This is a genomic window from Burkholderia sp. CCA53 (assembly GCF_001685525.1).
Classification (GTDB): domain Bacteria; phylum Pseudomonadota; class Gammaproteobacteria; order Burkholderiales; family Burkholderiaceae; genus Burkholderia; species Burkholderia multivorans.
In genome coordinates this window covers 1,321,886-1,436,910 of the sequence record NZ_BDDJ01000002.1, presented here as the reverse complement: position 1 = coordinate 1,436,910, position 115,025 = coordinate 1,321,886, and the positions used below count along the sequence as shown (strand labels likewise).

Annotated in this window: 92 protein-coding genes, 2 tRNA genes, 3 rRNA genes and 1 pseudogene (1 of these 98 cut by a window edge); 38 read left to right on the top strand and 60 right to left on the bottom strand. The window is 66.7% G+C overall.

Features of this window, described 5'->3' with window-relative positions:
• A protein-coding gene (locus BCR55_RS22725) for a TetR family transcriptional regulator (RefSeq protein ID WP_012468043.1) crosses the window boundary here: on the top strand, positions 1–423 show its 3' portion. 252 nt of this gene lie to the left of the window's left edge; only the last 423 of its 675 coding nucleotides appear in the window; the start codon falls outside the window, past its left edge; it ends in the stop codon at positions 421–423.
• Here BCR55_RS22725 and BCR55_RS22720 read toward each other — a convergent pair.
• Positions 408–2,243, bottom strand: coding sequence for a phospholipase D-like domain-containing protein (locus BCR55_RS22720; protein ID WP_065496022.1), 1,836 nt, complete (start codon positions 2,241–2,243; stop codon positions 408–410). The genes BCR55_RS22725 and BCR55_RS22720 overlap by 16 nt on opposite strands.
• Before the next feature lie 225 nt (positions 2,244–2,468).
• The gene (locus BCR55_RS22715) at positions 2,469–3,227 is read right to left on the bottom strand and encodes a DeoR/GlpR family DNA-binding transcription regulator (protein WP_006405927.1); all 759 of its coding nucleotides are present in this window, start codon (positions 3,225–3,227) and stop codon (positions 2,469–2,471) included.
• Positions 3,228–3,434: 207 nt separating this feature from the next.
• Between BCR55_RS22715 and BCR55_RS22710 the strand changes: the two genes are divergently transcribed.
• From BCR55_RS22710 to nadE, 3 genes are all read left to right on the top strand, one after another.
• Positions 3,435–3,620, top strand: coding sequence for a hypothetical protein (locus BCR55_RS22710; RefSeq protein WP_006405926.1), 186 nt, complete (start codon positions 3,435–3,437; stop codon positions 3,618–3,620).
• 138 nt (positions 3,621–3,758) lie between these two features.
• A complete protein-coding gene (locus BCR55_RS22705) occupies positions 3,759–4,634 on the top strand; it encodes a DMT family transporter (RefSeq protein ID WP_065496021.1) in 876 nt (291 codons plus the stop codon).
• 170 nt (positions 4,635–4,804) lie between these two features.
• On the top strand, positions 4,805–5,683 hold the full coding sequence (nadE, locus tag BCR55_RS22700) for an ammonia-dependent NAD(+) synthetase (RefSeq protein ID WP_053298207.1): 879 nt from the start codon (positions 4,805–4,807) through the stop codon (positions 5,681–5,683).
• 78 nt (positions 5,684–5,761) lie between these two features.
• Here the strand turns inward: nadE and BCR55_RS22695 are convergent, their stop codons facing one another.
• The 3 genes from BCR55_RS22695 to BCR55_RS22685 all read right to left on the bottom strand — a co-directional run bounded on the left by BCR55_RS22695 (position 5,762) and on the right by BCR55_RS22685 (position 9,912).
• Entirely contained in the window at positions 5,762–7,438 is a 1,677-nt protein-coding gene (locus BCR55_RS22695) for a S10 family peptidase (RefSeq protein WP_006410336.1), read from the bottom strand.
• Between the two features lie 72 nt (positions 7,439–7,510).
• Positions 7,511–9,100 (bottom strand): protease pro-enzyme activation domain-containing protein, encoded by a 1,590-nt coding sequence (locus tag BCR55_RS22690; protein ID WP_065496019.1) that lies wholly within the window; start codon positions 9,098–9,100, stop codon positions 7,511–7,513.
• A gap of 188 nt (positions 9,101–9,288) precedes the next feature.
• On the bottom strand, positions 9,289–9,912 hold the full coding sequence (locus BCR55_RS22685) for a LysE family translocator (RefSeq protein ID WP_065496016.1): 624 nt from the start codon (positions 9,910–9,912) through the stop codon (positions 9,289–9,291).
• Positions 9,913–10,046: 134 nt separating this feature from the next.
• On the opposite strand from BCR55_RS22685, the gene BCR55_RS22680 reads away from it, so the two are divergent.
• The gene (locus tag BCR55_RS22680) at positions 10,047–10,511 is read left to right on the top strand and encodes an Lrp/AsnC family transcriptional regulator (RefSeq protein ID WP_006409251.1); all 465 of its coding nucleotides are present in this window, start codon (positions 10,047–10,049) and stop codon (positions 10,509–10,511) included.
• A gap of 66 nt (positions 10,512–10,577) precedes the next feature.
• Here BCR55_RS22680 and BCR55_RS22675 read toward each other — a convergent pair whose 3' ends face one another.
• Positions 10,578–11,492, bottom strand: a complete 915-nt coding sequence (locus tag BCR55_RS22675; protein ID WP_006402851.1) for a LysR family transcriptional regulator — start codon at positions 11,490–11,492, stop codon at positions 10,578–10,580.
• 138 nt (positions 11,493–11,630) lie between these two features.
• On the opposite strand from BCR55_RS22675, the gene speB reads away from it, so the two are divergent.
• Both speB and BCR55_RS22665 read left to right on the top strand, forming a co-directional pair.
• A complete protein-coding gene (speB, locus tag BCR55_RS22670) occupies positions 11,631–12,587 on the top strand; it encodes an agmatinase (protein WP_006402848.1) in 957 nt (318 codons plus the stop codon).
• 51 nt (positions 12,588–12,638) lie between these two features.
• The gene (locus tag BCR55_RS22665; RefSeq protein WP_006402847.1) at positions 12,639–13,979 is read left to right on the top strand and encodes an MFS transporter; all 1,341 of its coding nucleotides are present in this window, start codon (positions 12,639–12,641) and stop codon (positions 13,977–13,979) included.
• Between the two features lie 58 nt (positions 13,980–14,037).
• Here BCR55_RS22665 and metE read toward each other — a convergent pair whose 3' ends face one another.
• Positions 14,038–16,332 (bottom strand): 5-methyltetrahydropteroyltriglutamate--homocysteine S-methyltransferase, encoded by a 2,295-nt coding sequence (metE, locus tag BCR55_RS22660; RefSeq protein WP_065496014.1) that lies wholly within the window; start codon positions 16,330–16,332, stop codon positions 14,038–14,040.
• A 126-nt stretch (positions 16,333–16,458) separates the two neighbouring features.
• Here metE and BCR55_RS22655 point away from each other — a divergent pair, with 126 nt between their 5' ends.
• The 3 genes from BCR55_RS22655 (at position 16,459) to BCR55_RS22645 (ending at position 21,510) form a co-directional block, all read left to right on the top strand.
• Positions 16,459–17,367, top strand: a complete 909-nt coding sequence (locus BCR55_RS22655) for a LysR family transcriptional regulator (RefSeq protein ID WP_035488991.1) — start codon at positions 16,459–16,461, stop codon at positions 17,365–17,367.
• Between the two features lie 87 nt (positions 17,368–17,454).
• Positions 17,455–19,044 carry an inorganic phosphate transporter gene (locus tag BCR55_RS22650; protein ID WP_065496013.1) on the top strand — a complete coding sequence of 530 codons (1,590 nt, stop codon included), beginning with the start codon at positions 17,455–17,457 and terminating at the stop codon, positions 19,042–19,044.
• A gap of 1,722 nt (positions 19,045–20,766) precedes the next feature.
• Positions 20,767–21,510, top strand: a complete 744-nt coding sequence (locus BCR55_RS22645; RefSeq protein ID WP_065496012.1) for a 2OG-Fe(II) oxygenase — start codon at positions 20,767–20,769, stop codon at positions 21,508–21,510.
• Positions 21,511–21,603: 93 nt separating this feature from the next.
• Here the strand turns inward: BCR55_RS22645 and BCR55_RS22640 are convergent, their stop codons facing one another.
• The 13 genes from BCR55_RS22640 to phnS form a co-directional block, all read right to left on the bottom strand.
• On the bottom strand, positions 21,604–23,028 hold the full coding sequence (locus tag BCR55_RS22640) for an MFS transporter (protein ID WP_065496011.1): 1,425 nt from the start codon (positions 23,026–23,028) through the stop codon (positions 21,604–21,606).
• A 256-nt stretch (positions 23,029–23,284) separates the two neighbouring features.
• A 5S ribosomal RNA gene (rrf, locus tag BCR55_RS22635) occupies positions 23,285–23,397 on the bottom strand.
• A gap of 152 nt (positions 23,398–23,549) precedes the next feature.
• Positions 23,550–26,430: ribosomal RNA gene (locus tag BCR55_RS22630) — 23S ribosomal RNA — on the bottom strand.
• A 353-nt stretch (positions 26,431–26,783) separates the two neighbouring features.
• Positions 26,784–26,859 (bottom strand) — tRNA-Ala (locus tag BCR55_RS22625).
• A gap of 38 nt (positions 26,860–26,897) precedes the next feature.
• A tRNA-Ile gene (locus BCR55_RS22620) sits at positions 26,898–26,974 on the bottom strand.
• Between the two features lie 61 nt (positions 26,975–27,035).
• A 16S ribosomal RNA gene (locus BCR55_RS22615) occupies positions 27,036–28,568 on the bottom strand.
• The 16S, 23S and 5S rRNA genes sit together here with 2 tRNA genes alongside, the layout of an rRNA operon.
• A gap of 510 nt (positions 28,569–29,078) precedes the next feature.
• Positions 29,079–29,630: a phosphonate degradation HD-domain oxygenase gene (locus BCR55_RS22610; protein WP_065496010.1), complete on the bottom strand. Its 552-nt coding sequence runs from the start codon at positions 29,628–29,630 to the stop codon at positions 29,079–29,081.
• A gap of 4 nt (positions 29,631–29,634) precedes the next feature.
• Entirely contained in the window at positions 29,635–31,089 is a 1,455-nt protein-coding gene (gene phnY, locus BCR55_RS22605; RefSeq protein ID WP_065496004.1) for a phosphonoacetaldehyde dehydrogenase, read from the bottom strand.
• Positions 31,086–32,396, bottom strand: a complete 1,311-nt coding sequence (gene phnA / locus BCR55_RS22600; RefSeq protein WP_059937131.1) for a phosphonoacetate hydrolase — start codon at positions 32,394–32,396, stop codon at positions 31,086–31,088. Before phnA ends, phnY begins: the two co-directional genes overlap by 4 nt.
• Positions 32,393–33,253, bottom strand: coding sequence for a 2-aminoethylphosphonate ABC transport system, membrane component PhnV (gene phnV, locus BCR55_RS22595; RefSeq protein ID WP_059937134.1), 861 nt, complete (start codon positions 33,251–33,253; stop codon positions 32,393–32,395). Before phnV ends, phnA begins: the two co-directional genes overlap by 4 nt.
• A complete protein-coding gene (phnU, locus tag BCR55_RS22590) occupies positions 33,243–34,163 on the bottom strand; it encodes a 2-aminoethylphosphonate ABC transporter permease subunit (protein WP_006406895.1) in 921 nt (306 codons plus the stop codon). The genes phnV and phnU overlap by 11 nt, the downstream gene beginning before the upstream one ends.
• Positions 34,141–35,244, bottom strand: a complete 1,104-nt coding sequence (phnT, locus tag BCR55_RS22585) for a 2-aminoethylphosphonate ABC transport system ATP-binding subunit PhnT (protein ID WP_065496002.1) — start codon at positions 35,242–35,244, stop codon at positions 34,141–34,143. The genes phnU and phnT overlap by 23 nt, the downstream gene beginning before the upstream one ends.
• A gap of 34 nt (positions 35,245–35,278) precedes the next feature.
• Positions 35,279–36,370, bottom strand: a complete 1,092-nt coding sequence (phnS, locus tag BCR55_RS22580; protein WP_053298196.1) for a 2-aminoethylphosphonate ABC transporter substrate-binding protein — start codon at positions 36,368–36,370, stop codon at positions 35,279–35,281.
• Between the two features lie 301 nt (positions 36,371–36,671).
• Here phnS and BCR55_RS22575 point away from each other — a divergent pair, with 301 nt between their 5' ends.
• Positions 36,672–37,781: a 2-aminoethylphosphonate--pyruvate transaminase gene (locus tag BCR55_RS22575; RefSeq protein WP_065496001.1), complete on the top strand. Its 1,110-nt coding sequence runs from the start codon at positions 36,672–36,674 to the stop codon at positions 37,779–37,781.
• A gap of 69 nt (positions 37,782–37,850) precedes the next feature.
• Here the strand turns inward: BCR55_RS22575 and BCR55_RS22570 are convergent, their stop codons facing one another.
• From BCR55_RS22570 to aroQ, 3 genes are read right to left on the bottom strand one after another with little or no spacing between them, the layout of a single operon-like run.
• A complete protein-coding gene (locus BCR55_RS22570) occupies positions 37,851–39,185 on the bottom strand; it encodes an MFS transporter (RefSeq protein ID WP_053298194.1) in 1,335 nt (444 codons plus the stop codon).
• 33 nt (positions 39,186–39,218) lie between these two features.
• Positions 39,219–40,088, bottom strand: coding sequence for a shikimate dehydrogenase (locus BCR55_RS22565; protein ID WP_006406889.1), 870 nt, complete (start codon positions 40,086–40,088; stop codon positions 39,219–39,221).
• The gene (aroQ, locus tag BCR55_RS22560) at positions 40,085–40,540 is read right to left on the bottom strand and encodes a type II 3-dehydroquinate dehydratase (RefSeq protein WP_006406888.1); all 456 of its coding nucleotides are present in this window, start codon (positions 40,538–40,540) and stop codon (positions 40,085–40,087) included. Before aroQ ends, BCR55_RS22565 begins: the two co-directional genes overlap by 4 nt.
• A 252-nt stretch (positions 40,541–40,792) precedes the next feature.
• On the opposite strand from aroQ, the gene BCR55_RS22555 reads away from it, so the two are divergent.
• Entirely contained in the window at positions 40,793–42,685 is a 1,893-nt protein-coding gene (locus tag BCR55_RS22555) for a bifunctional sugar phosphate isomerase/epimerase/4-hydroxyphenylpyruvate dioxygenase family protein (protein ID WP_059875004.1), read from the top strand.
• Positions 42,686–42,847: 162 nt separating this feature from the next.
• Positions 42,848–43,111, top strand: coding sequence for a hypothetical protein (locus tag BCR55_RS22550; RefSeq protein ID WP_006397215.1), 264 nt, complete (start codon positions 42,848–42,850; stop codon positions 43,109–43,111).
• On the opposite strand, the gene BCR55_RS22545 is transcribed toward BCR55_RS22550, so the two are convergent.
• On the bottom strand, positions 43,102–43,941 hold the full coding sequence (locus BCR55_RS22545) for an AraC family transcriptional regulator (RefSeq protein WP_006406885.1): 840 nt from the start codon (positions 43,939–43,941) through the stop codon (positions 43,102–43,104). The genes BCR55_RS22550 and BCR55_RS22545 overlap by 10 nt on opposite strands.
• 587 nt (positions 43,942–44,528) lie before the next feature.
• On the opposite strand from BCR55_RS22545, the gene BCR55_RS22535 reads away from it, so the two are divergent.
• Both BCR55_RS22535 and BCR55_RS22530 read left to right on the top strand, forming a co-directional pair.
• A complete protein-coding gene (locus BCR55_RS22535) occupies positions 44,529–45,665 on the top strand; it encodes a branched-chain amino acid ABC transporter substrate-binding protein (protein ID WP_006406882.1) in 1,137 nt (378 codons plus the stop codon).
• A gap of 326 nt (positions 45,666–45,991) precedes the next feature.
• Positions 45,992–47,302 carry an MFS transporter gene (locus BCR55_RS22530; protein WP_035489171.1) on the top strand — a complete coding sequence of 437 codons (1,311 nt, stop codon included), beginning with the start codon at positions 45,992–45,994 and terminating at the stop codon, positions 47,300–47,302.
• Positions 47,303–47,451: 149 nt separating this feature from the next.
• Here BCR55_RS22530 and BCR55_RS22525 read toward each other — a convergent pair whose 3' ends face one another.
• From BCR55_RS22525 to garD, 4 genes are all read right to left on the bottom strand, one after another.
• Complete coding sequence (locus BCR55_RS22525; RefSeq protein ID WP_065495997.1) at positions 47,452–47,889, bottom strand: DoxX family protein; 438 nt, start codon at positions 47,887–47,889, stop codon at positions 47,452–47,454.
• A 172-nt stretch (positions 47,890–48,061) separates the two neighbouring features.
• Complete coding sequence (locus tag BCR55_RS22520) at positions 48,062–48,517, bottom strand: RbsD/FucU family protein (RefSeq protein ID WP_006397222.1); 456 nt, start codon at positions 48,515–48,517, stop codon at positions 48,062–48,064.
• Positions 48,518–48,595: 78 nt separating this feature from the next.
• Complete coding sequence (locus BCR55_RS22515; protein WP_065495995.1) at positions 48,596–48,982, bottom strand: nuclear transport factor 2 family protein; 387 nt, start codon at positions 48,980–48,982, stop codon at positions 48,596–48,598.
• Positions 48,983–49,194: 212 nt separating this feature from the next.
• Complete coding sequence (garD, locus tag BCR55_RS22510; protein WP_006406877.1) at positions 49,195–50,751, bottom strand: galactarate dehydratase; 1,557 nt, start codon at positions 50,749–50,751, stop codon at positions 49,195–49,197.
• A gap of 229 nt (positions 50,752–50,980) precedes the next feature.
• On the opposite strand from garD, the gene kdgD reads away from it, so the two are divergent.
• On the top strand, positions 50,981–51,895 hold the full coding sequence (gene kdgD, locus BCR55_RS22505; protein ID WP_006397225.1) for a 5-dehydro-4-deoxyglucarate dehydratase: 915 nt from the start codon (positions 50,981–50,983) through the stop codon (positions 51,893–51,895).
• 91 nt (positions 51,896–51,986) lie between these two features.
• On the opposite strand, the gene BCR55_RS22500 is transcribed toward kdgD, so the two are convergent.
• The 4 genes from BCR55_RS22500 to BCR55_RS22485 all read right to left on the bottom strand — a co-directional run bounded on the left by BCR55_RS22500 (position 51,987) and on the right by BCR55_RS22485 (position 54,966).
• Positions 51,987–52,541, bottom strand: coding sequence for a hypothetical protein (locus BCR55_RS22500; RefSeq protein WP_006410915.1), 555 nt, complete (start codon positions 52,539–52,541; stop codon positions 51,987–51,989).
• A gap of 121 nt (positions 52,542–52,662) precedes the next feature.
• On the bottom strand, positions 52,663–53,562 hold the full coding sequence (locus tag BCR55_RS22495; protein WP_065495993.1) for a DMT family transporter: 900 nt from the start codon (positions 53,560–53,562) through the stop codon (positions 52,663–52,665).
• Between the two features lie 143 nt (positions 53,563–53,705).
• Complete coding sequence (locus BCR55_RS33810) at positions 53,706–54,020, bottom strand: aldo/keto reductase (protein WP_139094076.1); 315 nt, start codon at positions 54,018–54,020, stop codon at positions 53,706–53,708.
• Between the two features lie 79 nt (positions 54,021–54,099).
• Positions 54,100–54,966, bottom strand: a complete 867-nt coding sequence (locus BCR55_RS22485) for an NmrA family NAD(P)-binding protein (protein ID WP_065495990.1) — start codon at positions 54,964–54,966, stop codon at positions 54,100–54,102.
• A gap of 521 nt (positions 54,967–55,487) precedes the next feature.
• On the opposite strand from BCR55_RS22485, the gene BCR55_RS22480 reads away from it, so the two are divergent.
• Positions 55,488–56,402: a LysR family transcriptional regulator gene (locus BCR55_RS22480; RefSeq protein ID WP_006406870.1), complete on the top strand. Its 915-nt coding sequence runs from the start codon at positions 55,488–55,490 to the stop codon at positions 56,400–56,402.
• A gap of 299 nt (positions 56,403–56,701) precedes the next feature.
• On the opposite strand, the gene BCR55_RS22475 is transcribed toward BCR55_RS22480, so the two are convergent.
• Together BCR55_RS22475 and BCR55_RS22470 are read right to left on the bottom strand one after the other, a co-directional pair.
• Positions 56,702–57,040: an antibiotic biosynthesis monooxygenase gene (locus tag BCR55_RS22475; RefSeq protein WP_065495987.1), complete on the bottom strand. Its 339-nt coding sequence runs from the start codon at positions 57,038–57,040 to the stop codon at positions 56,702–56,704.
• Positions 57,041–57,084: 44 nt separating this feature from the next.
• Positions 57,085–57,714: a LysE family translocator gene (locus tag BCR55_RS22470; protein WP_065495986.1), complete on the bottom strand. Its 630-nt coding sequence runs from the start codon at positions 57,712–57,714 to the stop codon at positions 57,085–57,087.
• An 81-nt stretch (positions 57,715–57,795) separates the two neighbouring features.
• On the opposite strand from BCR55_RS22470, the gene BCR55_RS22465 reads away from it, so the two are divergent.
• Positions 57,796–59,124, top strand: coding sequence for a PLP-dependent aminotransferase family protein (locus tag BCR55_RS22465; protein ID WP_065495982.1), 1,329 nt, complete (start codon positions 57,796–57,798; stop codon positions 59,122–59,124).
• 242 nt (positions 59,125–59,366) lie between these two features.
• On the opposite strand, the gene BCR55_RS22460 is transcribed toward BCR55_RS22465, so the two are convergent.
• Positions 59,367–60,944, bottom strand: a complete 1,578-nt coding sequence (locus tag BCR55_RS22460; protein ID WP_065495980.1) for an aldehyde dehydrogenase (NADP(+)) — start codon at positions 60,942–60,944, stop codon at positions 59,367–59,369.
• A 247-nt stretch (positions 60,945–61,191) separates the two neighbouring features.
• On the opposite strand from BCR55_RS22460, the gene BCR55_RS22455 reads away from it, so the two are divergent.
• Together BCR55_RS22455 and BCR55_RS22450 are read left to right on the top strand one after the other, a co-directional pair.
• Positions 61,192–62,568, top strand: a complete 1,377-nt coding sequence (locus tag BCR55_RS22455) for an MFS transporter (protein WP_006410929.1) — start codon at positions 61,192–61,194, stop codon at positions 62,566–62,568.
• Between the two features lie 161 nt (positions 62,569–62,729).
• Complete coding sequence (locus tag BCR55_RS22450; RefSeq protein WP_065495977.1) at positions 62,730–63,578, top strand: helix-turn-helix domain-containing protein; 849 nt, start codon at positions 62,730–62,732, stop codon at positions 63,576–63,578.
• A 28-nt stretch (positions 63,579–63,606) separates the two neighbouring features.
• On the opposite strand, the gene BCR55_RS22445 is transcribed toward BCR55_RS22450, so the two are convergent.
• From BCR55_RS22445 to BCR55_RS22420, 6 genes are read right to left on the bottom strand one after another with little or no spacing between them, the layout of a single operon-like run.
• On the bottom strand, positions 63,607–64,818 hold the full coding sequence (locus BCR55_RS22445) for an acyl-CoA dehydrogenase family protein (RefSeq protein WP_065495975.1): 1,212 nt from the start codon (positions 64,816–64,818) through the stop codon (positions 63,607–63,609).
• Positions 64,815–65,669 carry a hypothetical protein gene (locus tag BCR55_RS22440; protein ID WP_059937168.1) on the bottom strand — a complete coding sequence of 285 codons (855 nt, stop codon included), beginning with the start codon at positions 65,667–65,669 and terminating at the stop codon, positions 64,815–64,817. The genes BCR55_RS22445 and BCR55_RS22440 overlap by 4 nt, the downstream gene beginning before the upstream one ends.
• A gap of 55 nt (positions 65,670–65,724) precedes the next feature.
• Positions 65,725–66,381, bottom strand: coding sequence for a methionine ABC transporter permease (locus tag BCR55_RS22435; protein ID WP_006410928.1), 657 nt, complete (start codon positions 66,379–66,381; stop codon positions 65,725–65,727).
• The gene (locus BCR55_RS22430; protein WP_065495973.1) at positions 66,374–67,552 is read right to left on the bottom strand and encodes a methionine ABC transporter ATP-binding protein; all 1,179 of its coding nucleotides are present in this window, start codon (positions 67,550–67,552) and stop codon (positions 66,374–66,376) included. Before BCR55_RS22430 ends, BCR55_RS22435 begins: the two co-directional genes overlap by 8 nt.
• An 18-nt stretch (positions 67,553–67,570) precedes the next feature.
• The gene (locus BCR55_RS22425; protein WP_065496723.1) at positions 67,571–68,968 is read right to left on the bottom strand and encodes an LLM class flavin-dependent oxidoreductase; all 1,398 of its coding nucleotides are present in this window, start codon (positions 68,966–68,968) and stop codon (positions 67,571–67,573) included.
• Between the two features lie 11 nt (positions 68,969–68,979).
• Positions 68,980–69,831, bottom strand: a complete 852-nt coding sequence (locus BCR55_RS22420) for a MetQ/NlpA family ABC transporter substrate-binding protein (RefSeq protein ID WP_065495971.1) — start codon at positions 69,829–69,831, stop codon at positions 68,980–68,982.
• Between BCR55_RS22420 and BCR55_RS33575 the strand changes: the two genes are divergently transcribed.
• The 5 genes from BCR55_RS33575 (at position 69,830) to BCR55_RS22400 (ending at position 75,335) form a co-directional block, all read left to right on the top strand.
• Positions 69,830–70,189, top strand: coding sequence for a hypothetical protein (locus BCR55_RS33575; RefSeq protein ID WP_175403842.1), 360 nt, complete (start codon positions 69,830–69,832; stop codon positions 70,187–70,189). The two genes, BCR55_RS22420 and BCR55_RS33575, sit on opposite strands and share 2 nt — an antisense overlap.
• Before the next feature lie 57 nt (positions 70,190–70,246).
• A complete protein-coding gene (locus BCR55_RS22415; RefSeq protein WP_006406856.1) occupies positions 70,247–71,611 on the top strand; it encodes a 2-hydroxycarboxylate transporter family protein in 1,365 nt (454 codons plus the stop codon).
• Positions 71,612–71,762: 151 nt separating this feature from the next.
• Positions 71,763–73,646: an ATP-binding protein gene (locus BCR55_RS22410; RefSeq protein WP_065495967.1), complete on the top strand. Its 1,884-nt coding sequence runs from the start codon at positions 71,763–71,765 to the stop codon at positions 73,644–73,646.
• Positions 73,636–74,982, top strand: coding sequence for a sigma-54 dependent transcriptional regulator (locus BCR55_RS22405; protein WP_065495965.1), 1,347 nt, complete (start codon positions 73,636–73,638; stop codon positions 74,980–74,982). The genes BCR55_RS22410 and BCR55_RS22405 overlap by 11 nt, the downstream gene beginning before the upstream one ends.
• A gap of 23 nt (positions 74,983–75,005) precedes the next feature.
• Positions 75,006–75,335, top strand: a complete 330-nt coding sequence (locus BCR55_RS22400) for a DUF3579 domain-containing protein (protein ID WP_006411194.1) — start codon at positions 75,006–75,008, stop codon at positions 75,333–75,335.
• A 64-nt stretch (positions 75,336–75,399) separates the two neighbouring features.
• Here the strand turns inward: BCR55_RS22400 and BCR55_RS31460 are convergent, their stop codons facing one another.
• Positions 75,400–75,708, bottom strand: a complete 309-nt coding sequence (locus tag BCR55_RS31460; RefSeq protein WP_081068820.1) for a hypothetical protein — start codon at positions 75,706–75,708, stop codon at positions 75,400–75,402.
• A 392-nt stretch (positions 75,709–76,100) separates the two neighbouring features.
• Here BCR55_RS31460 and BCR55_RS22395 point away from each other — a divergent pair, with 392 nt between their 5' ends.
• Complete coding sequence (locus BCR55_RS22395) at positions 76,101–76,955, top strand: alpha/beta fold hydrolase (RefSeq protein ID WP_006411195.1); 855 nt, start codon at positions 76,101–76,103, stop codon at positions 76,953–76,955.
• Between the two features lie 142 nt (positions 76,956–77,097).
• Here BCR55_RS22395 and BCR55_RS22390 read toward each other — a convergent pair whose 3' ends face one another.
• Positions 77,098–77,538 (bottom strand): PACE efflux transporter, encoded by a 441-nt coding sequence (locus BCR55_RS22390; RefSeq protein ID WP_065495963.1) that lies wholly within the window; start codon positions 77,536–77,538, stop codon positions 77,098–77,100.
• Positions 77,539–77,637: 99 nt separating this feature from the next.
• Between BCR55_RS22390 and BCR55_RS22385 the strand changes: the two genes are divergently transcribed.
• On the top strand, positions 77,638–78,528 hold the full coding sequence (locus BCR55_RS22385) for a LysR family transcriptional regulator (RefSeq protein WP_065495961.1): 891 nt from the start codon (positions 77,638–77,640) through the stop codon (positions 78,526–78,528).
• Positions 78,529–78,674: 146 nt separating this feature from the next.
• Positions 78,675–79,646 carry an AraC family transcriptional regulator gene (locus tag BCR55_RS22380; protein WP_223852683.1) on the top strand — a complete coding sequence of 324 codons (972 nt, stop codon included), beginning with the start codon at positions 78,675–78,677 and terminating at the stop codon, positions 79,644–79,646.
• Here the strand turns inward: BCR55_RS22380 and BCR55_RS22375 are convergent.
• The 8 genes from BCR55_RS22375 to BCR55_RS22340 all read right to left on the bottom strand — a co-directional run bounded on the left by BCR55_RS22375 (position 79,609) and on the right by BCR55_RS22340 (position 91,972).
• Positions 79,609–81,129, bottom strand: a complete 1,521-nt coding sequence (locus BCR55_RS22375) for a hypothetical protein (RefSeq protein WP_065495960.1) — start codon at positions 81,127–81,129, stop codon at positions 79,609–79,611. The genes BCR55_RS22380 and BCR55_RS22375 overlap by 38 nt on opposite strands.
• Before the next feature lie 16 nt (positions 81,130–81,145).
• The gene (locus BCR55_RS22370) at positions 81,146–82,435 is read right to left on the bottom strand and encodes a hypothetical protein (protein ID WP_254661857.1); all 1,290 of its coding nucleotides are present in this window, start codon (positions 82,433–82,435) and stop codon (positions 81,146–81,148) included.
• A 44-nt stretch (positions 82,436–82,479) separates the two neighbouring features.
• Complete coding sequence (locus BCR55_RS22365; protein WP_035947705.1) at positions 82,480–84,114, bottom strand: LVIVD repeat-containing protein; 1,635 nt, start codon at positions 84,112–84,114, stop codon at positions 82,480–82,482.
• A 46-nt stretch (positions 84,115–84,160) separates the two neighbouring features.
• Positions 84,161–84,364, bottom strand: coding sequence for a hypothetical protein (locus tag BCR55_RS33570; protein WP_244104640.1), 204 nt, complete (start codon positions 84,362–84,364; stop codon positions 84,161–84,163).
• A gap of 715 nt (positions 84,365–85,079) precedes the next feature.
• Complete coding sequence (opcM, locus tag BCR55_RS22355; RefSeq protein ID WP_006406839.1) at positions 85,080–86,621, bottom strand: multidrug efflux transporter outer membrane subunit OpcM; 1,542 nt, start codon at positions 86,619–86,621, stop codon at positions 85,080–85,082.
• Positions 86,622–86,631: 10 nt separating this feature from the next.
• Complete coding sequence (gene ceoB, locus BCR55_RS22350) at positions 86,632–89,817, bottom strand: multidrug efflux RND transporter permease subunit CeoB (RefSeq protein WP_053298173.1); 3,186 nt, start codon at positions 89,815–89,817, stop codon at positions 86,632–86,634.
• 45 nt (positions 89,818–89,862) lie between these two features.
• Positions 89,863–91,080: a multidrug efflux RND transporter periplasmic adaptor subunit CeoA gene (gene ceoA, locus BCR55_RS22345; protein ID WP_053298172.1), complete on the bottom strand. Its 1,218-nt coding sequence runs from the start codon at positions 91,078–91,080 to the stop codon at positions 89,863–89,865.
• 31 nt (positions 91,081–91,111) lie between these two features.
• On the bottom strand, positions 91,112–91,972 hold the full coding sequence (locus BCR55_RS22340) for an alpha/beta hydrolase (RefSeq protein ID WP_006397264.1): 861 nt from the start codon (positions 91,970–91,972) through the stop codon (positions 91,112–91,114).
• 173 nt (positions 91,973–92,145) lie between these two features.
• On the opposite strand from BCR55_RS22340, the gene ceoR reads away from it, so the two are divergent.
• Both ceoR and BCR55_RS22330 read left to right on the top strand, forming a co-directional pair.
• Complete coding sequence (gene ceoR / locus BCR55_RS22335) at positions 92,146–93,150, top strand: putative multidrug efflux transcriptional regulator CeoR (RefSeq protein ID WP_006397265.1); 1,005 nt, start codon at positions 92,146–92,148, stop codon at positions 93,148–93,150.
• Between the two features lie 438 nt (positions 93,151–93,588).
• Positions 93,589–93,882, top strand: a complete 294-nt coding sequence (locus BCR55_RS22330) for a DUF4148 domain-containing protein (RefSeq protein WP_006406837.1) — start codon at positions 93,589–93,591, stop codon at positions 93,880–93,882.
• 218 nt (positions 93,883–94,100) lie between these two features.
• Here the strand turns inward: BCR55_RS22330 and BCR55_RS22325 are convergent, their stop codons facing one another.
• From BCR55_RS22325 to selD, 3 genes are all read right to left on the bottom strand, one after another.
• Positions 94,101–95,174 carry a purine nucleoside permease gene (locus tag BCR55_RS22325; protein WP_006406836.1) on the bottom strand — a complete coding sequence of 358 codons (1,074 nt, stop codon included), beginning with the start codon at positions 95,172–95,174 and terminating at the stop codon, positions 94,101–94,103.
• Between the two features lie 127 nt (positions 95,175–95,301).
• Positions 95,302–95,892: a LysE family translocator gene (locus tag BCR55_RS22320; RefSeq protein WP_006406835.1), complete on the bottom strand. Its 591-nt coding sequence runs from the start codon at positions 95,890–95,892 to the stop codon at positions 95,302–95,304.
• 64 nt (positions 95,893–95,956) lie between these two features.
• The gene (selD, locus tag BCR55_RS22315) at positions 95,957–97,021 is read right to left on the bottom strand and encodes a selenide, water dikinase SelD (RefSeq protein WP_083211897.1); all 1,065 of its coding nucleotides are present in this window, start codon (positions 97,019–97,021) and stop codon (positions 95,957–95,959) included.
• A 124-nt stretch (positions 97,022–97,145) separates the two neighbouring features.
• Between selD and BCR55_RS22310 the strand changes: the two are divergent.
• Positions 97,146–97,980 (top strand): annotated as a pseudogene (locus BCR55_RS22310) (EamA family transporter).
• A 40-nt stretch (positions 97,981–98,020) separates the two neighbouring features.
• Here the strand turns inward: BCR55_RS22310 and BCR55_RS22305 are convergent.
• A complete protein-coding gene (locus tag BCR55_RS22305; protein WP_045593478.1) occupies positions 98,021–99,532 on the bottom strand; it encodes a PLP-dependent aminotransferase family protein in 1,512 nt (503 codons plus the stop codon).
• A 120-nt stretch (positions 99,533–99,652) separates the two neighbouring features.
• Between BCR55_RS22305 and BCR55_RS22300 the strand changes: the two genes are divergently transcribed.
• Both BCR55_RS22300 and gabD read left to right on the top strand, forming a co-directional pair.
• Positions 99,653–100,942, top strand: a complete 1,290-nt coding sequence (locus BCR55_RS22300) for a 4-aminobutyrate--2-oxoglutarate transaminase (protein ID WP_045593479.1) — start codon at positions 99,653–99,655, stop codon at positions 100,940–100,942.
• A gap of 75 nt (positions 100,943–101,017) precedes the next feature.
• Positions 101,018–102,487, top strand: coding sequence for an NADP-dependent succinate-semialdehyde dehydrogenase (gabD, locus tag BCR55_RS22295; protein WP_035489163.1), 1,470 nt, complete (start codon positions 101,018–101,020; stop codon positions 102,485–102,487).
• Positions 102,488–102,583: 96 nt separating this feature from the next.
• Here gabD and BCR55_RS22290 read toward each other — a convergent pair whose 3' ends face one another.
• The gene (locus BCR55_RS22290) at positions 102,584–104,128 is read right to left on the bottom strand and encodes a PAS domain-containing methyl-accepting chemotaxis protein (RefSeq protein ID WP_006411219.1); all 1,545 of its coding nucleotides are present in this window, start codon (positions 104,126–104,128) and stop codon (positions 102,584–102,586) included.
• Positions 104,129–104,783: 655 nt separating this feature from the next.
• Entirely contained in the window at positions 104,784–105,986 is a 1,203-nt protein-coding gene (gene pcaF, locus BCR55_RS22285; RefSeq protein WP_065495955.1) for a 3-oxoadipyl-CoA thiolase, read from the bottom strand.
• 256 nt (positions 105,987–106,242) lie between these two features.
• On the opposite strand from pcaF, the gene BCR55_RS22280 reads away from it, so the two are divergent.
• Positions 106,243–107,028: an IclR family transcriptional regulator gene (locus tag BCR55_RS22280; RefSeq protein WP_006397278.1), complete on the top strand. Its 786-nt coding sequence runs from the start codon at positions 106,243–106,245 to the stop codon at positions 107,026–107,028.
• Between the two features lie 25 nt (positions 107,029–107,053).
• Here BCR55_RS22280 and BCR55_RS22275 read toward each other — a convergent pair whose 3' ends face one another.
• Positions 107,054–108,376 carry an MFS transporter gene (locus BCR55_RS22275; RefSeq protein WP_059936272.1) on the bottom strand — a complete coding sequence of 441 codons (1,323 nt, stop codon included), beginning with the start codon at positions 108,374–108,376 and terminating at the stop codon, positions 107,054–107,056.
• A gap of 53 nt (positions 108,377–108,429) precedes the next feature.
• Positions 108,430–109,617: a M20 aminoacylase family protein gene (locus BCR55_RS22270; RefSeq protein ID WP_065495953.1), complete on the bottom strand. Its 1,188-nt coding sequence runs from the start codon at positions 109,615–109,617 to the stop codon at positions 108,430–108,432.
• A 196-nt stretch (positions 109,618–109,813) separates the two neighbouring features.
• Here BCR55_RS22270 and BCR55_RS22265 point away from each other — a divergent pair, with 196 nt between their 5' ends.
• From BCR55_RS22265 to zwf, 4 genes are all read left to right on the top strand, one after another.
• Positions 109,814–110,449, top strand: a complete 636-nt coding sequence (locus BCR55_RS22265) for a TetR/AcrR family transcriptional regulator (RefSeq protein ID WP_006408749.1) — start codon at positions 109,814–109,816, stop codon at positions 110,447–110,449.
• 42 nt (positions 110,450–110,491) lie between these two features.
• Positions 110,492–111,475, top strand: a complete 984-nt coding sequence (locus BCR55_RS22260) for an MDR family oxidoreductase (RefSeq protein ID WP_065495951.1) — start codon at positions 110,492–110,494, stop codon at positions 111,473–111,475.
• Positions 111,476–111,578: 103 nt separating this feature from the next.
• Positions 111,579–112,157 carry a peroxidase-related enzyme gene (locus BCR55_RS22255; protein WP_006397285.1) on the top strand — a complete coding sequence of 193 codons (579 nt, stop codon included), beginning with the start codon at positions 111,579–111,581 and terminating at the stop codon, positions 112,155–112,157.
• 290 nt (positions 112,158–112,447) lie between these two features.
• Positions 112,448–113,923, top strand: a complete 1,476-nt coding sequence (zwf, locus tag BCR55_RS22250) for a glucose-6-phosphate dehydrogenase (RefSeq protein ID WP_053298161.1) — start codon at positions 112,448–112,450, stop codon at positions 113,921–113,923.
• A gap of 52 nt (positions 113,924–113,975) precedes the next feature.
• Here the strand turns inward: zwf and BCR55_RS22245 are convergent, their stop codons facing one another.
• Positions 113,976–114,923: a LysR family transcriptional regulator gene (locus tag BCR55_RS22245; protein ID WP_053298160.1), complete on the bottom strand. Its 948-nt coding sequence runs from the start codon at positions 114,921–114,923 to the stop codon at positions 113,976–113,978.
• Between the last annotated feature and the right edge of the window lie 102 nt (positions 114,924–115,025).

Below are 115,025 nucleotides of genomic sequence, written 5' to 3'. Positions count from 1 at the left end.
GACATCCGCGCGCTCGAGCAGGAGCTGCACGTCGGCGACATGGAGCCGCGCGAAGGGATGCGCCGCCTCGTCGAATTCACGTTCGACTATCACGACAAGCATCGCGACTTCGTTCGCCTCGTATCGATCGAAAACATCCACGGCGCGAAGTATCTCGAACAGCTGAAGTCGTTCAAGAACCGCAACGTCAGCATCATCAAGACGCTCGAGGAACTGCTCGAGCGCGGCGCGGCGAGCGGCGCGTTTCGCAAGGACATCGACGCGTTCGACCTGCATCTGCTGATCAGCTCGTTCTGCTTCCATCGCGTCTCGAACCGCTACACGTTCGGCGCCGCGTTCGGTCGCGATCCGTCGGCGCCGCGGCTGCGCACGCGCCATCGCGACACGATCGCCGAAGCCGTGCTGCGCTACATCGCCGCGTAACGCAGGCGTTCGCGGTCGGCCGTTTCCGTTTCCACACTCGCGTCGGCCGGCGCGGGCGACGCCAGTCCGCGCCGCGCCTTCTCCTCCGGACTCCCCGCCACGAAATACTTGCGCGCCCACCGCGCATCGGGCGCGAGCGCGAGCCGCGCATGCGCGCCCGTGCTGCCGTGCTTCGCCTCGATCGCGAGCGCCCGCGCCCGGTAGTGTTCGTAGAGCCGCAGGAATTCCGCGAGATAGGTGCCCGCGATCCGCGCGTCGCGAATCTCGAGCAGGTTCTCGTCGTTGTACTGCTCGGAGTTCCGGCTCATGTTCGCGGAGCCCGTATAGACGATCGGATTCGCGCCTTCCGCATCGATCACGATGAATTTGTGATGGATCACGACGGGCGGATAGGCCGGTGCCGGTTCGCCCGGAAATAGCCGCAGTTCCGGCTCGAAACCCTGCGGCACCGTCGCGGGCGAGAAATACGCGGCGTCGATCACGTCGCGATGGTCGCGCCGGCGATGGTACAGCTCGAGGTTGGCGAGCGTCGCGGCGTCGAGCGACTGCCCCGCCTGCTGCGCCGCGTCGGCCCTCGTCGCGCTGCCCGCGCTGATCCGGTTCACGAGTCCGAACATCATCAGCCCGCGATCGCCGGCTGCGAAGCACGCGTCGCGCAGCGCCGCGTCGGTCGGCATGAACAGGCAGAACGACACCGAATGCTTCGCGGCCGCGATCGCGGCGACGATCGTGTCGATCTCGGTGCGCCGGCCCGCCGGCTCCGGCGAAAACGCGACGCGCACCTGCGCGCCTCCAATCGTCACCGGCGCCGACCAGCCCGACGACAGGCGCGCCGTCTCCGCAATCGACGGATTCGCGGCCAGCGCCCGCGCACGCTCTTCGTACAGCGCGGCCAGCTCCGGCGAGTCGAAGGCGTGCAGCACGTTCGCCTGCTCGGTGAGCCCTTCGGTCGTGAAGTTCGCAGAGCCCGTCAGTACGCGCGCCGGCGCGACGCCCGCGCCGGTATTCGTCACGATGAACTTGTCGTGCATGATGTGCGTCCTGTCGCGCGGCGCGAGCGTCGCGAGGCCCTGCAGCGCGTCGACGGCCGGCTGGTTCGGCGACGGCAGCGGCGGCTTGCCCTTGCGGCTCGTCACGTGCGCGTCGTAGACGATCGCGAGCGACGCCTCGCCGTGCGCCCGCCCGAACGCTTCGAAGGCAGGCAGCGCCCACAGCGTGTCCGTCAGGTGATAGACGGCCGACGCCGCGCGCGAGGCCGGATCGAGCATCTCGGCGAACACCTGCTCCATGTCGTTCGCGAGCCAGGTGCGCAGCTTCAGCGCCTGCGCCTCGCTCGGCGCTTCGTCCGGCGCGAGGCCGAGCGCCGCGACCTGCCTGGCGAACGCCTGCGAACTGACCACTGCGCGGTTGAACCAGGTGCCGATCCCGTCCTCGATGTGTGCGGGCAGCACGATGCGGCACACGCCGGCCTGCGCGTCGAGCAGCTGCAGACGCTCGGGCGTGCCGACGACCGGATACACGTCATAGCGAAACGCCGCCCCGCGATCCTGCGGATCGATGCGCGCGTCCCACCACATGAATTTCTGGATCGGCGCCTGGTCGGTCGGCGCGTCGCCCTGCGTATCGGCGGCCGGGCCGTCGAACGTCAGCCGGTTCGGCAGCCAGCTGGCCGACGCACGCCTGCCGCCGTCCGCGGACCGGAAGCCCGGCGTGCGCCGGATCGCGAAGCCGAGGAAGTCGGCACGCGACTGCGCGTCGGGCCAGTCGAAGGCCAGCAGGACGAGAGTGGGCGACAGATAGCTGCGTACGCGCACGGACATTCGTTGCTCCCTGGCCCGTGGCCGGGCCGGTTCAATGGAGAAATCGCGAGAGTTCCCGTCTTCGCCGGTGCGGGCGGCGCGTCAGCGCGCACTCGGGCCAATGCGGGCGCAGCGAGCCGCGGCCGCGCAAGTGCCGCACGCAATCGGCGAGAACCGGTGTCGAGTGTCCGTGTCGATGTTTCCGTCGGAATGACGGTTCGATGAAGCTTCTGTGTCGTGCGCGCGTCAGCCGCAGAGCACGAGTTCGATGCCGCGCGCGGTCAGCGCGCGACGTACGGCGCGGTCGGGCGCGCGCTCGGTCACCAGATAGCGCGCGGCCGACGTGCCGTTGATGCGCACCGGCGTCACGCGGCCGAACTTCGAATGATCGGCGACGATGATCGCGGTGCCGGCGGCCGCGATCATCCGGCTGCGCACCTCCGCCGCGAGCCGCGAGTAGTCGGTGCAGTCGCCGTCGGCCGTGATGCCGCCCGCACCGACGAACGCGAAATCGACGTGGTATTGCGCAAGCTGCTGGATCGTGTCGAGGCCGAACGTCGCGTCCTCGTCGTCGGACAGCTCGCCGCCGAGCAGCGTCACGCGATTGCCGTTGCGCCGCGCGAGCACGAGCGCGGTGCGCCAGTCGTTCGTGTAGACCGACAGCCGATGCCGGTCGGCGAGCGCGAGCGCGACCGCGTGCGGCGTACTGCCGGAGTCGATCAGCACCGATGCGCCGTCCGGCACAAACTCGGCCGCGCGCCGGCCGATCGTGCGCTTCGCGTCGGCGTTCGCCGCCTCGCGCTCGGACAGGCTCGGCTCGCGCCGGTCGGCCGCCAGCGCGCCGCCGTGCGTCATCACGAGCAAGCCGCGCGCGGCGAGCGCGTTCAGATCGCGCCGCACGGTCTCGCGCGACACGTCGAGCGAGCGCACGAGTTCCGCGACCGACAGCGCGCCCGATCGACCGAGTTCCGACAGGATGTACTGATGACGTTGTTCCGCGAGCATCGCGTGTTGCGCCCGAGGCGACAGGTAATGGGATGGCCGGCCATTGTATTACGGCCGTTTGACTGCGATTTGACGGCAGCACGCCGGCCGCGACGGGCATCGGCGAAATGCGAAATGGTGTATTGCCTGCCGCGCGCGAATCGGCGCGGCGCGCGTTGCTACACTCTGCGCTTCGCCAAATTACCGACCAGCCAGGGGGCTCGCGCAATGTATCGCAAAGGCAGTGTGCTCGAAATCCAGTTTTCGCCCGAACGTCTGAACGACGGCGCCGGCGATCCGTACTGGATCGATCTGACGCTCGACGAAGCGCGCCGCTTGTACGAGCAGCTCGCCGCACGTTTCGCATCCGACGCGCGCGCGAACCAGCCGCTCGACACGTTCTCGCTCGACTGATCGCGGCGCCGTCCGGCCGCCGGCCTGCAGGCCGCGGCCGCGCGCGAGTGCAGGATTCGACAAGACACACGCGCCGCGTCGACCGATACTGGCCGACTTCCCGATTTCGTCCGGCCGCGCGTCCGCGGCCCGTCACGCATGCTCACGTCGCTCGTCGCCGCGTTGTTCGTCGCGCTCTGGTCCACCGGCTTCATCGTCGCCCGGGCGATCAAGCCGTATGCCGATCCCAACCTGTTCCTGCTCGCGCGCTTCGCCGGCACCGCCGCGCTGTTCGCGGTCGTCGCGCTCGCGGCCCGCGCGCCGTGGCCCGCACGCCGCGAATGGCCGCGTCATCTGATCGCGGGCGCGCTCCTGCAAGGCGTTTATCTCGGCGCAAGCTACTGGGCCGTCGCGCAGGGGCTCAACGCCGGCGTGATGGCGCTGCTCGGCGCGTTGCAGCCGCTCGCGACCGCCGTGCTCGCGGTGCCGCTCTTCAACGAGCGGTTGCCGGCGCGCGGCTGGCTCGGGATGGCGCTCGGGCTCGTCGGCGTCGCGCTCGTGCTCGCGCCGAAGGTGTCGGGCGGCGTCGCCGCCGCGTCGCCGGGCGCGGCGCCGGCGTGGCTCGTCGTCGGCGTGTCGGTGCTATCGGTCGGCGCGATCACGGCCGGATCGCTTTACCAAAAGGGCAAGCTCGCGCAAAGCGATCTGCGCACGGCGGTCGCCGTGCAGAATCTCGGGGCGGCCCTCGTCGCGGCCGTGTTCGTCGTACTGCTGCACGAATCGAGATGGATCGGCGCGCCGGCGCTGTGGGTGTCGCTCGTCTGGGGTGTCGTCTTTCTGTCGGGTGGCGCGGTCACGATGCTGATGTGGATGCTGCGGCGCGGCAACGCGGCGCGCGCGACGTCGCTCCAGTTCCTCGCGCCGCCGCTCGCCGCGCTGCAGGGGTATCTGCTGTTCGACGAGACGCTCGCGGCGATTCAGCTCGCCGGTTTCGTGCTTGCGCTGGCGGGTGTCGTGCTCGCGCGCCAGCGTTGAGGCGGGCGCGTATTGGGCTTGTGGCTTGTGACTCGCGGCTCGCATCCCACCCCGCGAACGTCACGTATCGCACGCGCAACGCCCATCCGCACGATCGCACCCGGCGCGCGGCAGCGCACGGCGATTGCGCTTATGATGAGCGCCTTGCATTTCGTTCCGGAACTTTCCCCATGACAGCCGCCGATTACGCCAGCCGCCAACGCGCGATCATCGCCGAACTGAACGTTGCCCCGCATTTCGATGCCGACGCCGAAATCGCACGCCGCGTCGATTTCCTCGCGCAATATCTGCGCTCGACCGGCCTGCGGACCTATGTGCTCGGCATCAGCGGCGGCGTCGATTCGTCGACGGCCGGCCGCCTCGCGCAACTCGCGGTCGAGCGCCTGCGCGGCGAAGGCTACGATGCGCGCTTCATCGCGATGCGTCTGCCGAACGGCGTGCAGAACGACGAGGCCGACGCACGGCGCGCGCTCGCGTTCGTGCGCGCCGACGAAGTGCTGACGGTCGACGTGAAGCCCGCCGCCGACGCGATGCTGAAGTCGCTGATCGCCTCCGGCCACGCGTTCGACACGCCGGCGCAGCAGGACTTCGTGCACGGCAACATCAAGGCGCGCGAGCGGATGATCGCGCAATACGCGGTGGCCGGCGCGCGCCGCGGCATCGTGATCGGCACCGATCACGCGGCCGAATCGCTGATGGGCTTCTTCACGAAGTTCGGCGACGGCGGCGCGGACATCCTGCCGCTCGCCGGCCTGAACAAGCGTCGCGTGCGCGCGGTCGCGCGTGCGCTCGGCGCCGAAGAGGCGGTCGTGATGAAGGTGCCGACCGCCGATCTGGAAGAGCTCCGTCCGCTGCGCCCGGACGAGCATGCGTACGGCGTCACGTACGACGAGATCGACGATTTCCTCGAAGGCAAGCCGGTCGGCGACCGCGTGTATGAAACCGTCCTGCGCTTCTACGACGGCTCGCGCCACAAGCGCGCGCTGCCGTACACGCCGTTCGACTGGCCGGGCCTCGGCATCGCCTCGAACGCCGGCCACGGCGGCTGACGCGGCCGGTCCGGCCGATACCGGCAACCGGCCGCGCGCGACACCGTTGCGCACGCGGCCGGGCAAGCGGGCGCGACGCTACGCGTGCCCGCCCGTCTTCTTCGCCTGCAGCGCGCGGATCCGCATCCGTGCGCCCGTATCGGCGACCGTCGCGTCGTACATCGTCGCAAGATCGCGCTTCAGCGCGGTGCGCGAACCGGCGTCGAGATACACCATGTGCCCCGACGGATAGAAGCGCGCGGACAGGTTCTGCCGCACCTTCTGATCCTCGAGCGGCATCTGCTGCAGGTCGATCACGGTCTGATAGAACGGCGTGACGAAGTCGTACAAGCCGTTCGCGGACAGCACCTTGAGGTCGACGTTCAGCGCCATCACAGCTGCGAGATCGCCGGCCGTGTAGAGAATCAGATTGCCCTTCGCATCGATGCCCTGCTGCTCGCCGGTCGGATCGATGTGGCTGAAATCCCAGTTGCGGAACGCCTGGTCGTTCAGGTCCGTGAACGCCGAATTCGACGTGAACTTCAGCTGCTCGTTCAGGTAGCTGTTCCACATCGCCGTGTAGACGCCCGTCACGGCCGTCATGGTCGGATCGTTGCCGCCCGAGTTCGGATCGATCTTGCCCGCGATGCCGGTCGAGATCGCGGTCACGCGGCCGTCGTATGCGCCGAGCGCGAGCCCGCGCGCGTGCAGCAGCGTCGTCAGGAACAGCGAATTGCCGCGCGCATCGTAGCCGGCGATGTCGAGGTTCCAGGATTTGAGCGTGTCGGTATCGATGCCCGTGTAGTCCGACAGCTTCTTCACGACCGCCGGGTCCGCATGCGGGCGCTTGCGCAGCGCGTTCAGATAATCGGTGCGCGCGAACTGCGCGACTTCCTCGACGAACGCGCCGAGATCGGCCGGCGCCGGCGTGATGCCGAGCCGCTTGTGATACCACGCGTCGGCCGCTGCGGTCGGCAGCGTGCCGACCGGATTGCCGGCCTGCCGATAGTCGAGAATCGACGACTGCAGCGTAATGCCGTTCAGATCGACGCCGTCCTCGTGCAGCTTGTACGCGAGCACGCAGCTGCGCGCCGTGCCGTACGACTCGCCGAACAGGTATTTCGGCGAATTCCAGCGATTGTTCTTGGTCAGATAGCGCTTGATGAACTGCTTGAGCGAATCGGCGTCCTGGTCGACGCCCCAGAAATCGCGGTTCTTGTTCGGCGCGACCGCCGCCGAATAGCCGGTGCCGACCGGGTTGATGAACACGAGGTCGCTGTGGTCGATCAGGCTGTCCGGGTTGTCCTCGATCTGGTACGGCGCGGGCGGCGTGAAGCCCGGCATCGCCGTCTTGATCCGCTTCGGCGCGAACGAGCCGAGCAGCACGAACACCGACGACGAACCGGGCCCGCCGTTGTAGAAGAACGTGACGGGCCGCGTTTCCTCCTTCGCGTTGTCGGCCGTGAACGCGACGTAGAAGATCTTCGCGGCCGGCTGCGAACTGCTCGGATCGACCGTCACGAGGTGGCCGACCGTCGCCGTATACGCGATGCGCCGGCCGCCGATCAGGATCGTGTGATGCGTGATCGCGGCCGCCTCGGTCGTGTCGGTGACCGAGTCGTCGGGGCCGTTGCCGTACGCGACCGGATCGAAGAACGGCTGGTCGCGCCCGTGGCTCAGCGCGACCGGGTCGACGCTCGGCGGCACGCCGTGCGAATTGTGGTCGCCATGATGCAGCGGATACACGCCGCCGGAGGATGCGGAATCGATGCCCATCGTGCTGCTCCTGGAAGTAAGAAAAGACGCGGGAAAGCCCCGCGTCGAACGAAAAGCCGTGTGTCGCGCGCGTCAGCTCGACGGCTTGCGCGCGAGGATCGCGGCAAGCTTCGCGCCGTCGGGGCTGCCGAGCCCGGTGCAGGCGTCCCAGCCGGCGGCTGCCGCAAACGTGCCGTTCGATCCTTTCGTGATGTCGCGCAGCGCGTCCGGATGCCGGTACAGCTTCGGGTTGATCCAGCCGGCCGACGTGCCGGCCGCCGCGTTGATCCGCGCGATCAGCGCGGCCCAAAGCGGCGCGACCGCGCTCGTACCGCCCATCACGGCCGGCGTGCCGGCGACCGAGACCTCGTAGCCCGTCTGCGGCGACGCATCGCCCGCGACGTCGGGCACGCCGCGCTTCGCGAGCGGCGCGCGGCTGCCGTCCGCGCGCGTCAGCGAGAGCCCGTGCTGCCAGGCAGGCAGATCGAACAGCGCGCTGACACCGCCGCCGCCCGCGCCGCCGCCCGACGCCTCGTCGTTCCACGCGACTTCGCTGCGGATGCCCTGCCCCGGCAGCGCGTCGAGCTGCGTGCCGCCGCAGCCGAGCACGTACGGGCTCGACGCGGGGAAGTCGACGTGATCGGCGCCGTCCTGCAGCCCGTCGCCCGAGCCGCTGTCGCCGGACGCCGCGCAGACGGTGATGCCCTGCGCGGCCGCCGCCTGCAGCACGCGGTTGAACGCCTGCGCGGACTGCGCCTGCCAGATCGCCTCCGGGCCGCCCCAGCTGATCGAGATCACCGACGGCTTGTTCTTCGTGTCGTTGACGGCCGCGTTGACGGCCTGGATGAAGCCCGCATCGCTGTTCGGCGCGAAGTAGACGGCGATTTTCGCGGCGGGCGCGATCGCGCCGGCGATCTCGATGTCGAGCGCGACTTCGCCGTCCGGGCCGTTCGGATCGCCGGTCGGCGCGTTGCGGCCGGTGCCGACGTTCACGTCGACGAGCGTCGGCGGCGTCTTGATGCCGAGCCCGCTGAAGTATCGCGCGATGTCCGCGGCGCGGTAGCCGCCGCCGAGTTCGACGATCGCGATGCACTGGCCGGCGCCGTCGCCGGCCGGAAACCCGTACAGCGACGCGAGCTGCGGCGGCGTGAACGTGACGCTCGCCGCGCCGCGTGCCGGCTTGAACGGTGGGCGCAGCCGGAAGTGCGGCCGCGCCTGCGGGCGGCTGTCGAGGCCGAGCACGGCCGTCACCGCATCGCCAAGCTCGTCCGGCAGCGCGATGGGCCCCGAGCGGCCGCGATACTGCCCGATCGCGTGATGCTCGAAACGCTCGAGCGTCACGCCGAACGCGGTTTCGAATTGCTTGATGGTGCCCGACAGCACGACGACGCTTTCGGCCGGATCGACACGATCGACCGTCAGCTGATGACGGCGCGCGAAGTCCTCGGTCTTGCGGATGTCGTCGGGGCTTGCCGAGAAGCGCTGCGCGAATGCGTCGCGCGACAGCGGTTTGGCTTGCGGATCGCCGCTGGCGAGCCGCTGGAGCAGCGTATCGAGTTGCCCTTCTTCCTGCCGCCGCAACATGATCGTGACGTGGATGCGTTCTGCCGGATCGCACGGGCCGAGACACTTGGAGTCGGCGACGATTCGGGGTTCGCGGTCGGCGTGAAGATGCCTTGCCATGTTCAGACCCTCCTTTGTACCGCGTTGCACGGAACAGCCAGGAAATCGGACATGGCCGACGGAAGACGGTTCCGTGTGGTCAGTCGGGTTCGCGGTCGCGCGAAGTCACAGGAAGTGTAGAACAGTCGGATGATTTGCGCGCAGCGCGCAGCGCGCAGCGTGCGGCGCCGCCGTGCGCTGTCGCACGCTTAGTCCATCGAAAGCCGCAGCGCGAAGCCGAGCAGTGCGGCGGAGAACGTCCAGCGCTGCACCGTCTGCGCGAGCGGATGCACACGCATCCATGCGGCGATCCGCGACGCGCCGAACACGCAGGCGAGATCGAAGCAGACGCCGGCCGCGACCAGCAGCGCGCCGAGCGCGAACATCTGCCAGACGACCGGCCCGGCCTCCGGCCGCACGAACTGCGGCAGCAGCACCGAGCAGAACAGCAGCGCCTTCGGATTCAGCAGGTTGGTCAGCAGCCCTTTCACGAACGACTGACGCAGTTCGCCGGCCGCGGCCGCGTCGCCGTTGCCGACGTCGAATACCGGCGAGCGGAACACCTGGATCGCGACGTAGCCGAGATAGAGCGCACCGCCGTAGCGGATCGCTTCGTAGAGCCACGGCGCGCCGCGGATCAGCGCCGCGACGCCGCAAGCGGACAGCGTCACGTGTGCGCTGCGCGACAGCGACAGGCCGGCGGCGGCCGCGATGCCGGGCCGGACGCCGCGGCCGATGCTGGTCTGCAGCACGAGCGCCATGTCGGGCCCCGGCACGGCGTAGATCGCCGCGAGCGCGGCGAGATAAATGAACAGCAAATGCGTGGAAATCATCGTCTTCCCCCGTCCCTCAACGGCGATAGTTTGCCGCTGGCGGATGAGGGTTTATTGGCCGTCTTCTGCCCCGCACTCGCATTTGATAGCGGAATCCGCCACAATTTGCGCATTCGAACAGGATTTCCGCCAAGATGACCGAACTCGACAAAACCGACCGCGCGATCCTCGCCGCGGTGCAACGCGACGGGCGCCTGTCGATCGCGCGGCTGGCCGACAGCGTCGGCCTGTCCGAGACGCCGTGTGCGCGGCGGCTGAAGCGGCTGGAAAACGACGGCTACATCGAGCGCTACCGTGCGCAGCTGTCGCGCAAGGCGCTCGGCTTCGGCGTCGTCTCCTTCGTGCTCGTGCGCTTCGCGACGCACGACCGCAAGGTCGCCGACCGCTTCGAGCGCGAGGTGCTCGGCATCGAGCGGATTCTGTCGTGCCACAACGTCGCGGGCACGGCCGACTATCTGTTGCAGATCGTTGCGCGCGATCTCGACGACTACGGCACGTTCCTGCGCGACTCGCTGCGGATGCTGCCGGGCGTCACGTCGATCGAATCGGCGCTGTCGCTGCGCGAGGTCAAACACGACGCGGGGCTGCCGGTGCCTTGATCGCGCGGGCGGCGAAGCCGCGAACGCCAAATCGAAGCCACGCGCGGCGCGCGGCGGGGAATGGTGTCAGGCCGGCGTATCCGGCGTGTGGTGCGCGCGCTCGAGGTCCTCGAGAAACGCTTCGACGAGCGGATTGCCGCGCCCGCTGCGCGCGACGACCATGTGAAACGTGACGTCGTAACGCAGCCGCTCCGGATCGAGCGGTGCGAGCAGCCCTTGGGCGACGTACGGCGCCGCGAAATGCTGCGGCAGATAGCCGAGGTGATGGCCCGACAGGATCAGCAGCGCGACGGCCTCCATGTTGTCGGCGGTCGCCGTCACGCGGTCGGGCGTCGTCGACATCTGCGCTTCCGGCAGCGGGTACGAGCGCCAGGCCCACTCGAATCCGGCGACGTCCTCGGGCGTCAGCGTGCCCGCGCGCGCGAACAGCGGATGGCCGCGGCCGCAATACGCGACCTGCCGCTCGACGAACAGCGGCGTGTATTCGAGCGACGGCACGCGATGCCAGAAATAGCCGACCGCGATCTGGATCTCGTCGCTCAGCAGCTTCTCCTCGAGATCGCCCGGCGCGCGCACCGAGATCGAGAAGCGCACGGCCTCGTCGCGCGTACGGAACGCGGCGATCGCCTCGGCGATCCGCGCGTTCTGGCTCACCGGCGTATGGCCGATCAGCCCGATATTGAGCGTGCCGACCAGCTGGCGATCCATATGCCGCGCGGCCATGCCGAATTCGTCGAGCGCCGCGAGCAGCTTGCGGCTCATCGCGTGGAACCGCTCGCCCTTCGGCGTGAGCCGGAAGCCGCTGCGGCCGCGCTCGCAAAGCCGATAGCCGAGCCGCGTCTCGAGCGACGACAGCTGCGCGCTGATCGTCGACTGGCCGACGTTCAGCACCGCCTGCGCCGCCGATACGCCACCCGCGTCGGTCACCGCGAGAAACACGCGGATCAGCCGCAGATCGAGGGTCGACAGATTCCCCAGCACGCTATTCCCCTTCCATGCATCGATGAAGATCGATGTTTACGTCGATATCTTCGCATTCTTCTTTAAGGCCGGAACGCGTACAACTGTGCGCCGAGCCGCGTCGAATGATACGGCAACCCCACATTGGAAGAGCGCCCCATGAACGACCACACCCATTTCCAGCCGCTCGGCGGCAATGAAATGCCGCGCTGCGGCGGCATCGCGACGATGATGCGCCTGCCGCACGTGGCGAGCGCCGCCGGCCTCGACGCCTGCTTCGTCGGCGTGCCGTTCGATCTCGGCACGTCGAACCGCACCGGCGCACGCTTCGGCCCGCGCCAGATCCGTACCGAATCCGTGCTGCTGCGCCCGTACAACATGGCGACGCGCGCCGCGCCGTTCGATTCGCTGCAGATCGCCGACATCGGCGACGTCGCGATCAATCCGTACAACCTGCACGATTCGATCGCGCGCATCGAAGCCGCGTACGACGCGATCCTCGAGCACGACTGCAAGCCGATCACGCTCGGCGGCGATCACACGATCGCGCTGCCGATCCTGCGCGCGATCCACCGCAAGCACGGCAAGGTCGCATTGATCCACGTCGATGCGCACGCCGACGTGAACGATACGATGATGGGCGAAAAGATCGCGCACGGCACGCCGTTTCGCCGCGCGGTCGAGGAAGGCCTGCTGCACGGCGACAAGGTCACGCAGATCGGCCTGCGCGGCACCGGCTACGCGGCCGAAGACTTCGACTGGTGCCGCGAGCAGGGTTTTCGCGTCGTTCAGGCGGAAGAATGCTGGAACAAGTCGCTCGTGCCGCTGATGGACGAAGTGCGCGAGCGCGTCGGCGACACGCCCGTCTACATCAGCTTCGACATCGACGGCATCGATCCCGCCTACGCACCGGGCACCGGCACGCCGGAAATCGCGGGCCTCACGGTGCCGCAGGCACTCGAGATCATCCGCGGCGCGCGCGGGCTGAACATCGTCGGCTGCGATCTCGTCGAAGTCGCGCCGCCGTACGACCCGTTCGGCACGACGGCATTGCTCGGCGCGAACCTCGCATACGAGCTGCTGTGCGTGCTGCCGGGCGTCGCGTACCGCGACTGACGCGCGCCGCGACCATTCCCAATCAGAGGATTCAAGAGGAGCCAGAAAAAGATGGAGACTTCCGTCAAGCAACCGAAGCGGGCGGCGCTTGCGTCGTTCGTCGGCACGACGATCGAGTGGTACGACTTCTACAGCTATGCGACCGCCGCCGCCATCGTGTTCGGCCCGCTGTTCTTTCCGGGCGAGAACCGCTTCGTGAGCTTGCTCGCGTCGTTCGGCTCGTTCGCGGTGGGCTTTTTCGCGCGGCCGTTCGGCGGCGTGCTGTTCGGCTATCTCGGCGACCGCTTCGGCCGCAAGCGCTCGCTGCTCGCGACGCTGATGCTGATGGCCGTGTCGACGGTCGCGATCGGCCTGCTGCCCACCTATGCGACGGCCGGCATGCTTGCGCCGATTCTGCTCGTGCTGATGCGCGTGCTGCAAGGAATCGCGGTCGGCGGCGAATGGGGCGGCGCGGTGCTGCTCGCCGGCGAACATGCGCCGGCAGGCAAGCGCACGTTCTTCGCGTCGTTCGCGCAGCTCGGCAGCGCGAGCGGCCTGATCCTGTCGATGCTCGCGTTCGGCGCGATCAGCACACTGCCGAAGGAAGACCTGATGAGCTGGGGCTGGCGCCTGCCGTTCCTCGCGAGCGCGGTGCTGCTCGCGGTCGGCTTCGTGATTCGCGCAAGCGTGTCCGAATCGCCGGAGTTCGAGGAGGTGCGCAAGAGCGGCGACACCGCGCGCAATCCGGTGCGCGAGGCGCTGAAGTACTGGCCGCTGCTGCTGCTCGCGATCGGTGCGAACGTATACGGGATCGCCGGCGTGTACTTCAGCAACATCTTCATGATCAGCTATGCGACGCAGTTCCTGTCGCTGGACCGCTCGATGGTGCTGCATTGCATGACGATCGTGGCCGTGCTGCAGTTCGTCGTGCAGCTCGCGGCCGCGTTCTTCGCGCAGCGCTTCGGAACGACGCGCGTGCTGCTGATCACCGGCGCGTGGGCCGCGATCGTGCCGTTCGTGATGCTGCCGCTCGTGCATGTCGGCACGCCGCTGTCGATCACGGTCGGCGTCGGCCTCGCGACGCTCGCGGAATCGGGCTACTACTCGGTCGTCGCGGGCTTCGTGAGCGGCATCTTCGTCGCACGGATCCGCTACACGGCGATCTCGATCGCCTATCAGGTGTGCGGCGCACTCGCCGGCGGCCTGACGCCGCTCGTCGCGACGATCATCGCGCAGAACACCGCGCCGCAGTGGTGGCCGCTCGCGATTCAGTACACGAGTGCCGCAGTGCTGTCGTCGCTGTGCGTGTGGCTGATCTCGCGCCGCGTCAGCATCGACGATGCGGGATCTTCCGCGAAGGATGTCGACGCGCTGCCGCGCGCTGGCGCGCACACCGCCGCGCGTACCGCGTAAGCGTCGCACTTCGCCGGGCAGACCTCGGCGCCTGCCCGGCGCGCCGCGCGCGGCGACGTTACCGCTGCTGCGCGCGCAGCGTCTTCGCGGCCGCCACCATGTTGGCCAGCGCCGGAATCACTTCCTCCCACCGGCGCGTCTTCAACCCGCAATCCGGGTTCACCCACAGACGATCGGCCGGGATCCGCTCGGCCGCCTTCTTCATCAGCGCGACGATGTGGTCCTGTGTCGGAATGTTCGGCGAATGAATGTCGTACACGCCGGGCCCGATCTCGTTCGGATACCTGAAGCTGTCGAACGCGTCGAGCAGCTCCATGTCGGAGCGCGACGTTTCGATCGTGATCACGTCGGCGTCCATGTCGGCGATCGACGCGATGATGTCGTTGAACTCCGAATAGCACATGTGCGTGTGGATCTGCGTGTCGTCGCGCACGCCGTTCGCGGCGATCCGGAACGACTCGACCGCCCATTGCAGATACGCACTCCATTGCGAACGGCGCAGCGGCAGCCCTTCGCGTAACGCGGCCTCGTCGATCTGGATCACGCGTACGCCGGCCTTCTCGAGATCGAGCACTTCGTCGCGGATCGCGAGCGCGAGCTGACGGCAGGACACCGAGCGCGGCTGGTCGTCGCGCACGAACGACCAGTTCAGGATCGTCACGGGGCCCGTCAGCATGCCCTTCATCGGCTTGTGCGTCAGCGACTGCGCATACGCGATCCATTCGACCGTCATCGCCTTCGGGCGGCTGATGTCGCCGAACAGGATCGGCGGCTTGACGCAGCGCGAACCGTACGACTGCACCCAGCCGAACCGGCTGAACGCGAATCCGTCGAGCTGCTCGCCGAAATATTCGACCATGTCGTTGCGCTCGGCTTCGCCGTGCACGAGCACGTCGAGTTCGAGCGACTCCTGCTCGCGCACGCTGCGCTCGATCTCGGCACGCATCGCCGCGCGATAGCCGGCTTCGTCGAGCGTGCCCGCCTTGAAGCGGCTGCGCGCGTGCCGGATCTCCGCGGTCTGCGGGAACGAGCCGATCGTCGTCGTCGGGAATGCCGGCAGATTCAGTTGCGCGGCTTGCTTCGCCGCGCGCTGCGGATACGGGCTCGCGCGATCGCCGAGACGTGCATCGATACGCGCAATCGCGTCCTTCACGGCCGCGTTGTGCACGCGCGGCGAGCGGCGGCGCGAGTCGATCGCGGCGGCATTCGCGGCAAGCGCGTCGGCAACCTTGTCGCGCCCTTCGTTCAGCGCGGTCGCGAGCACCTTCAGCTCGTCGAGCTTCTGCAATGCGAAGGCGAGCCACGAACGGATGTCGGCATCGAGCCGGTCCTCGCTCGCGAGGTCGACCGGCACGTGCAGCAGCGAGCACGACGGCGCGAGCCACAGCCGGTCGCCGAGCTGCTTCGCAAGCGGTTCGAGCCAGTCGAGCGTCGCGTTCAGATCCGTCTTCCAGATATTGCGGCCGTTGATCGCGCCGACCGACAGCACGCGGTCCGCCGGCAGTTCGCGCACGACTGCGGCGATCTCGTCGCGCGCGTTGATCGCATCGACATGCAGGCCGTCGACCGGTAGCGACGCCGCAAGTGTCAGGTTGTCCTGCAACTCGCCGAAGTAGGTCGCGAGCAGCAGCTTGATGCGGCGCGTCTCGAGCGCCGCATAGGCGGTGCGCAGTGCGTGCCGCCATTCGGCATCGAGTTCGGTGACGAGAATCGGCTCGTCGACCTGCACCCACTCGACGCCTTGCGCAGTCAGCGTATCGAGCAGCGCGCCGTATACGGGCAGCAGTTTCGGCAGCAGCGCGAGCCGGTCGGAATCGTCCTTCGACTTGCCGAGCCACAGATAGGTGACGGGGCCGAGAATCACGGGCTTCGCGGTCACGCCCGCCGCGCGCGCCTCCGCGAGATGCTGAAGCAGCCGCGACGGATCGAGCGAGAAGTTCGTATCGGCGTGGAACTCCGGGACGATGTAGTGATAGTTCGTGTCGAACCACTTCGTCATCTCGCCGGCCGCGACGCCGCCGCAGCACGCGGCGTGCGCGTCGGCGGACTGCGCGGAACGGCCGCGCGCCACGCGGAAGTAATTGTCGAGCGGATCGCCGGGAAAATCCCGCACGCGCTTCGGCAGATTGCCAAGCGTGAAGCTCATGTCGAGCACCTGATCGTAGAACGCGAAATCGCCGATCGGCACGAGATCGAGCCCGCGCTGATCGTTCCAGTGCTGCCGACGCAGCGCCGCGCCGAGCGCCGTCAGTTCGTCGCGCGACGATTCGCCGTTCCAGTAGCGTTCGAGACCGAACTTGAGTTCGCGCTTCGCGCCGATGCGTGGAAAACCGAGGTTGTGTGTCGTGACCATGGAGCTGCCGTTCTGAAGGAATGATGGATCGGCAGCCATGATAGGGATTTCAACACATGAAATAAAATGGCATTATTTCATTCATCAATCAAAATTGTTCATGTATCCGGTTCGCCGGCGCACGTCATGCTCGAACGTTTTCATCTCGTCGTCATTCGCGAAGTCGAACGGCAGGGCTCGCTGACAGCCGCCGCCAACGCGCTGCATCTGACGCAATCGGCCTTGAGCCATACCGTCAAGAAACTCGAGCAGCAGCTCGGCACGCCGATCTGGGACCGCGAAGGCCGCGGGCTGCGGCTCACGCAGGGCGGCCAGTATCTGCTGCGGCTCGCGCATCGGCTGCTGCCGCAGTTCGAGTTCGCCGAGGAACGGATGAAGCAGTACGCGAAAGGTGAGCGCGGCACGCTGCGCATCGGGATGGAATGCCACCCGTGCTATCAGTGGCTGCTGAAGGTCGTGTCGCCGTACCTGTCGCGCTGGCCGGACGTCGACGTCGACGTGAAGCAACGCTTCCAGTTCGGCGGAATCGGCGCGCTGTTCAGCTACGACATCGACGTGCTCGTGACACCCGATCCGCTGAACAAACCGGGGCTGCGGTTCGATCCGGTATTCGACTACGAGCAGGTGCTGGTCGTCGCAGACGCGCACCGTTTCGCCCGCGCCGACTACGTGACGCCCGAACAACTCGTCGACGAGGTGCTGATCACGTACCCGGTCGAAACGGACCGGCTGGATATCTACAACCAGTTCCTGACGCCGGCCGGCATCGTGCCGAGGCGGCACAAGTCGATCGAGACGACCGACATCATGCTGCAGATGGTCGCGAGCGGACGGGGCGTCGCCGCGCTGCCGAGATGGCTCGCCGACGAATATGCAGACCGGATGCCGGTCGTGCCGGTCAAGCTCGGCAAAAAAGGAATCGCGAAACAGATCTTTCTCGGCATCCGCGAAGCGGACGCGCAGATCGACTATCTCGCCGCGTTCGTCGCGCTCGCACGCGAATCGACGTGGCATGCGCCGCGCCTGTTGAGGTAAGCCGCGCACGGCGGCCGGGACCGCTGTCATCAAACTGACTGAATGGCGACGCTAGGATCGGACGGGACTCCTTCACGAGATGCCGCCATGAATCAGCCTGCTCCGTCCGCCGCCAATCAGGGCTCCATCGAGCGCACCCGACAGATCGGCTATGCCGCCTTCCTGCTCGTCCTCGTCGGCGGCGGCGTCTACATCGCGACCCATTTGCTCGCCGATCTCGCGCCGGTTCGGGAGGGCTCGCTGTTCCCGTACCTGATGCTCGGTGCGGCGCTGCTGATCGCGCTCGGCTTCGAGTTCGTGAACGGCTTTCACGATACGGCGAACGCGGTCGCGACCGTGATCTACACGCACTCGCTGACGCCGAACGTCGCGGTGATCTGGTCCGGCATGTGGAACTTCCTTGGTGTGATGGTCTCGAGCGGTGCGGTCGCATTCGGAATCCTGCAGCTGCTGCCGGTCGAACTGATCCTGCAGGTCGGCAGCGGCGCCGGGTTCGCGATGGTGTTCGCGCTGCTGATCGCGGCGATCGTATGGAATCTCGCGACCTGGTATTTCGGACTCCCATCGTCGAGCTCGCATACGCTGATCGGCTCGATTATCGGCGTCGGGCTGATGAACCAACTGATGCATGGGTCGTCCGGTACGAGCGGCGTCGATTGGGGACAGGCGCTCGGCGTCGGCAAATCGCTGCTGTTCTCGCCGATCGTCGGCTTTGTCTGCGCGGCGCTGCTGCTGCTCGCGCTGAAGGCCGTCGTGCGGATTCCCGAACTCTACAGCGAGCCGCAGAAGGACCAGCCGCCGCCGTTCTGGATCCGCTGCCTGTTGATCCTGACCTGCACCGGCGTGTCGTTCGCGCACGGGTCGAACGACGGGCAAAAGGGCATGGGGCTGATCATGCTGATTCTGATCGGTACCGTGCCGACTGCGTATGCGCTGAACAAGGCCGTGACGCCGGCCGAGTCGCAGACGTTCGTCGCGGTCGCGAACCAGGCCGCCGCGACGCTCGGCAAATATGCGAACGGCGTCGCGCCCTCGGCGAATCCGCGCGCCGATGTCGAGCATTACGTGCAGCATCGCGAACTGACGCCCGCCGTGATTCCTGCCGTGCAGCAGCTTTCCCGGTCGCTGGCCGGCGCGGTCGGCTCGTCCGGCTCGATGGCGGCCGTCCCGCAGGGCGACGTCGACAACGTGCGCAACACGATGTACCTCGTGTCGGAGGCGATCCGGCTGATCGAGAAGTCCGGACAGCCGGCGTTCGCCGCTGACGACAAGCTCGCGATCGACAACTACCGCTCGCAACTCGACCACGCGACGAAGTTCATTCCGACCTGGGTGAAGGTCGCGGTCGCGATTGCGCTGGGGCTCGGCACGATGGTCGGCTGGAAGCGGATCGTCGTGACGGTCGGCGAAAAGATCGGCAAGCAGCACCTGACGTACGGCCAGGGCGCGTCGGCCGAACTCGTCGCGATGTTGACGATTGGCGCCGCGGATGCGTACGGGCTCCCGGTCTCGACGACACACGTGCTGTCGTCCGGCGTGGCCGGCACGATGGCCGCGAACGGGTCGGGGCTGCAATGGGGGACGGTTCGTAGTCTCGTGCTCGCGTGGGTGCTCACGCTGCCGGCGTCGATTGTGCTGGCGGGCGCGCTGTATTGGCTGTTTCGGTCGCTGGCGTGAGGGTGGCGGTGGTCAGGGCCGGTTTGCAGAGGGCGAGCGCTGCTGTGAGGTGGTGACTGACCGGTTGATCGACGCTGTGCGTGGCGTGATGGCGATCGGGTGGCGGTCGCGATCGCGTCGCCGCGGGCGATGCCGCTCGCGGTGGCAGGCGCTGGCGATTCACTAACAATGGCGATCGCATCGGCGCCGATGCCCCGTCGGCAGTAGCGATCGCGTTGGCACGAGTGATCTGCTGGCGATAGCGACCGCGTCGGCGCGCCGTCGATCCGGCAGCAATAACGATCGGGCTGGCACCGGCAAGCCGCTGGTCATGGCGATCGCGTTGGCACTAGCGAGTTGCCAGCGATCACGTCGGCGCCGTGGATTCGCCTACGATGGCAATCGCGCTTCGCACCGGCGGTTCGCCTGAACCGCGACCGGGTTGGCACTGGGGAGCCGCCAGCGGTGTCGACCGCGTCGGCTGGCATCCGTGCTTTCCTAGCGTTCGCGTTAGCACTGGTGATTCACTAGCGGCGAAGATCCCGTTGGCACCGGCGACTTCTAGCGGCCTCGATGGCGTTCCACCCACGATTCACTAGCGGCGGCGGTCGCGCTAGCACTGACAATTCACCGGCGGGGACGATCCCGTCGGGACTGGCGACCGCTGGCCACCTCGCTCGCGTTAGCACCGGCGATGCACTAGCGGCGACCATCCCACTGGCAGTGGCGATTCACTGGCGGGGACGATCCCGTCGGAACTGGCGACCGCTGGCCACCTCGGTCGCGTTAGCACCGGCGATGCACTAGCGGCGACCATCCCGCTGGCAGTGGCGATTCACTCGCGGCGATGATCCCACTGGCACTGGCGATTCACTGGCGGGGACGATCCCGTTGGGACTGGCGACCGCTGGCCACCTCGATCGCGTTAGCACCGGCGATGCACTAGCGGCGACCATCCCGCTGGCAGTGGCGATTCACTCGCGGCGATGATCCCACTGGCACCGGCGATTCACTAGCGGGGACGATCCCGTTGGGACTGGCGGCCGCTGGCCACCTCGCTCGCGTTAGCACCGGCGATGCACTAGCGGCGACCATCCCGCTGGCAGTGGCGATTCACTCGCGGCGATGATCCCACTGGCACTGGCGATTCACTAGCGGGGACGATCCCGTTGGGACTGGCGGCCGCTGGCTACCTCGCTCGCGTTCGCACCGGCGATTCACTGGCGGCGACGATCCCGTTGGTACCGGCGACCGCGGGCCACCTCGACCGCGTTCGCACCGGCGATTCACTGGCGCTGGCGATCGCGTTGGTACTGGCGACTCATTCGCAATGGCGTTGGCACCGTCGCTCCAGTAGCCGCAACGATCGCGTTCAAACTCGAGCCGCCAGCGATGCCGATCGCGTCGACACCGTCGATTCCCGGCGCGGGTGGCCGCCGTCGGGATGGCGGAACAGCCGGCCGGCGATACGTCGGCCCCACGTCGTCGCCCCGCTCCGCCTTCGTTCCCCACCGAATTGGCGCGCAAGATCCGGCACGCATCGACGCGCGCTCGCCTCTACACTGAAGCCATTCATGGTTCATCGCGGAAAGCAGCACGAACGTCGCTGCCCGAATGGCGTTGTCGCGTATCGGGTCGTGCCGACCCCATATCGCCGCGTATCGCAGTGTGCGCTCCCCGCGAGCCGCGACGCCGACCATCCCGCAACCGCAACGCCGCACCGCTGACGAACGGAGTACGTCTGTGAACATTGCCGATCTTGCCCGCACGGCCGAACCCGTCGACGTCGCAAGTCGCGTCGACGCGCTCGACTGGCACCTCATCGACACCGACCTGGACGGCTACGGCTGCGCGCACGTGCCGCGCCTGTTGTCGCCCGACGAATGCCGCGCGCTCGCGGCGCTCTATCCGGACGACACACGCTATCGGTCACGCGTCGTGATGGCGCGGCACGGATTCGGGCGAGGCGAATACAAGTATTTCGCCTATCCGCTACCGACACTCGTCGATGCGCTGCGCACCGCGCTGTATCGCTATCTGGCGCCGATCGCGAATCGCTGGAATCGTGCGCTCGGCATCGATACACGCTACCCCGCCGATCTGCGGGCGTTTCTCGCGCGCTGCCACGAGGCGGGACAGACGCGCCCGACACCATTGCTGCTCCAGTACGGTCCCGGTGACTACAACTGCCTGCATCAGGATCTATACGGCGAGCATGTGTTTCCGCTGCAGGTCGCGATTCTGCTGTCCGCGCCGGAGCGCGATTTTACCGGCGGCGAATTCGTGTTGACCGAGCAGCGACCGCGGATGCAGTCGCGCGCAGAAGTGGTGCCGCTGGCGCAAGGCGATGCGGTGGTTTTTGCCGTGCATAGCAGGCCGGTGCAAGGCACGCGCGGCATTTATCGCGTGAACCTCCGTCATGGCGTGAGCCGGATCCGCAGCGGGCATCGGCACACGGTCGGCATCATTTTTCACGACGCGCAGTGACAGCCGCGCGACAACGGCTGCGATATTCGCCGACGAGCAGAGGTGGCACACACTCCGCCGCGCGGATCTCCGTCATATCCGCGCGCCGCTCGCTTACCCGCGTGCGGCGCTTGCACGCAGCCGATCGCCCGCATCGCGTGCGAGCCGCGCGTAACCGGGCAACGTCAGCAACGCGAGCACACCGGCCGCGACGAAGGCCCATCGAAAATCCTCGAGCAGATAATGAACGCCGCCCGTATCGCCACGCAGCGAAGCCGCAACGCGCAGCGACAGCGCGCCGAACGCGATGCCCATGCCGATCGTCATCTGTTGCGCGGCGCTCCATAGCGTGCTTGCCGCGCTCGTCTGCTGCGCGGGGATATCGGCATACGCGAGCGTCGCCAGCGTCGTGAACTGCATCGATCGCGTCAGTCCGTAGACGAACACGACGAGCAGCGTGATCGCGAGCGGCGTCGACGCCGTGAGCCAGCCGCATGCGATCGTGCAGATGCCGACAATGGTCACGTCGACGAGCGCGACACGGCGGAAGCCGAACCGATCGAGGATCCACGACGTGCCGGCCTTCATGCCGAGATTGCCGAGTGCGCTCGCGAGCAGCAGCAGGCCCGACTGAAACGGCGATAGTCCGAAGCCAATCTGGAACAGCAGCGGGAGCAAATACGGCACCGCGTTGATCGCAATCCGCGTGATCGATCCGGTGATCACTGTGACCGAGAACGTCGGCACTTTCAGCGTCGTGAAATCCAGCAGCGGGTATGCGCATCGTCGCGCATGAACCCACGCGGCAATGCCGAACAGCAGGCTGGCGCCGACGAGCATGCCGGCCTGCGCGAACCGCGCATTTTGCTGCCCGGCCGTTTCGGTACCGAGCAGTAGACAGGTCAAGGCGCCGCCGGCCAGGACGAACCCGATCCAGTCGAGCGGCCGCTGCTGCTCCGCGCGCGTGTTCCGGACGATGAGCCAGGTGCTGACGAGTGCGGCGATACCGAACGGCACGTTCAGCAGGAAGATCCAGCGCCACGATGCATAAGTCGTGATAAAGCCGCCGATCGGTGGTCCGGCGACTGGCGCAACGATGCCCGGCCAGGTGATCGTCGCGATCGCGCGCATCAGCCGCGATTTCTCGGTGCTGCGCACGACGATCATCCGGCCGACCGGCACCATCATGGCTCCGCCGACGCCCTGCAACAGCCGCGCGGCCGTGAATGTCCCGACGCCGTTCGACAGACCGCACAGTATGGAGGCGCCGGTAAAGACCACGATGGCGCTGCCGAACACCGTTCTCGAGCCGTAGCGGTCGGCGATCCAGCCGCTGATCGGGATGAAGACCGCAAGCGCGAGCATGTAGGCCGTCATACCGAGGCTGAGCGCATTCGGTCCGACGCCGAACGTGTGCGCCATTTGCGGTAGCGCGGTAGCGATCACGGTGGTGTCGAGATACTCCATGAAGAACGTCGCGGCGACGAGATACGGCAGGAAGTCGGTCGTCCGATCACCTGAGGCGGAACGAGCAGTCATGAACGGTGTAATAGACGGGGATGCAGAAACGCCGGCCGCCGTCGCTGGCGGTTACAGCTGGAGCCGGCACGAATCGCGATATTACCCTGAAGAGGTAATTTCCCGCTTTGGCTGGGTATGTCGATGCATGGTGCGCGGTGCAGGCACTGACCGGCGTGCAATGCGTTGGAGACGGGAAGAGGATTGGAGCGACGCGTTTCGGCCGCCGCCAATGCAAAAACCCCCGCCTGCTGGGCGGGGGTTTTTGGCTTAGGGAGCCTGACGATTACCTACTTTCACACGGGAATCCGCACTATCATCGGCGTAGAGTCGTTTCACGGTCCTGTTCGGGATGGGAAGGGGTGGGACCGACTCGCTATGGTCATCAGGCAAAGAGGGTTGTTGCGCCGCTTCGCAGCGCAACCAATCGGGAAGAAGCAGTAATTTTGGGTTGTGTGTATCGCACACGAGAATCCAACGTGTCGCTTTGGATCGCAGCCGGTGCTGTCGCACGGCGCCGATCTACAAGGCAGACTTGTTATAGGATCAAGCCTTACGGGCAATTAGTATCGGTTAGCTGAACGCATTACTGCGCTTACACACCCGACCTATCAACGTCCTGGTCTCGAACGACCCTTCAAGGAGGTCAAGCCTCCAGGGATATCTCATCTTAAGGCGAGTTTCCCGCTTAGATGCTTTCAGCGGTTATCTCTTCCGAACATAGCTACCCGGCGATGCGACTGGCGTCACAACCGGTACACCAGAGGTTCGTCCACTCCGGTCCTCTCGTACTAGGAGCAGCCCCCTTCAAATATCCAACGCCCACGGCAGATAGGGACCAAACTGTCTCACGACGTTTTAAACCCAGCTCACGTACCTCTTTAAATGGCGAACAGCCATACCCTTGGGACCGGCTACAGCCCCAGGATGAGATGAGCCGACATCGAGGTGCCAAACACCGCCGTCGATATGAACTCTTGGGCGGTATCAGCCTGTTATCCCCAGAGTACCTTTTATCCGTTGAGCGATGGCCCTTCCATACAGAACCACCGGATCACTATGACCTGCTTTCGCACCTGCTCGACTTGTCGGTCTCGCAGTTAAGCACGCTTATGCCATTGCACTATCAGCACGATTTCCGACCGTACCTAGCGTACCTTCGTACTCCTCCGTTACCCTTTGGGAGGAGACCGCCCCAGTCAAACTGCCTACCATGCACTGTCCCCGATCCGGATCACGGACCAAGGTTAGAACCTCAAACAAACCAGGGTGGTATTTCAAGGACGGCTCCACCGAAACTAGCGTTCCGGTTTCATAGCCTCCCACCTATCCTACACAGATCGGTTCAAAGTCCAATGCAAAGCTACAGTAAAGGTTCATGGGGTCTTTCCGTCTAGCCGCGGGTAGATTGCATCATCACAAACACTTCAACTTCGCTGAGTCTCGGGAGGAGACAGTGTGGCCATCGTTACGCCATTCGTGCAGGTCGGAACTTACCCGACAAGGAATTTCGCTACCTTAGGACCGTTATAGTTACGGCCGCCGTTTACCGGGACTTCAATCAAGAGCTTGCACCCCATCATTTAATCTTCCGGCACCGGGCAGGCGTCACACCCTATACGTCCACTTTCGTGTTTGCAGAGTGCTGTGTTTTTATTAAACAGTCGCAGCCACCAGTTTATTGCAACCCCTTCACCCTTCCAGCGCAGGCTGGTCAAGCTACAAGGGCGTACCTTATCCCGAAGTTACGGTACCAATTTGCCGAGTTCCTTCTCCCGAGTTCTCTCAAGCGCCTTAGAATACTCATCTCGCCCACCTGTGTCGGTTTGCGGTACGGTCATCGTTAGACTGAAGCTTAGAGGCTTTTCTTGGAACCACTTCCAATTGCTTCGCGACCGAAGTCGCTCGCGCCACACCCTTGAATCCTGCGCCCGGATTTGCCTAAGCGCCTTCTCCAATGCAGCGACCGGGACGTCCAACACCCGGACAACCTTCCGCGATCCGTCCCCCCATCGCATCTAACGACGGTGCAGGAATATTGACCTGCTTCCCATCAGCTACGCATTTCTGCCTCGCCTTAGGGGCCGACTCACCCTACGCCGATGAACGTTGCGTAGGAAACCTTGGGCTTACGGCGAGGGGGCCTTTCACCCCCTTTATCGCTACTCATGTCAGCATTCGCACTTCCGATACCTCCAGCACCCTTTACAAGGCACCTTCGCAGGCTTACGGAACGCTCTCCTACCATGCGTGCAAGCACGCATCCGCAGCTTCGGTATATGGCTTAGCCCCGTTACATCTTCCGCGCAGGACGACTCGATCAGTGAGCTATTACGCTTTCTTTAAAGGGTGGCTGCTTCTAAGCCAACCTCCTGACTGTTTTAGCCTTCCCACTTCGTTTCCCACTTAGCCATATTTGGGGACCTTAGCTGGCGGTCTGGGTTGTTTCCCTCTTGACACCGGACGTTAGCACCCGATGTCTGTCTCCCGTGATTGCACTCTTCGGTATTCGGAGTTTGCTATGGCGGGGTAATCTGCAATAGACCCCCCAACCATGACAGTGCTCTACCCCCGAAGGTGAGACACGAGGCACTACCTAAATAGTTTTCGGAGAGAACCAGCTATTTCCAGGTTTGTTTAGCCTTTCACCCCTATCCACAGCTCATCCCCTAACTTTTCAACGTTAGTGGGTTCGGACCTCCAGTACGTGTTACCGCACCTTCATCCTGGCCATGGATAGATCACCTGGTTTCGGGTCTACGCCCAGCAACTGAACGCCCTATTCGGACTCGCTTTCGCTACGCCTGCCCTATACGGTTAAGCTTGCTACTGAACGTAAGTCGCTGACCCATTATACAAAAGGTACGCCGTCACCCCTTACGAGGCTCCGACTGTTTGTATGCATGCGGTTTCAGGATCTATTTCACTCCCCTCCCGGGGTTCTTTTCGCCTTTCCCTCACGGTACTGGTTCACTATCGGTCGATCACGAGTATTTAGCCTTGGAGGATGGTCCCCCCATCTTCAGACAGGATTTCACGTGTCCCGCCCTACTTGTCGTACACCTAGTTCTTTCATACTGCTTTCGCCTACAGGGCTATCACCTGCTATGGCCGCACTTTCCAGAGCGTTCGGCTAACAATACAAATAAAGAGTACAAGGCTCATCCCATTTCGCTCGCCACTACTTTGGGAATCTCGGTTGATTTCTTTTCCTGCGGTTACTTAGATGTTTCAGTTCACCGCGTTCGCTTCGCATGGCCTATGTATTCAGCCATGGATACTCCATAAGGAGTGGGTTTCCCCATTCGGACATCCCCGGATCAAAGCTTGTTTGCCAGCTCCCCGGGGCTTTTCGCAGGCTACCGCGTCCTTCATCGCCTGTGATCGCCAAGGCATCCACCACATGCACTTGTTCGCTTGACCCTATAACGAGTCTGTCTCGTCGACAGTCGTTACAGGTTGAGTTCTCGCGTGTCGCTCAGCGTTAGTGCTTTAGCACTTACGCGGAGCCCACACTACGTGTGTGCCGTATTCCAATTAGAGCCGAACATGAAGTTCGAATCATCTTGAGATACATCGATACAATCACAACCCGGATAGTTTCCACGTCCATCTCATAAGACGCTTCCGCTATCCAAATTACTTACTTCTTCCTGATTGTTAAAGAACGACAGCCGATACAGTTTCCTGCATCACTCTGACTGGCTCAATCGCCAATGGCAAATGCTCGTCTCACATGTCACTTTCGTGTGAGTCAAACGCTTCCCATTGAAGATTGGTGGAGGCAGACGGGATCGAACCGACGACCCCCTGCTTGCAAAGCAGGTGCTCTCCCAGCTGAGCTATGCCCCCATACAGAGACTACCCAGGTTTCTTCTCGCCAGACAACTTGGTGGGTCTGGTTGGATTCGAACCAACGACCCCCGCCTTATCAAGACGGTGCTCTAACCGACTGAGCTACAGACCCCTGAGTCTGTCTTGATTACAGCCGATAAGCGTGAGCGCTCAACTTCGCGAGATAGCTCTGGAAAGGAGGTGATCCAGCCGCACCTTCCGATACGGCTACCTTGTTACGACTTCACCCCAGTCATGAATCCTACCGTGGTGACCGTCCTCCTTGCGGTTAGACTAGCCACTTCTGGTAAAACCCACTCCCATGGTGTGACGGGCGGTGTGTACAAGACCCGGGAACGTATTCACCGCGGCATGCTGATCCGCGATTACTAGCGATTCCAGCTTCATGCACTCGAGTTGCAGAGTGCAATCCGGACTACGATCGGTTTTCTGGGATTAGCTCCCCCTCGCGGGTTGGCAACCCTCTGTTCCGACCATTGTATGACGTGTGAAGCCCTACCCATAAGGGCCATGAGGACTTGACGTCATCCCCACCTTCCTCCGGTTTGTCACCGGCAGTCTCCTTAGAGTGCTCTTGCGTAGCAACTAAGGACAAGGGTTGCGCTCGTTGCGGGACTTAACCCAACATCTCACGACACGAGCTGACGACAGCCATGCAGCACCTGTGCGCCGGTTCTCTTTCGAGCACTCCCGAATCTCTTCAGGATTCCGACCATGTCAAGGGTAGGTAAGGTTTTTCGCGTTGCATCGAATTAATCCACATCATCCACCGCTTGTGCGGGTCCCCGTCAATTCCTTTGAGTTTTAATCTTGCGACCGTACTCCCCAGGCGGTCAACTTCACGCGTTAGCTACGTTACTAAGGAAATGAATCCCCAACAACTAGTTGACATCGTTTAGGGCGTGGACTACCAGGGTATCTAATCCTGTTTGCTCCCCACGCTTTCGTGCATGAGCGTCAGTATTGGCCCAGGGGGCTGCCTTCGCCATCGGTATTCCTCCACATCTCTACGCATTTCACTGCTACACGTGGAATTCTACCCCCCTCTGCCATACTCTAGCCTGCCAGTCACAAATGCAGTTCCCAGGTTGAGCCCGGGGATTTCACATCTGTCTTAACAGACCGCCTGCGCACGCTTTACGCCCAGTAATTCCGATTAACGCTCGCACCCTACGTATTACCGCGGCTGCTGGCACGTAGTTAGCCGGTGCTTATTCTTCCGGTACCGTCATCCCCCGACTGTATTAGAGCCAGGGATTTCTTTCCGGACAAAAGTGCTTTACAACCCGAAGGCCTTCTTCACACACGCGGCATTGCTGGATCAGGCTTTCGCCCATTGTCCAAAATTCCCCACTGCTGCCTCCCGTAGGAGTCTGGGCCGTGTCTCAGTCCCAGTGTGGCTGGTCGTCCTCTCAGACCAGCTACTGATCGTCGCCTTGGTAGGCCTTTACCCCACCAACTAGCTAATCAGCCATCGGCCAACCCTATAGCGCGAGGCCCGAAGGTCCCCCGCTTTCATCCGTAGATCGTATGCGGTATTAATCCGGCTTTCGCCGGGCTATCCCCCACTACAGGACATGTTCCGATGTATTACTCACCCGTTCGCCACTCGCCACCAGGTGCAAGCACCCGTGCTGCCGTTCGACTTGCATGTGTAAGGCATGCCGCCAGCGTTCAATCTGAGCCAGGATCAAACTCTTCAGTTCAAACCTGTTACTGTTTTCGGTTCTCTCGAACCGGTCGCTCACTCAAAGCTGACAGGTCATATGAATTGCTTCATAAACCTGACTTACTTTAGTGTGAGACTCTTGATACTTTTGCTATCCCGATCCGAAGATCAGGCCTCGCTCACATCAAGCGCCCACACTTATCGGCTGTTAGTTTTTAAAGAACATGTCTGCGAGCAGATCGTCTTGCTCAGCAGCGCTGCGTTGTCAGCAGCAGAGAAGCGAGATTATGAACACCGTTTCGCAGCTCGTCAACAACTTTTTTCACTACATCGTTGCGACTGCGGGGTTCTTCTTCCTTCGTCGGCCGGGCGCTCTATGCTGCAGCACACGTCCGACTTCGCTTCCCCTCTCGCGCCGCGTTTCCGTTAGCGCGAAAGAGGCGTGATTCTATGCAGCCCGCGCAGGATGCGCAAGGGGTTTCGCGAAAAAAATCCAGGGTCCCGCACGCTGTCGCGCGCGGGACCCTGGATCGACACGCCGGAACGCTCAGGCCGCGCGTACCTGCCGCGCGACGATCTCCATATAGTGATCGAGATCCGGCGTCGGCTTGCCCTCGGCCTTGGCCGTATCGTCCCAGCGCCGCAGACGCAGCGCGTCTTCCGCATACGGACGCTGCATGAACGTCGCCGCCTCCTCTTCGCTGAACACGCCGCCCTGCAGCGCGAGGCTGCGCACCGAGTCCGGCGACAGACTCTCGAGATAGCCGGCGTCCGTCCGGCACAGGCAGCGCTTCGCGTCGACGTGCAGCCGGATCGGCTCGAGCACCGCGTCCGAAAACAGCGGCCGCAGAAACGGCAGCACGAAATACTGATGCAGATCGTCGATCCCGCGCGCGCTCGGTGTCTCGCCCTGGCGATTCAGCAAATGCCCGAGGTCGTGCAGAAACGCGGCCGCGACGAGCGCCTCGTCGGCGCCTGCCTCTTCCGCCAGCAGTCCGCTCTGCAGCGCATGCTCGAGCTGCGTCACCGGCTCGCCGCTATACGCGACATGGCCGTGCTCGCGATACAACCGATCGATGTCTTCCACTGTCAGCGCCATTGCGTCACTCCCAAGGCAACGAGAAGGTCTTCAGGTTCGTGAAGCTCTTCATCGCCTCCTGAACGCCTTCCTTGTAACCGAGCCCCGAATCCTTGATCCCGCCGAACGGCGTCAGCTCGAGCCGGTATCCGGGCACTTCCCATACGTTCACCGTCCCCACGTTCAACTCGTTCACGAATCGCACGATCGCCGCCGTACTATCGGTGCACACACCCGACGACAGCCCGAACGCGGTGCCGTTGCTGATCCGGATCGCGTCGTCGATCGTGTCGAACGCGATCACCGGCGACACGGGGCCGAACGTCTCCTCGCGGACGAGCGTCATCGACGGATCGACGCGATCGAGCACGGTCGGCGCATACAGCGCGCCGCGGCGAATGTTGCCGGTGAGCAGGCGCGCGCCATGCGCGAGCGCGTCGGCGACGCGCGCTTCGAACAGCCGCGCCGCCGCATCGTCGATCACCGTGCCCATTTCGTTCGTCGGATCGAACGGATCGCCGTACCGCCACGCGCGCGTCTTCTCGACGAGCGCCTCGGTAAACGCCGGCGTGATCGAGCGCTGCACGAGAATGCGCTTGACCGCCGTACAGCGCTGCCCCGAATTCCGGTACGAGCCGAGCGCCGCGAGCGACGCCGCGCGTTCGGCATCGGCATCGTCGAGCACGATCAGCGGATCGTTGCCGCCGAGCTCGAGCACGACGCGCCGGTAGCCGGCCTTCGCCGCGATCGCCTTGCCGATCGCCACGCCACCCGTAAACGTGATCAGCGAGGCCTGCGCGTGCGTGACGAGTTCGTCGGCGATCTCCCGCGGGTCGCCGGTCAGCACCTGCAGCATCGGTTCGGGCAACCCGGCTTCGTACAATAGGTCCGCGAGATAGAACGCCGACAGCGGCACCTTCTCCGACGGCTTCACGATCACGCGATTGTTGGTCGCGATCGCCGGCGCGATCTTGTGCGCGACCTGATTCATCGGGTGATTGAACGGCGTGATCGCGACGATGACGCCCTCGAGCGGCTGTCGCTGCGAGAACACGCGCCGCGCCTTGCCGTGCGGCGTCAGATCGCACGAGAAGCTCTGCGCGTCGTCGCGCAGCGCCTCGACCGCCGCGAACTTCAGCACGTCGGCGACGCGGCCGATCTCGTAGCGCGAGTCCTGCTTCGACAGGCCCGACTCCAGCGTGATCAGATCGGACGCCTCTTCCGCACGTTCGCGCAGCAGCGCGGCCGCCCGCTCGAGAATCTGCGAGCGTTCGTAGCGCGTGAGCGTCGGTCGGTAAGCGACGGCATAGTCGAACGCGGCGCGCACGTCGTCGACGCTCGCGAGCGGCGCGGTGCCGACGCGCGTGCCGGTATACGGGTCCCTCACGTCGAACGTGCGCTCACGCGGCGCGCGCGTGCCGCACCAGCGCAGCGCCTCGGCGCGAAACGCGGGGTGGTCCTGTCGCGGATGGGCCATCATCGCGCGACCCGGTTCAGCACGAAATCGAACACGTCGAAATTTCGCGGACGGCGCTCGACGTCGCGCCGCACGATCCGACGGTTGAACAGCAGCGGCACTTCCTGCTCCGACACACCGCCGTGCGAACGCAGCGGCACGGTCAGCCCCGACAGGTCGTGGTCGCGCTCACGCGTGCCGAGCGTCGTGTCGCGGCGCGCGATCACGACGAGGTCGCCGATCCGGTCGGCCGGCAGCGAGAAGCGTGCGACGGCTTCCGCGTTGTCGAGCACGCATTCGACGCCGTCCAGGCCGCCGACACGCCACATCGCGTCGGTGCGATCGATGGCGGGCGCCAGATAGACGGTCGCGAACGACCCAAGCGCGCCGTGATGCACGACATACGGATCGGTGATCGGCAGGATCACGCGTGCGGCACGCGCGCCGAACCAGCCGTCGAGCGCATCCTGCAGATAAACGACGTTCGGCCGGCCCGTCGCCGGATCGTGCTTCGCGTTCATCCCGTGATCGGCCGTGACGCCGATTGCCCAGCCGAGCGCGTCGAGTTGCGCGAGATAGCGGTCGGTCATTGCATAGAACGCATTCGCAGCGGCACTGCCGGGCGCGCACTTGTGCTGCACGTAGTCGGTCGTCGACAGATACATCAGATCGATCTGGCGCGTCTGCGCGAGCCGCACGCCGGCGGCGAACACGAATTCCGACAGTGCGGCGCTATAGACGTCCGGCGACGGCAGCCCGACCCAGTCGAGCACGTCCGCGATGCCGTTTTCCGCGAGATTCGCCTGCGCGGCCTTCTCCGCCGAAAAACACACGCCGTTCAGCTGCCAGCCGAGCAGCCGGCGCAGCTTGTCCTTCGCGGTGACGACGGCCACGCGCGCACCGGCGTCCGATGCGGCCGCGAGCAGCGTGCCCGCGCGCAGATAGGCGGGATCGTTCATCATGACCTCGGCGCCGCGCCCGCCGTCGGCGTCCGGATCCCAGAAATAGTTGCCGCAGATCCCGTGTACCGACGGCGGCACGCCGCAGACGATCGATACGTTGTTCGGGTTCGTGAAGGTCGGCACGACGCAGTCGGCGCGCCATGCGCTGCCTTCGGCGATCATCCGGCCGATGAACGGCGCAACGCCGGCGTCCACCGCGCGCACCAGATCGTCGTACCCGCAGCCGTCGATGCAGACGACTGCCGTCGGCTCGGACGGCAGGCGGTAGCGGCGGCCGTTGACGTCGACGAACCGACCGGCGAGATCCGCCGGCGCGCCGCACCCGGCGGGCGCCGCACCCGGCGCGCGCAACGCGAACGCGGCGTTCATGCGGCGCTCCGCGTGCCGCGCGGTACGCGCGCGGCGATCAGCAGCAGCGCCGCGAGCGACGCGCCGAGCATCAGCAGCGACAGCGCCGACGCAGGCAGGTAATAGCCGCGCTCGACCTGACCGATCACGACGATCGGCACGGTCGCGAAGCCGGGCGGATAGACGGTCAGCGTCGCACCGAGCTCGCCGAGCGACAGCGCGAAGCCGAGCGCGAGGCTTGCGCGCAGCGCCGGCACGAGCTGCGGCAGCAGCACGCGGCGCAGCACCATCGCGGGCGGTGCGCCGAGACTGGCGGCGGCTTCGCGCAGCACCGTCAGCTCCGGACGCAGCGCCGCAGCCGCGCAGCGATAACAGAACGGCAGAATCAGCGCGAGCTGCACGAGCACGACGATCGCCGCCGAGCTCGACAGATCGACGGGCTTCTGGTGATACGCGATCAGCACCGCGAGCCCGAGCACGACGCTCGGTACGCCGTTCGGCACCATCACGAGCGCATCGACGACCGCGCCGATCCCGCGCCGGTCGCGCCCTTCCAGCGCGAGCGCGAGCCACAGCCCGAGCAGCGTGCCGAGCGCCGCTACGCCGAAGCCGATCTCGAGACTCGTCAGCAGCGCGTCGTATTCCGGCGATCCGAGCCGCGCGAACCAGCGCAGGCTGTAGCCGGCCGGCAGGATCGTGCCGGACCACTGGGTCGCCACGCTCGACAGCGCGACGACGATCACCGGCAGCACGAACAGCCAGAAGCAGGCGAATGCAGCGAGCGCGAGCGCGGCGCGCGCCGCATGTTTGAGCAGCGCATCGCGCCAGTCGGCGCGGCGCCGCGGCACCGAGTGCGCGACGTGGATTTCAGCGGACATCGTTTCCTCCCGTCGCACGACGGTTCACGCGGCGATAGACGGCATAGAGCGCAAGCGACAACGCAAGCATCGCGACCGCGCCGGCCGAGGCGGTCGGCAGGTCGAGATCGACGGTCGCGCTGCTGTAGATCGCGACCGGCAGCGTGACGAGCCTTGCGCTGCCGAGCACGAGCAGAATCCCGAATTCGTTCAGCGTCAGCAGGAAGCACAGCACGGTGCCGGCCGCGATGCCGGGCCACGCGATCGGCAGCACGACGCGGCGCGCGAGCATCCAGCCGGACGCGCCGAGGCTGCGCGCCGCTTCGATCAGCCGCAGGTCGAGCGTCGCGAACGACGCGAGCGTCGGACGTACCACGAACGGCGTATAGAACACCGTCTGCGCGAGGATCACGCCGCCGATGCCGAACAGGAAATCGAGCGGCGGCGCCTCGAGATGGAACAGCTGCTGCAGCGCGATGCTGACCGAGCCCTGCGAGCCGTATAGGAAGATCAGCGTGAACGCGACGAGGAACGACGGGAACGCGACATAGAGCTCCAGGAATCGCGTCACGAGTGCCGCGCCGGGGAACGGCCTGAAAAACAGCAGCGCGGCCAGCATCACGCCGAGCAGCGATGCGGTGCCGGCGCTCGCGAACAGCACGCCGAGCGTCGTCAGCAGCACCTGGCGCGTGTCGGGGTTGCCGAAGAAAGTCCGGTACGCGGCGAAACTCAGCCCGTGATCGCCGGACAGGCTCAGCAGCACGAGCCGCACCAGCGGATAGACGACGAGCGGGCCGAGCACGACGATCGCAAGCGCGAGCAAATGGAAATCGGCGATGCGCTTGCGGCGCTTCGCCGCGGCGGCGTGCGCGGCGGCCGACGCGCGCACTTGCGGCGGCAGTCCGGCTTCAGGGGTCGATAAGGACGACATCGTCTGCCTCGCAATGCAGGGAAACGCGCGCGCCGCGCGTCGGCGCCGCCGCACGGCCGCGTTGCATCGTCACGCGCACCGGTTCGTCCGGCGCGGCGTCGAGCACGACCGCGATCGACAGGTCCGCGCCCTGCCATTCGACCGACGCCACGGTGCCGTGCAGCCCACCCGCGGCAAGCGGCATCACGGTCAGGCGCTCGGGCCGTACGCAGGCGACCTTGTCGCGCGCGTCGTGGCGCGCATCGCCGAGCGGGAAAATCACGTGCGGCGGCAGCAGGTTCGCCGGGCCGAGATAGCGCGCGACGTAGCCGTCGTTCGGCGCGTCGTACAGCTGTTGCGGCGTGCCGAGCTGGGCGATGCGTCCGTCGCGCAGCAGCAGCGCGCGATCGGACAGCACGAGCGCATCGTCGCGGTCGTGCGTCACGCAAACGACGGTCAGATTCGGCAGCCGCTCGTGCAGCGCCTTCAGTTCGCTGCGCACCGACGCGCGCAGGTTCGCATCGAGTGCGGACAGCGGCTCGTCGAGCAGCAGCACGTCGGGCTCGATCACGAGCGCGCGGGCCAGCGCGACGCGCTGCTGCATCCCGCCCGACAGCTGCGCCGGCAGATGATGGCCGGCATCGCCGAGCTGCACGAGCTTCAGCGCGTCGGCGACGCGCCGCGTGACCTCGGGCGACGCCATCCGGCGCGCGCGCAGCCCGAATGCGACGTTCTCGAACACCGACAGGTGCGGAAACAGCGCGTAATTCTGGAACAGCAGACCGAGATTGCGCTTGTGCGGCGGCGCATCGGTCAGATCGCGGCCGGCAACGATCAACGTGCCGGCCAGGCCGTCGGCCTTCACGAACCCGGCGATGAAGCGCAGCAGCGTCGTCTTGCCGCAGCCGCTCTTGCCGAGCACGGTCAGAAATTCGCCGGCGCCGATCGACAGCGACAGATCCTCGAGCACCGTGCGCGCGCCGTAGCGCACGCTCAGATGCTCGATCTGCACGCCGCCCGGCGCGCCGGACCGCAGCGTCGTGCGCGGCTCGGCGGCGCCGAATGCGCCGGGATGGGTCAGGGCGGTATCCACCAGGGTCATCCTCTTGCTCACGGGAACGGGCAGCGCGCGCCGCTCACTTCGGCTTCACGACGTCGAGCGGCTTGCCCGAGCTGCCGATCACGTCCTTCTTCCAGCGCTCGAGCCATACCGGCTTCTTCGCCATCACCTGGTTCCAGTCGACCGGAATCAGCTTGACGCCCGCAATCGCCTTTTTCACCGCCTCGCCGTTCTTGCCGGTCAGCGGCACGTCGGTGCGGCCCGGAATGCCGTACATGTCCGGCACCTTCGACTGCACGTCGGTCGACATCAGATAGTCGATCAGCTTCTTGCCGGCGTCCTGGTTCGGGCCGCCCTTGATCAGACCGATGCCGTACGGCAGCTGGAACGTCGTGGGCTGGTCGCCCTCCTTCGCCGCGAGAAAGATCGGCTTGACCGACAGCGCGCCGTGCTCGGCGTCGTCGAGATCCATCTGCAGATCGCCGTTCGCGACCGCGATCTCGTTGCGCGACAGCAGCACGTTCAGGTAGCCCGTGCCCTTCGTGTGGAACTTCACGCTCTGCGACAGCTTCGCGAGATAGTCGAACGCCTTGTCCTCGCCCATCAGCGACGTCGTCAGGATCAGCACCGCCATCCCGTCGCCGGCCGTCGCGGGGTTCGAGTACGCGACCTTGCCCGCGTAGCTCGGCGACAGCAGATCGGCGAACGTCTTCGGCTGGCTCTTCACGACTTCCGGATTGATCGCGAACGAGAAGTAGTTGTTCACGAACGTCGCCCACGTGCCGTCCTCGGCTTTCGCGATCGCCGGCACGTTCTTGTAGTTCACGCTCTGGTATGCCTGCAGCAGCCCCATCTGGCCCGCCTGCTGGATGAACGGCGGCAGCGTGACGATCACGTCGGCCTTCGGCGAATTCTTCTCGATGTTCGCGCGGTTCACGACCTCGCCGCTGCCGGCCGTCACGATGTTCACGCGCACGCCTTCCTTCTTCTCGAAGGCAGGAAGCACGTCGCGATACAGGTTCTCGAGGCCGTCGGCCGTATACAGCACGACCGCGTTCGCCGCATGCGCGGGCAGCGCCGCGCCTTGCAGCAGGCCCGCCGCGCACGCGGCCAGCGCCAGCTTGCGGAACGCGCCGGCAGCGGCGCGCGTGGAATTCTGCAGTGTCATCTCACTTCTCCGTAGGCGGTACACCAAACGGCCGGGGCACGTCCGGCTCTGCTCTGCGCGCCGGCCGCGCGCCATGCGGCGGTTCCGGCCCGAGCGGTTGTCGATCGGGGGCGAGCCGGCCGATCGGCCCGCGTCGCCGCCGCGCACGGCGCTCGTGCGCGGCACCCGAAGGATCACAGCGTTCGATGACAAACCCGTGACGTGCGCCACAATTTCCACAAAATGACACATTTTGCCAATATCCTGCAAGTCGCTCAGAAATGCCGCCCGGCGTTTCGTCCGATCCTTGCTGGAGAAAACCATGTCCGACCCGATCCTGCTGACGCCCGGCCCGCTCACGACGTCCGCCACAACTCGCCACGCAATGCAACATGACTGGGGCTCGTGGGATGCCGCGTTCAACCGGCTGACGGCGAGCGTCTGCGCGGACCTCGTCGAGATCGCGCACGGCGGCGACGAATACGTCTGCGTCCCGATGCAGGGCAGCGGCACGTTCGCGGTCGAGGCCGCGCTCGGCACGCTCGTGCCGCGCGACGGCGTCGTGCTGGTGCCGGAAAACGGCGCGTATTGCACGCGCATCCTGACGATCCTCGAACGGCTGGGCGTCACCGCGATCGCGCTGCCGTTCGGCGAGGATGCGGCGGTCGACGCGGCCGCGGTCGACGCGATGCTCGCGCGCGAGCCGCGCATCACGCACGTCGCGCTCGTGCATTTGGAAACGAGCGCCGGCATCCTGAACCCGCTCGACGCGATCGCCGCCGTCTGCCGGCGGCACGGCAAGCGGCTGATCGTCGACGCGATGAGCTCGTTCGGCGCACTGCCGATCGCGCTTGCGGGCAGCGGCATCGACGCCCTGATCTCGGCCAGCGGCAAATGCCTCGAAGGCGTGCCCGGCATGGGATTCGCGATCGTGCGGCGCGGCACGCTCGACGCGTGCGCCGGCAACGCGCGCTCGCTCGCGCTGGATCTGCACGATCAGTACGCGTATCTGCGGAGGACCGGCCAGTGGCGCTTCACGCCGCCGACGCACGTGGTCGCCGCGCTGCGTGCCGCACTCGATCAGTATCGGGCGGAAGGCGGCCAGCCGGCGCGCGGCGCGCGCTACCGCGAGAACTGCCGCACGCTGATCGAATCGATGCGAGCGCTCGGCTTCGTGCCGTTTCTCGATGCAGGCATTCAGGCGCCCGTGATCGTCACGTTCCATGCACCGGCCGATCGCGCGTATGCGTTCCGCCCGTTCTACGATGCCGTACGCGATGCGGGTTTCATCCTCTATCCGGGCAAGCTCACGCGCGTCGAGACGTTCCGCGTCGGCTGCATCGGTGCGATCGACGCCGCCGATATCCGCCGCGCCGTGGCCGCGATCGCGCATGCGATCGAGTCGCTCGGCATCGCGCTGCAACCGGCGTGAAGATATAAAAAAGCCCGGCGGCCTGGGAGGCCGCCGGGCGAATGCACGACTGCTGCGTGGAGCCTGTGCTTAGAGTTCGATCCGCTTGATGTCGCCGACGACGAAGATGTACGACAGCGCGCCGATCAGCGCGATCGCGCCGATGAACACGAGCGCACCGACGAACGAGCCGGTCGAGGCGACGATGAAGCCGACGACGAGCGGCGTGACGATGCCCGCCAGGTTCGCCGCGAGGTTGAAGATGCCGCCCGTCACGCCGAGCAGGCCGTCCGGCGCGATGTCGGACACGAGCGTCCAGCCGAGCGCGGCCATCCCCTGCGCGAAGAACGCGACCGACATGATGGCGATCACGGCCTCGTTGCTCTGCACGTAGTTTGCGAGAATGATCGTCGATGCGAGCAGCAGGCCGGCGATGATCGGCAGCTTGCGCGCGAGGTTCGCGGATTTGCCGCGACGCAGGAGCCAGTCGGAGAAGATCCCGCCGAACATCACGCCGACCGATGCGGCGATGAACGGCATCACCGCGAAGAAGCCGATCTTCAGCCAGCCCATATGGCGCTCGGTCGCAAGATAGGTCGGGAACCAGGTCAGGAAGAACACGAGCGTCGAGTTGCCGGCGAACTGGCCGAGGCAGATGCCCGCGAGCTGGCGCTTCTTGAGCAGCCGGCCGGCCATCGACCAGCTGAACGCCTTCTGCGCCGGCTTGTCGTTCTTGCGCACGCCGTGCACGAGACCGCCGCCGGCTTCGATATAGGCGAGCTCCGCGGCGTTCGCGCCCGGATGATTGCGCGGCTCGTGATAGAACTTCCACCAGACGAGCCCGAACAGGATGCCGGCCGCACCGACGACCCAGAACAGCGAACGCCAGCCGAACGCGCCCATCAGCGCGAACAGCACGGGGCTGAAGAACGCGAGGCCGATGTATTCGCCGACCGTGTAAGTGCCGGTCGCCATCGCGCGCTCGTTCTGCGGGAACCACGTCGCGACCACGCGGCTGTTGGTCGGAAAGCACGGCGCCTCGCTGAGGCCGAGGCCGAGCCGGCATGCGAGCAGCGTCGCGACGCCCGGCACGAAGCCCTGCAGGAACGTGCAGAGCGACCACAGCGTCATCGACCAGTAATAGGTGACCTTGCTGCCGAACCGGTCGAGAACGAGACCGCCCGGCACCTGCGCGACCACGTATGTCCACGAGAACGCCGAGAACATGATGCCCATCACTGCCGCGTTGATGCCGAGTTCCTTCGTCAGCTGCGGCGCCGCCACGCCGAGCACGGTGCGGTCGAGATAGTTGATCATCGTGCCGATCGCGAGCAGCGCGAGGATCTTGTAGCGCGCCGACGTGCGCCGGGCCGCGCCGGCGGCGGCCTGCGCCGGCGCGGCGCTCGTACGGGTGGGGTGCTGCATGGTCGTCTCCTGGTCTCTCTTTATGTCGATGGGTCAGCGCGCGACGAGCGACTGAAAGTGCTCGAACATCCGCTCGGCGTCGGGCGTGCGTCCGGTGAAGAGTTCGAACGCATCGACCGCCTGGTAGACGGCCATGCCGCCGCCGGGCAGCGTCGCGCAGCCCGCCGCGCGTGCCGCGCGAATCAGTTCGGTTTCGAGCGGGAAATACACGATGTCGGCCACCCACATGCCGGCGTGCAGCAGTTCGGCGGGCAGCGGCAGGCCGGGATGCTTGATCATGCCGGTCGGCGTCGCGTGGATCAGGCCGGTCGCCGCACGCATCGCGGCCGCCAGCGCATCGCCGGACGGCGTGCCGCCCGCCGTAACGCGCGCAACCGGAAAACGCTGCTGCAGTTCGCCGGCGAGCGACGCGGCACGCGTGGGGTCGACGTCGAACAACGTCAGTTCGGCCGCGCCCATCTGCAGCGCCGCATGCGCGACGGCCGCGCCCGCGCCGCCCGCGCCGAGCTGCACGACGCGCTCGAGGGACGCGCCCGGCAGCCCGCGCCGGAACGACTTCGCGAAACCGGACCAGTCGGTGTTGTGGCCGATCCGGCGGCCGTCGCGGAACAGCACCGTGTTGACCGCGCCGAGCGCACGCGCATCGTCGGACAGTTCGTCGAGGTGCTCGATCACGCGCTGCTTGCACGGATGCGTAATGTTCAGGCCGTCGTATCCCATGCGCTGCGCGGCATCGAGCAGCGCGGGCAGCGCGTCGACGCTCAGCCCGAGCGCGTCGAGATCGATACGTCGGTACACGTAGCCGAAACCCTGCCGGAATCCTTCTTCTTCATGCATCGCGGGCGACAGCGATCCGCCGATGCCCTGGCCGATCAGGCCGATCAGAAACGACGGACGATTCATCGCGCGGCTCCCCGCGCAAGAAGCGTCGCCATGCGCTGCAGCGCGAAAATGTAGCCGTCGGTGCCGCAGCCGCAGATCACGGCTTCGGCGAGCGCCGCCACGTACGAATGGTGACGGAATGCCTCGCGGCGGTGCACGTTCGAAATATGCACCTCGATCACGGGCTTCGCGATCGCGGACAGCGCATCGGCCAGCGCGACCGACGTATGCGTATAGGCGGCCGGGTTGATCACGATGCCGTGCGTGTCGTGGCGCGCGGCATGCAGCCAGTCGATCAGCTCGTGTTCGGCGTTCGACTGACGGAACTCGAGATCGAGCCCGAGCGACTCGGCCTCGGCGCGGCAGCGCTGCTCGACGTCGGCCAGCGTTTCGGCGCCGTAGATATGGGGCTCGCGGGTGCCCAGCAGATTGAGGTTCGGCCCGTTCAGCACCAGGACCTTGTGCTTGCTCATCAGGATTCTGCTCCAAAAATCGGGGCGGACCGTTGCGGCGACCGCCCCGCGACATCGGGAATGGACGCTAGTGTGCGCCCGCACATGCCGGTTGTCTTTTCGGGTTTTCGCTTATTTGTACCATCTAGTTAGTTTGTATAATTCGCTACACTCCCCCAGTAAACTCGGGATATGGCGCGCGCGGCGAATTCAACGACTGGTTCATTCAGGGTCGGTTCGGGCGCCGCCGCCCGTTCTCCGCAGGATCCGCCCATGCAGCGCTCGATCGCCACTGTTTCCCTGTCCGGCACGCTCGCCGAAAAGCTCGCCGCCATTCAGGCCGCGGGCTTCGACGGCGTCGAAATCTTCGAGAACGATCTCGTCTACTTCGACGGATCGCCGGCCGACGTCCGGCGCATGGCGGCCGATCTCGGCCTCGACATCGTGCTGTTCCAGCCGTTTCGGGATTTCGAGGGCGTGAGCGCCGCGCAGCTCGCGCGCAATCTCGACCGCGTGCGACGCAAGTTCGACGTGATGCATGCGCTCGGCACCGACCGCATTCTCGTCTGCAGCAACGTGTCGCCCGACACCATCGCCGACGATGCGCTGCTCGTCGACCAGCTCGGCGCGCTCGCGGAAGCCGCGCGCGAAGCGGGTGTCGTCGTCGCATACGAGGCGCTGGCGTGGGGCCGCGTCGTGAAGCGCTACGGGCATGCGTGGCAGCTCGTGAACGCCGTGAACAGCCCGCACCTCGGCCTCGCGCTCGACAGCTTTCACACGCTGTCGCTCGACGACTCGCCCGATGCGATCGCCGACATTCCCGGCGAGCGCATCGCGTTCGTGCAGATCGCCGACGCGCCGAAGCTCGCGATGGACGTGCTCGAATGGAGCCGCCATTACCGCTCGTTCCCCGGCCAGGGCGACTTCGACCTCGCGCGCTTCACCGCGCGCGTGATCGAATCGGGCTATACGGGGCCGCTGTCGCTCGAGATCTTCAACGACGGCTTTCGCGCGGCGCCGACCGCGATCACGGCCGCCGACGGCCATCGCTCGCTGCTGTATCTGGAAGAGCTCACGCGTGCGCAGCTCGCCGCCGACGGCCGCTCGCCCGCGGCCGATCAGCCGCTGTTCGCGCCGCCGGCGCCGCCCGCGCACGTCGGATTCCAGTTCATCGAATTCGCGGTCGACGCGCAGGCGGCGGCGACCGTCGGCGACTGGCTGCGCCGGATGCGCTTCCGGCTCGCCGGCCGCCACCGCTCGAAGGACGTCACGCTGTTTCAGCACGGCGCCGCGTCGATCGTGCTGAACGCCGAGCGCGACTCGTTCGCCGATGCGTTCTTCCAGCAGCACGGGCTGTCGCTCTGCGCGTCGGCGTTCCGCGTCGACGATGCGAAAGTTGCGTTCGAACGCGCGGCGGGCTTCGGATATGCGCCGTTTTCCGGCCGCGTCGGGCCGAACGAGCGCGTGTTGCCGAGCGTGAAGGCGCCGGACGGCAGCCTCGACTATTTCGTCGACGAAGCGCCGAACGGGCCGACGCTGTACGAATCCGATTTCGTACTGACCGACATCGACGGCCCGACCGAGGTCGGCCCGCTGACCGGCATCGACCATGTCTGTCTCGCGCTGCCGGCCGACGCGCTCGACACGTGGATCCTGTTCTTCAAGACCGCGTTCGGGTTCGAGGCCGAGCGGAGCTGGCTCGTGCCCGACCCGTACGGGCTCGTGCGCAGCCGCGCGGTGCGCAGCGCCGACGGCTCGGTGCGGATCGCGCTGAACGCGTCGGTCGACCGGCACACGGCCGTCGCCGAATCGCTGAACCGCTACCACGGGACCGGGCTGAACCACGTCGCGTTCCGCACCGACGACATCGTGAAGGCGATCGCGGCGTTCGCCGCCGATGGCGTGTCGTTCCTGCGCATTCCGGCCAATTACTACGACGATCTCGCGGCGCGCTACGGATTGTCGGACGAGATGATCGACACGCTGAGCACGCACCATCTGCTCTACGACCGCGACGAACGGGGCGGCGAATTCCTGCACGCGTATACGGAGCTGGTCGACAACCGCTTTTCGTTCGAGCTCGTCGAGCGCCGCGGCGGATACGACGGTTACGGCGCCGCGAATGCGGCCGTGCGGCTCGCCGCGCAGGCGCAGCGGCGCAAGTAGCGCGCGGCATCGCACCGCGCATCGGGCCCGGCGGCGTTACATGCGGTAACGCGATGCTGGCGCGATCGCACGTCGCGCGGTGCCGTTTTAAGAATCGCTTAAGTCTCGGCCGGCACCATCCGCATCCAGCCCTGAAGAATTTCTCAAAAAAGGAGGACAGCGATGAGCGCCGTAGAAGCACCCGCGGGCCGCCCGGCCGCGCCCCCTGCCAAGAAGACGATGCTGCGCCGCCTGCTCAGCCATCACGAAATCGCGACGCTGCTCGTGCTGCTGCACGCGCCGATCGGCGCGAACGCGAAACCGGAATTGCCCGCGCTGCAGGAAGCGGGCCTCGTCGAGATGGTCAAGCTCGATGCCGATGCCGCGCCGAGCTTCCGCCTGACGAAAGACGGCACGGCCGTCCTCAAGGGGCTCGGCTACCGCTGAGCCGCCGCCTCTGCCGCGCCGCCGCGCGCGCTCCGTTCCCCTGCCCGATCCTGCAGCATCATCCGGTACTCCGTCGGCGTCACGCCGACGGTCGCCTTGAACTGGCGCGTAAACGCGCTGTGATCCGTATACCCGCATAACGCTGCGACGTCGGTCACCTTGTCGTGGGTGACCAGCAGCGCCGTGGCCGCATCGAGACGTGTCTTCAACAGCACCTGACGCGGCGTCAGGTGAAACACCTTGTGGAAATAGCGCTCGAGCTGCGCGACCGACATCCCCGCCATCTGCGCGAGCTGCTTCAGGTTCAGCGGCTGCACGTAGTGATCCTGGATGTGCTGGACGACGTCCGCGAGCTTGCTGTACGCCGGATGCGAACCTTCGTGCGCCTTCAGGTCGCGCGAAATGCCGGCGAGGCCGACGACCTTGCCCGACGCATCGCGCAGCGGCTCCTTGCAGGTCAGGCACCAGCCGGGCTGACGCCCCGGATACAGATGCAGCTCGAGCTGATCGGTCAACTGCTGGCCCGCGTTGATCGTCGCCATGTCCTGCTCGAAATAGCTGCGCCCGAAACGGCGCGGAAAGACTTCGTCGGTCGTCTTGCCGAGCAGGTCGCGCTTGTCCTTGTAGCCGCAGCGCAGCGCCAGCGTGCGATTGACGAGCGCGTAGCGGCCGTTGGCGTCCTTCACGAAGAACGCGACGTCGGGCAGCGCGTCGAACACCGGCTCGAGCAGGCGAAAGTGCGCGAGCATCGCGCCGAGATCGGCGTTGTCGGTCCGATACCGCAACGTATCGGACAGGCTGTGAGGCGGTACGGCAAGCGTGGGCGTCATCCCGGCATCCGTGAAACAAGTAGGCGATGGCGACGATTATAGAAGTGCGCGCGTAATGCATCGCGAGCCGACGGCGCGCGCGTGCGCGCAGCGTGGCGTGCGACGGTCGGCGCGGGCTGCCGCGCGCGGCGCACGCAACCCGCCGCGGCACTGGACGCATGCGGCCACGACGGTGCCGACGCGTGCCGCGCCGCGGCAGGCCGCCATCGTAGAAAGCCCGGCGCGCCGCGTCTTGGCCGGATTACGCACGCCGGATGACGATTTGCGCATATATCAGGGTAATCGACGATATGCCGAAATCGTCGCGGCCCGCGCACCGAACGCGCAAGACGTGCGCATTTTCGCTACCTAGACTTCGCTGCACAGTCACGAGACGACAACCGGTCGCCGCCGCGGCGCGCCGTCCGGTACGCCCGCACGGAAAGCCCGGCACGCCGATTCCGGCATAGCGGTCGACACTCGCGACATCCGGTGCGCGACGCGCGCGCGGCTTCCGGCCAGTCCGGCCGCCCGCGTCCCGCGCCCGCTGACCGCCGCAGGCCCGACGGCCGGCGGCGGCCCAACCACGCCATCAAGGGGAAGTGAAAGTGAAGCTGAAGGTATCGCACGTCGCGCTGGCTGCCGCCTGCGCATTGTCCGGCGCGCACGCCATCGCCGCCGACGTCGTCAAGATCGGTTTCGCCGCGCCGCTGACCGGCCCGCAGTCGAACTACGGCACCGACATGCAGAAAGGCGTGCAGCTCGCGATCGCCGACTTCAATGCGACCAATCCGACGATCGGCGGCAAGCCCGTCACGTTCCAGCTCGACTCGCAGGACGACCAGGCCGACCCGCGCACCGGCACGACGGTCGCGCAGCGCCTGATCGACAACAACGTGCGCGGCATCATCGGCCACTTCAACTCGGGCACGAGCATTCCGGCGTCGGATCTCTACGATCGCGCGGGCCTGCCGCAGATCTCGATGGCGACGTCGCCGCAATACACGGCGCGCGGCTACAAGACCACGTACCGGCTGCTGACGAGCGACGCGCAGGCGGGCCGCATCGTCGGCACGTACGCCGTGAAGAACCTGCACTTCAAGCGCATCGCGATCATCGACGACCGCACCGCATACGGCCAGGGCATCGCCGACGAATTCGCGAAGGCCGTGCAGGCCGCGGGCGGCACGATCGTGAAGCGCGACTTCACGAACGACAAGGCGCTCGATTTCTCCGCGATCCTGACGAACCTGAAGGGCATCAATCCGGACGCGGTGTTCTACGGCGGCGGCGATGCGCAATCGTCGCCGATGATCCGCAAGATGCGTCAGCTCGGGATGAAGTCGGCGTTCGTGACCGGCGAAATGTCGCGCTCGCCGACGTTCCTGAAGGTCGGCGGCGACGCGGCCGAAGGCGCGATCGTCTACATGGGCGGGCTGCCGAAAGAAAAGATGCCGGGCTTCGCCGGCTACGCGGCGCGCTACAAGGCACGCTTCAACGAAGACGTGATCACCTACTCGCCGTACTCGTACGACGGCACGATGGCGCTGCTGACCGCGATGAAGAACGCGAACTCGACCGATCCGAAGGTCTACACGCCGTATCTCGGCAAGGTGTCGATCAAGGGCGTGTCGGCCGATCGCATCGCGTACGACGCGAAAGGCGACCTGAAGGACGCGCCCGTCACGATCTATCGCGTCGAACACGGCGCGTTCAAGCCGGTCGACACGATCGCCGGCAACTGACGCAGGCGGACGCCATCCGTCGTCACGGCGCGCGCACGGCAGGCCCGTCGCGCGCCGCGCTCGCCCGGCGCGGCGCGGGCGCAGTCGAGGCCGCCCTCGAACCGCGCCGCCTCGCGCATTTCGCGCTCCTGTAGAATCCCCCACTCAGTTTGACGCATCGTCCCCGCCGCGCCCCATCCCGGTGCGGCGGCGCGTGTTCCGTGCTCTACCCGGCGCTCAGCACACCTTCCGACGACGCGGGCCGCGGCCGTGCGCCTGTTCACGCCAACAGCGGGCCCTGGAGACGCAGCACCGACAACTACATTCGAAAACCGATCGTCCTGACCATGCAAGCTTCCGAACTGAGCGGCGTGCCTCGCGCCGCCGAACGCGCGCTCACGCGCAGCGACTACAAAACCCTTGGCCTCGCCGCGCTCGGCGGCGCGCTCGAGTTCTACGACTTCATCATCTTCGTGTTCTTCGCGCCCGCGATCGGCCAGCTGTTCTTCCCGCACGACATTCCCGACTGGCTGCGCCAGTTGCAGACGTTCGGCATCTTCGCGGCCGGCTATCTCGCGCGTCCGCTCGGCGGCGTGATCATGGCGCACTTCGGCGACCTCGTCGGCCGCAAGCGGATGTTTACGCTCAGCGTGCTGCTGATGTCCGTGCCGACGCTGCTGATGGGCCTGCTGCCGACCTACGACACGATCGGCATCCTCGCGCCGGTGCTCCTGCTGCTGTTCCGCATTCTGCAGGGCGCGGCCGTCGGCGGCGAAGTGCCGGGCGCGTGGGTGTTCGTGTCCGAGCACGTGCCGTCGCGGCACATCGGCTATGCGTGCGGCACGCTGACCGCCGGGCTGACGGCCGGCATCCTGCTCGGCTCGCTCGTCGCCGCCGGCGTGAACAGCCGCTATTCGACCGCCGAAGTCGCCGCGTTCGCGTGGCGCATTCCGTTCCTGCTCGGCGGTGTGTTCGGGCTGTTCTCCGTGTATCTGCGCCGCTGGCTGCACGAAACGCCGGTGTTCGCCGAGATGAAGGCGAAGAAGGCGCTTGCCGCCGAGATTCCGCTGAAGGCCGTGCTGCGCGATCACGGCCGCGCGGTGATCGTGTCGATGCTGCTCACGTGGATGCTGTCCGCGGCGATCGTCGTCGTGATCCTGATGACGCCCGCGCTGCTGCAGAAGCAGTTCCACCTGACGCCCGCGACCACGCTGTTCGCGAACAGCGTCGCGACGCTGTGCCTGACGGCCGGCTGCATCAGCGCCGGCTCGCTCGCCGGCTGGTTCGGCGCGAAGCGCGTGCTCGGCATCGGCGGCCTCGTGCTCGCCGCGTGCTACTACCTGCTGTTCGCGCAGGTCGCCGCCGACGCGTCGACGCTGCCGCTGTACTACGGGATCGCGGGCTTCACGGTCGGCACGATCGGTGCCGTGCCGTTCGTGATGGTGAAGAGCTTCCCGCCGGTCGTGCGCTTCTCGGGCATCTCGTTCTCGTACAACGTCGCGTATGCGATCTTCGGCGGCCTGACGCCGGTGATCGTGTCGCTGATGATGAAGTGGAACCCGATGGCGCCGGTCGTCTATGTCGCGGCGATCTGCGTGCTCGGCGCGATCGCCGTGCAGTTCGCGAAGGATGCGAAGGACGTGACGGCCGCGCGCTGAGCGCGCCCAGGCGCCCGACGAACGAAGGGCCGAATTCCGCACGCGGCGGAATTCGGCCCTTTCGTCTTTGCGCCGCCGCAGCGGCGCAGCGGCGCGGTGGTGCGGTGGTGCGGCACGCAGCGCGCGGCACCCGGCGCCGCGCGAGCGGATCAGCGCAGCCCGCCGTACGACGAACTCGGCCGTCGCAAACCGTCGATGCTCGCGCCGCCCGCACCCGTCACGAACAGCAGCAGGAAGCCGCCCGCGATCGCGATGTTTTTCCAGAAGTGGATCACCATGTCGTGCTGAACCGCCGCATCGGTCGCGTCCCAGAAGTTGTGGCCGACCATTGCGGTCGCGACCGTGTAGATCGCCATCAGCAGCGCGAGCGGCTTCACGCGGTAGCCGACGATCAGCAGCAGACCGCCGAGCGCTTCGATCGCGACGACGATCGGCGCGACGAACTGCGGATACGGCACGTTCAGCCCGCGCAGATAGCCGAAGAAATCGCCGTAACCGAGCAGCTTCATCACGCCGCCCCACAGAAACAACGCCGCCAGCGCCAGGCGTGCGAAAAAAATGACGCCGGAATCGACGGAACGCGTCATGCCTCTCTCCTCGTATGCAGTACGTCCGGTCGCGCGAGCGCGGCCGGGCCGCTCGGCACCGCGCGCTGCGGCGCGCGCGGCAAATGGGCCAGCATAGAGCGTCCGTGCGCGTCGTCCAAGAGTTGTAGCAAAACTTTACATGGCCGCGTGCAGCACGGCCCGCCGCGCGTGTTTAGCCGGCGTCGCTCAACAACACGCCTTTCTTGAACAGGAAGCAGCCGTAGCCGCGCAGTTCGCCGGTGACGATCACGGCGTACGCGTGCTGCGCACGTTCGTAGAACGCGAAGCGGTCGATGCCGGCGAGCGGCACCGCGCGCCCTTCCGCACGGTCGATCTCGGCCTGCACCTCGCGTTGCACCGGCGGCAGCGCGGCCGGATCGCCGACGACTTCCATGCGCCACGCGGCCGTCTCCACGAACGTGTCGAGCGGCAGCACGGACAACACCGCGCGCACGACGCGCGCGGAATCGGCGCCGTCGATCCGCAGCGCGCGGCCGACGACCGTATGCTGTGCGACCGATTCGGCCGGGAAATTCGCATCGCAGATCGCCACTTCGTCGCCGTGGCCCATCGCGCGCAGCGTGTGGAGGATGTCGGCGTGCAGCAGCGGATCGAGGTTCTTCAGCATGTCGGGAGCTCCGGGAGCGGGAACGAACCGCATAACGTTACCCGATCCCGGCGCCCGCTGCGCATGCCGCGATGTGCGTTACGCCGCCGCAGCCGGCATTTCGTCGATGAAGCCCGTGATCGACTTCAGGCGGCCCGACGCATCGACGGTGCCGAAATCCGAGCCCTTCACGATCGCGGTACCGTCCGGCGCCTCGAGCGCCCATGAGAAGCGCAGGTGCTGGCCGAAACCGTCGACATCGGTGGTGCGGCGAAAGCGGTATGCCGGAAAGCGCTCCTGCACGGCCGCGATCATCGTGTCGATGCCCGCGTGACCGTCGCCGGCCATCAGCGGATCGCGATAGGCGGCATCGCTCGCGTACGTCGCGTCGATCAGCGCGCGGCGGCGCGCGACGTCGGGCTCGTTCCACGCGTCGAAGTAGCGGTCGATCAGGTCGGTATGGACGGATTGGGCAGTGGTGTTCATGCGAGACTCCTGGTCGGATGGATGAGAGACGATGCCGCGAACGTTTCGTGTCCGCGTGTCGCTATCGTCGCCGGCGTCGCGCGGGCCGTCGATTACGTGCGAGGTAAGCGATTCGCGATGCGCGCACACGGCACGCGACGAACGACGCGGCGCCCCGAAACGACAACGGGCGCCCGAAGGCGCCCGCATCGTTCGACCGAGATAGCCGCGCGTCAGGTCACCGGCGCCGGATTGAACAGCACGAGCGCATTCGCGAGCTTCCATTGCTCGGCCCACGTGCGGCGCTTGCCGCTCGCGACGTCGAGCATCATGTGGAACAGCTCCCAGCCGACGTCCTCGATCGTCGCCGCGCCGGTCGCGATGCGGCCCGCGTCGAGATCCATCAGGTCGTGCCAGCGGCGCGCGAGATCGCTGCGCGTCGCGACCTTGATCACCGGCACCTGCGCGAGCCCGTACGGCGTGCCGCGGCCCGTCGTGAACACGTGCAGGTTCATGCCGGCCGCGAGCTGCAGCGTGCCGCAGATGAAGTCGCTCGCGGGCGTCGCCGTGTAGAGCAGCCCCTTTTGCCGGGCACGCTCGCCCGGTCGCACGACGCCGGCGATCGGCGCGCTGCCCGATTTCACGATCGAGCCCATCGCCTTCTCGACGATATTCGACAGGCCGCCCTTCTTGTTGCCCGGCGTCGTGTTCGCGCTGCGGTCGACGCGGCCGCGCTGCAGATAGCGGTCGTACCAGTCCATCTCGCGGATGATCTCGCGCGCGACGTCCTCGTTCGCCGCGCGCGACGTCAGCTGCGCGACGCCGTCGCGCACTTCGGTCACTTCGGAGAACATGATCGTCGCACCGGCGCGCACGAGCAGGTCGGCCGCGAAGCCGACCGCCGGATTGGCCGTCAGCCCCGAGAACGCATCGCTGCCGCCGCACTGCACGCCGACGACGAGATCCGACGCCGGACACGTCTCGCGACGCCGGCGGTTCAGCCGCTCGAGATGCGATTCGGCCATCGTCATGATCGAATCGATCATCGACTGGAAGCCGACATGCGCGGCGTCCTGCAGACACACGACGCCGCCGTTGTCGGGCTCGCCCTCGGCCGCGACCACCGGGATCGCGCCCGGCGGCAGCAGGCGGTCCGGCTGCAGCTTCTCGCAGCCGAGGCTGACCGTCATCACCTCGCCGCCGAAGTTCGGATTCAGGCTGATGTTGCGCAGCGTGCGGATCGGGATGTCGGCATCGGGCGCGTCGATCGCGACGCCGCAGCCGTACGTGTGCTCGAGGCCGACGACGTCGTCGACGTTCGGATAGCGCGGCAGCAGTTCGGCCTTGATCCGCTTCACTGCATGCTCGACGACGCCTGCCACGCACTGCACCGTCGTCGTAATCGCGAGGATGTTGCGCGTGCCGACCGAGCCGTCCGGATTGCGGAAGCCCTCGAACGTGTAGCCTTCGAGCGGCGCCAGCGGCGGCGCGCGGCGCGTCGCGAGCGGCAGGTCGTCGAGGCCCGGCGGCTCCGGCATGCGCATCGTGCGCTCGTTGACCCAGCTGCCGCGCCGCAGGTCGGTCAGCGCGTAGCCGATCACGACGTTGTAGCGCACGATCGGATCGCCGGCCGCGAGATCGGTCAGCGCGACCTTGTGGCCCTGCGGGACGCCTTCGCGCAGCGTCAGCCCGTCGGCGAACGTCGCGCCCTCCGGCAGACCGCCGTCGTTGACGACGATCGCGACGTTGTCGTCCGGATGCACACGGATGTAGAGCGGGGATGCAGTCATCGGAATTCCTGAAAGCGGCAAGTCATATCGTTAGTCATCATACGACATTGAACACCCATCGCGCATAGTTCGTAAACCCTTATCCGGAAAGACCCTACTATTCCCCGGCGAGCAAACCGCTTGCGCCGCCTGTTCTTGCGTTGTACGATGACATACAACGACATCGCCACTATGGCTCGTATGCCGTTCCCGACGAACCCAGCACTCGCGCTAGACGGACGACCCAACCATGACTTCACCTCAAGAACTCAAACAGATCATTTCCCACGGCCTGCTGTCGTTTCCGCTGACGGACTTCGACGCCGACGGCAGCTTCCGCCCGACCACGTACGCCGAGCGTCTGGAATGGCTTGCGCCGTATGGCGCGAGCGCGCTGTTCGCCGCCGGCGGCACCGGCGAATTCTTCTCGCTCACGCAGCGCGAGTATTCGGACGTGATCCGCGTCGCGACCGAAACCTGCAAGGGCAAGGTGCCGATCCTCGCCGGTGCGGGCGGCGCGACGCGCGTCGCGATCGAATATGCGCAGGAAGCCGAGCGCCTCGGCGCGAGCGGCGTGCTGCTGATGCCGCACTATCTGACCGAAGCGAGCCAGGAAGGGATTGCCGAGCACGTCGAGCAGGTCTGCCGCGCGCTGAAGATCGGCGTCGTCGTGTACAACCGCGCGAATTCGAAGCTCAATGCGGACATGCTCGAACGCCTCGCCGATCGCTGCCCGAACCTGATCGGCTTCAAGGACGGCGTCGGCGACATCGAAAGCATGGTCACGATCCGCCGCCGCCTCGGCGAGCGCTTCGCGTATCTCGGCGGCCTGCCGACCGCCGAAGTCTATGCGGCCGCGTACAAGGCGCTCGGCGTGCCGGTGTATTCGTCGGCCGTGTTCAACTTCATCCCGAAGACGGCGATGACGTTCTACGAAGCGATCGCGAAGGACGATCACGCGACCGTCGGCCGCCTGATCGACGAGTTCTTCCTGCCGTATCTGAAGATCCGCAACCGCCGCGCGGGCTATGCGGTCAGCATCGTGAAGGCCGGCGCGAAGCTGGTCGGCCACGATGCGGGCCCGGTGCGCGCGCCGCTCGTCGATCTGACCGAAGAAGAAGTCGCGCAGCTCGATGTGCTGATCAAGAAGATGGGCCCGCAGTAAAAAGACGCGGCCGGCGGCGGCGCCATCGCGGCGCGGCGGCCGGCCCGCTCGCATCGACGATGCCGCGCGGCTCGACGAGCCGGCGCGGCCGTCACATCCGCCCGATGGCGCCGAGGATCCGGTAACGCGCGTCGCTCAGCTTGCGCTTCGCCTCCTCGATTCCCTTTTGTTCGGCCGGCGCGCGCCCGCGCGTGGTCGACGTCGCATCCAGAATCTGTTTCAGCACGTCGCGGTCGACGACCGCATCGAACAGCCGCCCGACCGTGAACTGCGCGTACTGCTTCGCGGTCGCGAGGTGCGCGTTCGCCTGCGTGAGCGCTTCGCCTCGCTGTGCGCCGTCGCGTGCGTCGATGCTGCGGCGGTGCTTCATCGCGAACACGACCGCCTGCATGTCGAGCCGGAAGCGGTCGACGACCGTGCCGAAAATCAGCGAGTGGGTATCGTGGCCCGAGAAGGGCCGGCCGCGATTGATCGTCAGGTCGAATTCGTTGCCGCCGAGTTCGCGCTGCATCGCGAACAGTTCGTCGGCCAGTACGCGCCCTTCGCTGTATTCGCCGATCTGCGTGCGGACGAGTTTGGCGACGTCGCCGATCGTTTTCGGCAGGCCGGTTGCGAACAGGTGGTCGCCGCGTTTGCTGATGTTCATGTGTTCGGGTCCCTCGTTGTTTTTGGGTGAGCTCTCAGGTTCGCCTTTGCGGTTTGGGGCCGGGAGGCTTCGGTAATGTAGAGGAAAGTGGGGGTGGGGGGAAGGTGGGTTGGGCGATCGGCTAAACCGCCGGCCCCTCAGGCGGCTCTTCCCGAATCGCAACAGCGATCGAGCTTCCGACGATTGCGATTATCCCGAGGACCGGCACGAGGTCTAACGTCTCGCCCCATACGACGAATCCGAAAAGCGTTGCCCAGATGATGCTTGTGTAGGTGTAAGGGGCGAGTGTCGCCGCGTTTTCGCGCCTCACTGCGACCGTAAAGAGAAGCTGGCCGGCAGTGGCGAATATCGCGAGCAGCGCCATGATGAACAGGTCCCTGAGTGTCGGTGTCCGCCACGCAAACAATAGGGAAATACCGGTCACGACGGTCCCGAAAGTGGTAAAGAAAAGCACGGTGAGGCTCGAGTCGTCGCTCACCTTGAGCCTGCGAATCTGAATCATCGAAAGCGCGCCGCACGCAGCGCTCAACAGCAGCAGACACGGGCCGATGAAAGTCGACAAGCTACCGTGTGGACGGACAACCAGAATGACGCCGATAAAGCCGACGCACGCTGCGACTGCGTTCCGCGCGATCAAGCGCTCCCCGAGGAGCAACGGGGCAAGGATAACGACAAAGATCGCCTCCGAATAAACGATTGCGACGGCCTCGCTCAACGGCAGGTAAGGCAAGCCGGAGAAGAATAGTCCGGAAGCGCCGAGTAGCGTCAGCGCGCGCGTAGTCTGTCCGCGAAGATCGATATTCTTGACACGAGCGATCAACGGCTCGCCACGAAGACTGACGAGAACGGCCGGCACGATGCCGAACAGCATGCGGAAGAACGTTACTTCGTTTGCCGGATAATCGAGCGCCACGGCTTTGCCGAGTGCGTCGACGATCGCGAAACAGAACATCGATATGAGGATCAGCGCGATCGTTTGATACTGGGCGGTACGATTGGAGACCAGAAAGTTTGAGCGCATATACGCTTCCGGTAGCCGCGGGCAGCCATTGCAGGGTGGCTAGATTGTCAGCGATTCGTCAGTGACTGTCCAACGACCGATCGCGGCCGAAAGCTGCCGCCCTCGGAGGTATCCGGAATTCCGTGTGTGAGGCGGGTTGAGATTCAGATTCCAATGTTGAATCGTTCCGGGTAAAGCAGCGCGAACTGAGTCATGGCGCGCTTCCAAAAGTGGCCGCACGCCTTGATGATCTTCCGAAGCTGCATGTGCAGCGACTCGATCGCGTTGGTCGTATAGACGTCCGCCGTGTCGATCAGGTTGACGCCACGTTCCACGGCCATCGCGACAAGCCGGGTGCCCTGATCGCGGTCCAAGCCTGCAATATCGCCCCAGATGCCTGAGCCAGCACCGAACGTCATTGCGCCGAGGCTCAACCGTGAAACGCGTAGACCAGTTCTGCCCAGCGTGCCGTATTCCATCGTGTACTCCTTGTATCAACGAGAACCTGGTGCTTCGGTAGAGTGGGACTCTGAGTCCACGCGTCGCTACCGGCTCCGATCAGATTCGACGTGACACAAGCTCGCCGACAACAGTCTCCAGTTCGACGTGCCCGCGCAAGATTTCGTCAGAATTACTTTCGAAACAGATCCAGCCTTCGTTGAAGCCATCCAGCATGCGCATGCGAGGTAGAGGATGCTTCATGCCCTGCGTGCGGAACAGCGCTTCCCACGTGTGCCGTTCGACGACTTCCGCGCGTACCTGACGATGCAACACACTGGCGAAAGCCGCTGCGAGATCGTTAGGACTTACCCGGCGTGGACCTTCAAGCTCGACGACGCGCACGCCGTACCAAGTTTGCCGAAGCAGGTCGGCGGCAACCTGGCCTACGTCCGCAGTGGCGACCATCGGCACCGGCTTGTCGAGCGGCTGCAGGTAACTGGCAATCACGCCATCGTCGCTTGCAGACGCAACATCCCATGCGGCGTTCTCCATGAACCAGCCTGGGCGCAGGAACGTCACGGGCATCGGCATCTCGCGCAGCGCCTGCTCCATCAGCGTGCGTTGAGTGAGCAGGTTGACCTCGTCGGCCTGCGCGCCGATCGTCGAGAGGCAGACGACCTTACCGGGTCGCGCCTTCAGGAGTGCGGCGGACACAGCGTCAATCACTGTGCGCGCTTCGGGAAACCCGGGCTCCGGATCGAACTCCGAAGGCGGCAGGATGAAAACGCCGGTCGCGCCTTCGAATGCGGCGGCGAGCGACGAAGAGTCTTCCATGAAAGCCGTCGCGATTTCGCACCCTCGCTCTGCCCAAGCTTCTGCCCGTGTCGCATCGCGCACGACGGCGCGCACCGGCTGACCGGCAGCCAGCAACTCGCGGGCCAGTGCACCGCCCACCTTGCCGGTGATTCCTGTGATTGCATACATTGCTCGTTCTCCGTGTGTGGTGATATCGGTTGATCCAGTGTTGGCGTGCCGACGGTCAATCGTTCAGACGCGACGCAAACCGTCGTAAAACGCCTGCTCGAAGCGCCCCGTATAGGTCCACGACGCCCGCATCGTAGAAAGGCGCCTGCGCGTCGCGGCTTACAACGCCACCAAGCGTCGCAAGCGCCAGCAGGCTCGATGCTCCCTTCAGGAGACGGCGACGATCTGTTTGACCTGCCATTTTGGTTTCTTCCCGAATGAATGAATCGCGGCATTGCAGTGCTCGGCGATGGCGAAAAACCGGGCCGCGACCGGTTTGCGTGGATGTCCAACGAATGCGTCGGCGAGACGTATTCTGGACAAGCACCAAACAAAACAAAATGACATGGAAGTCATCATATAAGTGACAATGGATCATCAATTTGGCATGATCAACGGACCCCGCCAGCACTGCTGCGCGGCGCAGCGTTCGCCTTCACGCGGTCGATCGCGCTCCGCCAACCGTATTAACTTGAGCAACCATGAGATCCAGTAGCGAGAAACTTTCCGGCAGCATTAGCGTGTTCGCCGCCGTAGTGGATGCGGGGACCTTTGTGGGCGCTGCGGAGGTGATAGGAATGACGCCGCCGGGCGTCAGTCGCGCGATTGCGCGGCTGGAAAAGAGGTTGAACATCCGGCTCTTCAACCGGACAACGCGCTCTGTCGCCCTGACTGAAGAGGGCCGCCGCTTTTACGAGCAGGTCATGCCCCATCTGGCCGGCCTTGAGGAAGCGGCGGCCGCTGCGGCGGGTGGCGCGTCGGCTGTGCGTGGAAAGCTGAGAATCAATCTGGATCCTGTCGTCTACCGGACCGTTCTCGGGCAGCCACTCGATGCGTTCATGGACACACACCCGGAACTCGAAATCGAGTTCATCGCGCGGGACAGTCTTGGCGACCTCGTCATGGACGGCTTCGACCTCGCCGTTAGATTCGGCGAACCGAAAGCCTCTACCCTGATCGCGAGAAAGCTGCTCGACTCCCGCATCGTGACAGTTGCAGCACCGTCGTACGTTGCACGTTGGGGACGGCCGGCAAAACCCGAGGACCTGGAAGGTCGACACCACAGATGCCTCGAATTTCGAAACCCGGAGACTGGCAAGCCGTTCCAGTGGGAATTCCATCGCAAACGAAAACGCATTGTGGTGAACACTCAGGGACGACTCACGGTCAACGACCCGGGCGCTCTGCTTAACGCATGTCTCGCCGGTTCCGGGATTGCGCAGATGTTGCTGCTCGGTGCCGAGCCCCTGATTGCCGACGGGCGGTTGATCAATCTCTTTCCCGAATGGGTAGACGAACGGTATCCGTTATACGTCTACTACGCATCCCGGCACCACGTGCCGGCAAAGACCCGCGCTTTTCTGGACTTCGTGGTGGAACTGATGCGCAATCACTAACGCGCCGGCACGCGCTGCTGCTGTTACGGCGGACCGGCGAGGCAACATCGAATGGCCCGTTACGGATCCGTTGCGGTCTCCCATGATCAGATTGCGAACGTTCACTTTTGGTCGAAAGCCACCAGCGTCAACTCCCGAAACGCTAGCTGTGCCGGCTTTCCCCGGTCGCTCGCCAGATCGCGCGCAAACATCGGTTGTCCAACCTGTCCGTTTGCCCCGCATCACGCAGCCGCCCCTCTTCCAAAGTGCGCACCCCGAGGATGAACGCGGCGCCTCAACGACGGCGCCGCCCCCACCCATCACCGCCCTCCCAACCTCCGCGAGTCCTGCACAAAGTGCTCGACCGTCCCGTCTCCATACGCCCGCTCAACCTTCGAAATGACGACGCGATACCCGCCGTACCACTTGCGGAATTGTCGTTTCGCATCGAGATGCTGCGGCGCGGACGCAAATGCCTTCAGCGACGCTTCGTCACGCCAGTAGTAGCTGGCATTCACGAGCCGCCCGTCGGCCGATCGCCAGGATTCCGCGCCGACGAAGCCCGGCAAACTCGCCGCGATGCCATCGATGATGGCGCTCAGCCGGTGGAACTCCTCGTCGACTTCACCGGGCTTGTAGATGAACGCTGCGATGTACATCGAGGATTCTCCATACGTTGCGAGTACGACACGCCGTCTACCGCTCAGACGGGACGAGACATCACGGCCAGCCGCACGGCCAGCAGCACGAGCAACGCCGCCAATCCGCGAGACTGCAGTTTCGCCGCGCGCGCATGGCGGCACAGAAAGCGGCGCACCGAACCGCCGACACTGCCGAGCAGCGTGTGAAACACCGTACTGATCGCCGTCAGCACACAACCGAGCACGATCAACTGGTGGCCCACCGCGCCTTTGCCGGGATCCGCGAACTGCGGCAGAAAAACCATGAAGAACAGCAGCGCCTTCGGATTCAGCAGGCTGTTGAGCATCGCACGCACGAACACGGAGCGCAGCGTCGCCTGGGAAGCGGCGACCTGGCCCAGCTCACCCGGTCGACGCATAGCCTTGTAGGCCATCCACAGCAGATAAGCCGCACCGGCATAGCGGATCACGTCGAACGACGGCGGCCAGGCGGCGACCATCGCCGTCACGCCGGTCGCCGTCAGCAGCGTGAGGATCAGGTCGGCGACGCCGATACCGAGCGCCGCAGCCGCGCCGCCGCCGAGCCCGTAGGCCATGCCGTGCGCCATCACGAACGCCATGTTCGGCCCCGGAGACAAAAGCAGCGCCATCACCGCGCCGGAGAAGATCAATAAGGTCGAGGTGTCGATCATGCTGGCGGCCGTTTGCGTGAGTGAAGATCCCAGCGTAATCTCTGCAGGCGATACAAACAAAAAATTGTTCTAGATACATCGATGGCCGAACCTCGCTACAAATCCATCGTCGACGATCTGGTCGGCCACATACGTGCAGGCACGCTGCCGCCCGGCACGCAGCTCCCCACGATCCGCGCACTGATGAAGCAGCACGGCGTCGCGCTGGCGACCGCGTCGCGCGTGTACGGCGAACTCGAAGCGATGGGGCTCGTAGTCGGCGAAGTGGGAAGAGGCACCTTCGTGCGCGATACGTCGTTGCCGCGCGGACTCGGGCTCGAGCAAAATCCGGCGTGCTCCGGAACGATCGATCTGACCTTCAACTATCCGTCGCTGCCCGGGCAGGTCGAGTTGCTCCGCACGGGGTTGCGCACGCTCGCCGCGTCGGGCGATCTCGATGCACTGCTGCATTCCGCGCCGCAAGGGGGACGCAGGCATGAACGGCAAACCGTCGCCAAACATTTGCGCAATCGCGACATCCGCGTGCCCGGCGAACAGGTGCTGATCGTCAACGGCGCGCAGCAGGGGCTCGCCGTGACAGTCATGGCGCTACTGCAGCCCGGCGACATTCTGGCCATCGACGCGCTGACCTACCCCGGCATGAAAGCGCTGGCGCAACTGCACCGGCTCGACCTCGCGCCGCTGCCGTCATGCGTGGGCGGCGGCCCGGATCTGGATCGGCTCGACGCACTCTGCCGGCGACGCCCCGTGCGCGCACTCTATACGATGCCCACGCTGCACAATCCGCTCGGCTGGGTGATGAGCGAACCGGACCGGATTCGCCTCGCCGAACTCGCCGAACGTCACGACTTTCTCGTCATCGAGGACGGCGCCTACGCGTTCCTCGCCGAGCCCGCGCCGAAGCCGGTTTTCACGTATGCGCCCGAGCGGACGGTCTACGTATCGGGGCTGTCGAAAAGCGTCGCATCGGGATTGAGGGTGGGCTTCGTTGCGGCGCCGGCGCGCCTGATACCGCCACTCGAGCGCGCGATCCGCGTATCGACATGGAACACGCCGTCGCTCACCGTTGCACTGGCGTGCCAGTGGATCGAAAGCGGGATGGTCGACACGCTCGAGGAGCGAAAGCGCAAAGATGCGCGGCGCAGACAGACGCTCGCGCGCCGCATTCTACGCGGCGGATCGATCGTCGCGCACCCGACGTCCTATTACCTGTGGCTCGAATTGCCCGACGACCTGCGCGCCGATCGCGTCGCGGCCGATCTCGAACGTGACGGTGTACTCGTGACCACGGCCGAGCCGTTCTCGACCACGCCGAATACGCGTCATGCCCTTCGCTTGGCGCTCGGTTCGCTGTCGCTGGATGCGCTCGGCGATGCTTTGCACAAGGTTCGCCGAGCCGTGATCGGCTGAAGCGGTTCGCGGAATCGGATGATCGGCGACGCGTCGTACAGTTTGCGAACGTGCCGTTGTCGCTGGGAAATCGGCTGGCCGCCAATCGCCGCACGGCCAACGCCGGCCACCCCGCCGAACTCGCGCAACGCGCCGCTCTCGACGATAAAAAAGCGGAACCGACCGCCGGGCCGATTCCGCCTCCTCATTTCCCGCCGTCATTCCGGCGGCCGACCGCCCACCGAAACGACGCGTTCAGCCCATCACTCCGCCTTCCCGTCCCGCAGCCGCGGAATCGAAAGCGGATTGTCCTGCTGCAGCGCTTCGGGCAGCAGATCGTCCGGGAAGTCCTGATAGCACACCGGCCGCAGGAAGCGGTCGATCGCGGTCGCGCCGACCGACGTGAACGCCGCGTTCGACGTCGCCGGGAACGGGCCGCCGTGCACCATCGCGTCGCACACCTCGACGCCGGTCGGGAAACCGTTCACGAGCAGACGACCGGCCTTGCGTTCGAGGATCGGCAGCAGACGGCGCGCGAGCGGCTTGTCGTCGGCGTCCATCTGCAGCGTGGCCGTGAGCTGGCCTTCGAGCGCGTCGAGCACGCGCGCGACCTCGTCGAAGTCGCGGCAACGCACGATCAGCGACGACGGCCCGAACACCTCGTGACCGAACGCCGGCTCCGACAGGAACGCCTGCGCGCCGACTTCGTACAGCGCGCCGCCCGCCTGGCATTCGGTCTGCGCCGGTTCGCCCGCGCCGATCTCGCGCACGCCCGGCAGTGCGGCGAGCGTGCCGCGGCCGTTGCGATACGCGTCCGCGATGCCGCGCGTCAGCATCACGCCGGCCGGCTTCTTCGCGAGCGCCTGCGCGGCGGCCGCCTCGAAGCGATCGAGCTCGGGGCCGTCGATCGCGAGCACGAGGCCCGGGTTCGTACAGAACTGGCCGACGCCGAGCGTCAGCGATTCGACGAAGCCGGTCGCGATCGCGTCGCCGCGCGCGGCGAGCGCGGCCGGGAACAGCACGACGGGGTTGATGCTGCTCATTTCCGCGTAGACGGGAATCGGCTGCGGCCGCGCGTTCGCGAGCTGCACGAGCGCCATGCCGCCTTGCCGCGAGCCGGTGAAGCCAACCGCCTGAATCGCCGGATGGTTGACGAGCGCCGTGCCGACCACGCGGCCCGGCCCGACCAGCAGCGAAAACACGCCGGCCGGCATCCCGCACTTCTCGACCGCCGCGCGGATCGCGCGGCCGACGAGTTCCGACGTGCCGAGGTGTGCCTCGTGTCCCTTCACGATCACCGGGCAGCCGGCCGCCAGCGCCGACGCGGTGTCGCCGCCCGCGACCGAAAACGCGAGCGGGAAATTGCTCGCGCCGAACACCGCGACGGGGCCGAGCGGAATCTTCTGCAGCCGCAGGTCCGAGCGCGGCAGCGGCGTGCGCGTCGGCTGCGCGGGATCGATCGACGCGGCGAGAAAGCGGCCGTCGCGCACGACGCGCGCAAACAGACGAAGTTGGCCGACGGTGCGCGCGCGTTCGCCCTGCAGCCGCGCGGCGGGCAGCCCCGTTTCCGCGTGGGCGCGCTCGATCAGCGCGTCGCCGAGCGCGACGATCTCGTCGGCGATCGCCTCGAGAAACGCCGCGCGCGCCGCGAGCGGCTGCGCGCGATAGGCGTCGAACGCGCCGCGCGCGAGTTCGCACGCGCGATCGACGTCGGCCTGCGTCGCGATGCCGAAGGCCGGCACATCGATCGGCGCGTCCTTCGACGGGTCGAATGCGTACAAGGTGCCGGCCGAGCCGGTCACCGCGTCGGCGCCGATCAGCATCTCTCCTGTCAGTTGCATGGGTGTGCTCCGTGGGTTCGGTGGGATCGAACATTGTAGCGCAACAGATACGATGTCTGCCGACGTAGGCGTGCTTTCCTTGTCGTCCGAAGCCGGCCTGCGAAAGGCGGGCCGCACGCGATCGCATGACGCGCACCACGGAGATACGATGACTAGCAGTCGGATAACCAAGGGGAAACCCGAACTTTGCACGCCAGCATGCGGCCCCTACACTGCTCACCATGTCATATGACGACGTACATTTAAAGTGACGAATCAGACTCGCTCTCGCGACCTCCCGATCGACCTCGCGCGCACCGAACGCCGAACCGCGGTGCGCTACTGGATCCTGGCGATGCTGTTCGTCGTCACGACGCTGAACTATGCGGACCGCGCGACGCTGTCGATCACCGGCACGCCGATCCGCCAGGCGTTCGGCATCGATCCGGTGACGATGGGCTATATCTTCTCCGCGTTCAGCTGGGCGTACGTGCTCGCGCAATTGCCGAGCGGCTGGCTGCTCGACCGGTTCGGCGCGCGGCGCGTGTATGCGGCAAGCATCTTCCTGTGGTCGGCGTTCACGCTGCTGCAGAGCACGATCGGCCTCGGCGGCAGCGCGGCATTCGCCGTCGTCGCGCTGTTCGCGATGCGCTTCGCGGTCGGCATCGCGGAGGCGCCCGCGTTTCCGGCGAACGCGAAGGTCGTCGCGAGCTGGTTCCCGACCGCCGAGCGCGGCACCGCGTCGGCAATCTTCAACGCCGCGCAGTATTTCGCGGCGGTCGTGTTCTCGCCGCTGATGGCGTGGCTCACGCACGCGTACGGCTGGCATCATGTCTATCTGTGGCTCGGCCTCGCCGGCATCGCGCTCGCGCTGCTGTGGCTGCGCGTCGTGAAGGACCCGGCCGACCATCCGGCCGTGAACCGCGCGGAGCTCGAGCATATCGAGCAGGGCGGCGGCGTCGTACGCGCGGCCGCGCGCCGCGACGGCACGCGCACCGAAGGCTCGCGCGTCGCCGGCTGGTACTACGTGCGCCAGCTGCTGTCGAACCGGATGCTGATCGGTGTCTATATCGGTCAGTACTGCGTGAACGTGCTGACCTACTTCTTCCTCACGTGGTTTCCGATCTACCTCGTGCAGGCACGCGGGATGTCGCTGCTGAAGGCCGGCTTCATGACGTCGCTGCCGGCGATCTGCGGCTTCCTCGGCGGCGTGCTCGGCGGGATGCTGTCGGACGCGCTGATCCGCCGCGGCGTGTCGCTGACGCTCGCGCGCAAGATCCCGATCGTCGGCGGGATGCTGCTGTCGATGGCGATCATCGGCTGCAACTACGTCGACAGCGAAGCGCTCGTGATCGTGCTGATGGCCGTGTCGTTCTTCGGCAAGGGGATCGGCTCGCTCGGCTGGGCGGTGGTCGCGGATACCGCGCCGAAAGAGGCGATCGGCCTGTCGGGCAGCCTGTTCAACATGTTCGGCAACACGGCCGGCATCGTGGCACCGATCGCGATCGGCTACCTCGTCGGCGCGAGCGGCTCGTTCAACGGCGCGCTCGTGTTCGTCGGCCTGAACGCGCTCGTCACCGTGTTCAGCTATCTCGTGATCGTGAAGGACATCCGGCGCGTCGAGTTGCGCCATCGGGCGGCCTGAGCGCGCGTCGCGTCAGGCGGCGGGCCCGCCGGCCCGCCGCCGCCGCTAAACCTTCGCTCGGCCGTCGCCCGCACGCCACGCACCGAACCGCCCGCCCTGCACCGCGACGCTTACCTCGCAGGTAATGCCCGCCGCGCACCGGATTGCTTATCATCCGATGCATGAACCCGACCGCCGCCCTCCACTCGATCCCCTCGTCCGCCGGCCGCGCGTCCGGCGTCGGCCCGCTGCTGCGCACGTGGCGTCAACGGCGCCGCCTGAGCCAGATGGCGCTCGCGCTCGAAGCCGACGTGTCCGCGCGCCATCTGAGCTTCGTCGAATCGGGCCGCGCGCAGCCGAGCCGCGAGATGGTGCTGCATCTGGCCGAGCGTCTCGACGTGCCGCTGCGCGAACGCAACGCACTGCTCGTCGCGGCCGGCTACGCGCCGCTGTTTCGCGAGCGGCCGTTCTCCGATCCGCAGCTCGACGCCGCACGCCATGCGGTCGAAGCGGTGCTGCGCGGTCACGAGCCGTATCCGGCGCTCGCGGTCGATCGTCACTGGACGCTGCTGGCCGCGAACCGCATGCTCGGCGCGCTGGTCGCGCAGGCCGATCCGGCATTGCTGCAGCCGCCCGTCAATGTCCTGCGGCTGAGTCTTCATCCGGATGGTCTCGCGTCGCAGATCGTCAATTGGCAGGAATGGCGCGCGCACATCCTGCATCGCCTGCAACGGCAGATCGACGCGAGCGGCGATCGCACGCTGCATACGCTGCGCGACGAACTCGCCGCGTATCCGGCGCCGCCCGGCCAGCCCGACGAGACGCACACGCGCACCGACTATGCCGATATCGCGGTGCCGCTGCGCCTGCGCACCGCGGCCGGCGAACTGACGTTCTTCAGCACGACGACCGTGTTCGGCACGCCGGTCGACGTGACGCTGTCGGAACTGGCAATCGAGGCGTTTTTCCCGGCGAACGCGCAGACGGCCGACTCGATGCGCACACTGGCCGACGCCCTCCCCGCGACCTGACGCGCGCGCGACGGCGTCGATCGTGTCGTCACGTATAGAGCGACGCCTGCGGCAGCGTGCCCGTCAGCGCGAACCGGCCGACGTCCCGCAGCCGATAGTCGAGCGGATCGTGCAGCGTATGCGTACGCGCGTTGCGCCAGAAGCGGTCGAGCGCGAGCGACGCGCCCGTCGCGCGGGCGCCGCATGCGTCGAACAACGCTTCGCCGTTCGCGAGCGCCGCACGCTGCGCGACGATCTTCGCTTCCGATACGGCGAGCGCGACTTCCGCACGCGCATCGGCACTCAGCGTGTCGTGCTGCACCCATGCATGCTGCAGCGCACGTGCCGCGCGGTCGGCAAGCGATGCCGCAGCCACTGCCTGCACGCGCATGTCGCCGAAACGCTGCAGCGTATACGGATCGTCGCTCGCATGCGCGACGTCCGCGTGAATCCACGGCCGCCCATGCTGCCGCACGTAATCGCGTGCGGCCTCGAGCGCGCCTTCGGCGAGCCCGACGAACAGGTTCGTCAGCACGAGCTGCGACACCAGCGTGCGCAGCGTCGCACGCGGCGTCGGCGGCGACTCGGAGCGGTGCAGCACTTCGTCGGGCGCGAGCGTCACCGCGTCGAAACGCACGCTGCCGCTGTCGGTCTGACGCTGCCCGATCGGATCCCAATCGTCGTTGACGGTGATGCCGTCGCGATCGGTCGGCACGACGCCGAACACGGTGCGCCCGGTGTCGCGATCGTGCGCGGACACCGTCATGCGCTGCGAGCCGCGCGTGCCCGAGCAAAACCCCTTCACGCCGTCGAGCCGGTAGCCGCCGTCGGGCGTCGCGGTCGCGACGAGCCGCGTGTCGAGCGGATTGACGGCATTGCCCCACCACCAGCGATGCTCGACCGTGCCGCGCAGATAGCGTTCGCGCTGCGCGGCGTTGCCCCACACGTCGATGCTGACGACCTGCAGGCACTGGAACCCGACCAGATGCGCGAGCGCGCTGTCGACGCGCGCGATCTGCCGAATCGCATCGTAGATCGCGGGCCATTCGGCGCCGCGCCCGCCGAATGCGCGCGGCACCGCGAGCGTCAGCAAGCCGGCGTCGGCGAGCCACTGCTTCTCGCGCGCCGCATGCCCGCCCGCGCGGTCGCGTACGGCCGCCGTGTCGCGCAACGCGTCGATCGTGCGTGCGAGCGCATCGCGGTCGAGCGCGGACGAATCGTCGTCGCGCGCAAGCGTCGCCGGGCCGCGTGGATCGTTCATGCGACGACTTCCCGATCGTGTTCCTGACCGACGCTATCGCGCGACAACGGCACGAGCGCGTCGAGACGACGGCCCGTCAGCCGCGACAGCATTTCGCGCCGCCAGTCGTCGTAGATCGCGCGGTAGTCGGCGATATCGGCGCCGAACACGTGCGCGGTGTGCGCGTATTCGTCGTGCAGATAGCCGTCGAGGCGCGCCTGCATCTGCTCGTCGGCCGCGATCACGCGATCGATCAGCGCATCGCGCTCCGCCGCAGGCAGCGCGGCCAGCGTCGCGAACCACCAGTTGACAATCTGTACGCGATGCCATTCCTCGTCCGGCCGGATCCGGTTCTCGCCGTGCTCGCGCATCGCGCCGTCCGCGATGCGGCCGGTCTTGCGCTGAATCCACAGCTTCGCGAGGATGTGCAGCTCGTAATGCCATTCGAAGGCGAGAAAGCCGGCGAGGTCGCGCACCGCGAGATCGCCGATGCGCGCCCAGTGCGCGGCGACGAGCCGGTCGACGTCCGGCAGCGGATCGCGACCGGTCAGCTCGGTCACGCGTTCGCGGCCGAGCGCTGCATGCGCGCCGTCGTCGCCGAGCTGGCGCGACAGGATCAGCTGAAAGTGCGGATCGTCGCGAAACAGCGTATCGATCGCCTTCGCGACGACCTGCACGATGAACAGGTCGTGCGACGCCATCTTCGTGTAGTAGTCGGCGACGGCGGCCACTTCGTCCGCTGTGCGCGGCTCGCGCGGCGGCGCCGCGAGCTTGTCCGGGAAGTCGGGACGATGACGTCGCGCGACGTCGACGAATAGCGCTTCCTCGAATTGTCCGTTCCATTCGCGCGGTGCGCCGATGGGCAAAGTCATGATGATTCGGTCTCTCAGGATCGTTGATGAAGCGGGCAGGCGCGCGCGGCGCCGTTCAAGCGCGCCGGGTCACGCGTCGGACCAGGCGGTCGCCCGTGAATTGCACGGCCGAGACGAGCGCGATCAGGATCACGATCACGGTCGCCATCACGGCGGTGTCGAAACGCTGGTAGCCGTAGCGGATCGCCAGATCGCCGAGCCCGCCCGCGCCGACGGCGCCGGCCATCGCGGTCGAACCGATCAACGCGACGACGGTGATCGTGAAGCCGCCGAGCATGCCGGGCAGCGCTTCGGGCAACAGCACGTGCCACACGATGTGACGCCGCTTCGCGCCCATCGCGAGCGCGGCTTCGATGAGCCCGCGATCGACTTCGCGCAGGCTCACTTCGGCGATCCGCGCGAAGAACGGAATCGCGGCGATCGACAGCGGTACGACGGCCGCCCACACGCCGATCGTCGTGCCGATCAGCACGCGCGTAAACGGCAGCAGCGCAACCAGCAGGATGATGAACGGCGTCGAACGGAACACGTTTACGAGCGCGCCGAGTACGGCGTTGACGCCGCGCCGTTCGTAGATGCCGCCGGGCGCGGTCGTCACGAGGATCACCGCGAGCGGAATGCCGAGCAGCGCGGCGATCGCGGCCGACGCGGCGACCATCGACAGCGTGTCGCGGATCGCGTCGAGCAGCTCGGGCCACCACAGTTCAAACATAGCCGAGCACCTCCGCGTGATTCGCATGCCGGCGCGCGCGTTCGAGCAGCGCGGCGACCGCGCCGGCGTGTGCCGCCGACGGGCCGGCGTCATCCGCACGCGGCGTCGCGGCGATCACGAGACGCCCCTGCGCATGGCCCTGGATGCGTTCGATGCCGCCGTGCAGGAACCGCACGGAACCACCGAGCGCCGCCGCGAGCGCGCCGACGTCAGGCTCGCCGCCGCTCTCGCCCGTATAGCGGACGTCGAGCACGATCTGCGCGCCGTCGGGCAGCGCGGCCTCGTCGTGCAGCGGCTGCACGCGCGCCGCGAGTTCGGCCGGCAGGTCGTGCACGAGCGTGCTGAGCAGCGCGCGCGTCGCGCCGTGCTGCGGATTGCCGAACACGCGCCATACCGGGCCCGTCTCGACGACTTCGCCCTGCTCGATCACCGCGACCGTGTCGCACACCGCGCGGATCACCTCCATTTCATGCGTGATCAGCACGATCGTCAGCCCGAGGCGGCGGTTGATGTCCGCCAGCAGCGCGAGAATCGACTGCGTGGTTTCGGGATCGAGCGCCGACGTCGCTTCGTCGCACAGCAGCACCTCGGGGTCGTGCACCAGCGCGCGCGCAATGCCGACGCGCTGCTTCTGGCCGCCCGACAGGCTCGCCGGATAGGCGTCGCGCTTCGCGGCAAGCCCGACCAGTTCGAGCAGGGCTTCGGCCTTGCGCGTGCGGTCGGCCTTCGGCACGCCGGCGATCTTCAGCGGCAGCGCGACGTTCTCGAATACCGTCTTCGCGGACAGCAGGTTGAAGTGCTGAAACACCATCCCGGTCCGGCGGCGCAGCGCGACGAGGCCGTCCTCGTCGAGCGTGCCGACGTCGACGCCCTGCACGCGCACGCGCCCCGAACTCGGGCGCTCGAGCCCGTTCATCAGCCGCAGCAGCGTCGATTTGCCGGCGCCGCTGCGGCCGATGATGCCGAACACCTCGCCGCGCCGCACGTCGAGCGTCACGTCACGCAGCGCGGCGGCCTGCCCGCGCGGCGAGGCAAATACCTTGCCGACGTGCTCGAGCGAGACGGCCGCGCCGCTCGTCGCCTCAGCCGACTGCACGCGCGCCTGGGCGTGCGCGCCGGCCTGCGCGGCCGCTGCATCGATGAATCCCAGCGTATCGAACCAATGCGTCATCGCTTGCTCCCGTGATCGTCATGCATGCGCGGATTCGCGCGCGGCGGCCGGCCGGTGCTGCGCGCCCGTATGCCACGCCGGCAGCCGCGCGCCCGCGCCGAACAGCTTTTGGCGCAGCGTCGGCGCGGGATCGTAGTCTTCCTTGTAGACGCCGCGGTTCTGCAGCTCGGGCACGACCCAGTCGACGAAATCCTCGAACGATTCAGGCATCACCGTGCGCGTCAGGTTGAAGCCGTCGATGCCGGTCTCGTCGATCCACGACTGCAGCTCGTCGGCGACCTGCGACGGCGAACCGACGATCGGCGCATAGCGGCCGCCGAGCGACATCTGCTCGAGCATGCGGCGCACGGTCCACGCGCCGCTCGTGCTCTTGCGCGAGATCGCGTCGACGGCCGACTGGATCGAGTCGGTCTTCACATACGAGATCGGCTCGTCGAGGCCGTACTTCGCGAAGTCGATGCCGGTCGAGCTCGCGAAATGCGCGAGTCCCGCTTCCGGGCTCGCATAGCGCCGGTACTCGTCGAACTTCTCGCGCGCGAGCCGTTCGGTCTCGGCCGTGACGACGCTCACGCCCGCGAAGATGCGGATCGATGCCGGATCGCGGCCCTGCCGCGCGGCCGCCGCGCGGATGTCGAGCGCCGCCGCGCGCGCCGCGGCCTTGCTCTGGCCGTTGACGAACACGCACTCCGCATGACGGCCTGCGAACTCGACGCCGCGCGCGGACGATCCGGCCTGATAGAGCACCGGCGTGCGCTGCGGCGACGGCTCGCTCAGATGGATCGCGTCGATCGAATAGAACGGCCCGTCGTGCTTCACGCGCCGCACCTTGTCGGGCCGCGCGAACACGCGTGCGCGCGCGTCGCGGATCACCGCGTCGTCGTCCCAGCTCTGCTCCCACAGCTTGTAGACGACGTCCATATAGTCGTCCGCGCGCTCGTAGCGGTCGTCGTGGCCGATCTGTCGCGCCAGCCCCATCCCGCGCGCGGCGCTGTCGAGATAACCGGTCACGATGTTCCAGCCGATGCGGCCTTTGGTCAGATGATCGAGCGTCGACATCCGGCGCGCGAACAGATAAGGCGGCTCGTACGTGAGATTCGAGGTCACGCCGAAGCCGAGATGCCGCGTGACCTGCGCCATCGCCGGCACGAGCAGCAGCGGATCGTTGACCGGCACCTGCACCGATTCGCGCAGCGCGACCTCGGGGCCGCCGCCGAACACGTCGTACACGCCGACGATGTCCGCGAGAAAGATGCCGTCGAACTTGCCGCGCTCGAGCGTCTTCGCGAGATCGGTCCAGTAGTCCAGATCGGTGTAATGCGCGGAGCGGTCGCGCGGATGCGTCCACAGCCCGTGATTGATGTGCCCGACGCAGTTCATGTTGAACGCGTTGAGCAGGATCTTCTTGCGATTCGCCATATGCGCCTCCGTCACCATGCGACCGCGTACAGCGAGCCGAACGCGTTATCGAGCGCCTTGCGCACCGCCGGCGAATGCTGGTAGATCCCGATGAACTTGCGGATACGCGGATCGTTCACGCTGTCGGGCCGCACGACCCACTGAATCGCGAAGTTCTTGTTCTCGGTGCCGTCGAACAGCAGCGCGCTGTTCGGGTCCGTCGTGCCGGCAAGCTTGATGAAGCTCGGATAGCCCTGCGCGAGATCGACGTCGTCGAGCGAACGCGCGAGCTGCGACGCCTCGAGCTGCACGATCTTCAGATGCTTCGGGTTCGCGACGATGTCGCGCGTGGTCGCGCGATAGTCGACGCCCGGTTTCAGCGTGATGAGCCCCGCGCGCTGCAGCAGCAGCAAGCCGCGGCCGCCGTTGACCGGATCGTTCGCGATCGCGACCTTCGCGCCGTCCTTGAGCTCGCCGAAGCTTTTCACCTTCTTCGAATAGAGGCCGATCTTCATGATCGTGCCGGGCGCGATCGCGACGAAGTCGTAGCCGCCCTGCTTCTTCGCGTTCTCGAGAAACGGGATGTGCTGGAAGTAGTTGACGTCGATGTCCTTGTTCGCGAGTGCCGCGTTCGGCGTATTCCAGTCGGTGAATTCGATGATCTTCACGTCGAGACCCTGCGCCTTCGCCTCCTTCGCGGCGACCTTCAGCGCATCGATCTGTGGACTCGTCGCGATGCCGACCTTCAGCGGCGCGGAATCGGCGTGCGCGCCGTTCGGCAGCGCGATGCCGAGCGACGCGGCGAACAGCGCAGTCGCGAACAGCCGGGCGGTGCGCGCGACCCGCGCAGCGACGAAGCGGACGGACAAAACGGCATGCGGCATGGGAACCACTCTCCTGTGCAACGAGGAATCGACGAATGCGCGACGCCGCGGCGAACGCGCAGGCGTTCTCCGGACAGTCGCGGTATCGGAAAAGGATCAGCCGATGATAGAGAGCGGCACGGGGGCGGTCTACGAAGCGATTGTGCGAAGAAAATCGCATCCGGCGATATGGCGCGCGAACCGGCGTGCGGCGGCGGCGGCGGCGCACCTGGCCGAAATCTCGGCCTGCCGCCGACGCGTTTTCCGAAATCTCGGAACGGCCCTTCGAGGCGGCTTTCTGCAGATGAAATTAACGTCTTTTAAATCAAAGCGTTATGTGCGCATCGAGCGACGCAATCCTGGCACGGCGGTTGCGTAATAGAGCGCACACGATGCCGCGCACCGGCGTCGGCATGCCAACATCAGGAGACACGTCTTGCAGACCTCAATCCCTACCCCGTCCCATCCGGAATCGGTCGTCGACGCCGGTTCGGCCGCGCGCACGCGCTTCTGGCCCGAAGGCTGGTGGAAGCTGATGGAAATCCGCATCGGCATCATTCCGCTGCCGGTCTACCTCATCCTGTTCGCGCTGATCGTCGGCTTCGCGGTGACGGGCAAGGTGCCCGGCGAAATCTCGATGGCGATCGCGGTGCTCGCGTTCTTCGGCTTCACCTGCGCGGAACTCGGCAAGCGTCTGCCGCTGCTGCGCAATATCGGCGCGGCCGCGATCTTCGCGACCTTCGTGCCGTCGGCGCTCACCTACTATCACGTGCTGCCGAAGCCGGTACTGAACCTGACCGTCGAATTCACGAAGTCGACGAACTTCCTGTACCTGTTCATCGCATCGATCATCGTCGGCAGCATCCTGAGCATGGATCGCCGCGTGCTGATCCAGGGCTTCCTGAAGATCTTCGTGCCGCTCGCGCTCGGCTCGGTCGCCGCGGCGATCGTCGGCACGGCGGTCGGTACCGCGCTCGGCCTCGGCGCACGCCACACGCTGCTGTACATCGTCGTGCCGATTATGGCGGGCGGCGTCGGCGAAGGCGCGATCCCGCTGTCGATCGGCTATTCGGAAATCCTGCATCTGCCGCAAGGCGAGATGTTCGCGATGGTGCTGCCGTCGGTGATGCTCGGCAGCCTGACCGCGATCATCCTGTCGGGCGCGCTCGACATGCTCGGCAAGCGCCTGCCGCATCTGACCGGCAACGGCCGCCTGCAGGTCGGCGAAACCGGCGACATGTCGCCGGAACACGAGGAAAAGCGCGGCCTCGTCGACGTGACGCATATCGCGGGCGCCGGCATCACCGCGATCACGCTGTACCTCGTCGGGCTGATGGCGCACAAGCTGTTCGGCCTACCGGCGCCGGTCGCGATGCTGTTCCTCGCGGTGCTCGTGAAGCTCGCGCGCGCCGTGTCGCCGCCGCTCCAGGAAGGCGCGTTCGTCGTCTACAAGTTCTTCTCGACTGCCGTCACGTATCCGCTGCTGTTCGCGATCGGCGTCGCGATGACGCCGTGGGACAAGCTGACCGCCGCGTTCACGCTCGTCAACGTCGTGACGATCGTCGCGACCGTCGCGACGCTGATGGGCACCGGTTTCGTGGTCGGCCGCCTGTTGAAGATGTACCCTATCGACACCGCAATCGTGAACGCCTGCCACAGCGGGCAAGGCGGCACCGGCGACGTCGCGATCCTGACCGCCGCGAACCGGATGCAGCTGATGCCGTTCGCGCAAATCGCCACCCGCATCGGCGGCGCGATCGTCGTCACGGTCACGCTGATCCTGCTCGCGCACTTCGGATGACGCACGGCCGCGCGCATCGTCGCGCACGCCGCGTCGCACGCGCCGCCGCCGGGCCGACCGGCGCGCGGCGCGTGTCGTTGAGGACGGCCAGTTGGACGGCCAGTTGGACGGCCGGTTGGACGGCCGATGCGGCAACCGATTGCGGGCTTCGATGAGGGCGAACGTGCAGAAGAGCTTCAAGGGAATCCCGTGGTGGGGCTGGGCGTCGGCGGCCGTGCTGTATGTCGGCGTCGCGGGCGCGGTCGTCGATTTCGCGTGGGAACGCGCGATCGACGCGCTCGAGGAAGCCGGCGCGCATCGGCTCGACCTCTACGCATCGAGCCTGAAGAGCGAACTCGGCCGCTTCGAGATCCTGCCCGCACTGGTCGCGCGGCAGGACAGCGTGCGTGCGTTGCTGAAGGCGTCGCCGCAACAGGCGCGCGACCTGCTGCATCCGGTCGACGTCTATCTCGAAGCCGTGAACCGCGACGCAGGCAGCGGCGCGGTCGACGTAATCGATCTGCGCGGCGACGTGATCGCCGCGAGCAACTGGAACGAGCCGGTCAGCTTCGTCGGCACGAACGTGTCGTACCGGCCGTATTTCAAGGATGCGCTCGCGCGCGGCAGCGGCCGCTTCTTCGGGATCGGCACGAACACCGGCGTGCCGGGCGTCTATTTCGCGAGCGCGGTGCGCGACGGCGGTACGCCGATCGGCGTCGCGGCCGCGAAAATCAGCGTCGATCCGCTCGAATCCGCGTGGCGCGCGCCCGGTGTCGCGGCGATGGTCGTCGACGGCAACGGCGTCGTCGTGATCTCGACCGAACCCGCATGGAAATTCACGGCACTGCGCCCGATCACCGCGCAGCAGCAGCGCGATATCCAGGCGTCGCGCCAGTATGCGGGCCGCACCGTCGACGCGCTGCCGTACCGCCGCATCGGCGAGCACAGCGCGGCGGCGTGGTTCGGCACGCTTCCCGATCCGCATCGCGCGGGGCGCACCGTGCGCTACCTCGTGATGTCGCGTCCCGCGCCGCAGGCCGGCGATTCGCTGATGGTGCTGCTCGACACCGCCGGCGCGCGCCGCCAGCAGCAGACGGCCTTCGTGTTCGTGACAGGTGCGTTCCTGATCGTCGCACTGCTGGTCGGTTATGCAATCCAGCGGCGCCGGGCGATCGCCGCGCGGCTGAACGTGCAGGACGCGCTGCGCCGCGCGAACGATCGGCTCGAGCTGACCGTCGCGCAGCGCACCGCGGCGCTCACCGAGGCGAACGAGCGGATGCAGCGCGAGATCGTCGAGCGCGAGCGCACCGAGCAGCGGCTACGCGATTCGCAGCAGGAAGTCGTGCACGCCGGCAAGCTCGCCGTGCTCGGGCAGATGGCGGCCGGCCTCACGCACGAGCTGAACCAGCCGCTCGTCGCGATCCGCACGCTGTGCGACAACGCGCGCACGTTCTTCGAGCGCAATCAGCCGGCGCAAGCGTTCGCGAATCTCGAGCGGATCGGCAAGCTCGTCGACGGGATGGCCGTGCTCACCGGCGAACTGAAGACGTTCGCGCGCAAGCCCGACGTCGAGCGCGTCGCGGTGTCGCTGAACGAAGCCGTCGCGCATGCGCGGCTGATCTACGATGCGCGGCTGCGCGACGAAGGCGTTCAGCTCGACGTGAACATTCCGGCCGGCACGACGGTATCAGCCGAATCGAGCCAGCTGCAGCAGGTGATCGTGAACCTGCTCGGCAACGCGCTCGATGCCGTTCACGACGCGCCGGTGCGCCGCATCGCCATTGCCGCCGACGCGCCGGATGCGCACGGGCGCGTACGCTTCAGCGTGACGGATTCCGGCGCCGGCATCGCACCCGACGTGCTGCCGCACCTGTTCGAGCCGTTCGTCACGACGAAGCCGCGCGGCCAGGGCCTCGGACTCGGGCTAGCGATCACGTCGCGGATCGTCGAAGGATTCGGCGCGAAGATCGCCGCGACGAATCGTGACGGCGGCGGTGCGCAGTTCACCATCGAATTCGCGGCGGCCACGCCGCAAAGGACAGAACATGGAAGATGAAATCCGCGTGCTGGTCGTCGAGGACGATGAAAACGTCCGGATCGGCGTCGAGCAGGCCGTCGCGCTGGCCGGGTTTCCGGTGCAGGCGTTCGCGTCGGCGGCCGACGCGCTTGCGCAGGTCGCGCCCGGCGCGCCGGTCGTGATCGTGTCGGACGTGCGGATGCCCGGCATCGACGGGCTGCAGCTGCTCGAACGCGTGATGGCCGTCGATGCGCAGATTCCCGTCGTGCTGATCAGCGGCCACGCCGACATCTCGACGGCGGTCGGCGCGATGCACGATGGCGCGTACGACTTCATCGAGAAGCCGTTTTCGTCGGACCTGATCGCGGGCCGCGTCGCGCGCGCGGTCGAGAAGCGCCGCCTCACGCTCGAGGTGCAGGGGCTGCGCGCGGTACTGAACAACTGGCAGGGAATCAAAGCGCTCGTGCTCGGCAAGTCGCCCGCGATGGCCGACGTACGCAAGAAGATCCTGCGACTCGCCGATACGTCGGTGTCGGTGCTGATCACCGGCGAGACCGGCACCGGCAAGGAGCTGATCGCGCGCAGCCTGCACGATTTCGGCGGCCGGCGCGATGCGCATTTCGTCGCGCTGAACTGCGGCGGGCTGCCCGAGCAGATCTTCGAGAGCGAGCTGTTCGGCCACGAGGCCGGCGCGTTTACCGGCGCGATCAAGAAGCGGATCGGCAAGATCGAATGGGCGCAGGGCGGCACGCTGTTTCTCGACGAGATCGAGACGATGCCGATTCCGCTGCAGATCAAGATGCTGCGCGTGCTGCAGGAGCGCGTCGTCGAGCGGCTCGGTGCGAACGAGCTGATTCCGGTCGACTGCCGCGTGATCGCCGCGTCGAAGGCCGATCTCGCCGAACTCGCGGCCGACGGACGTTTTCGTGCGGATCTGCTGTACCGGCTGAACGTCGCGCAGATCGAATTGCCGCCGCTGCGCGAGCGTCGCGAGGACGTGCCGCTGCTGTTCGAGCATTTCGTGCTCGCCGCCGCGCGGCGCTTCGGACAGCCGGCGCCGGTGGTATCGGCGGCTCAGGTATCCGAACTGATGACACATGCATGGCCCGGCAACGTACGCGAACTGCAGAACGTCGCGGATCGCTTCGTGCTCGGGCTGACCGGCGACAGCCTGCTGTCGGCCGGCGGCACGGGCGCCGCGGGAAGCACGCTCGCGGAGCAGCTCGCGTATTTCGAGCGCATGCTGATCGAGGACATGCTGCGGCGTCACCACGGCAACGTCGCGGACGCGAGCGAGGCGCTCGGGATGCCGAAGAAAACGCTCTATCACAAGCTGCGCCACCTCCGGATTCCCGCGCGCGGCGACGGCGAATGACGCGAACGAGGACACGCACCGGCATGGATCGCATCGACATCACCGAACACGGCCGCATCGACGGCTACCTGATCCGCGGCATCACGCACGCGCGGAAAACCTTCCGACCGAGCGACTGGCCCGAGCGCCTCGCGGGCGTCATCACGCTGTTCGTCGGCGAACGGCGGCCCGGTTATCCGGGTGCGCTGTCGCGGCTGGCGATGCCGGTCGTCGACGGCGGCGTCAAATGCCTGTTCGTGTCGGGCGAATTGCGCGCCGTGTGCGTGGATGCGTTCGACTTCGCGATGCAGTTCGCGGCGGATAACGATCTGCCTGTCGAGGTGAAGACGGCGCCGGTGTTGGCGGTGCGGTGATTCATGCGAAACCCGGCATAACGATCGCGGGGGTATTTCATCCGTTATCGGTGCGACTGATCGATCAGGTCACGTAGGTGGCGAGATGAAACAGAATTGCCAACAGGGTCACGACGACGAACGCGATGCACCATTTGCGTAATGACCAACGTCTGTAGGCAATAGCATTGAGCACTGCACACGCGATCGATGGCCATAGAAGAATGAAGAGCATCGTCGCGACCAAGCCACCGTGAGATGCGCAGGACTCGCCGCAACCGACTGCCGGGCGTGACGGCTTGGCCCAGTCCTGGCGGTTGAAAACATAGAACGATGCCCCCGTCACGAGAAGTCCCCATACGAAGCCTAGAAGGGCGCAAGCCATACGCTTCATCTTACTTCCCAAAACAAAATCTGTGGCGGTTCAGCCAGCTCCGATATCGAGTTCTCGTTCTCGCCGGGACGAAGCCCGGACCGTAGGTCTGACTGCCCCCGCGGAAAGCCGCAATCGTAACGCCGCTGCTCGCCTGTATATCTCGATATGACTGGATATCTCGATCCGCACTGTCACCGTCGCGGCCAGGCACCGGGTCGACACCTTCATGGACCGGCTGAACGTCGGCACGCCGATGGCCGTAAGCCGATCGCCTACCCTCTTGTTCCGACAAGGCTTTGCGCCCGATCCATCAATAAAATTGATCGTCACGATGAAAATTATGCGTTTTGCTTGCAGCTCGCCCTGAGGCATAGTTGCGTCGTGTTGACGCACCTTCGAGTCTTTCAGTCATGAACATGCGAATCGAGCCTTCGGTGCTCGCGAATCCGGACCTGCAGTTTGCGACGCTTTCGTCGGGCATCAGCCTGCCGTATGTCGAGCGGGGCAGCGGCGCGCCGATGGTGTTCGTTCATGGTTCGCTCTGCGATTACCGCTACTGGGATCCGCAGCTCGCCGCGCTGTCGGCCCACTATCGCTGCATTGCGCCGAGCCTCAGCCACTACTGGCCGGCCGTCGAAGCGGGCATCCAGGACGAGTTCGGCTGGCAGAACCACGTCGACGAGCTCGCCGAATTCATCGACGCGCTCGATCTCGGCCCCGTGCACCTCGTCGGCCACTCGCGCGGCGGCAGCGTCGCGTTCAACGTCGCGCGCCAGCATCCGCACCTCGTCGAGTCGCTGACGCTCGCCGATCCGGGTGGCCCGCTGCAACGCGACGGCGTGCGAGAAGAGGCGAAGCTGCCGGCGGCCGCCATGGCGCTACGGGCGAAGGCGGTGGAGCTGATCGGCAGCGGCAGCGTCGAGGCGGGCCTCGAAATGTTCGTCGATTCGGTGAGCCTGCCCGGTGCGTGGAAGAAGAGCACGCCGCGCTTCCGCGCGATGGCGATCGACAACGCAAGCACGCTGCCGAAGCAGCTGCGCGATCCGCTGCCCGCGTATTCGGCGAGCACCGCGGGCGATATCGCCTGCCGCACGCTGCTGATCGACGGCCAGCGCAGCCCGAAGATGTTCCGCAACAACGTCGAGGCGCTGTCGCAATGGATCCCCAACGCGCAACGGCAGACCGTCGCCGGCGCGTCGCACGGGATGAACGCGGCAAGCCCGGCCGTGTTCAACCGCTTCGTGCACGAGTTCGTCGCGGCTTAAGCGCGCCGTCGTGTCGGGCGGCTTCGGGGCCGCCTTGCCGTGATCCTCGCCAAGGACGGCGCGGGGACCGCCCGCGTCGCGTCTTCATCATCCGGCGTGCATCGCCGACGCCTCCGTTTCGCCATACACGCAGCGCGCGGCTTCAAGCCGCCGGCTCGCCGTTGCGCGTCACCGCATCCGGCAGGCCGAACACGCAATCGAACGACCAGTTGTACACGAACGTGAAGATCGGGAAGAACACGATCAGCACGGCGTCGAACAGGAACGCCTGGAGCAGCGATACATCGAGCCACCACGCGATCAGCGGAATCAGGAAGGTCACGAGCGCGACCTGGAATCCGACCGCATGCACGACGCGGCGACCGACCGTGCGCGTCGTCGCCGCGCGCCGCCGCTCCCACGCCTCGAACGCAAGGTTGTAGACGAAATTGGCGGTGACGCCCGTCGTCGAGATCATGACGCCGAGCAGACCGCTCGTCTCCACGCTCGCGCCGCTCAACGCGCCGAGCACCGTCGACGCGATCAGGATCCCGAGCGCCTCGAACATCACGACGTAAACTACGCGTCTCTTCCAGCCCTGCATGAATCGCTCCCTTCGAATCGAACAAGGTGGCGAGACTAGCAGCGCGTCCCCCGCCTGCAAAAGTCAGGTCCTTTCAATTTTTCTGACAGGAGGCATTGCATGCTGACCAGCGACCACATTGACATGCTGCTGACCGTCATCGACAAGGGCTCGTTCTCGGCGGCCGCGCGCGCGCTCGGGCGCACGCCGTCGGCGGTCAGCATGGCGATCGCGAATCTCGAGGCCGAGCTGGGCCTCGTGCTGTTCGACCGCGGCACGCGCGAACCGACACCAACGGCCGCAATGGCCGCGCTGCTGCCCGACGCGCGCGCGATTGCCGAGCGGCTGCACGCGCTGCGCGCGCATGCGCAGCATCTGTCGGAAGGCGTCGAGGACACGCTGCGGCTCGGTCTCGCGGCGGAGGTCGACGGCGCGCCCGTCGCACGCGCGCTCGCGGCAGTCTCCGCGACATATCCAGCGCTAGCGGTCAGCATCGTCACGGCGCCGCAGGACGCGATCGTCGATGCACTGCATCGCGGCGCCGTCGATCTGTGCGTCGCGTACGGCGGGCTCGATCTTCATCCGCAGGAACAGATCCACGCGCTGTGGACCGAGACGCTCGTCGCGGTCGCCACGCCGACTCATCCGCTGATCGCCGAAGCCGCGCATCCGGAAGCGATCGAGCAGCTGTCGGGCTTCCGGCAGATCGTGATCGCCGATCCAGACCGGCCGCTGACCGACGTGCGCCCCGTGATCGGCAACCGCACGTGGAAAGTGACCGACATGGCAACCGCGATCGCGCTCGTCAAGGCCGGGCACGGGTGGGCAAACTTGCCGGAATCGGCGATCGGCGCGCATGTCGCCGCGCGCGAACTGGTGCCGCTGCGCTTCGCGAATATCCGCAACGGGCTGCCGCTGCCGGTGTATTTGCGCAGGCCGAAGCATACGGGGCTCGGCAAGGCGGCAGGAGAACTGCTGCGGGCGTTGCAGGGTACCGCCGACCGTCCGTAGCGGTGGCGGCAAAAGCCGCTGCGGCCGCCATTACGGGGCGGTCACGCCGCCCGGCGCGCACACGTCGTCAGGTAAGAATCCAGTAAGCATCGCGGCCTACAGTGGGTTCGCTCGCACGAAGCCGTCGCGGCATCGAATCGCATGTCATGAATCGCTCGCCAGATCGGACGAAAGGAGAACGCGTGATCAGCCGGCCAGCCATGAGGGACGTCTGCGCGCTTGCGCCGAACGGAAGCCGCGTAAGCTGGCATCCGCCGCACAAGTGGAAAAGGCAGCCCGTCGCACCATCGTTCGCCGCGGTATCGATCGAGCACTACATCGCCGGCGCAACGGAAATAGTCGATCTGGAGACGACCGGCCCGATCCTGGCCATGTACCTGCGGGCGCCGGCGACGCTCGAACTGCGAACGACGGATGGCCGGTGGACACGGGCCCGCATCCACGGGCCGCTGGCTTACGTTCCGCCCGGCTTTTCGTTTTCCGGCCGGTGGTCCGATGAAATCGAATGGATCAGCGTCCACTTCGAACCGTCATGGCTGTCGCGGACGGGACTGCAAAGCGACGTGTGGTTTGCCTCGGCAACGCTCCGGATGGACGTAATCGACGACCTGCTCGCGCAAATCGTCCGCAGCCTCCATGAAGATGCCGTCGCGGGGATGCCGCAGGGGCCGACCTACGCGGAGGCGCTCGGATGCGCCGCGCTGCACCGCATGCTGCATCTGGAGTCGCGGCCACAGGCGAAGCAATATGCGCGTGCCGGCATGATGCACAAGGCCGGCGAATACATCAGGGACCATTTCCGCGGCCCCCTGACGCTGACGATGGTGGCCGATGCCGTCGGCTATCCGGGCGATCTCTATTCGTTCATTCGGAGCTTCAGAAAGGCCAACGGACTGACGCCGCACCAGTACATCATCGAGAATCGCCTTCAAGCGGCCCGCCGTCTGATCGAGCGAGGAGAATGCGACGTGACGGAAGCCGCGCTCGACTGTGGCTTCTCGTCGGCCAGCCACTTTTCGGCGACATTTCGCAAGCGATGGGGTGTGTCGCCGTCCGCACTCAAGCCGCGCGCCGCCACCGCTACGCCAGCGGAAGCGAGAGAATCCACAGGCCGGTGATCGTCAATGCGATCGTCAGCACCAGCAGCGGCAACTGGCCGACGGTCGACCTTCCTGCCCGACTGCCGCTCCGGGCGGCAATCGCGTGCGTGAGCATCACGCTCACGACGTGCCCCGCGAGAATCAACAGCACCTGCGCATGCCAGATGTATCCGACGTCGATGAGCGCCTGAGTCGCAGACACTTCATCGGCCGCGGCGACCATCGGCAGTAGATTCCACCCGAGCCCCAGCGGATCGGACACGAGCCGGACGATCTGCCGCCCTTGATCCCAGAACAGCGTGAAGTAATGACAGACGTTATAGAAAAACGCGATCGGCAGCAGTATCAGGCAGAACTGCCGCGAGAAAAACGCCCCGCCCGAAGACGACCGCGTACAGGTCGCGCCCGCGGTGCAGCAGCCGAGGAACACCAGGTAGTACGCGATGCCGATGGTCGCGAACGCCAGCCATTGCCACGTCAGCAGAATTTCCGCTGAAAAGGCGTAGTGCCCGCCAAGCGACGGAAACAGATCGACGACGTGTGGATAGATACTGCGCCAGAAGAACCCGTTCCACGTAGCCGTATCGCGCAACCCGTCGTAAGCGGTAGACGACAGCATGAACGACAGCATCGCGACGATGCTGGTATCCGCCAGCCCGTCGCGCGACATGTCGGCAATCGGGTTTCTCCATTCCACGATCACGTGACCGCGGGCTGCCCGACGCCATTTCAGCGGCGACAGCCTCGCGCATAGCCTGCACAGCACGCCGAACGTATCGCCGTGGGCAAGCCAGCGCTCGCGACCGAAGCAGAACGCACCGATCAGCGCATACAAGACATACACGACGAGGAACAGACCGACGTCGCGCGGCCGTCCCGCCCCGAACAGTTCCAGCGCAATGAGCGCGATGTAGCCGCCCAACGCGGGCCATGAAGCGACGCGTGGCGGATAGCGATAGCGCCCGCGTTCCAGCACGGGCAAACAGCGTGAGGCGGCCCGCAACAGCAGCGCAAGCGGATTGGTGAACGCATAAACGTCGCCCAGTATCGCGCTGACATACAAAGCACCCAGATAGAACCAGATCCAGAAACCCGACATCGCAGGATTCAGGAACGGATTCGCGGTTCCCGCGATGCCGGCAACGACGAGGAGCGCGACGAATACCGCGCTCGCGATTTGTCCTGCGTTCATGAGCGACGCCGGAATTCGCAGCGCTTTCGCCCGGGTTTCCGGTTGCCGTCCCGGCTCGGGGGCGCGCGCACCCGACGCAAACGCGAGGATCATGAAAGACACGATCAGCGTGCCCGTCGCCGCATACGCATACAGCCAAAACGGCACCGGGAGGTAGTACGGGATGTTCCACGCATGCGCGTTCGCTCCGGTTGGCATGCACAGGGCAATCGATGCGAGCGCGGCGCTCAACCGTCCCTTTCCGCACGATGCGGAGCGTCCGACGCGGCCGTGCGCGCGCGCCGATTCATGCGCGATGTCGTCACACATTTCGACGTTTTCCCGATCAGTAGTCGGCAGACGAGACCCACCCCGTCACCTTCCAGCCGATTCCATTGCGCTTCTCCGACACGATCCCGAGGGTGTCGTACGGCGAGTCGAGCAATTTGACGAGTGCAACGGCGCGCAGGTTGCCATCGCTCGAGCGCGGCAGCGCAAATATCAGGAAAGGCAGGATGGGCGACGGTTTCTCGCCCTCGACGATCAACGGCAGCACGGCATCGTTCAGTGACGTGAACACCTGGAACGATGCGCGGTTGCGCGCAGGCGAGGACGAATGCGCCGTAGAACGAGGCAGACCTTCGCCGGCCAGATACGCACCATGATCCCTCAGCCTCCATCCGACGAGCGCGTCGACCAGCGCATTGTCGGGCTTCTGCCCGCGCGCGGCCGAAATCGCGGGCAACCAGCGCTTGTCGACCGGCGACGTCGTGACCCAGTCGCTGAAAAAGCCCGTGTAGAAATCGACGATGTCCTTGTCGACGCCGGGCTGCACCGCCGACGGCAGCGGCACGGGCAGGTCGCGCCGCCCGCGCCATCGTACGGCTTTCCACGCAGGCCCGTCAGGCAGACTGATGCCGTCGAGAAACGACGTATCGGCGATACCGTTCGCGACGAACCAGTCGGATTTGGCGCGCTTCGTTCGTGCGGCGATGAACCCGGGAAGCCGTTGCCGCACCTGATCCCACGGTACGGCCCGCCGCGCCGCTCCATTGATATTCGGATACCTCGTCATCTGAAGATAGGTCGCCTGCGCCATCGACTCCACGTCGGCCGCCCGACGCCAGGTCAGTTCGGCCGCGTGGCTCGACGGCGTGGGTTGATCGAGTGGAGCGGCCATCGCGAGGCCGGCATCGCACATGATTCCGTCGCGGCTCCAGTCCGGAACGGATGGCACACCGCGATGCGCCCACGAATCCTGCCAGCCATGAAGCGCGCGTCCGAATTCGCCCAGCATGAACGCGGCCTTGCCGCCGCCCGCCTTGACGAGCGCCGCGTCGATGGGCGCGAGCGCCGCCGGCCCCCCGGGCGCGACTGCTCTTGCCTGCGCATCGGCCGGCACGGTCCGTGTGCCCGGATAGTGCCGAGCCTGCGCATCGACGGCATCGGGAAGAAAGCGCGACAGGCACGCGTACTGCAGCGGAGACGTCATGTACTCGATCGACCCTGCATCGATGCGCTGATCCGCGAGTGCAATGGCCTCGGCGTCGGGCGGCGCGAAGCCGGCCTGCCGTGCGAGCCACAGCGTGAGGCCAAAGTGCACGTCGGCTTCGAAACCGGCACACCTCAGCGGCATCGCGAGCGCGATCGCGCAAACCAGCCAGCCACCGTGAAAGCGCATCAATTTCCGATCTCCGTTGCCTTCGTGCTTTCCGGGAACGGCCAACTGCCGTTCTCGAACGACAGCACAAGCATGCCGTTGTCCTGGCACGCGGTGGTCAGCAGATGGCGGTCGAAATCGAAATCGAGACGCGACGCGCACCAGTCCGGCCCGCCCGCACGGTACTGGCCGAACATGAGGTGCGCGGAGCCCGCGCCGGGCGACTTCACGGAAGCCGGGTTGTAGTACGCGATCTCCTTCGGCTTCGACGGATCGCGGATGTCGAACACGCGAATGCCGGAGTTGAAGTAACTGCACGCGAGCGCCGTCGCGTTTTGCCGGTTATCGACGCTGCAGTAGTGCGCGCCGTACGTGAACGTGGTCAGGCCTGCGATATCGGGAATGACCTTGCTGCAGTTCGCGATCGCGTGCGTTTCGAGCCGGAGCTCCGACACCAGCCGGGGCGCGGCTTCGTTGGACATGTCGTAGATGTGCCCCATCGGGAATGGCGCCACGCCGGCGTTGCACGCGGCCTTGACGGCCGTTGCGCCCGGGTCCTGGAGCCCGCCGCCCCCGCCCTCGTCGACTTCGATCAGATACGGTTTGCCTGCCACGGCGAACGAGATCGTATGCTGCGCAATGCTCCCGTTCCGCACCGGCACGGTCGCGATGCGGTGCATCTTCGCGTTGGGACGCCGGCTCTGCACTTCGCTGGTGTCGACGACGAAAAAGCCGTTGTCGCCGGTCGCGTTGGCATCGTTCAGCGGCGGCGCGCCCATGCCGACGGCCGCGCCGCCGTTCCCCGACGCAACGAAGTATGCGCGCGTCCCGTCCTGGCTCACCGACAGGCCGTGCGAAAAGCTGCCCATGCCGAGCTCCGGCAGACTGATCGCGGAAATCATCTTCGGCCGGGTCGGCACGGTCAGGTCGATCGCGTAGTAGCTTTTCGTGAAGGCGCCGCCGACGTAATACGTGAGCCCGTCGGGTGAAAATCCGCCTTCGTGACCGAGCGACTTGGTCGTCGGTACGATACCGCCGTCCTCGCCCGTGCCGACGGGCACGCTGGCCAGCAACTGCGGACGCGTGCAATCCGAAGCGATGTCGTACAGGTCGATCTCCGGACCGCCGCCGCCGCCCAGGCCGTTGTCGGCAGCGAGGATCCCGCGGGCGACGTTCACGCGCAGCGATTCCCACGGATCGATCATCGACGTCGAGGTCAGCGAAGTCACCCGCACCGGCTGCGCCGGGTGGGTGATGTCGATCACCGGCACGCCCGGGTTCACGCGCGGCGGCGCATCGGGATTGGCGAACAGCGCGCTGGCGCCCATCGTCGCGTGATAGAAGCAGGTCTGACCTTTCCTGTCGGTATAGGTGGCGGCCGACCACGACGCACCTTCGCCCTGAACCTGGCTGACGCGCTTGAGGTTGCAGCTGAAGCCGCCGAATCCCGCCTGTCGTAACGCGGCGGGAACCTGCCCTTGCAGCGCGGTCTCCGGCGTATCGCCCGGGCTGCAGCTCGGCACACGCGGGACGACATAGTCGGCCACGGACACGCCGGGCGCGGCGGCCGACGTGTCGTCGGCTTCCCCGCCGCAACCGGCCAGCACGAACATGCAGAGCGACAGCGCGAACGCTGTGCGAATCGGTAGTTGCATCGTTGTCTCCTTCGGTGTTGTTTGTCGTGATGAAAATGCGCGACGGTCACGGCGCCGGATAGATTTCGATCACGGCGACTTCGATCGTGTCGCCTGTCCGGCTGTGGAAATGCAGCGAGAAACGCCCGGTGATGCCGATCGGGAGAATGTCCAGCGACTGCGCACCGCCGGACGCGCATGCCGCCAACGCGCCCGGGATTTCGTGCACCATCAGGACGCCGGTTTCCGTGGCATGCACGTCGATATGCACGGGCACGCCTTCGCGTATCGCGATCACCGGCCGCTCCCACGGCGCCCTGCCGCGATCCACGTAGACGGAGAAATGCCGTTGCTCCGGCGGTGCCGGCGATGCGCGCGGCACATGCCTGGCGACGCCGTACGCCAGCAACAGCGCCAATGCGATCGCGATCCATGCCGGCGCGCGCCTGCGCCACGGCCGCGGCCCTTCCTCGATGCTCGTGCTTCGTTCCATCGGCACTTGCGCCACGCGATGTGGCTCCGTCAAACCGCCCGCCCATCGGGTGGATTCGATATCGATGGATGGTAGTGAGCGGTGCCGCGGCGAGATATCGGCTTATTGCGGACTGTCGAGAAATTGCGTACCGAGTAACCCCAGTGGCGGCGACGGACGACGCACGGTGCCGACCTCGTTTCGGCGGATGGGGTGGCCGGAAAAGGTACCGGAGCCCGGCAGGAGGGCTTGCCCGGAAGCGCGCCGAGGACGGCGGGATTCAGCGTGTCGGCCACGCGCGGAACGCGTGGCCGAGCGTATCGCCGCCGCGGTTGGCCGATACGTGGTCGCGCTTGCCGAGCGGACGTACGGCGGAGCGCGAGCGGCATGCATAAAAAAACCCGATCCGCGTCACCAGGGATCGGGTTCTTCCGGCTTTCATCTGCCTTCGTCAATCGAATGTCGGTGTCGGCGATGTGTGGCGACCGCCCCACCACCGGCACCGGCGGCCATCTCACCGCACGGCGACGTCCTGCGTGCCCGTCGCCGCATCGCCGACCGCCGTCGACGCCGGCATATCCCCCCAGCCGCCGCCCAGCGCACGGATCAGGTTCACCGTCGACACCGCCTGCGCACCCGTCAACTGATTCGCCTGCAGCTGCGACTGCAGCACCGAGCGCTCGCTGTCGATCACGTCGAGATACGCGACTTCACCTTCCTGATACTGCGTCCGCGACAGCGTCGCCGCACGGCGCGACGCATTGACGGCCGCATTCTGCGCGCGGATCTGATCGTCGAGCAGCCGCAGATCGGCGAGATTGTCCTCGACCTCGCGGAACGCGACGAGCACCTGCTGCCGATAGTTCGCGACCTGTTCGTCGTACTGCGCGCGCGCCTGCTGCACACCGGCCGCGCGGCGTCCGCCGTCGAACAGCGGCAGCGTCAGCGCGGTGCCCGCGAACGGGCCGAGCAGGAACGTGCGGCTCGACCACAGGAACAGGTTGCCGAGCGTCGACGCTTCATAGCCGAACGATCCGGTGATGTCGAGCTTCGGGAAATACGCGGACTTCGCGAGCCCGATCCGTGCGTTCGCAGCCGCCATCGCACGCTCGGCCGCCGCGACGTCCGGACGGCGTTCGAGCAGCGCGGACGGCAATCCCGGCGGAATCTTCACCGCGACCGGCACGAGCGGCGTTTCCTTGAACGCGAAATCGGCCGGCGCCTTGCCGAGCAGAATGGCGAGCGCATGCTCGGACGCCGCGCGGCGGCGCGCGACGCCGACCGCATCGGCCTGCGCCGACGCAAGCTCGTTCTTCGCACGCGACACGTCGAGCTCGCTGATGTCGCCTTCGTTGAACCGGCGCTGCACGAGCTTCAGCGCCTCCTCGCGCAGTTCCACCGTGCGGCGGTACAAGTCCTGATCCGAATCGAGCTGGCGCAGTTCGAAGTAGTTCTGCGCGACGTCGGCCTGCAGCGCGAGCTGCACCGAACGGAACAGCGCTTCGCTTTGCGCCTGATCGGCGCGCGACGCCTCGACGTTGCGGCTCACGCGGCCGAACAGGTCGGCCTCGTACGACACGGTGCCCTGCGCGCGCCACAGCGTCGCGTTGGTCGGCCCCGTGCCCTGCGGCTGGAACTGCGACGCCGACGAAAGCCCTTCGCGCGTCGGCCCGAAGCCGACGCCGACCTGCGGGAACCACTGCGAGCGCGCGGTGCGCGTCGCGGCGCGCGCCTCCTCGACGCGTGCGGCCGCGGCCTTCAGGTTCTGGTTCGCAGCGAGCGCCTGTTCCTCGAGCGCGTCGAGCACGGGATCGCCGAACACCTTCCACCATTCGCCGCGATGCGCGCCATCGGCGGGCTCGGCCGGCTTCCACGTGCCGGCCTGCTCGCCGGGCGCGAGCGTCGGCGCTTCCTTGAACGCCGCGGGCGTCGTGACGTCCGGGCGCTTGTAGTCGGGGCCCACCGCGCACGCGGCGAGCAGCGTCGCGAGCAGCGTGCTTGCGGCCGCCACCTTCGCGATACGCATCAGGCCGTTTGTGTTGTGCATGTTGTCCATCTTGTTGTCCTCAAGCATCCGGTGCGGGCACGCCGTAACCGGCCGAATCCTTGCCGGCGACGTGAATCTTGCCGCCCGCGAGCGTGCGCAGCACGACGTAGAACACCGGCGTCAGCATCAGCCCGAACAGCGTGACGCCGAGCATCCCGAAGAACACCGCGACGCCCATCGCATGACGCATCTCCGAGCCCGCGCCCGTCGACGTGACGAGCGGCACGACGCCCATGATGAAGGCGATCGACGTCATCAGGATCGGGCGCAGACGCAGCCGGCTCGCCTCGATCGCAGCCTCGAGCGGCGTCTTGCCGTCGTGTTCGAGCTCGCGCGCGAATTCGACGATCAGGATCGCGTTCTTCGCCGACAGCCCCACCAGCACCATCAAGCCGATCTGCGTGAAGATGTTGTTGTCGCCGTGCGTGAGCCATACGCCGGTCAGCGCCGACAGAATGCTCATCGGCACGATCAGGATCACCGCGAGCGGCAGCGTCAGGCTTTCGTACAGCGCGGCGAGCACGAGGAACACGAGCAGCACGCTGATCGGGAACACCCAGATCGCCGAATCGCCGGCCAGGATCTGCTGGTACGTGAGGTCGGTCCACTCGAACCGCACGCCGCGCGGCAGCGTTTCGTGCGCGATGCGCTCGATCGCGGCCTGCGCCTGCCCCGACGAATAGCCGGGCGCCGGGCCGCCGTTGATGTCGGCTGCCGTGTAGCCGTTGTAGCGCACGACCATTTCGGGGCCGAACGTCGGCGTCACGGTCACGAGCGACGACAACGGCACCATCTCGCCGGCAGCATTGCGCGTCTTCAGCTGCAGGATGTCGTCCGCGCGCTGACGGAACGGCGCATCGGCCTGCACGCGCACCTGGTACACGCGTCCGAAGCGGTTGAAGTCGTTCACGTACAGCGAACCCAGATACACCTGCATCGTGTTGAACACGTCCGTCACCGACACGCCGAGCTGCTTCGCCTTCACGCGATCGAGATCGACGTTGAGCTGCGGCACGTTGATCTGGTAGCTCGTAAACAGCGGGCCGAGTTCGGGCGCCTGCTGCGCACGCTTGATGAAGTCGTTGGTCGCATCCGACAGCTTCGCGTAGCCGACCGCACCGCGATCCTCGATCTGCATCTTGAAACCGCCGAGCGTGCCGAGGCCGAGCACCGGCGGCGGCGGGAACACCGCGACGAACGAATCCTTGATGCTTGCGTACTGCTGATTCAGCGCGCCCGCGATAGCACCGGCCGACAGCGCCTTGCCGTGCCGCTCAGAGAACGGCTTCAGCGTGACGAACACGATGCCCGCGCTCGAGCTGTTCGTGAAGCCGTTCACCGACAGCCCCGGGAACGCGACGGCGCTCTCGACGCCCGGCTGCTTCAGCGCGATCGAGCCCATGTCGCGGATCACCTTCTCGGTGCGATCGAGCGACGCACCGTTCGGCAGCTGCGCGAACGCGATCAGGTATTCCTTGTCCTGCGCGGGCACGAAGCCGCCCGGCACGACCTTCGACACGAGCACGGTCGCACCGACCAGCACGAGATACACGCCGAGCATCACGGCCTTGCGCGACAGCACGCCGCGCACGCCGCGGCCGTAGTTCTCCGCGCCGCGATGGAACACCTTGTTGAAGCGTCGGAAGAACCCGCCGAGCACGCGGTTCATCACGCGCGTGAGCCAGTCTTCCTTGTCGCCGTGACCCTTCAGCAGAATCGCGGACAGCGCCGGCGACAGCGTCAGCGAGTTGAACGCCGAGATCACCGTCGAGATCGCGATCGTCATCGCGAACTGCTTGTAGAACTGGCCGGTCAGGCCCGACATGAACGCGAGCGGCACGAACACCGCGACGAGCGTCAGCGCGATTGCGATGATCGGCCCGCTCACTTCCTGCATCGCCTTGTAGGTCGCCTGCCGCGCGCTCATCCCGTTCTCGATGTTGCGCTCGACGTTCTCGACGACGACGATCGCATCGTCGACGACGATCCCGATCGCGAGCACCATCCCGAACAGCGACAGCGCATTGATCGAATAGCCGAAGCCGAGCAGCAGCGAGAACGTACCGACGATCGACACCGGCACCGCGATCAGCGGAATGATCGATGCGCGCCACGTCTGCAGGAACACGATCACGACGATCACGACGAGCGCGATCGCTTCGAGCAGCGTATGCACGACGGCCTTGATCGACGAACGCACGAACTGCGTCGGGTCGTAGACGATCTTGTAGTCGACGCCGGCCGGCATGTCCTGCTTCAGCTCGGCCATCGTCTTGCGCACTTCGTCGGAGATCTGCAGCGAGTTCGCGCCCGGCGACTGGTTGATCGCCATCGCGACGGCCGGCTTGTTGTCGAGCAGCGAGCGCAGCCCGTATTCCGACGCGTCGAGCTCGATGCGCGCGATGTCGCGCAGGTGCGTGACACCGCCGTCCGGCGTCGTCTTCACGACGATGTCGCCGAATTCTTCCTCGGTCTGCAGACGGCCGCGCGCGTTCACCGACAGCTGCAGCGGCGTGCCGGGCAGCGATGGCGACGCGCCGATCACGCCGGCCGCGACCTGCACGTTCTGCTCGCGGATCGCCTGCACGACGTCTTCGGCGGCGAGCCCGCGCTGCGCGACCTTCTGCGGATCGAGCCACACGCGCATCGCGTAGTCGCCCGAGCCCCACAGCTGCACCTGGCCGACGCCCTGGATCCGCGACAGGCGATCCTTCACGTTGATGAGCGCGTAGTTGCGCAGATACGTCATGTCATAGCGGTTGTCCGGCGAGATCAGGTGGACGACCATCGTCAGCGTCGGCGAGCTTTTCACGGTCGTGATGCCGAGCCGCTGCACGTCTTCCGGCAGGCGCGGCAGCGCCTGGTTCACGCGGTTCTGCACGAGCTGCGTGGCCTTGTCCGGATCGGTGCCGAGCTTGAACGTGACGGTGATCGTCATGTTGCCGTCGCTGTTCGCCTGCGACTGCATGTAGAGCATGTCCTCGACGCCGTTGATCTGCTCTTCGAGCGGCGATGCGACCGTCTCGGCGATCACCTTCGGGTTCGCGCCCGGATACTGCGCCTTCACGATCACCGAAGGCGGCACGACTTCCGGATATTCCGAAATCGGCAGCAGGAACATCGCGATCACCCCGCCGAGCAGGATGAGCACCGATAGCACCCCTGCGAAGATCGGCCGGTCGATAAAGAATTTGGATATGTTCATGGGTGACTCTGTCTGGTTGAACGCGGATGCGAAGCGGCGCGCCGCTTACGAATCCGCCTTCGCCGGAGCGGCCGGCTTCGCCGTGCTCGCGATCGGCGCCGACGGTGCGTCGCCGCCCGTCATCGGCACCATGTGCGGCTTCACCTGCTCGCCGGGGCGCACGCGCTGCGTGCCGTTCACGATCACGCGGTCGCCGGCGGCCAGGCCGCTCACGATCACGCGCTGATTGCCGTGCTGCATGCCCGGCTGCACTTCGCGATACGACACGCGGCCCTGCTGATCGACGACGAACACGAACTTCTTGTCCTGATCGGTGTTGATCGCCGCATCGTCGACGAGCAGCGCGGCATGCGGCGCGCTGCCGCCGACCTTCACGCGTGCATACAGGCCGGGGACGAGCGTGCCGTCGGCGTTGTCGAAACGCGCGCGCACGCGGATCGTGCCGGACGACGTATCGAGCCGGTTGTCGACCGAATCGATCTCGCCGCTGCGCGAATAGCCGGTCTCGTTGGCGAGGCCGAGTTCGACCGGCACCTTGCGGCCGTTGCGCGCGCCGTTGATGTATTGCAGATAGGTCTGCTCGTCCGCGTCGAACGACGCGTAGATCGGCGACACCGACACGAGCGTCGTGAGCGGCGGCGCCGATGCACCGGCCGACACGACGTTGCCGAGCGTGATCTCCGCGCGCGACACGCGGCCCGACACGGGCGCGGTGATCCGCGTATAGCCGAGATTGATGCGCGCGGTCTCGAGCGCGGCTTCGGCCGCCTTGAGGTTCGCGGCCGCTTCGCGCGCGGCGTTCTGCTTCTCGTCGTAGTCGCGCTTGGCGATCGCGTTGTCGCCGATCAGCCGCTGCGCGCGCTGCCAGTCGCTCTGCGCGTAGCCGTTGCGTGCCTGCGCGGCCGCGAGCTGTGCGGCGGCGCGGTCGACTTCGGCCTGGTACGGGCGCGGATCGATCACGAACAGCACGTCGCCCTTCTTCACGAGCGCGCCGTCCTTGAAGTTCACCGCGACGATCGTGCCCGATACCTGCGGGCGCACGTCGACCTTCTCGACCGCCTCGAGGCGGCCCGAATAGCTTTGCCAGTCGGTCACGGTCTGCGGAACGACCGTCGCGACGTCGACTTCCGTCAGCGGGGCGGCGGCCTTCTCGGGTGCGTTCGCGTTCACGCGCATCGCGCCGAACGTCCCGAGGCCGACGACGGCGATCGTCGCGACCGCAGCGGTCGCGATGCGGGAGCGGGAGGTGCGTAGGATGGCCATGTAGATCTCCGGTAAGCGTGGATTGGATTGGTTATTCGTTGCGATTCGGCTGGCGCGCCTGGAAGCGGCACTGGAAGAAGCGCACGGCTTCGTCGAAGGCGGCTTCGTGCGTGGCGAGCGCGGCATGCGTGACGTCCGGATAGCGGATCACCTGCGTCAGCACGCCCGACGAAATCAGGCAGCCCGCGTATTTCTCCGCCTCGACGTGCAGCACGTCGTTCTGTGCGGTGACGATCAGCGTCGGCGGCAGCCCCGAGAGGCGCACCGACTCGAGCGGCGCCGCATACGGATGCATGCGTTGCGACGCCTGCGGCAGATAGGCGCGATAACAGGCCGCGCATTCGCGTGCGGTGATGTCCGACGCGAGACGTTCGGCATCGCCGATGCGCGTCATGCTCGGGTCGAGCATCGGCCCGAACAGCGCCTGCGCGACGATCGGCACTTCGCCGCGATCGCGCGCGATGAACGCGAGACAGTTCGCGAGCTGTCCGCCCGCGTCGTGTCCCGCGACGCCGATCTTCTTCGGATTGCCGCCGAACGCGCGAGCGCGCGTCGCGGCCCAGACGGCCGCGCGATACGCGTCTTCCGGCGCGGCCGGAAACGGAAACGCGGGCGCGAGCGAATAGTCGACCGACACTACGAGCGCCGGTAAGCGTTCTGCTAAAAAGCGCGCGGCGAAATCCGCGTCGTCGAGCGTGCCGCGCACGAAACCGCCGCCGTGGAAATAAAGCACTACTGGCAACCCGGTCTTGTCGGGGCGGCGATAGAGGCGCAGCGCGATGTCCTGCGCGTAGCCCGGAATTTCCAGCTCCGTGACCGCCAGTGCCGCGCCGGCTCTGGCTTCGGCGGGCAGTGCGGATTTCAGGAATTTGCTGAATTCGGAAGCGTCCATGACGATGCATCGTCCATTTCGAGATGGATCGAATTCTGGGTCCGGCAGACATCCGGATAAATGCCTATAATCCGGCAACACAATTCAACGCCCCCGAACAATCCAGGCTGCGTCTGCCCACGAGGCAGCGCAGCCTCGTTCGTTCCGGGGCTCATTAGATTGCGGAGGTAGTGATGGACCGGCTTCAGGCCATGCAGGTGTTTACTCGCGTCGTCGACACGAGCAGCTTCACGAAGGCAGCGGAGACGCTCGGCCTGCCGCGCGCGTCCGTCACGACGATCATCCAGAATCTCGAAGCGTTCCTCGGCGTGCGGCTGATGCACCGGACCACGCGCCGGCTGTCGCTGACGCCCGACGGCGCCGCCTACTACGAACGCTGCGTGCGCATCCTCGCGGACGTCGAGGAAACCGAGGCGAGCTTCCAGAACAACAACCGGAAGCCGCACGGCAAGTTGCGTGTCGACATGCCCGGCTCGATCGGGCGGCTACTCGTGATTCCTTCGCTCTGCGAATTCCATACGCGCTATCCGGACATCGATCTGCAGCTCGGCCTGTCCGATCGTCCGGTCGATCTGCTGCAGGAAGGCGTCGACTGCGTGATCCGCGTCGGCGCGCTGCAGGACTCGTCGCTCGTCGCGCGCCGCGTCGGGCTGTTCGAGGGCGTGTCGGTCGCCGCGCCGGCCTATCTCGAGAAGTACGGCGAGCCGCAGACGATCGAAGACCTGAGCCAGCACAAGGCCGTCAATTATTTTTCGAGCCGCACGGGCCGCACGATCGACTGGTCGTTCCTGATCGACGGCAAGGAAGTCGAGGTCAAGATGAACGGGATCGTGTCGGTGAACGACGCCGACGCGTACGTGACCTGCGGGCTCGAAGGCTTCGGGCTGATCCAGCCGCCGCTCTTCATGGTGCTGCCGCATCTGCGCGAAGGCCGCCTGAAGGAAGTGCTGCCGGGCTTCAAGCCGCTGCCGATGCCGATCTCGGTCGTGTATCCGCACAGCCGCCATCTCTCGCCGAAGGTGCGCGTGTTCGTCGACTGGGTCGCCGAAGTGTTCGACCGCTGTCCGCTGCTGAGCGGCAAGGGCAGCCTCGACGCGACATGCAGCAAGCGCACGTTCGAGGAAGCCGAGCGCGCACCGGTGCTCGACACGCCCGTCATCAACGAATGGGTCGCATGATCGTCTGACGCGCACGCGCGCGTATCGCGGTGCACGGGCGGACGGCCCGGGCATCGTCCCGCCTTCCTCTCTGCATTTCCTTCTGCGTGTCGCGATCGCGCAATGCGCGCGATCGTTTCCCGATCCGCATCGCACCTTTGCGCGACGCGCGTGAATCGCGCGCACATCGTCGGACGAATCGCACGACATCGGTGCCAGGCCCGCGCGCATGCGGTTCGGCGCGATCGTCGGCGAACGGCGAATACCCCTGCCGACAATGCGGATCGCGATTGTTCCTCTCTGACGACAATTCAATTCGCGTCCGTCGCATTTATCGCGGCGCACGACGCTCCTAGAGTAAACCCTGTCGCGCACAGCGTTGCGCATCGAACAGATCCCGCTTCGGCGGGACCGGGCGCGCCCGAGCGCCGCCCGTATCGATAGAACAGGAGTTTCGCCATGAATCGCCGCCATCTTCTTTCCGCCGTCGCCGTCGCACTCGCCGTATCGGCACCGGCATTCGCCGATACCGATGCGCCGCACGTCGGCGACTACGGCAACACGTCGTCGTACACGCAGCACAACGGCCCGCGCACGCGCGCGGAAGTCCGCGCGGAAGTCGAACAGGCACGCCGCGACGGCACGCTCGCCTATCTGCGCAAGGCCACCTCGTATCCGCAGGGCATCGAACTCGCGCAGGGCCCGTATCGCCCGACGCCGGAAGGCAACCAGCTCGCCGGCGCGGGCCGGTAAACGCACGACGCCGCGCAGCGGGTACGCCCCGCGCGCGGCGCCGTCGATCCATCGCCGATCAATCCGTGAATTGCAGGAGCAGATGATGAACGACCAACTTCCCTCGCCGCTCGATCATTGGGACGACAGCACGCCGGTATGGACGCCGTTCCGTTCGGGTTCGCCATCGCGTTGACCCGACCGTCGCGGTCGTACGCCTTACCGGCGCGCGTGCCGCGTCAGCGGTGCGGCACGCCGTTGCGCCATTCGCTCCAGTGCGACACGATGTCCTGCACGAGCGGGTTGCCCGCGCGGTACAGGTTCTCGGTCGCGGGCGCGAAGCCGCCCTGGTCCGCGTAGTTCAACAGGTTGTCCGCGCTCGTCTGGCCGTCGTACGGACGGTCGAAGTCCGAGCCCGTACGCAGCACCGCGACGCGCGACAGATCGACACGCTTGACGCTCGCCGCGCGCTTGAGCGCTTCGAACGTCGCGTTGTCTTCCTGCGCGGTCATGCAGTAAGTGCCCTTGCCGTCGGTCAGGATCTTCGTCCATTGACGCGCGCGCTCGCCGAGCAGCGTGCCGGAGAACCACGTGTTGCCCGACGACGTGTCGCAGCGGATCACGCTCGGCGGCCGGTTCGCCGGCGCATACGAGAATTTCGCGCGCGCGGCCTGCGCCTGCGCGCTATCGGCGAGCACGACGTTGCGCGACAGTGCGTAGGCGGCATCCGCGAGCTGCGGATTGAGCTGGAACACTTCGGTGCGATAGTCGAGCGGCGGCTTGTCGTTCGGACTCTTCGTGTTGATGCCGAGATAGCCCGTGTTCCAGCCGGCCGGAATCTCGCGCGCGTCGAGCTCCCATTGCAGGCTGAAATCGACGAGGTACTTCGCCCATGCGGCGGAGCCGACCGTGCCTTGCGCCGGATCGACGCCCGCGATGCCCGAGATCAGGAAATACGTGCGCCGCAGGTCGAAGCGCTGCGAGAACGTCAGCGCCATGATCGACGCGGCGGCGTTCGCGTAGCCCATGCCGGTCGTGATCACGCAGACGTCCTGACGGTTGCAGTGCACGGCCGGATAGTCGGGCGACAGGCCCGGCACCGCGACGTCGCGCCACGGGCCGAGCCGGTCGAGCCAGGCCTGGCCTTCCGGCCCGAACATCGTGACGATCATGACCTTCACCGGGCGGCCCTGTGCACCGGTTTCGGCAAAGTCGTTGCCCGCGTTGCCCGGGTTGTCCTGTGCGATCGACGGCGCGGTCGCGCAGGCCGCGAGCGAGAAGGCGGCGGCGGAAAGAATCGAGCGAGTCAGCATCGGCGTTCCTTGTGTCGGGAATGTGAAATGAGAACGGCTGTCGGAGACTGCGCGACCGAGTATAGAACGCGCATCGACCGCGCGTCAGCGGACTACGAAACGCGGGTGCGATGCCGCGCGTGCGGCATTAGAGCCGCGCGAGGCCCGCTACGCCGTAACCGAGCACGACGAGCGCCGCGACGACATGGCTCGCGGCCAGCAGCGCGGGCGATTTGACGAGTCGACCGATCGCACTGCCGCCGAACGCGAACACGAGCTGGCCGGCGAGACTGCCGGCGAACACGCAGGCGGCGCCGAGCAGCCAGTGGCGGTGCGAGGCGGCAGCGGCCGTCGCATAGCCGTAGAACAGCAGGATCGTCAGCGGATTCGCGAGCGTCATCAGAAACATCGACGTGAACGGACGCGCGCCGGGCGGCGGCGCCGCGCCGTCGAGCGTGCGGCGACGATCGCGCAGCGCCTGCCACAGCATCCGCGCGCCCATCGCGAGCAGCACGAGCGCGCCGACCACACGGAACAGCGACAGATGCGACGCGAGCGTGCTCGCGAGCATCGCGCCGATCGTGAACGCGACGACCGCATAGCAGCCGTCCGCCGTCGCGACGCCGACGGCCGCGCGCACGCCGCTCGCGGTGCCGGCGCGCATTCCGTAGTTCGCGATCATCAGCGCAACGGGCCCGACCGACAGCGCGATCATCAGCCCGAACAGGAAGTCGTTCATCGGTCGTCGAAGTAATCGAAGCGCCGTCGGCCTTCGATGCCGGAAACCGCGCGGGAAAAGCGTGTCACGCGACGTCGACGCGTGCGGGCCCGTCGATCATCTCGCCGATCACGGCCGCGCGATCGAAGCCGTCCGCACGGAAGCACGCGAGCACGTCGTCGACCGCATCGGGCGCACAGGCGACCAGCAGCCCGCCCGAGGTCTGCGGATCGGTGAGCAGCGCCTGCGCGGCGGGCGGCAGCGTGTCGGCGATGCGCACGTCCGCGCCGTACGCGGCCCAGTTGCGGCCCGACGCGCCGGTGACGATGCCGTCCGCCGCAAGCGCTTCGACGCCCGCGAGCCACGGCAGCGACGCGTAATGCACGCGCGCGGTGAGCACCGCGCCGCGTGCAAGCTCGAGCGTGTGGCCGAGCAGCCCGAAGCCGGTCACGTCGGTCAGCGCATGCACGCCCGGCAGCGCGGCCAGTTCGGCGCCGGGCCGGTTCAGCTTCGTCGTCGTCGCGATCATCTGCGCATAGCCGGCATCGTCGAGCCGGTTCTTTTTCAGCGCGGCCGACAGCACGCCGACGCCGAGCGGCTTGCCGAGCACGAGCACGTCGCCGGCGCGCGCGGCCGCATTGCGTTTCACGCGCGACGGATGCACGACGCCGATCGCCGCGAGCCCGTAGATCGGCTCAACCGAATCGATCGAGTGACCGCCCGCGACCGGAATGCCCGCGTCCGCACACACCGATTCGCCGCCGCGCAGCACGGCCGCGATCGTTTCGTGCGGCAGCACGTTGATCGGCATCCCGACGAGCGCGAGCGCGAGAATCGGCTTGCCGCCCATCGCATAGACGTCGGACAGCGCGTTGGTGGCCGCGATGCGGCCGAAGTCGAACGGATCGTCGACGATCGGCATGAAGAAGTCGGTCGTCGCGACGATCGCCTGCTCGTCGTTCAGCCGATAGACGGCCGCATCGTCGGACGTCTCGGTGCCGACCAGGAGATCCGGGAACAGCGCGGGCGGCGTCGCGCGCTTCAGCAGCTCGGAGAGCACGCCCGGCGCGATCTTGCAGCCGCAGCCGCCGCCGTGCGACAGGCTCGTGAGACGGGGAACGGCGGGCGGGGCTTGGGTGGCTTCGGTCATCGTCGGCATCCGGTGAATCGGTGAATAACAACGTTCTATTATCGACAATTCCTCGTGCGCGCGCGCAATGCCCACATAATGACGGCCCGCCCACGCCCTTTCCTCCGCGCCGCGCCGCCCGTTCATGGATCATCTGTTCATCGGTCTCGTGCTGTGTTCCGCGCTGCTGCACGCGATCTGGAACGCGTTCCTGCACGTCAGCGACGACCGCCTCGTGCAGCTCGGCACAATGTCGCTGCCGTACCTCGCATTCGGCGTGCTCGGCACCGTGCTGCTGCCCGCGCCGGCGCGCAGCGCGTGGCCGTATGTGGGCGCATCGGCGGTGCTCGAGGTCGCGTACTGCTTCACGCTCGTGCGCGCCTATCGCAGCGGCGAGTTCGGGCAGATCTATCCGATCGCGCGCGGCCTGTCGCCGCTGCTCGTCTCGGTGCTCGCGTTCGCGGCGCTCGACGAACGCCCGACGCCGTTCGGCTTCGCGGGCATCGCGCTCGTGTCGCTCGGCATCATGTCGCTCGCGCTGCGGCGCGGCTTCCGGTTTTCCGGCGAAGGCGTCCCGTACGCGCTGCTCACCGGCGTGTTCATCGCCGCGTATTCGATCTGCGACGGGATCGGCGCGCGCGCATCGGGCAGCGCTCGGCTACATCGCGTGGGTGTATCTGCTGTGGAGCGTGCCGCAGCTCGCGCTCGTCTGTGCGATGCGCGGCGGCCCGAAAGCGGTGTTCGGCTCGCCCGCCACGCTGCGCCCGGGCGCGATCGCCGGCACGATCTCGCTCGCCGCCTACGGCATCGTGATCGTCGCGTATCGGCATCTGCCGGTCGCGACCGTGTCCGCGCTGCGCGAGACAAGCTCGATCTTCGCGGTCGCAATCGGCTGGTTCGCGATGCGCGAGCGGCCCGGTGCGCAGCGGCTCGTCGCGTGTGCGCTCGTCGTCGCGGGCGCGGCGCTGATTCGGCTGTAGCGCGCGCCTGCGCCTGCATGCGCACGTGCGCCGCGCGCCGCTACGCGGCCGCGGTGTCGGGCCGCACGAAGGCCCGCGCGTCGATCGCCTCCGCGAGCGTCGCGAACGCCGTCGCGATCTCGTCTTCCGGCACGCACGCGTAACCAAGCAGCAGTCCCGACGATGCGCGCGCGCGATCCGCGTAATAGCCCGACAAGGGCCGCACGACGATATTGCGTTCGAGCGCGGCCTGCGCGACCGCGCGATCGTCGACGCCGTCCGGCAGCCGCGTGACGAGATGCAGCCCCGCATCGCTGCCGAGCGCCTGCAGCGCGTCGCCGTAGCGGCGCGCGACCGCGTCGAGCAGCACCTCGCGGCGCTGGCCATACAGCGTGCGCATCTTGCGAATGTGCGATACGAAATGCCCTTCCGCGATGAACTCCGCGAGCACCGCCTGCTGCAGCAGCTGACCTTCGCGATAGAGCTCGGCGCTCGCGGTCGCGAAGCTTTCCGCGAGCGGCTCCGGCGCCACCAGATAGCCGACGCGCAGGCCCGGAAACAACGTCTTGCCGAAGCTGCCGACGTAGATCACCTGCCCGGCCGTATCGAGCCCCTGCAGCGACGCGAGCGGCCGGCTGCCGTAGCGGAACTCGCTGTCGTAGTCGTCCTCGATGATCCAGCAGCCGTGCTGGCGCGCATATTCGAGCAGCATCCGCCGCCGCGCGAGGCTCATCACCATGCCGAGCGGATACTGGTGCGACGGCGTGACGAGCATCAGCTTCGGCGGCTCGGCGAGATCGGCGGCGCTCGGCGCGATCCCTTCGTCGTCGACCGGAATCGGCCGCGTCGTGAGCCCCGACACATTCAGCACGCTGCGCACGCCCCAATAGCACGGGTCCTCGGTCCAGATCGCGTCGCCCGGATCGGTCAGCAGCCGCACCGCGAGGTCGATCGACTGGTGGATGCCGGTCGTGATCACGATCTGCTCGGGCGTGCAGCGCACCGAGCGCGACGTGCGCAGATAGTCGGCCAGCGCCTCGCGCAGCAGCGCGAGCCCGCCGCCCGGCGCGTAAGTCAGGAGATCGGGGCGCAGCCGCCGCCAGTACTTGTTGTGGAGCCGCGTCCACACGCGCGCCGGAAATCGCGACACATCGGGCACGCCCGGCATGAAAGCGCCGCCCTGCCGCTTCGACACGCCGGCGCCCTCGACCAGCCGCGTGCCGCGCGCGGACAGCGCGCGCGCCGACGGCTGCACGGCCGCATGCCGCGCGCCCGTCTCGGGCGGCGCGCCGACGATCTCGTCGGGCGCGCTGTCGGCGACGAACGTGCCGCGGCCGGTCGCGGAATGCACATAGCCCTCGAGCGCGAGCTGCTCGTACACCTGCGTGACCGTGTTGCGCGCGATCCCGAGCTCGGCCGCGAGCAGCCGCGACGACGGCACGCGCGCGCCGGCCGGCAGTTCGCGCGACAGGATCGCCTGCTGCAGCAGCCGATGCAGCTGCCGGTAGATCGGCTGCTCGCCGCCGCGCACGAGGCGCTGCGCAAGCCAGTCCGACAACACGCTTGCGCGCATGATTGGCTCCTAACTATTTATTGAAATGGCTCTGATTGCCAGAGCCAAATGTGATTATAGTCGCGACCATGGGTTGCCGATGCGCCCGCCTCTCACCTCACCGGACAGAACATCAAGGAGATGACCGTGAAGAATGCCGACCTGCTGGCCCGCAAGAACGCCGCGACCCCGCGCGGCGTCGGAGTGATGTGCGACTTCTACGCCGCCCGCGCCGAGAACGCGGAGCTGTGGGACGTCGAAGGCCGCCGTTTCATCGATTTCGCCGCGGGCATCGCGGTGCTGAACACGGGCCATCGTCATCCGAAGATCGTCAAGGCGATCGCGGAGCAGCTGGACCTCTTCACGCACACCGCCTACCAGATCGTGCCGTACGCGTCGTACGTCGAGCTGGCCGAAAAGATCAACGAACGCGCGCCGGGCGACTTCCCGAAAAAGACGGCGTTCTTCACGACCGGCGCCGAAGCCGTCGAAAACGCGATCAAGATCGCACGCGCGGCAACCGGCCGTCCGGGCGTGATCGCGTTCTCGGGCGGCTTCCACGGCCGCACGATGATGGGCATGGCGCTGACCGGCAAGGTCGCCCCGTACAAGCTGAACTTCGGTCCGTTCCCGGGCGACGTGTTCCACGCGCCGTACCCGAACGCCGTGCACGGCGTGACGACCGCCGACTCGATCAAGGCGATCGAGATGCTGTTCAAGGCCGACATCGATCCGAAGCGCGTCGCCGCGATCATCTTCGAACCGGTTCAGGGCGAAGGCGGCTTCAACCCGGCGCCGGCCGAGTTCGTGCGCGCGCTGCGCAAGATCTGTAACGAGCACGGCATCCTGCTGATCGCCGACGAAGTGCAGACGGGCTTCGCGCGTACCGGCAAGCTGTTCGCGATGCAGCACTACGACGTGCTGGCCGACCTGATCACGATGGCGAAGAGCCTCGCGGGCGGCATGCCGCTGTCGGGCGTGGTCGGTCGTGCGGACGTGATGGACGCGGCCGCGCCGGGCGGCCTCGGCGGCACGTATGCGGGCAACCCGCTCGCGGTCGCGTCGGCGCACGCGGTGCTCGAGATCATCGACGAAGAAAAGCTGTGCGAGCGCGCGACGCAGCTCGGCGACACGCTGAAGGCGAAGCTGAACGCGCTGCAGGCCGAGGTGCCGCAGATCGCCGACGTGCGCGGCCCGGGCGCGATGATCGCGGTCGAGTTCATGAAGCCGGGCACCGGCGAGCCGGACGCCGAATTCACGAAGCGCGTGCAGGCGCGTGCGCTCGAGCGCGGGCTGCTGCTGCTCGTGTGCGGCGTGTACTCGAACGTCGTGCGCTTCCTGTTCCCGCTGACGATCCCGCAAGCCGTGTTCGACGAAGCGCTCGCGATCCTCGAGGAAGTGCTGAAGGAAACGGTCGGCGTGCCGGCCTGAGTTCCCGTCAACCGAATGTGCCGCCGCCGTCGTGAGGACGGCGGCGGCCGTTTCATCTTCACAGCAGGTACCGGAATGAGCACTGTTCAAGAAACCCTGGCACTGAAAGATCCGTCGCTGTTCCGCCAGCAGGCGTACATCAACGGCGAATGGCAAGGCGCGGCGAACGGCGAGACGTTCGAGGTCCGCAATCCGGCCACGGGCGGCCTCGTCGGCACCGTGCCGACGATGGGCGCGGCGGAGACGCGCCAGGCAATCGACGCGGCCAACGCCGCGTGGCCGGCGTGGCGCAAGAAGACCGCGAAGGAGCGCGCGGCGATCCTGCGCAAGTGGCACGACCTGATGATGGAAAACGCCGACGATCTCGCGCTGATCCTCACCACCGAGCAGGGCAAGTCGCTCGCCGAAGCGAAAGGCGAGATCGGCTATGCGGCGTCGTTCCTCGAGTGGTTCGCCGAGGAAGGCAAGCGCGTGTACGGCGACACGATCCCGACGCCGGCGAGCGACAAGCGCATCGTCGTGACGAAGGAGCCGGTCGGCGTCTGCGCGGCGATCACGCCGTGGAATTTCCCGGCGGCGATGATCACGCGCAAGGTCGGTCCCGCGCTCGCGGCCGGCTGCCCGATCGTCGTGAAGCCGGCCGAAGCGACGCCGTTCTCGGCGCTCGCGATGGCCGTGCTCGCCGAACGCGCGGGCGTGCCGGCCGGCGTGTTCAGCGTCGTCACCGGCGATCCGAAGGCGATCGGCGGCGAACTGACGTCGAACCCGATCGTGCGCAAGCTGTCGTTCACCGGCTCGACGCCGGTCGGCCGTCTGCTGATGGCGCAATGCGCGGCGACGGTGAAGAAGGTGTCGCTGGAGCTCGGCGGCAACGCGCCGTTCATCGTGTTCGACGATGCCGATCTCGATGCGGCCGTGCAGGGCGCGATCGCGTCGAAGTACCGCAACAGCGGCCAGACCTGCGTCTGCACGAACCGCTTCTACGTGCATGAAGCCGTGTACGACCAGTTCGCGCAGAAGCTCGCGGCGGCGGTCGCCGAGCTGAAGGTCGGGCGCGGCACCGAGCCGGGCGTGATGCAGGGTCCGCTGATCAACGAAGCGGCCGTGCTGAAGGTCGAGGCGCACATCGAGGACGCGCTTGCGAAGGGCGCGACCGTCGTGACCGGCGGCAAGCGTCACGCGCTCGGCCACGGCTTCTTCGAGCCGACCGTGCTGACGGGTGTCACGCCGGCGATGAAGGTCGCGAAGGAAGAGACGTTCGGGCCGCTCGCGCCGCTCTTCAAGTTCGGCAGCGACGACGAAGTGATCCGCCTCGCGAACGACACCGAATTCGGCCTCGCCGCGTACTTCTACAGCCGCGACATCGGCCGCGTGTGGAAGGTCGCCGAAGCGCTCGAATACGGCATGGTCGGCGTCAACACCGGGCTGATCTCGAACGAGGTCGCGCCGTTCGGCGGCGTCAAGCAGTCGGGCCTCGGCCGCGAAGGCTCGCACTACGGGATCGACGACTACGTCGTGATCAAGTACCTCTGTCTCGCCGTCTGACGGCGCGGCCCGCCCGGCCGGAACCGGGCGGACCCGACGCGGGCCGGTGCCCTCTCCGCCGCGCCCGCGTCACTTTCCTCCTCGCGTCGCACGCGTTCAGCGAAACACCTCGATCGCATCCACGAGCCGCGCGGCCTGCTGCTTCAGGCTCGCCGACGCCGCCGCGCTCTGTTCGACGAGCGCCGCATTCTGCTGCGTGATCGTGTCGAGATGCACGACCGCCTGATCGACCTGCGCGACGCCGGTGCTCTGCTCGGCCGTCGACGCGCTGATCGCCGCAATCAGATCCGACACGCGCTTCACCTGCGCGACGATGTCCTCCATCGTGCGGCCCGCTTCATCCACGCGCCGCGCGCCCGATTCGACACGCTCGACGCTCGCGCCGATCAGCGTCTTGATCTCTTTCGCCGCGTGCGCGCTGCGCTGCGCGAGCGCCCGCACTTCGCCGGCGACGACCGCGAAGCCGCGCCCCTGCTCGCCCGCGCGCGCCGCTTCGACGGCCGCGTTCAGCGCGAGGATGTTGGTCTGGAACGCGATGCCGTCGATCACGCCGATGATGTCGGCGATCTTGCGCGAGCTGTCGGTGATCTCGCGCATCGTCGCGACGACGTCCGACACGGCCTGTCCGCCGCGCTCGGCCGCATCGCTCGCCGACATCGCGAGCCGGTTCGCCTGCAGCGCCGTTTCCGCATTGCTGTCGACGGTCGTCGTCATCTCGGCCATCGACGCGGCCGTCTCCTGCACGCTCGATGCGGCCTGTTCGGTGCGCGCGCTCAGATCGTCGTTGCCCTGCGCGATCTCGTTGCTCGCGCGCTGCACGGTATGTACCTGCTCGGTGACGTCGTCGACGAGCCAGCGCAGCATCAGCCCGAGCTGGTTGATCGTGCGCAGCGTCATGCCGATCTCGTCGACGCGGTTCATCCGCACGCCGCGCCGGCTCGCGCCGGTCGCGACGTTCAGCGCCTGGTCGTGCAGCCGCTTCAGCGGACGCACGATCTGCGCGTCGAGCCATAGCGCGGCGACGGCGGTCGCCCCGACGGCCGACGCGCCGAATACGGCAAGCCCCGCGCCCGACAGTCCGCATGCATATGCGGCGCCGACGACGGCCGGTGCGAGCACGGCGAGCGCCGCGTGCACGCGCGTGCGCACGGACATCGTCTGCGTCAGCGATGCGACGCGCAGCAGCCCCGTACGGATGACGAGCCCCTTGTGAAACCGCCGACGGCCCGCCTTGCCCTCGCGGATCGCGCGATACAGCGCGTCGGCGCCATCGATTTCGTCGCGCGGCGGCTTGGTGCGCACCGACATGTAGCCGACCGGCACGCCGTCGCGCATCATCGGCACCGCATTCGCACGCACCCAGTAGTGATCGCCGTTCTTGCGGCGGTTCTTGACGAGCGCGGTCCACGGCTCGCCGCGCCTGAGCGTCGCCCACATATCGGCGAACGCGTCGCGCGGCATGTCGGGATGGCGCACGACGTTGTGCGGCTGACCGACGAGTTCGTCGTTCGAAAAGCCGCTGACCTGGGCGAACGCGGTGTTCGCATACGTGATCACGCTGTCGGCATCGGTCGTCGACATCAGCGTCGCGTCGTCGGGAAAATCGAATTCTTGTTGGGTAACAGGCTGGTTGTTGCGCATGCGGGCTCCGAAAGGCGGAGCGATTGTCCACGCAATGCGGACGATCGTGCTCCGTAGCCGGACAGCGATGGATCGCTCGATGACGGCCTTCCCGTTACTGTCGGCAATTCGGCGGCGAACCTGAGTCGGCACGCGCATTGACGATGCGAATTCCGCCGCAACGATGATTTCGATCAAATCATTCGGCGATAGTCACCGCTTGCTCTTTTCGAAACGGCCGTCATGCGCTATGCGGGTGCGTTGCACGTGGTGCCGGTCGATATGCGGGAAGGCAGCCCGTGCGTGTCGCGTGGGATTCGATGAAGGAAGAGAGGGATGAAATCGCAGAGGCGGCGCTGCGGCGATTTGCGGTCGATAGCGAACGAAGCACGCATTTGGCGGACCGTACCGCTGCGGCATGCGGGACGTTATCGATGCATGTACGCGCCAACGAAGCATTGCGGCTCGTCTAGAGGAGAGACCGAAGCGCGATCGTCACGCGCATCCAGGCGCTGCGTGACGACGCGCTACACGCCGTCGACGATGCGTCGCGCGACGTACCGCGCCGATTCATCTATCGGCAAGGGCCGCCGAAGGCATACCCAACGTAATGCCCCCGGCCCTGCCTGTCGCGCAGCGTCAAAGCGGCTGCTGAAACCGCTTCGACGCGCCGCGATCACACGCGTTCGATTGCGATCGCGATGCCCTGGCCGACGCCGATGCACATCGTGCACAGCGCGAAGCGGCCGTTCGTTCGATGCAGCTGATACATCGCCGTCGTCACGAGCCGCGCGCCCGACGCGCCGAGCGGATGGCCGAGCGCGATCGCGCCGCCGTTCGGGTTCACGCGCGGATCGTCGTCGGCAACACCGAGCATGCGCAGCACGGCGAGGCCCTGCGACGCGAACGCTTCGTTCAGTTCGATCACGTCGAACTGATCGATCGTCATCCCGAGGCGCGCGAGCAGCTTCTGCGTCGCCGGTGCCGGCCCGATGCCCATCACGCGCGGCGCGACGCCCGCCGTCGCGATGCCGAGCACGCGCGCACGCGGCGTGAGCCCGAAGCGCTTCGCACTCGCTTCGTTGGCGAGCAGCAGCGCGCACGCGCCGTCGTTGACGCCCGACGCGTTGCCGGCCGTCACCGTGCCGTCCGGACGCACGACGCCCCTCAGCTTCGCGAGCGCTTCGAGCGAGGTCTCGCGCGGATGCTCGTCGCGCGACACGACAAGCGGGTCGCCCTTCTTCTGCGCAATCGTGACGGGCACGATTTCCTCGGCGAGCGTGCCGTCCTGCTGCGCGCGGGCCGCCTTCTGCTGGCTGCGCAGCGCGAACAGATCCTGATCGGCGCGGCTCACGTTGTAGTCGACCGCGACGTTCTCGGCCGTCTCCGGCATCGAGTCGACGCCATGCAGCTGCTTCATCAGCGGATTGACGAAACGCCAGCCGATCGTCGTGTCGTAGATGTCGGCCTGACGCGCGAACGCGCTCGCGGCCTTGCCCATCACGAACGGCGCGCGCGTCATGCTTTCGACGCCGCCGGCCACCATCAACGCGGCCTCGCCCGACTTGATCGCGCGCGCGGCAACGCCGACCGCGTCCATCCCGGAACCGCAAAGCCGGTTGATCGTCGAACCGGGCACGCCTTGCGGCAGCCCCGCGAGCAGCAGCGACATGCGCGCGACGTTGCGGTTGTCTTCGCCGGCCTGGTTCGCGCAGCCGTAGATCACGTCGTCGATCGCGTTCCAGTCGACGTCGCGGTTGCGTTCGACGAGCGCCTTCAGCGGCACCGCGCCCAGATCGTCGGCGCGAACGTCTTTCAGCGCACCGCCGTAGCGGCCGATCGGCGTACGAATCGCATCACACAGAAAAGCTTCGGTCATCAGTGTCTCCTGTCGGCCGGGCAGCGCGCTGCGCGAACGCCGGCTTCATCAAGGCTGGGAAATGAACAGGGCGCGCCCCTTGCATTGCCCGCCGGGATGCGCTTAAATGTTCTATATACGAACATCAGATCGTGTATCGAACGTTCAGCGCATCATAGGGAGTGCGGGGACGACCTGTCAAGCGCGCGGTCGGCCGTGCGGTTGGCGCGTCGCGCCCGGTACGCTATCTTCTCGGCTGCACCTATTCCGACTGCTCATGACCACCGAAGACATTCAGAAACCCGGCGATTCCTACGTCCAGTCGTTTGCGCGCGGCCTCGCGGTGATCCGCGCGTTCGACGCGCAGCGTCCCGAGCAGACGCTGACCGAAGTCGCGTCGGCCACTGGCCTCACGCGCGCGGGCGCGCGCCGCATCCTGCTCACGTTGCAGACGCTCGGCTACGTCGAGGCCGACGGCCGGCTGTTCCGGCTCACGCCGAAGATTCTCGAACTCGGCTTCGCCTATCTGACGTCGATGCCGTTCTGGAATCTCGCGGAGCCCGTGATGGAACAGTTGTCCGCGCGCATCCACGAAAGCTGTTCGGCCGCCGTGCTCGATCGCACCGAGATCGTCTACGTGCTGCGCGTGCCGACGCACAAGATCATGACGATCAATCTGTCGATCGGCAGCCGGCTGCCCGCGTACTGTACGTCGATGGGCCGCGTGCTGCTGTCCGCACTCGACGACGCGGCGCTCGACGAGACGCTCGCGCAGAGCGGAATCCGCGCGCACACGCCGCGCACGATCACCGATCCGGCGGAACTGAAGGCGACGATCGCGCAAGTCCGTCAGCAAGGCTGGGCCGTCGTCGATCAGGAACTCGAAGTGGGGCTGATGTCGATCTCCGCGCCGATCCGCAACCGGCGCGGGCAGATCATCGCCGCGATGAACATCAGCGGCAATGCGCAGCGGCATACCGCCAAGCAGATGGTCAAGGAGTTTCTCGGGCCGCTGCAGGAAGCCGCACAGACCGTGTCGGAGCTCGTCGCGCGGCGCGGTTGAGCGCGCGCCGCGCGTGCGCGCGGCGTCAGTCCATCGATTCGTGCGCGGTCTCGCGCAGCATCGCGACCGCGATCAGCGACAGCACGACGCACGCGGCGACGTAGCCGGCCGGCGCAAGCTTGCTGCCCGTCACCTTCACGAGCCAGGTCGCGATCAGCTGCGCGGTGCCGCCGAACAGCGTCACCGCGAGCGCATAGGCGATCGAAATGCCGGTCGCGCGCACGTGACGCGGCAGCGATTCGCACATCAGCGCCATTTCCGACGCGGAGCCGAGCGAATAGAACAGCAGCATCAGCGCGGTCAGCGGCAGGATCACCGACAGCGACGGATGATGGTTCATCAGCCAGAACGCCGGGAACAGCAATGCGACGAGCACGCCGCGCCCGACGAAGATCGGCAGGCGGCGGCTGCCGATGCGGTCCGACAGCCAGCCGAACAGCGGGCACGTGACGAGCATCACGCAGCCCGACGCGACGCCGACGAACATCGACAGCTTCATCGGCAGCCCGAGCGTATGGATCGCGTAGGTCGGCATGTAGAACGTCAGGATGTACGTCGACACCGTGCCGCCCATCACCGTCAGCATCAGCAGCAGCACCGTGCGCGCGTGCTTCGAGAACAGCTCGCGCAGCACGCCGCGTTCGATCGCGTGATGGCGGTGGGCGGGCGCATCGTCCGCGAGCCGGCGGCGTAAAAACATGCCGACCGGCGCGATCAGCACGCCGACGAGAAACGGCAGGCGCCAGCCCCAGCTTTCCAACGCGGCCTTCGTCATCGTGTTCGACAGCAGCGCCGCGAAGCCCGAACCCATCAGCGCGGCGCCGCCCTGCGTCGCGAGCTGCCAGCTCGCGCGAAACGCGCGGCGCGACGCGCCGCCTTGTTCGAGCAGCGTCGAGGTCGCCGCGCCGAATTCGCCGCCTTGCGAGAAGCCCTGCATCAGCCGCGCGCAGACGACGAGCAGCGGTGCAGCCACGCCGATCTGCGCATAGGTCGGCGCGACCGCGATCAGCCCGGTGCCGACCGCCATCAGCATGATCGTCAGGTTCAGCGCGGCCTTGCGTCCCTTGCGGTCCGCATACACGCCGAGCACGACGCTGCCGAGCGGCCGCGTGAAGAAGCCGGCCGCGAACGTCGCGACCGACAGCAGCAGCGACGTCGTCGCATCGCTCGACGGAAAGAACAGCTTGCCGATCAGCACCGCGAAAAAGCCGTACACGGTGAAGTCGAAGAATTCCAGCCAATTGCCGATCACGGCCGCCGCGATCGCGCCGCGGCGCGTGCCGGCCGGCGCGCCGACGGCCATCGCCGCGGCGTGTGCGGGGTGCAGCGCGACAGGGTCTTTCTGCATCGTTCACGTCTCCTTGGAACGCGGCCCGACGCACGGGCCGCCCGCGTGTGCGGTCACTGCGCGAGATAACGCTCGACGAGGCGCGCCCAGAACGCGGCGCCGATCGGCAGATTGCGGTCGTTGAAGTCGTACTTCGGGTTGTGGACCATGCAGCCGTCCTCGCCTTCGCCGTTGCCGAGCCGCACGAACGAACCGGGCCGCTGCTGCAGCATGAACGCGAAATCCTCGCTGCCCATCAGCAGATCGGCCTGCTCGACCACCTGCGCGTCGCCGACGAGTTCGCGCGCGACCTGCGCCGCGAAATCCGTTTCGGCATCCGTATTGACGACGACCGGATAGCCTTCGATGTACTCGACCTGCGCCGTCGCGCCGTAGCTCGCGGCCTGCGTTTCGGCGAGTTCGACGATGCGGCGCTTCAGCAGCGCGCGCACGTCGGGGCTGAACGAGCGCACGCTCAGCTCGAGACGCGCGCCGTTCGGAATCACGTTGTTCGCGGTGCCCGCGTGCATCGATCCGACCGTCACGACCGCCGGCTGCGCGGGATCGACATTGCGCGCGATGATCGTCTGCAGCGCCATCACGATGCTCGCCGCGACGACGACCGGGTCGACCGTCAGATGCGGACGCGCCGCATGGCCGCCGACGCCTTCGATCGTGATGATGGCCTTGTCGCCGGCCGACATGAACGGCCCGCGCCGCGTGAGAAACACGCCCGGCGCCGCGCCCGGATGGTTGTGCATGCCGAACACGGCGTCGCACGGGAAGCGTTCGAACAGACCGTCGTCGATCATCTTCTTTGCGCCGCTGTCGACGCCATGCTCCTCGGCCGGCTGGAAATACAGATGCACGGTGCCGGAAAAACGGCGCGTCTTCGCGAGATGTTGCGCGGCGCCGAGCAGCATCGTCGTGTGGCCGTCGTGACCGCATGCATGCATCTTGCCGTGCGTCGCGCTCGCATACGGCAGGCCGGTCGCCTCGACGATCGGCAACGCGTCCATGTCGGCGCGGATGCCGATGCTGCGCGTGCCGTCGCCGACACGCAGCGTGCCGACCACACCGGTCTTGCCGACGCCGCGCGTGACCTGCCAGCCCCACTGCTCGAGCTTGTCCGCGACGAGCGCGGCCGTGTCGTGCTCCTCGTACGCGAGTTCGGGGTGACTGTGGATGTGATGGCGGATCTCGCGCAGCGCGCCGGCGGCGGGCAGCAGATCCTCGATTTCGGTGAAGCGGGTGTCGGTCATCAGCGGGCTCCTGCGGAAGGTCGGCGGCATGCGCTCGGTGCATGCGGAAAGCGAGCCACTATATCGAGCCGATATCGGTTCAATAAGATGCGGAATTTTTCACCGCGATAAGCTTTTTTAATCGCGGGTTAACGCCAGTACGGATCGACGCCGCGCGCCGTTTTATTTTTGAGACGAACGGTCTATTATTCGCCGCATGGACACATGCACCGAACTGCCACGCCGTCGCGGCAGGCCGCCGAAGCAGCACGACGACCTCGTCGCGACGCGCGACATGCTGCTGCGCACGGGGCTCGAGATCCTGACCGAAAAGGGTTTTTCGTCGACCGGGCTCGACGAAATCCTCGGCCGGGCCGGCGTGCCGAAGGGTTCGTTCTATCACTACTTCGACAGCAAGGAAGCGTTCGGCCTCGCGCTGATCGACCGCTATGCGGAATTCTTCGCACGCAAGCTCGACCGCCACTTCGGCGACGCCGAACGCTCACCGCTGCAGCGCCTGCGCGCGTTCGTCGACGATGCGCGCGACGGGATGGCGCGCTACGACTATCGGCGCGGCTGCCTGATCGGCAATCTCGGTCAGGAAATGGGCGCGCTGCCGGAAACCTTCCGCGCGCGGCTGCAGGCGACGTTCGAAGACTGGCAGCGCCGCCTCGCCGACTGCCTGCGCGCCGCGCAACAGGCCGGCGAACTGTCGCACGCGGCCGCGCCGGCCGAGCTCGCCGCGTTTTTCTGGATCGGCTGGGAAGGCGCGGTGCTGCGCGCGAAGCTCGAACGCCGCGACGCGCCGCTCGTGCTGTTCGCGCAGCACTTCTTCGACGCGCTGCGTCGCTGAATCTTTTCATTGACTGGGCGACTGCACCAGAAAGGAGAACACGTGTTCCACGGCATCCTGATCGACAAGGACGAAACCGGCCAGCGCACGCGCGTGCAAACGCTCGAGGACGCGCAATTGCCCGACGGCAACGTGACGGTGCGCGTCGCGTATTCGACGCTGAACTACAAGGACGCGCTCGCCATCACGGGCAAGAGCCCGGTCGTGCGCCGGTTTCCGATGGTGCCCGGCATCGATCTGGTCGGCGAAGTCGAAGACAGCGCGCATCCCGACTATCGCCGCGGCGACCGCGTCGTGCTCAACGGCTGGGGCGTCGGCGAAACGCACTGGGGCGGCCTCGCGCAGAAGGCGCGCGTCGACGGCGACTGGCTCGTGCCGCTGCCCGACGCGTTCTCGCCGCAGCAGGCGATGGCGATCGGCACGGCCGGCTACACCGCGATGCTCTGCGTGATGGCGCTCGAACGGCACGGCCTGCGCGCCGGCGACGGCGAGATCGTCGTGACGGGCGCGGCGGGCGGCGTCGGCAGCGTCGCGACCGCGATTCTCGCGCGGCTCGGCTATCGCGTCGTCGCGGTCACCGGGCGCCCGGAAGACGGCGACTATCTGCGCGCGCTCGGCGCGGCCGAGATCCTCGATCGCGCGCAATTCGGCGCGCCCGGCAAGCCGCTCGGCAAGGAACGCTGGGCCGGCGCGGTCGACGTGGCCGGCAGCCACGTGCTCGCGAACGTCTGCGCGACGACGCGCTACCGCGGCGTCGTGACCGCATGCGGGCTCGCGGCCGGCATGGACTTCCCGGCGACGGTCGCGCCGTTCATTCTGCGCGGCGTCACGCTGGTCGGCATCGACAGCGTGATGTGTCCGCGCGACGAGCGCCTGACCGCATGGCGCCGCCTCGCGGCCGACCTCGACGTCGCGAAGCTCGGCGACATCGGCCGCGAAGTCGGCCTCGCCGATGCGATCCCGCTCGCCGACGAGCTGATCCGCGGCAAGGTGCGCGGCCGCATCGTCGTCGACGTCAACGCCTGATCGCGCCTGGCATCTGCGCCGCCCATCGCGCTTTGCGGCCGCGGCGGCGCTGCGCCGCGCCGCGCGCGGCCTGGCCTGCACCATTCCGACGAGGAGAGAATCCATGAGCACCGCCACCCCCGCCCCCGTCAGCCGCTTCCCCGTGCCGGCGCTGGACGATCTGCCCGACGACATTCGCGCGCGGATCGCCGCCGTGCAGGAGAAGTCGGGCTTCATCCCGAACGTGTTCCTGACGCTCGCGCATCGCCCGGACGAGTTCCGCGCGTTCTTCGCGTATCACGACGCGCTGATGGACAAGCCCGGCAATCTGACCAAGGCGGAACGCGAAATGATCGTCGTCGCGACGAGCAGCGCGAACCAGTGTCAGTACTGCGTGATCGCGCACGGCGCGATTCTGCGCGTGCGCGCGAAAGACCCGCTGATCGCCGACCAGATCGCGACGAACTACCGGAAGGCCGACATCACGCCGCGGCAGAAGGCGATGCTCGACTTCGCGATGAAGGTGTCGCAGGCTGCGCAGCAGGTCGGCGAAGCCGACTTCGACACGCTGAAGTCGCACGGCTTCACCGAAGAGGACGCGTGGGACATCGCGGCGATCTCGGCGTTTTTCGGCATGTCGAACCGCATCGCCAACGTGACCAACATGCGGCCGAACGCCGAGTTCTACGCGCTCGCGCGCTGAGCGCACGTTCCGGGACGACAAACGCGGCCGGCGCGGCGCCCGCGCGCGCGCACGGCCGCACGGCCCGCGCCGCCTGATGCACCATCCCGGCGCACGCGGGCGCGCAAACCGGTGCCGGATCGTCGCGCGCGCGACCGCCAGCGAGCGCCCCACGCGAAGACACGCGAACACAGACGCGATCGGTCAAAAGCGTGCACTATTAGCACTTCGCCGCACCGACGCCGGACGCTTCGGCGCCCGGCCGTTTCGACGTCCGTTTCACGTTCCCCGTTTCAGATCGCGAACCACCCATGACGAATCAGCCTACTCAGACCGCAGCCGACCGGCCCGTCGACATGATCATCTTCGGCGGCGGCGGCGACCTGGCCGCCCGCAAGCTGCTGCCCGCGCTGTACATGGCGCACCTGCACCGCAACCTTCCGCCCGACACGCGCATCATCGCGGTCGGCCGCCGCGACTGGGGCATCGACGGCTACCGCAAGTTCATGGACGAGCAGTCGCGCCCGTTCATCGACGAGAAAGCGTTCGACACCGACGCGTGGCGCCGCTTCCTCGACCTGTTCCAGTACGTGCTGATCGACGTGAACGCGCCCGACGACTACGCGCGGCTCGCGGCCGCGTCGCGCGACGGCGCGATCCGCGTGTTCTATCTGTCGACGTCGCCGGAGCTGTTCACGACGATCTGCGACAACCTGTCGGCCGCGCATCTCGTCGATGCGCACTCGCGCGTCGTGCTCGAAAAGCCGCTCGGTCACGATCTCGCGTCGGCGAAGGCGATCAACGATTCGGTCGGCAAGCATTTCGAGGAATCGCAGATTTACCGGATCGACCACTATCTGGGCAAGGAAACGGTGCAGAACCTGATGGTGCTGCGCTTCGGCAATCCGATCTTCGGGCCGCTGTGGCAGGCGCCGAGCATCCGCAGCGTGCAGATCACGGTCGCGGAGACGGTCGGCGTCGGCAGCCGCGCGGGCTTCTACGACCATACGGGCGCGCTGCGCGACATGGTGCAGAACCATCTGCTGCAGCTGCTCTGCATCGTCGCGATGGAGCCGCCCGTGTCGCTCGACCCCGACGCGGTGCGCGACGAGAAGCTGAAGGTGCTGCGCTCGCTGCGGCCGATGTCGCTGTCGGACGTCGCGCGCGACACGGTGCGCGGCCAGTACACGGCCGGCGCCGTCGACGGCCAGCCGGTCAAGGGCTACCTCGAGGAAGAGAACGTGCCGCCGGACAGCCGCGCGGAAACCTTCGTCGCGCTGCGCGCCTATATCAACAACTGGCGCTGGGCGAACGTGCCGTTCTTCCTGCGCACCGGCAAGCGGCTGCAGCGGCGTCAGTCGGAAATCGTGATCGAGTTCGCGGACATGCCGTTTTCGATCATCCCGAGCGGCCCGCGCCACTACGGCAACCGCCTCGTGATCCAGCTGCAGCCGGAGGAGTCGATCCAGCTGCAAATGCTCGCGAAGGAGCCGGGCAGCGGCATGAACATGGTGCCGGTGAGCCTGAACCTCGATCTGCAGCAGGCGATCCCCGAGCGTCGCGCGGAAGCGTACGAGCGGCTGCTGATCGACGTGATCCGCGGACGCCTCACGCACTTCATGCGCCGCGACGAGCTCGAAGCCGCGTGGACCTGGGTCGAGCCGATTCTCGACGGCTGGCAGCAGCTCGGCGACCGGCCGCGGCTCTATACGGCCGGCACGTTCGGGCCTGCGGCGTCGTCGGCGCTGCTCGCGCGCGACAACATGTCGTGGTCGGAAGAAGCGTGACGCGGCGCGCGGCCGAGCCGGCGCGCGACGCGCGTCGCGACCGGCGCGGCCGCTACGACGGACTCAACCATGCGGCCTTGCGCCGCGACGGCGCGCTGCCGGCCGCCACTGCGCCGCCGCCGAGCGCGTCGACCAGATAGTCGACGAACGACGCGATCCGCGACGAAATCGCGGTGTTCCGGTAGTACACCGCGTTGATCGGCTGCTGCACGTCGAGCGTCTGCCGCGCGAGCACCTGTACGAGGCGGCCCGCGTCGCGGTCGTGCGCGGTCATGAAATCCGACAGGCATACGATGCCCGCGCCGTCCAGCGCGAGCTGCCGCAGCGTCTCGCCGCTCGACGACCAGATCGCGGGCTCGATGCGCTGCGGCTCGCCGTCCGCGCCGAGAATCGGCCAGATGTTCAGCGACTCCGGCTGCGTGAAGCCAAGCAGCGTGTGCCGGCCGAGATCCTCGACCTTGCGCGGTAGCCCGTGCGCCTCGATATACGCGGGGCTCGCGAGCATGCGCAGCCGGCTGCTGCCGATACGCCGGCTGTGCAGCGTCGAATCCTTCAGCCGGCCGATCCGGAACGCGACGTCGGTACGCCGTTCGAGCAGATCGATGATCCCCTCGTTGCTGTTCAGCTCCAGCTCGACCTTCGGAAAGCGTTCGCGGTAGCCGCGCACGAGCGGCACGATCACGTGCAGCATGAACGGCGTCGCCGCGTCGACGCGCAGCCGCCCCGACGGCATCTCGCGCCGCGCGAGCATCTGCTCCTCCGCGTTTTCGACCGATTCGATGATCGCGCGCGCATCCTGCAGGAACGCGCGCCCTTCTTCGGTCAGTTCGAGCCGGCGCGTGGTCCGGCGCAGCAGCGTCGTCTTCAGTTTCTCCTCGAGCCGCGCGAGCGTGCGGCTCGCAGCCGACACCGTCAGATCGAGCTGCTGCGCGGCGGCCGTGATCGAACCGGTGTCGACCACGGCCGCGAAGGCCTGGAGTTCGTCGAGCGTGATTTTCATGCGATCTTCATTGTTGATCCGAAATCAAAACAATTTGGTTTATAGACGAGTTTTTCTGCAAAAGTAAAGCCGGCACACTGCGGTCCGTCCTCACTGGAAACA

Excerpts from the sequence above, each read along its gene's own strand:
- BCR55_RS22720 (WP_065496022.1), bottom strand. The coding sequence starts at position 2,243 with ATGTCCGTGCGCGTACGCAGCTATCTGTCGCCCACTCTCGTCCTGCTG.
- BCR55_RS22715 (WP_006405927.1), bottom strand. The coding sequence starts at position 3,227 with ATGCTCGCGGAACAACGTCATCAGTACATCCTGTCGGAACTCGGTCGA.
- BCR55_RS22710 (WP_006405926.1), top strand. The coding sequence starts at position 3,435 with ATGTATCGCAAAGGCAGTGTGCTCGAAATCCAGTTTTCGCCCGAACGT.
- BCR55_RS22705 (WP_065496021.1), top strand. The coding sequence starts at position 3,759 with ATGCTCACGTCGCTCGTCGCCGCGTTGTTCGTCGCGCTCTGGTCCACC.
- nadE (WP_053298207.1), top strand. The coding sequence starts at position 4,805 with ATGACAGCCGCCGATTACGCCAGCCGCCAACGCGCGATCATCGCCGAA.
- BCR55_RS22695 (WP_006410336.1), bottom strand. The coding sequence starts at position 7,438 with ATGGGCATCGATTCCGCATCCTCCGGCGGCGTGTATCCGCTGCATCAT.
- BCR55_RS22690 (WP_065496019.1), bottom strand. The coding sequence starts at position 9,100 with ATGGCAAGGCATCTTCACGCCGACCGCGAACCCCGAATCGTCGCCGAC.
- BCR55_RS22685 (WP_065496016.1), bottom strand. The coding sequence starts at position 9,912 with ATGATTTCCACGCATTTGCTGTTCATTTATCTCGCCGCGCTCGCGGCG.
- BCR55_RS22680 (WP_006409251.1), top strand. The coding sequence starts at position 10,047 with ATGACCGAACTCGACAAAACCGACCGCGCGATCCTCGCCGCGGTGCAA.
- speB (WP_006402848.1), top strand. The coding sequence starts at position 11,631 with ATGAACGACCACACCCATTTCCAGCCGCTCGGCGGCAATGAAATGCCG.
- BCR55_RS22665 (WP_006402847.1), top strand. The coding sequence starts at position 12,639 with ATGGAGACTTCCGTCAAGCAACCGAAGCGGGCGGCGCTTGCGTCGTTC.
- metE (WP_065496014.1), bottom strand. The coding sequence starts at position 16,332 with ATGGTCACGACACACAACCTCGGTTTTCCACGCATCGGCGCGAAGCGC.
- BCR55_RS22655 (WP_035488991.1), top strand. The coding sequence starts at position 16,459 with ATGCTCGAACGTTTTCATCTCGTCGTCATTCGCGAAGTCGAACGGCAG.
- BCR55_RS22650 (WP_065496013.1), top strand. The coding sequence starts at position 17,455 with ATGAATCAGCCTGCTCCGTCCGCCGCCAATCAGGGCTCCATCGAGCGC.
- BCR55_RS22640 (WP_065496011.1), bottom strand. The coding sequence starts at position 23,028 with ATGACTGCTCGTTCCGCCTCAGGTGATCGGACGACCGACTTCCTGCCG.
- BCR55_RS22610 (WP_065496010.1), bottom strand. The coding sequence starts at position 29,630 with ATGGCGCTGACAGTGGAAGACATCGATCGGTTGTATCGCGAGCACGGC.
- phnY (WP_065496004.1), bottom strand. The coding sequence starts at position 31,089 with ATGATGGCCCATCCGCGACAGGACCACCCCGCGTTTCGCGCCGAGGCG.
- phnA (WP_059937131.1), bottom strand. The coding sequence starts at position 32,396 with ATGAACGCCGCGTTCGCGTTGCGCGCGCCGGGTGCGGCGCCCGCCGGG.
- phnV (WP_059937134.1), bottom strand. The coding sequence starts at position 33,253 with ATGTCCGCTGAAATCCACGTCGCGCACTCGGTGCCGCGGCGCCGCGCC.
- phnU (WP_006406895.1), bottom strand. The coding sequence starts at position 34,163 with ATGTCGTCCTTATCGACCCCTGAAGCCGGACTGCCGCCGCAAGTGCGC.
- phnT (WP_065496002.1), bottom strand. The coding sequence starts at position 35,244 with ATGACCCTGGTGGATACCGCCCTGACCCATCCCGGCGCATTCGGCGCC.
- phnS (WP_053298196.1), bottom strand. The coding sequence starts at position 36,370 with ATGACACTGCAGAATTCCACGCGCGCCGCTGCCGGCGCGTTCCGCAAG.
- BCR55_RS22575 (WP_065496001.1), top strand. The coding sequence starts at position 36,672 with ATGTCCGACCCGATCCTGCTGACGCCCGGCCCGCTCACGACGTCCGCC.
- BCR55_RS22570 (WP_053298194.1), bottom strand. The coding sequence starts at position 39,185 with ATGCAGCACCCCACCCGTACGAGCGCCGCGCCGGCGCAGGCCGCCGCC.
- BCR55_RS22565 (WP_006406889.1), bottom strand. The coding sequence starts at position 40,088 with ATGAATCGTCCGTCGTTTCTGATCGGCCTGATCGGCCAGGGCATCGGC.
- aroQ (WP_006406888.1), bottom strand. The coding sequence starts at position 40,540 with ATGAGCAAGCACAAGGTCCTGGTGCTGAACGGGCCGAACCTCAATCTG.
- BCR55_RS22555 (WP_059875004.1), top strand. The coding sequence starts at position 40,793 with ATGCAGCGCTCGATCGCCACTGTTTCCCTGTCCGGCACGCTCGCCGAA.
- BCR55_RS22550 (WP_006397215.1), top strand. The coding sequence starts at position 42,848 with ATGAGCGCCGTAGAAGCACCCGCGGGCCGCCCGGCCGCGCCCCCTGCC.
- BCR55_RS22545 (WP_006406885.1), bottom strand. The coding sequence starts at position 43,941 with ATGACGCCCACGCTTGCCGTACCGCCTCACAGCCTGTCCGATACGTTG.
- BCR55_RS22530 (WP_035489171.1), top strand. The coding sequence starts at position 45,992 with ATGCAAGCTTCCGAACTGAGCGGCGTGCCTCGCGCCGCCGAACGCGCG.
- BCR55_RS22525 (WP_065495997.1), bottom strand. The coding sequence starts at position 47,889 with ATGACGCGTTCCGTCGATTCCGGCGTCATTTTTTTCGCACGCCTGGCG.
- BCR55_RS22520 (WP_006397222.1), bottom strand. The coding sequence starts at position 48,517 with ATGCTGAAGAACCTCGATCCGCTGCTGCACGCCGACATCCTCCACACG.
- BCR55_RS22515 (WP_065495995.1), bottom strand. The coding sequence starts at position 48,982 with ATGAACACCACTGCCCAATCCGTCCATACCGACCTGATCGACCGCTAC.
- garD (WP_006406877.1), bottom strand. The coding sequence starts at position 50,751 with ATGACTGCATCCCCGCTCTACATCCGTGTGCATCCGGACGACAACGTC.
- kdgD (WP_006397225.1), top strand. The coding sequence starts at position 50,981 with ATGACTTCACCTCAAGAACTCAAACAGATCATTTCCCACGGCCTGCTG.
- BCR55_RS22500 (WP_006410915.1), bottom strand. The coding sequence starts at position 52,541 with ATGAACATCAGCAAACGCGGCGACCACCTGTTCGCAACCGGCCTGCCG.
- BCR55_RS22495 (WP_065495993.1), bottom strand. The coding sequence starts at position 53,562 with ATGCGCTCAAACTTTCTGGTCTCCAATCGTACCGCCCAGTATCAAACG.
- BCR55_RS33810 (WP_139094076.1), bottom strand. The coding sequence starts at position 54,020 with ATGGAATACGGCACGCTGGGCAGAACTGGTCTACGCGTTTCACGGTTG.
- BCR55_RS22485 (WP_065495990.1), bottom strand. The coding sequence starts at position 54,966 with ATGTATGCAATCACAGGAATCACCGGCAAGGTGGGCGGTGCACTGGCC.
- BCR55_RS22480 (WP_006406870.1), top strand. The coding sequence starts at position 55,488 with ATGAGATCCAGTAGCGAGAAACTTTCCGGCAGCATTAGCGTGTTCGCC.
- BCR55_RS22475 (WP_065495987.1), bottom strand. The coding sequence starts at position 57,040 with ATGTACATCGCAGCGTTCATCTACAAGCCCGGTGAAGTCGACGAGGAG.
- BCR55_RS22470 (WP_065495986.1), bottom strand. The coding sequence starts at position 57,714 with ATGATCGACACCTCGACCTTATTGATCTTCTCCGGCGCGGTGATGGCG.
- BCR55_RS22465 (WP_065495982.1), top strand. The coding sequence starts at position 57,796 with ATGGCCGAACCTCGCTACAAATCCATCGTCGACGATCTGGTCGGCCAC.
- BCR55_RS22460 (WP_065495980.1), bottom strand. The coding sequence starts at position 60,944 with ATGCAACTGACAGGAGAGATGCTGATCGGCGCCGACGCGGTGACCGGC.
- BCR55_RS22450 (WP_065495977.1), top strand. The coding sequence starts at position 62,730 with ATGAACCCGACCGCCGCCCTCCACTCGATCCCCTCGTCCGCCGGCCGC.
- BCR55_RS22445 (WP_065495975.1), bottom strand. The coding sequence starts at position 64,818 with ATGAACGATCCACGCGGCCCGGCGACGCTTGCGCGCGACGACGATTCG.
- BCR55_RS22440 (WP_059937168.1), bottom strand. The coding sequence starts at position 65,669 with ATGACTTTGCCCATCGGCGCACCGCGCGAATGGAACGGACAATTCGAG.
- BCR55_RS22435 (WP_006410928.1), bottom strand. The coding sequence starts at position 66,381 with ATGTTTGAACTGTGGTGGCCCGAGCTGCTCGACGCGATCCGCGACACG.
- BCR55_RS22430 (WP_065495973.1), bottom strand. The coding sequence starts at position 67,552 with ATGACGCATTGGTTCGATACGCTGGGATTCATCGATGCAGCGGCCGCG.
- BCR55_RS22425 (WP_065496723.1), bottom strand. The coding sequence starts at position 68,968 with ATGGCGAATCGCAAGAAGATCCTGCTCAACGCGTTCAACATGAACTGC.
- BCR55_RS33575 (WP_175403842.1), top strand. The coding sequence starts at position 69,830 with ATGGGAACCACTCTCCTGTGCAACGAGGAATCGACGAATGCGCGACGC.
- BCR55_RS22420 (WP_065495971.1), bottom strand. The coding sequence starts at position 69,831 with ATGCCGCATGCCGTTTTGTCCGTCCGCTTCGTCGCTGCGCGGGTCGCG.
- BCR55_RS22410 (WP_065495967.1), top strand. The coding sequence starts at position 71,763 with ATGAGGGCGAACGTGCAGAAGAGCTTCAAGGGAATCCCGTGGTGGGGC.
- BCR55_RS22405 (WP_065495965.1), top strand. The coding sequence starts at position 73,636 with ATGGAAGATGAAATCCGCGTGCTGGTCGTCGAGGACGATGAAAACGTC.
- BCR55_RS22400 (WP_006411194.1), top strand. The coding sequence starts at position 75,006 with ATGGATCGCATCGACATCACCGAACACGGCCGCATCGACGGCTACCTG.
- BCR55_RS31460 (WP_081068820.1), bottom strand. The coding sequence starts at position 75,708 with ATGAAGCGTATGGCTTGCGCCCTTCTAGGCTTCGTATGGGGACTTCTC.
- BCR55_RS22395 (WP_006411195.1), top strand. The coding sequence starts at position 76,101 with ATGAACATGCGAATCGAGCCTTCGGTGCTCGCGAATCCGGACCTGCAG.
- BCR55_RS22390 (WP_065495963.1), bottom strand. The coding sequence starts at position 77,538 with ATGCAGGGCTGGAAGAGACGCGTAGTTTACGTCGTGATGTTCGAGGCG.
- BCR55_RS22385 (WP_065495961.1), top strand. The coding sequence starts at position 77,638 with ATGCTGACCAGCGACCACATTGACATGCTGCTGACCGTCATCGACAAG.
- BCR55_RS22380 (WP_223852683.1), top strand. The coding sequence starts at position 78,675 with ATGAATCGCTCGCCAGATCGGACGAAAGGAGAACGCGTGATCAGCCGG.
- BCR55_RS22375 (WP_065495960.1), bottom strand. The coding sequence starts at position 81,129 with ATGTGTGACGACATCGCGCATGAATCGGCGCGCGCGCACGGCCGCGTC.
- BCR55_RS22370 (WP_254661857.1), bottom strand. The coding sequence starts at position 82,435 with ATGCCGCTGAGGTGTGCCGGTTTCGAAGCCGACGTGCACTTTGGCCTC.
- BCR55_RS22365 (WP_035947705.1), bottom strand. The coding sequence starts at position 84,114 with ATGCAACTACCGATTCGCACAGCGTTCGCGCTGTCGCTCTGCATGTTC.
- opcM (WP_006406839.1), bottom strand. The coding sequence starts at position 86,621 with ATGGACAACATGCACAACACAAACGGCCTGATGCGTATCGCGAAGGTG.
- ceoB (WP_053298173.1), bottom strand. The coding sequence starts at position 89,817 with ATGAACATATCCAAATTCTTTATCGACCGGCCGATCTTCGCAGGGGTG.
- ceoA (WP_053298172.1), bottom strand. The coding sequence starts at position 91,080 with ATGGCCATCCTACGCACCTCCCGCTCCCGCATCGCGACCGCTGCGGTC.
- BCR55_RS22340 (WP_006397264.1), bottom strand. The coding sequence starts at position 91,972 with ATGGACGCTTCCGAATTCAGCAAATTCCTGAAATCCGCACTGCCCGCC.
- ceoR (WP_006397265.1), top strand. The coding sequence starts at position 92,146 with ATGGACCGGCTTCAGGCCATGCAGGTGTTTACTCGCGTCGTCGACACG.
- BCR55_RS22330 (WP_006406837.1), top strand. The coding sequence starts at position 93,589 with ATGAATCGCCGCCATCTTCTTTCCGCCGTCGCCGTCGCACTCGCCGTA.
- BCR55_RS22325 (WP_006406836.1), bottom strand. The coding sequence starts at position 95,174 with ATGCTGACTCGCTCGATTCTTTCCGCCGCCGCCTTCTCGCTCGCGGCC.
- BCR55_RS22320 (WP_006406835.1), bottom strand. The coding sequence starts at position 95,892 with ATGAACGACTTCCTGTTCGGGCTGATGATCGCGCTGTCGGTCGGGCCC.
- selD (WP_083211897.1), bottom strand. The coding sequence starts at position 97,021 with ATGACCGAAGCCACCCAAGCCCCGCCCGCCGTTCCCCGTCTCACGAGC.
- BCR55_RS22305 (WP_045593478.1), bottom strand. The coding sequence starts at position 99,532 with ATGCGCGCAAGCGTGTTGTCGGACTGGCTTGCGCAGCGCCTCGTGCGC.
- BCR55_RS22300 (WP_045593479.1), top strand. The coding sequence starts at position 99,653 with ATGACCGTGAAGAATGCCGACCTGCTGGCCCGCAAGAACGCCGCGACC.
- gabD (WP_035489163.1), top strand. The coding sequence starts at position 101,018 with ATGAGCACTGTTCAAGAAACCCTGGCACTGAAAGATCCGTCGCTGTTC.
- BCR55_RS22290 (WP_006411219.1), bottom strand. The coding sequence starts at position 104,128 with ATGCGCAACAACCAGCCTGTTACCCAACAAGAATTCGATTTTCCCGAC.
- pcaF (WP_065495955.1), bottom strand. The coding sequence starts at position 105,986 with ATGACCGAAGCTTTTCTGTGTGATGCGATTCGTACGCCGATCGGCCGC.
- BCR55_RS22280 (WP_006397278.1), top strand. The coding sequence starts at position 106,243 with ATGACCACCGAAGACATTCAGAAACCCGGCGATTCCTACGTCCAGTCG.
- BCR55_RS22275 (WP_059936272.1), bottom strand. The coding sequence starts at position 108,376 with ATGCAGAAAGACCCTGTCGCGCTGCACCCCGCACACGCCGCGGCGATG.
- BCR55_RS22270 (WP_065495953.1), bottom strand. The coding sequence starts at position 109,617 with ATGACCGACACCCGCTTCACCGAAATCGAGGATCTGCTGCCCGCCGCC.
- BCR55_RS22265 (WP_006408749.1), top strand. The coding sequence starts at position 109,814 with ATGGACACATGCACCGAACTGCCACGCCGTCGCGGCAGGCCGCCGAAG.
- BCR55_RS22255 (WP_006397285.1), top strand. The coding sequence starts at position 111,579 with ATGAGCACCGCCACCCCCGCCCCCGTCAGCCGCTTCCCCGTGCCGGCG.
- zwf (WP_053298161.1), top strand. The coding sequence starts at position 112,448 with ATGACGAATCAGCCTACTCAGACCGCAGCCGACCGGCCCGTCGACATG.
- BCR55_RS22245 (WP_053298160.1), bottom strand. The coding sequence starts at position 114,923 with ATGAAAATCACGCTCGACGAACTCCAGGCCTTCGCGGCCGTGGTCGAC.